This window comes from Rhizobium leguminosarum, from assembly GCF_004123835.1.
Lineage (GTDB): Bacteria > Pseudomonadota > Alphaproteobacteria > Rhizobiales > Rhizobiaceae > Rhizobium > Rhizobium leguminosarum_M.
In genome coordinates this window covers 224121-336619 of the sequence record NZ_MZMU01000003.1, presented here as the reverse complement: position 1 = coordinate 336619, position 112499 = coordinate 224121, and the positions used below count along the sequence as shown (strand labels likewise).

The following is a 112499-nucleotide window of genomic DNA, read 5'->3' as shown; positions in this document are numbered from 1 at the left end:
CAAAGATCGATTACCTCGGATCGGTGCTGTTTTCGATCTCGATCGTGGCACTTCTCGTCATGCTGACGGAAACCGATGCGAGCGCCTGGATCCTGCTTTCGCTTTTCGCCGTCTTCGTGGTCTCGGGCCTGCTCTTTCTCGCCCAGGAGAAGCGGGCGCCGGAGCCGATCATCTCGATCCCGCTGTGGAGCCGAAGGCTGATTGCGACCAGCAATACGGCGACGCTGCTGGCCGGCATGGCGCTGATCGGGCTTTCGACAATCCTGCCGCTCTATGTGCAGGGCGTGCTCGGCCGCTCGCCTCTTGTCGCGGGGTTCACGCTCACCATGCTCGTCGTCGGCTGGCCCTTGGCAGTGATGCTCTCCAGCCGCTTCTACAAGGCCTTCGGCATCCGCCGCACGCTGCGCGTCGGCAGCCTGATGTTTCCTTTCGGCGCCTGTTTCCTGTTGTTCCTGACCCCTGACAGTTCGCCGGTCATTGCTGGCGCCGGTTCCTTCTTCATGGGCTTCGGCATGGGTCTGATCAGCCTTACCAGCATCGTGCTGGTGCAGGACAGCGTCGAATGGTCGATGCGCGGCAGCGCCACTGCCTCGATCATCTTTTCCCGCAGTCTCGGCAATACGCTCGGCGCCACCGTGCTCGGCGCCATCCTCAATGCCGGCATCAACCATTATGCGAGCGGCGAGGCGGCGGCAGGCCTGCACGAGGCGCTGAACCAGCCGACCGGGCTTTCAGCGCTCGCCGCCGATCCGGCGATCCGCTCGGTCTTCAATGCGGCGCTGCACTGGAGCTTCTGGGGCGTGGTCGTCGTCGCGGTTCTGACCTTCTTCACCACCTGGCTGATCCCGGTCGGGCCAAGCCAGAAGCGCGAGGGGGCGGCTGTCGCCAGCGAGGCGGCTTCGCATTAAGCGGTTCAGCTTGTGGAAGCGCAGAAATGCTGCGTTTCCACATTGATGGATTGTGTTGGGAGAGTTGTCGAACGATGAGTGTTTTCGTGTTGCTTTTGGGGTTTCCAGGCGTGGGCAAGCTGACGATCGCCAAAGAACTCGGTTCGCTTATATCCGCAAAGATCGTCGATAATCACTGGTTCAACAACCCGATCTTGCGCCTCCTCGACGAGGAGGGAACCGCTCCGCTGCCGAAGGGCATATGGGAGTATACTGCAAGGGTCCGGCAGGCCGTCCTGGATGCAATCACCGCCTATAGCGACCCGTCGGCGAATTTCATTTTCACCCATGCCGGTGTCGAAGGCGATGAGCGGAGCGCGCGGACGTACCAGCAGTTCGTCGAAGCCGCCAGACAGCGCGCCGCGGTCTTCGTTCCGGTGAGATTGCTGTGTGCCGAAGAAGAATTGGCGCGTCGCGTTTCCTCCCCCGCTCGGCGCGACCACTTGAAGACGACTGATGTCGAGACGTCGAGGAGCCGAAGCCAACAGGCCGTGGTTCTCAATCTCCCGCACCAACACGCGCTGACGTTGGATGTGACCTTCATATCGCCTTTGGAAAGTGCTGCGGCAATACGGGATCATGTTGTGACATGCCTGCCGAACGGGAGCTGATTGTGTGATTGCATGCACAAAGAGGATATTCCGAAGTGTGGTGTCGTCATCGACGCCACTCTCCCGCTCACGGTCGTCGATGAGATTCTCTTTAAATGCGGAGAGGTGGACCAAGGGGCAAATTAGGCTCGGCGTCGCGCGACAAATCGCTACGATTCCGATTCAAAGAATTCTGCAGCAGGCTATCGCGTGCCTGTGATGACCGTTGCCGTTGAGCGAAGGCGAACCTTGCCATCGCTGACGGAGTGGAGAGCTAGCTCCAGAACCTCGTCGCGGATTTTCTCCCGTGTTGCCGCATCTGCCCTGGATAGTCCAGCGACGACAGGCGCGGCGACCTCAGTCATGAAGTCCCAGTAGCGCGCCGGGGTATCGTGTACCATCATCGCCGACACCTCTTCCTCGGCGACATCGAGAAGGCCCGCCTCTCTGAAGGTCTCGACCATCATGCCTTCCCCCGCACAGCGGAACAGGCCCGGAGAGCCGGGTGGTGGCGAGGGCATTTCCACGTGGCGGGCGATCGTGCCCATGATCGTGGTCGCCCATGAATTTTTGGCGGGAGTGCTCCAGACTGCTGCGCAGACGCGCGCACCGGGCTTTGCCACGCGCGCCATCTCCTTGGCGGCGGCAGCGATATCCGGGAAGAACATAAACCCAAACCGGCACAGAACGGCGTCGAAACTGGCATCGGCAAAAGGCAACGCTCCCGCATCGCATAGGCGAGTTTCGAAGTTTTTGAGGCCACGTCTGGCCGCATTTTCTGCGGCAACGGTCAGCATATTTTCCGAGAGATCGGTTACGACAACATGACCGTCCGGGATTGCCGCCGCCGCCGTCAGGCCGGGTTCGCCAGTGCCAGCGGCTATGTCAAGCACGCTAAAGCCGTTGGAGAGATTTGCGCGCCGGAGCATGGTGTCACCAAACGGGGCGAGCCAGCTGAGAACCAAGCTGTCCCATTTCTTCCAGCCGGCGGAAAATTTGTCCCACGTCTCACGTTGCTGGTTACGGATATCGTCGAGATTTGCTGACATGCTCCGGATCCCCCCATCCGTTCAACCGGCAAAGCCGGGAACGTCGACACTATGCGCCGCTGATGTCGGGATTCAATGGAAATAAGCGCCATCGGGCCAATCGCCAGGCATGACCAAACCTGTTGGGACGGAGTGATTGAATTGACCAAGACTATTGGAGCTTTTATACAATAGCTTTGCGAAACTCCGGTCTAGCCAAATATAATCCTTTTAAATCAATGGGCTTGTCCTGGATGGTGCCAAATAAAGAATACGGAACCAGCGGATTGCTGAAGCGATGCAGCCCGGCTGGATGCATCAGCCGTGGAGAAACAATATTATAAAGATCATGGTCTTGCTGCACAGCGCCGATGGCATGGCCTGGCAGTCTCCCCCTAAAGGCACCAGCCTGAAGACATTGAGCGAAGCCGAAGAGCAAGGTTTCATCTTGATCCGCGGGGAATTTCAGAAACGGCAATTCTGTCTGACAAAGCTGGGCTCCGACTATGTCGAGCGCGACAAGCGGCGTCTGGAAGCGCAGGCTCTGAACCGATACCGCCGGCTAAGCGCGAATTGAACGCAGGCCGCCCGACGGCCGAAAGGCGGGTCTGACAATGGCGCGTCGCAACAGGAGCGGTCATCCCCGCATAGGGAGTACCAGCTTACAGAGCATGCTGGGCTTACAGCGCATCCTGGATATCGAAGCGAACAATTCTATCGCCTTGCATGCGGAAGATATGCGTCACGGTCTTGTCCTTCAGGCCATGGTTTTGCCCTTCCAGCGGCCGGCCATCGAGGTCGAAGACAGACTGGATCACCTCGACAGCGACGGCTCCATCTTGCGATTCTTCAAACGCGACCGGCTCGACGTGCGGACTGATGACGGCCCATTGGCGTGTCCAATAGTCGTGCACGGCCGCACGACCGTGAACGTGGCCGCCATCCATGCCGTTGGCCCAGGCGACATCATCGGACAGGACGGCAAGAACAGCCTCGATGTCTCTGGCGTTGAAGCTGGCATAGATGCGCTTGATCATTTCGACGTCATTTTTAGACATGTCGTTTCCTCGATGGAGATTGAAACATTCGCTGGGCGGCATCGAAACGGCCTTGCCTCATGCCGCACATCAATATACATATGTACATATATATCTCGCGGTCAAGCGCAGGCAAAGGGTGATCGGAATTGGACGAAGACGTGCTTTCTACGCCGGGGCATCTCATCAGTCTTGCGGCGCGGGGGTTTGCCCGCCTCAGCGAGTCACGCCTTAAACCGTTCGGCTTCGGTGTCGGCCAGTTGCCTGTTCTGGTCGCGCTGCAGAATGGCAAGGCCAGCACGCAGCGCGACCTCGCCCGCTTCGCCAGGGTCGAGCAACCGCCGATGGCGCAGATGCTCGCTCGCATGGAGAGGGATGGCCTAATCCAGCGGACACCCGACCCGGCTGACGGTCGCAGCAGCCGCATCGTGCTGACGAAAACCGCACAGGAACGCATGCCGGAGGCAATTGCCGCCTTGTTCCGAGGAAATAAAGAGGCATTGACTGGGTTCACGGATGCGGAAGCGGAGCAACTTGTCGATCTGCTCAAGCGGCTGATCGAAAATCTGGATCAGATTGCAAGCGCGGAATCCTCGGCGCAGCTTTAGAGAGAGATGAACGCTGATGCATAAGGGATCCTGTCTGTGTGGTGCAGTAACTTTTGAAATCGAAGGCGAACTGCGAGCGCCGGACGCGTGCCATTGCTCCAAATGTCGAAAACAATCCGGCCACTTTTTCGCTTCAGCCGACGTGCCAAGGCGTCAGATCACGATCCAGGGAGGCGAAAGTGTCACCTGGTATCAATCCTCAGAAAAGGTGAGGCGTGGATTTTGCAGGGTATGCGGATCATCGCTGTTTTGGGATCCGCCCCATCACGACTGGATTGCTGTCGCGATGGGTGCATTTGATGGCCCGACCGAAACCAAACTGAAAATGCATATCTTTGTCGCTGATAAAGGCGACTACTACGACATCACCGACAACCTGCCCCAGAACGAGCAATAGGTAGCTGTTGCTCATCCGCGAGCGCCCTTCAATTTCTATTCCGGGACGGTGCCGCTCGAACTCGTGCTACCTTTCGGCAGTGAGGGGTTCTTCAAAACGCGTGACAGCAAGTTCCGTTTTCTCCTGCGCGGGACAAGATCGATATCGCTAACAAGCTTTGCGCCGCCCTCGCGCCGCTCCAGCGTGATCTTGCGGCTATGGAAGGCTTCCAGTTCAGCCCGATGCGCGACGCTGATGATGGTCACGTCAGGCAATTCATCGATCACCATCTGCATCATCTTATCCTGGCTCTTCTCATCGAGTGCTGAGGTTGCTTCATCCAGCACGATGATATCGGGATGGTGCAGCAGCAGACGCGCAAAGGCGAGCCGCTGCTTTTCACCGCCCGACAAGGTCTGGTCCCAGGGCGCGTCTTCCTCGATCTTGTCGTTCAGATAATCGAGCCCCACCTTGTCGAGCGCCGCCTTGATCTTATCCAGTGTCCAGCTATCGGCGGCACCGGGATAGGCGACGGCCCGGCGAAGCGTCCCGGAAGGGATATAGGGCCGTTGCGGCAACATGAACAATCGTCTGTCGGCGTGGAAATTGACGCTGCCCTCACCCCACGGCCAAAGACCTGCGATGGCGCGCACCAGCGTGCTCTTGCCGGACCCGGATTCGCCGGCAACGAGCACCCGCTCGCCTGGTTCGATCACGACCTGGGTTTCCTTGACCACGGCGGTGCCATCGTCCAGCGACACGGAAAGATCGTTCAGGCTAAGCATCGCCTCGCCTTCCGTTTCACCGCGCTTGATGCGTCCCAAAGCGTTGCTCTGTTCGGCGCGCTCGAGCCCATCGAGCGACATCATCAGCGAAGCGATGCGCCGTGCACAGGCGTTCCAATCGGCAAGACGGGGGTAGTTGTCGACCAGCCATCCGAACGCGCTCTGAACGATGGCGAAGGCAGAGGCAGCCTGCATGACCTGCCCAAGCGTCATGCTGCCTTCGAGAAACTTAGGAGCGCACAGCAAAATCGGGACGACTGGCGCAAACAGGCTCGACCCCTGCGACACAAGGGCTGTGCGCATGTGCTGGCGTGCAAGCAGCGCCCATTGCCTAAGCACATTGGCGAAGGTCTTGCCGAGATCGTTCCGCTCCTCCTCTTCGCCGCCGAGCAATGCGATGCTCTCGCCGTTTTCCCGCACATGCGTCAGCGTGTAGCGAAATTCGGCTTCCGTTTGATTTTTGGCCTCGGAGACGCGGACGAAATGGCGGCCGATGACCGTCATCGAAGTTGACGTGATCGTGGCGTAGAGGACCGCAGTGATGACGAGAAAGCCGGGAATGGTGACGGTCGAACCGGCGATCGTCAGAGTGAGTGCCCCGCCAATCGTCCAGAGCACCACGATGAAGGTCGAGGCCGACAGAAAGGCGGCGATGACACCGGAGATGAAATCGACAGGTGCTTCGGTGGCAATCCGCAAATCCTCCGCGATGCGCGCTTCGGGGTTCTTGTGGTCGCCGCCGATGAGGTTCAACTGATAGTAACGACCGCTTGCGAGCCAGCGCGCGATGACGGCGGTCGTCAGCCAGGAACGCCAGCGGCGTTGAATCATCATGCGAAGGGCGACTTGTGTGGTGACAAGGGCTGCAGTTCCGAGCGCCAGTGGCAGGAATACGACGCTCAAGACATAGACGGTGCGGGCATTACGTTGCTCCAGGGCGTCAAAAATCGCGCGGTTCCAGAGATTGATTCCGTACTGGAAGCCGACATTCATGCCGATCAGGGTCAACAGGCCGATGGTGCACGGCCAGGCGAGTTTGTCGCCACCGCGGCCCCAGTAGCGGCGCGCGCTGATCCAGAAACGCTTCAGCAAATACCGCTTGCGCGCCTGCTCGGCCTCCTCAGGCGTCAACTCCGGATCGGGTGGGATGGCATCTGGCGGCAGCGCGACTTCGGCAGTCGACGCCTTCTCCTGGCGCGACTTCTCGGCACCGTGCGGTTCGGTGCCATCGACCGATTTCGGATTGAGTTTGGCGGCCGTCATGAGCACGATAACGGCTTACACATCGAAATGTTTCATGATGCCGGCGCCGAGCATGGCATCGGAGGACTTGTCGAGAAAAATGAAGCAGTTGCCGGAAAACCGTGGCCGTGCTGTCGCTGTTACGCCGTGTCTTGGCCCATGCCATAGCTGTCATTCGCCGCGTTCTGGATCATTGCGATGGCGACCGGCGGCAAGACGAAGCTCCAGATGCCGAGCCAGGCAATCGACATCAACCTTCCCTCGCCTCTGTCGCGTGCGCGCTCATTGAGGAGATCGCCAAGGGTCATCACAAGAACCGGCAATCCGAGCGGCACGAGGATCGCGATCAGCATGGCGGCAAGCGGCGTCAGCAGGCGCTGCGACTGCGCGGCGCCCGCCAGCTCCCCGTGGATGCGATAAACCCAATAGGCAAGATAGATAAAGGCGGCCACAGCAATGGCGAAGACCAGCAGCGCTAACAGCAGCGGGACGGGGGAAGAGGCGACGTCGGCATCATTTGCCTGAAACAGATGGACACTGATCCCCATCAGAAAAATCAGGATCGGCGGCGTGACCAAGATGACAGCGACCAGGAGAGGTGATCGCCGGCGCGGCGCAAGCGGCCTGTGTCGCGGACGCGGAGCTTCATCGAAGGCCAGGTTTCCGGCCGGCACCAGCAATATGACAGCGAGAAGCAGGCAGGCCAGGAAACCCGAAACGACAGGCACGGCGCCTAGATCGAGTTGGTATAGCCACGACGCGCCGATCGGAGCAAAGGCTGAGATCAGGATCGTCGTCGACAAGAGCGTGAGAGCGCAGCCGAAGTCAATTTTGCCCGGTCGCCCGCCCACCAGGAATATCGCGATCGCGAGAGGGAAAACGGCCCGAACCGTGCCGAACACCACACCGAACAAAAACAGAAAGCCCGGCGATCCCCACAATGCGGGCGCCGGCAGAAAACCGACGGCGACAATGGCACAGACGAGAATGGGCGAAATCAACGCCGACCGACCATGGCGGCTCGCGACGATAAACGCCAGGAACGCGCCGGCAACCCAACCAAGAGTGGAGCCGGAATAGAAGATCCCGATCGTCTGAGCGCTGCTGCCCGTCATTTGCGAGATCACGGGAAAGACCGTGCTGAAACCCTGTCCGCCGATTGCCAAAAGAAGCGAGGAAAAAAACACGGCCCAATAGCGATAGGTGCTCAGGAAATCGGCCAGCGTCCATTCGGCATTGCTGGAGGGGGCAGAGGTGTTTTCCATCGGTAAAACTTGCTCTCCATTCATGATCATCGCTCATCGCAGACGGTGGATGCGTCGACCATGCGCATCGAGGAGGTTATTTCAATAGGTTTGACGCGGCATCCGGATCAGCCCAGAGGTTTTGCCGACATATCGTGACGGATTTATAAATGTCCGCTTCGGGCCGAAACGTGCCGGGTGGACGCAATAAGGGCAGTCATTGTGCCCTGTGTCTCACTCTGGTCGACTTCCGGCAAGGTCGGCCGTAACGCGGCAACAGCGGACGGAAAAACGAAAAATGCCACCGGACATTTGCAGCGACGCTGCATCAGGATGGGCTAGTCGTCGTTGATGTCGTGCCTGTGGCCCCCTCATCCGCCCTACGGGCACCTTCTCCCCGCTGGGGAGAAGAGGGAAAATGCCCGCTTCGTCAGCGACCCCATTGGATGGAGTGCCGTTGGGCAGGCGGGTTCGTTTGGCAGTGTCGGCGCGCCTTGCTGCCTCTTCTCCCCTCGGGGAGAAGGTGGCCCGAAGGGTCGGATGAGGGGGCTGCACGGCACGACTTTTGTCGCCCTTCGCTTACGCTCCTCACGCGCTCTCCGTCGCGATCTGCGGCAGGGATTGCAGCAAGGTCTGGCGGGCGGAGTGCAGATGCGCGCGGCAGGCGGTTTCGATTGCCGCCTGGTCGCGGGATTCCAGGGCTGCGATATAATCCAGATGTTCGTGGATGGCGCGCTCGTTGCGCTGGCGCGCGGCAGTCTTGTTCCACTGGTAGTGATAGTGGAAGACGATGGCGATGGCGTCGTAGAAATCGGCGATGAAGCGGTTTTTCGAGGCGCGGTGGATCAGCAAGTGGAAGCGTTCGTCGAGGACGGAGAAATCCTTGAAGCGCTGGTTGATGTCGGCAAGCATGGCGTGATGTTCGTCGCGCATAGCGGCAAGATCGGCCCAGCTCTGATTATCCCTGGAAAGCCGGCCGAATTCGGCGGCGGAATGCAGCTCGAACATTTCGCGCACATCGGCAAGTTCGAGGGCGAATTCGCGGGTGAAGCCTTTGAGCGTCCAGTGGCTGTTCGGGCGCTTCTCGATGAGGCCGAAGCGGGAGAAGCGGATGAGGAATTCGCGCACGCTGGTCGTGCCGGTGCCGATCTCGCGGGCAAGCTCCAATTCGTTGATCTGCATGCCAGGTGCTGCATCATCGGCAAGGATGCGCTGCATGAAGCTGCGCTCGATGATATCATGCAGGGAGTCGGTTTCTTCGGAGGGAAAGAGGTCATGGTCGGTCGGCTGGCGCAGCACGATCTTCTGGCGTTTGTTCCAACGGATGATGCCTTCTTCGCTGAGCCGCGTCAGGATGGCGCGCGCCGTCGAGCGGCTGACGCCGAGCTGGGCGGCGATCTCCGGTTCCGACGGCAGCGCCGTATCCGTGCGCAGGGCTACGGCATACCTGTTGTAGGCTTCCTTGAAGACCGTATTCTGCCTTGCCACCAGACCCCGCTTTCCGCCCTCGTATCCACCGCCCACTCTCCAGCAGGGCAGAAAAATCGGGGCTTGTTCAAACGACCTTTAGCTTATTTCCGGTCGCCTGCGGCTCATTGCCTCCCTCGTCCACAGGATCAATATTCCCGTTGACTTGAAAATGTTTATTGTAGATAAAAAACAAAATCAATGCGCTTTCGCCGATGCAGCGAGCGTTCCGCTAGAACAGGATGATTTTAGGTGGGATGGCCTAAAAATCTGAATCCTGTTCTAAATTAAAGAGTTAGAGCATGATGTCGTCCGAAAACCGCTGACACTTTTCGGCATCATGCTCTAGGGAGACGACATTGGATAAATTGCCTTGGATCATCCTTTCGGCCGGTGACAATGTCGCGGTCGCAACGGCGGCAATCGCGCCGGGTTCGACGGTTGCCGGCATTCAGACCCGTGAGAAGATCGACCCCGGCCACAAGGTGGCGATCGCGGATATTCCGCTCGGTTCGCCGGTGGTGAAATACGGACAGGCGATCGGCCGCACGACGGCCGAGGTCAAGGCCGGCGACCATGTGCACAGCCACAACCTGCATTTCGAAAACGACCGGCTGGCGGCGACCGCCAATTCGGCGCCGGAAGCGGCCACAGTCGACGACGTGGGGCGCACCTTCATGGGCTATCGCCGCGCCGACGGGCGGGCGGCGACCCGCAACTATATCGGCATCATCGCCAGCGTGAACTGTTCCACCACGGTCTGCCGGGCAATTGCCGACGAGGCGAACCGGACGATCCTGCCGCATTATGAAGGCATCGACGGTTTCGTGCCGATCGTGCACGACCAGGGCTGCGGCATGAGCTCGACCGGCGACGGCATGAACGTGCTACACCGGACGCTCGCCGGCTACACAAGGCATGTGAATTTCGGAGGCGTACTGATGATCGGCCTCGGCTGCGAGGTCAACCAGCTGACGCTGTACGGCCAGAGTGGTGCGGGCGCCTCGAAGCGGCATTTCAACATCCAGGATGCCGGCGGTTCGCGCCGCGCGGTCGAGCGCGCCATGGGCATGCTGCGCGAGATCGCCGCCGATGTCGGCAAGGAAAAGCGCGTGCCGATGTCGATCGGCGAGATCATCATCGGGCTGCAGTGCGGCGGCTCGGACGGCTTTTCCGGCATCACCGCCAATCCGGCGCTGGGCGTCGCAGCCGATCTGCTGGCGGCAGCCGGCGGCACGGCGATCCTGTCGGAGACCTCCGAAATCTATGGTGCGGAACATCTGCTGCGCAGCCGCGCCGTCAGCGACGAGGTGGCAAAGAAGCTCGATGACAAGATTGCCTGGTGGGAGGAGTACGTCGCCCTGCACGGCGCCTCGCTCGACAACAATCCCTCGCCCGGCAACAAGCGCGGCGGGCTGACCACCATCCTTGAAAAGTCGCTCGGCGCGGTCGCCAAGGGCGGGCGTTCGCCGCTGACGGCGGTCTATGGTTATGCCGAGCGGGTCACGGCCCCTGGTCTCGTCTTCATGGACACGCCCGGCTACGACCCGGTCTCGGCGACCGGCCAGGTGGCGGGCGGGGCAAACATGATCGCCTTTACCACAGGCCGCGGCAGCTGCTTCGGCTGTCGGCCGGCGCCGTCGCTGAAGCTTTCCAGCAATTCGGCGCTCTATGCCTCGATGGAAGAGGATATGGACATCGATTGCGGCACGATCGCCACCGGCGATGCGACGATCAGCGGCAAGGGCCGCGAGATCTTTGACCTCATCGTCGATACCGCCTCGGGCAAGAAGACCAAGAGCGAGATCTTCGGCTACGGCGACAATGAATTCGTGCCGTGGCATCTCGGTGCGACGCTGTAATCTTTGTTTTTACGCAATCCCGGACGAAAAACCGCTTCACACTTTTCCCGGGATTGATTTGAAGTACGCAATCCCGGACGGAAAACCGCTTCACACTTTTCCTGGGATTGCTCCAGATAGTTCAGCTTCTTCGCGAGGAGGAATGATGAAGACGAGACGGATCGGCAAGACCAAGCTGGAGGTGACCGAAATCAGTTTCGGCGCAGCCGCTCTCGGCGGTCTCTACCGCGCCTGCCCGCGCGAGCAGGCGATGGACACGCTGCAGGCGGCCTGGGACAGCGGCATCCGCTATTTCGACGTGGCGCCCTGGTACGGGCTCGGTCTTGCCGAACGGCGGGTCGGCGATTTCCTGCGCGACCAGCCGGACGGCTCTTACGTGCTTTCCACCAAGGTCGGCCGGCTGCTTCGGCCGGTGCCGACCGGCACCGTGCCTGATTACAGCTATGTCGATCCGCTCTCCTTCGATGCCGATTACGACTATTCCTATGACGGCATCATGCGCTCGGTCGAATTCAGCTATGCGCGCCTCGGCCTCAACCGCATCGATATTCTCTACGTGCACGATCTCGGCGTCTATACGCATGGCGCGGCGAAGAATGCGGTCCACCAGAAGCAGTTTCTCGATTCCGGCGTGAAGGCGCTGGAAGAACTCAAATCGTCTGGCGCGATTTCCGCCTTCGGCCTCGGCGTCAACGAAGTGCCCGTTTGCCTCGATGTCATGCGCCATGCCGATCTCGACTGCATTCTGATGGCCGGCCGCTACACGCTGCTCGACCGCTCGGCCGTCGCCGAACTGCTGCCGCTCTGCCGGCAGAAGGGCACCTCGCTCGTCGTCGGCGGCGTCTTCAACTCCGGCATTCTCGCCACCGGCCCGGTGCCGGGTTCGCATTTCGACTATATGCCGGCTGATGACGACGTGCTGGCCAAGGTCGGCGCCATGGAGGCGATCGCCAAAAGCCACGGCGTGCCGCTGGCAGCCCCCGCCCTGCAGTTTCCGCTGCGCGAGGCGATCGTCGCATCGGTGCTGATCGGCACGGCCAAGCCTTCGAGCCTGACGCGGAACATGGAGATCGTCGAGCCGCGGCTTGCCGACGATATCTATGCCGAATTCGAACCCTATACGCTGGTCGCGCCGCCGCTCGGCGCCGAAGCCGTCCGAGTCTGAGGAGAGACTATGCTCAAGGGTATTCATCCGCTGCTTGGCCCCGACCTGCTTCATGCGCTGAAGACCATGGGGCATGGCGACGACATCGTCATATCGGACGCCAATTTTCCCTCGGGCTCGATGGGCCCGCCGGTCATTCGCGCCGACGGCGTCAGCGCCACTGACATGGCCGAGGCCATCCTGACCCATATGCCGCTCGACACTTTCGTGCCGGAAGCGGCGTGGCGGATGGAGGTGGTCGGCGATCCCGATGCGATGCCCGAGGTCTGCACCGAGTTCCAGCAGATCGTTTCCAAGCACGCCGGCGATTTCCGCATCGTGCCGGTGGAGCGTTTTGCCTTCTACGCGATGGCCCGCAAGGCCACCTACATCGTCGCGACGACGGAATTCCGGCTGTACGGCAACCTGATTTTGAAAAAGGGCGTCGTCCATCCGCACGAGGTCGACATCGCCTGATCCCTATTTTAGGGTATCGTGGTATTGGAATAAAATCAGTTGCTTGGCGGGAGTTTTCCAAAGAAAAAAAGCCGGTTTGGCGCTCTTGCAATTTGATTGCGCCTCGGCTAGCTTCACCTGGCAAATGTTTTTTATCGATAAAAATCGTCCGCCTGCGTTCAGCGGTCGATTTATTCGGAGGAGAACGCACCCTGAGAGGAGAACCCTTATGAGTTTCGTGAAATCCCTTCTGTCCCGCCGCGCCTTTACCGCGCTTGCAGGCGCCGCCGTTATCGCCACGGCGATGCCGGCACCGTCGTTTGCCGCCGACGTGACGATCCCGATCATCGTCAAGGACACGACGTCCTTCTACTGGCAGATCGTTCTGGCCGGCGCCCGCAAGGCCGGCCAGGATCTCGGCGTCAACGTGCCGGAACTCGGCGCACAGGCCGAATCCGACGTCAACGGCCAGATCAGCATTCTTGAGAACGCCGTTGCCGGCAAGCCGGCGGCCATCGTCATTTCGCCGACCGAATTCAAGGCGCTCGGCAAGCCGATCGATGAAGCGGCCAAGTCGGTACCGATCATCGGCATTGACTCGGGTGCTGACTCCAAGGCGTTCAAGTCGTTCCTGACGACCGACAACGTTCAGGGCGGCCGCATCGCCGCTGACGGTCTGGCCGCCGCTATCAAGGGCGCCACCGGCAAGGAAGAGGGCGAAGTCGTCATCCTCACCAACCTTCCGGGCGTCGGCTCGCTGGAACAGCGCCGCGAAGGCTTCCTGGATCAGGTGAAGACCAAGTATCCGGGCCTGAAGGTCATCGCCGACAAGTACGGCGACGGCCAGGCAACGACCGGCCTCAACATGATGACCGACCTGATCACGGCAAACCCGAACCTCGTCGGCATCTTCGCCTCGAACCTGATCATGGCGCAGGGCGTCGGCCAGGCGATCGCCGAAAACAAGCTCGGCGACAAGATCAAGGTCATTGGCTTCGACAGCGACGACAAGACGGTCGGCTTCCTCAAGGATGGCGCGATTGCCGGCCTGGTCGTTCAGGATCCCTACCGCATGGGTTATGACGGCGTGAAGACCGCGCTTGCCGTCTCCAAGGGCGAGAAGGTCGAAGAGAATGTCGACACCGGCGCAAACCTCGTCACCAAGGCGAATATGGCCGATCCGAAGATCGACGCGCTGCTGAACCCGAAGATCAAGTAACAAAGACTGATAGGCCGCGCCGGCTTCAAAAACCGGCGCGGCCTTTTCCATCCGTGCTATGTTTTGCAGGGGATGGAGAGCAGACGCGACACAAGGAGGAGAGGTCCCATGATCGGACTGGAAGAGGTCAGTCATCGCCATGATGACAGCGCGACGCTGAAAGAAGCCAATCGAATTCCCGCCGGATCGCCTATCCTCGAACTCAAGGGCCTGCAGAAGAATTACGGTCATGTGCAGGCGCTGAAGCCAGCGACGCTGACCTTTCTTGCCGGCGAAATCCACGCCATCGTCGGCGAAAACGGCGCCGGCAAATCCACCCTCATCAAATTGCTGACCGGCGTCATTACCCGCACCGCCGGCGAAGTGCTGTGGTGCGGCCAGCCGGTGGCGCTGGCGACGCCGAACGAGACAATTGCGCGCGGCATCAACGCCGTGCACCAGGAGGTCGTGCTCTGCCGGCACCTGACGGTCGCCGCCAATCTCTTTCTCGGAGACGAGGTCAACCGCTTCGGCCTGATGCGCAAGAAGCAGATGGAGAAGATGGCCCAGGCCGTGCTCGACGATCTCGGCTTCGGCCTGCCGGCGGGTGCACTGCTAAGCGAGCTGACCATCGGCCAGCAGCAGCTGGTGGCAACCGCGCGCGCGGCGATGCGCGGCACGCAATTCCTGATCTTCGATGAACCCACCGCCTATCTTACCCGCCAGGAATCGGCGCAGCTCTTCAAGCTGATCCGCCGGCTGCAGGGCGAAGGTGTCACCATCGTCTATATCAGCCACCGCATGGAGGAAGTCTTCGAGCTTGCCGACCGTGTCTCGGTGCTGCGCGACGGCACGCATGTCGGCACGCGGCTGATCGGCGAGACCAACGACGCCGAATTGATCTCGCTGATGATCAACCGCTCGATCGAACAGATCTACCACAAGGAAAAGATTGCGATCGGCGAGACGATCCTCACGGTCAACGGCCTCTCCGGTCCCGGCTTCCAAGACGTGTCGCTGAGCGTCAAGGCGGGACAGATCGTCGGCCTCTACGGCCTGATCGGCGCCGGGCGCAGCGAATTCGCGCTCGGGCTCTACGGACGCCAGCCGACGACATCAGGCGATGTCCAATGGATGGGCAAGCCTGTTGACATCCGCAACGAACGCACCGCCATGGAGCTCGGCATTGCGCTGGCGCCGGAAAGCCGGCGCGACCAGGGGCTTTGCCTCAACCTGCCGATCGGCCTCAACATCAACCTGCCGGTGTTCGGGCGGCTGAGCCACGGGCCGGTGATCAATCACACGCGCGAATCGGCCAATGCCGACCAGCAGATCCGCAATCTCAGCATCAAGACGCCGAGCCGGCGCGTTCCGGCCTCCAGCATGTCGGGCGGCAACCAGCAGAAGATCGTCATCGGCAAGTGGCTGAGCCACGGCGCCCGGCTCTTCATCTTCGACGAGCCGACCGTCGGCGTCGATGTCGGCACCAAGGCGGAAATCTACCGGCTCTTCGCCAAGCTTCTGAAGGACGGCGCCGGCATCATCCTGATCTCCTCCTACCTGCCCGAGGTCTACGAACTGGCTGACCGGCTGCACGTCTTCCGCGCCGGCAAAATCGTCGCGAGCCATGATTATCACGCGGCGACGCATGAAGAAGTGCTCAGCGAAGCGATCGGCGTTTGAGCCAAAAGAATAAGAGGGAGAAAATTCATGACTGCCACCCCCACCGAAATCGTCGCACCGCCGCCGCGCCGGAAAATGAACATCCTGTTCGGCCTGACGCTGATCGGCCTGCTGATCTTCCTCTGGATCGTGCTCGGCGTCGTCACCCCGAGCTTCTGGACGCCGCTCAACATCTCGAACCTGCTGCGTCAGGGTGCGATGACGGCGATCCTGGCGCTCGGCCAGACCTTCGTCATCATCACCGCCGGCATCGACCTTTCGGTCGGCGCCATCGTCGGCTTCTGCACCGTGATCATCGCCTGGCTGCTGCAGGCGGGCGTGCCGGTCTGGGGGGCGATCGCGCTGACGCTGCTCATGGGTGTGGCGATCGGCGCCTTCCACGGCTTCGGCATCGTGCATATGGGCCTGCCGCCGTTCATCATCACGCTGGCAACCCTGACATCGCTGCGCGGCATTGGCCTCTTGATCACCAACGGTTCGACGATCAACATCACCAATGAAGGCTTCAGCAATTTCGCCCGCGCCGATCTGCTCAGTATTCCGAGCCTGTTCTGGATGGTCATCCTGGTGGCGGTCCCCTCCTTCATCTTCCTCCATCTGAGCCGTTGGGGCCGCTATCTCTTCGCGGTCGGTTCGAACGCCGAGGCGGCGCGCCTTTCCGGCGTCAACGTCAAGGGCATGATCTATCTTGCCTATATCCTGTCTGCCTCCTTTGCCGCCTTCGTCGGCGTGCTGCTTGCCTCGCGCATCGCCATCGGCAATGCGACACAGGCCGACGGCTGGGAACTGCAGGCGATCGCCTCCTCCGTCATCGGCGGCACCAGCCTGTTCGGCGCGGTCGGCTCGGTGCACGGCCCGCTGATCGGCGCTTTCATTCTCGCCACCATCAATAACGGCGCGAACCTTCTGAACGTCAACTCCTTCTGGCAGCGCATCATCACCGGTCTGCTGATCATCGTGATCGTGTTCTTCGACCAGCTGCGCCGCCGCCGGAGCAATTGAGCGACAAGAGACAGCCGGCCTGAACAAGCCGGCTTCCTCCATTCCAGGAATGCGAGACCCGTCATGAAAGCAGTTCTTTGCCGGGAGCCCGGCGTGCTCGATATCGTCGAGCGTCCTTCGCCAGCGGCTCCCGCCGCCGGCTGGGTGCGGCTTGCCGTCAGCCATGTCGGCATTTGCGGCACCGATTACCACATCTTCGAGGGCAAACATCCCTTCCTCGAATATCCGCGGGTGATGGGGCACGAGATCTCGGCAACGGTGCTGGAAGCGGGCGACGGCGTTGCCATGGCGGTCGGGACGCCCGTCATCGTCAATCCCTATCTTTCCTGCGGGCAATGTATCGCCTGCCGTCAGGGCAAGCCGAATTGCTGCACCAATATCAAGGTGCTCGGCGTCCATACCGACGGCGCCTTCTGCGAGGAGATTTCGGTTCCGGCCGAGAACCTCTACGCCGCCAAAGGTGTAAGCCTCGAAGCGGCGGCAACGACCGAGTTTCTGGCGATCGGCGCTCATGCGGTGCGTCGTTCGATCACCGGTGCCGGGGCGCGGGCGCTCGTCATCGGCGCCGGGCCGATCGGGCTCGGGGCGGCGATCTTCTCGCGCATCGCAGGACATGAGGTGACGCTGCTCGATACCAGCGCCGAGCGGCTGCAGATGGCGTCGGAGCGTTTCGGCTTTACCTCCGGCATCGTCGCCAACGAGGCGACGGCGGATACCGTACGGGAAAAGACCAACGGCGACGGTTTCGACGTGGTCTTCGACGCGACGGGTTACGGCCCTTCGATGGAGAGGGCCTTCTCCTTCGTCGCCCATGGCGGCGCACTGGTGCTGGTCAGCGTCGTCAAGGACGATATCCGCTTCTCCGATCCCGAATTCCACAAGCGCGAGATGATGGTGATCGGCAGCCGCAACGCCACTCGCGTCGATTTCGAACATGTGGCGGATTCGATCGCCAAAGGCCTGGTGCCGGTGGACAAACTCATCACCCACCGCACGACGCTTGCCGATGCGCCGCGCGATCTCGCGCGCTGGGCGCATGAGAAGAATGGGCTGATCAAGGCGGTGATCAGTATTGGCGGTTAGAGCAATTTCGGGAACAGTCAGAAGCGGCTGAGCTCTGTTCAAGAGCACGGTTGCCCGGTTTGCGGTTTTGGCTGCCCCTCACCCTACCGGGGCGTGCCATGCGAGAGCGTGAGGGGAACGGAGAGGGCGCGGCATATCCTCTTCTCCCCTCGGGGAGAAGGTGCCGGCAGGCGGATGAGGGGGCCGCACGGCACACCCTTCACGTAAAACCTATTCCGCCGCGCCGATGGTAAGCGCCTGAACACGGTTGATCCGATGCCGGCCCGGTCGAAGTCCGCATAAGCGTTGTTGAAAAGACCGGCTTCGCCGACCCCCTCATCCGCCCTACGGGCACCTTCTCCCCGCTGGGGAGAAGAGGGAATCGAGATGTTGCGGCATATCCCTTCTCCGCAGTCGGGCTAACCCGCCGCCTCAATCGCCCTGCGCATCTGCCTGACGACGGCGACATCCGTCTTGTTTGTGCTTTTCGCCTCGAAACCGAAAGCCACGGCGCGCGGATCGCGGCTTTCGACCGGTGAGCTGCAGGAACCGTGGACCTCGCGGGCGCCGGTCGCCCGTAATATTTCACCGACATTCGCCGGGCGGATGCCGCTGCCGGGCATGATGGCGATGCGGCCGGCCGCCTTTGCCGAAAGGCGCTTCAGTGTGTCGAGACCGTCGGCGGCCTTAAGGGCACAGCCGGAGGTGAGGATACGTTCGCAGCCGAGTTCGACCGCCTGCTCCAGCGCCTGATCGGCATCCGGCACCAGATCGAAAGCGCGATGCAACGTCGAGCCGAGGCCTGCCGCATGCGCCTTCAAACGGTGGATCAACGGCATGTCGAGCGTGCCATCCGGGCGGTTGGCGCCGATGACGACGCCGGCGAGACCCGCAGCACGGACGGCATCGATATCGATCATCATCGCTTCCTCGTCCGTTCCGTCGAAGATGAAGGGGCCGGCGTGAGGGCGGATCATCGCATAGACCGGAACGGGTGCCCGGGCGGCGATCCGCATCAGACTCGGCAGCGGCGTCAGGCCGCCGAGTTCCAGCGCCGAGCAGAGCTCGATGCGCCCGGCGCCACCTTCGATCGCGGCGGCAAGGCCTTCGGCACTGTCCACGCACACTTCGAGCAAAATCGTCACGCTGCGGTCTCCCTGGCTCCGGCGTCCGTCGGCCTTATGGTGCGCGCGACGGTTTCCGACGTAATTCTCGCCGCCACCTCGATGATGACAGTGCAGGCATCGGCGGCGGCTTTTCGATGGTTGAAGGCGACGTGATAGGACATCGGCAGGTGCTCGTCGAGATCGACGATTCGCACCTTGTCGGCAATCGGCATGGCGCTGACGCGACCGAGGAAGGAGACGTAGCCGTGATTGGCGACGAGGTCGACGATGACGGGCAGCGAATCCGCCGCGGTGATATCCTGGCTGTGCAGGCGCCGGTTGGGCGCACGCTCGTAGCTGAAGGCCATCGCCGCATGGCCGAGGCCGGTGCGCGGGCTCGGCATGCAGATCGGGTGGCCGGCGACGAGATCGGCGACCCCGGTCTCGGTACTGTCAGGCGGTGCGATCACCACCATCTCGGTCTGCAGCAATTCGCGATGGCGGAAGTTTTCCAGCCCGAAGACCGAATCCAGGATCGCAACATCGATGCGGCCGCTCTTCAGCGCCTCGCGCAGATCGTCGGCGGTCATCGAGACCAGCGAGATCGCATTGTTGTTGCGGCTTGCATTCCATTCCGAGACCAGCGAGCCCAGGCATCGCGCCACCCAGCTTTCCGATCCGGTCGGGATGATCGAGCCGATGCGCAGCGACCGGGCGGTGCGCCGATAACGTTCGTCGGCCGAGGATTTGAGATCGTTCCACGCCTGGCTGATCGCCATGAAGATCTGGTAGGCGCGCCTGCCCTCCTCCGTCAGCACCGAGCCCTGCGCCTGGCGCTCGAACAGGCGGTGGCCAAGAAATTTCTCAAGATTGGCAAGCTGAAGCGAAAGCTGCGGCTGACCGAGGCGAAGGCGGCGAGCGGCCCGGTTGATGCTGCCCTGGTCGGCGACTTCGAGAAAACGCTCCATCGTGACGATCTTGACGGGAATGCGGGATGCCCAGGCCTCGTCGATCTCGGCGCCAGTACCGTCGTGACCGGCCCATTGGCCGAGCTCGCCGATCGCAGCCATGATCGGCTCCAAGCCTTCCAGCACCCTGCCGCTCGCAATCAGCGTCGCGAGCTCGCCGGATGCGCGTTCCGTCAGCGTCATCGCCAGTTCGGTCTCGAGATTACGGATTGCCGTCGAGACGGTGGAGGGCGACAGCTGGAAGCGCCGCGCGGTCTCTCGGACCGAACCGGAGGTCAGGACATGGCTTGCGATGAACAGGGCACCAAGATGCAAACGGCCACCTCCGGAAAGCGCTGGAAAAACCGGACGATATGATGTGTTCATGAAAAAAGATATCCCTGCCTCCAGAGAGGCGGGCTATCGTTCGATCATAGAAAAAATCCGGGCGGCGGGACCCGCAACAGAGCACCGGAGCATCGTGGAAACACGCAAGGAGACAAAAACAAATCGCGCCGGCCCTGGAAAAGGGAATGTGTTTCCGCGCGCGGAGGTGCATTCGCCGCCATAATCGTGCCGCGACCGCAAATACTGGAGGTGCCTTGCATCGATTTTTCGGGCATGCACGCTATTTCCATCACGCACGCAATTCCGGCATGATGGCGGCTTGGTCGCCTTAGCCGGCGGGTTTTCCTGCGCGCAAGCCTCCCGCCAAGGGCTTGGGCAACTGCATAATTCCTGAGATCGGAACCGATTTCAGGATAAATTATGCAGAAATTCAAAGTGCTACAGCGTCCTTGCACGTCTGAAAGACGTGCGGCGCTGTAGGTCAACGGTGTTTAACAAGGGGATATTCCATGCTGAAGAAACTCGCACTTGCCGTTTCGCTCTCCGCCTTCGCGGTGGGTGCGGCCCATGCCGCCGACGTCGTCGTCTCGTCGAAGATCGACACCGAAGGCACGCTGCTCGGCAACGTCATTGCGCTCGCTCTCGAAGCGAACGGCATCAAGACGCAGGACCGCATCGCGCTTGGCGCAACACCCGTCGTGCGCAAGGCGATCACCGCCGGCGAAATCGACATCTATCCGGAGTATACCGGCAATGCCGGCTTCTTCTTCAACAAGGCCGATGACGCCGCCTGGAAGAACATCGACCAAGGCTATGAGCTGGCGAAGAAGCTCGATTACGATGCCAACAAGATCGTCTGGCTGACGCCGTCGCCTGCCAACAACACCTGGGCGCTCGCCGTGCGCAGCGACGTGGCCGACCCGAACAAGCTGAAGAGCCTCACGGACTTTGGCAAATGGGTTGCCGGCGGCGGTGCCGCCAAGCTTGCGGCCTCCGCCGAATTCGTCAATTCGGCCGGCGCGCTTCCCGCCTTCCAGACGACCTACGGCTTCCAGCTGAAGCCCGACCAGATGGTCGTTCTCTCCGGCGGCGACACGGCGGCAACGATCAAGGCGGCCGCCGACCAGACGAACGGCGTCAACACCGCCATGGTCTACGGCACCGACGGCGCGATCGAAGCGGCCGAACTGACCGTTCTCGAAGACGACAAGAATGTGCAGCAGGTCTATGCCCCGACGCCGATCATCCGCGAAGAGGTGCTGAAGGCCAATCCGAAGATCGAGGAAGTGCTCTCGCCGATCTTCAAGAGCCTGACCGCCGACGAGTTGCGCAAGCTCAACGCCAAGATCCAGGTCGACGGCGAGCCGGCAAAGTCGGTCGCCGAAGCCTATCTCAAGGAAAAAGGCTTCCTGAAGTAGTCATTGCCCGCTCCGCCCGTTCGCGGGCGGAGCCTCCTTTGCTGACAGGGTTGATTTGATGGAAGAAACCTTAGCGGTCCGTAAACTGGACCGGCTCGGCGTGGTTCTGGTGGCCGGCGGCATCGCGGCAACGGCACTGATGCCCTTCATTTACGTGAAGGCAAACCGCATCGCCGCCGGCAAGCCGATGCTGCTGATGCAGCTTCTTCCCCAGCCTTCCGTCATCATCCTGACCGTGCTTCTCCTTCTCACCGCCTTCGCCACGCTGTTCCTCACCAATGCGGTGGCCCGGCTTGTCATCGCCACGCTCTGCCTTGCGGCGCTGATCGTTGCGATCGGCCTCGTCTCGACGGCGGCAACGCCGCCCGGCAGCACGGTGGCGCGCATGACGCCCGGCGGCGGCTTCTGGGTGCTGTTTGCCGTGATCGGGCTCGTCATTTCCGATGCACTGGTGAAGATCCGGCTGGCGCCGTGGATGCGGGTCGCAGCCCTGGCAGCCTATACGGCGCTGCTCTTCATCTCGCTCTCCTCCGGCCTGCTCGACAGCCTTTCGATCATGAAGGAATTTTCGACGCGGGCCCCGCAATTCGAGACCGAAGCGATCTCGCATCTGCTGCTGGCGTTCGGCTCGCTTGCCATCGCCATCATTCTCGGCTTGCCGCTCGGCATCCTCTGCTTCTGGGTGCCGAAGCTGCGCGCCATTGTGCTGCAGGGGCTGAGCCTCATCCAGACGATCCCGAGCCTCGCGCTCTTCGGCCTGTTGATGCTGCCGCTCGGCTATCTCGCCACCCATGTGCCGCTCGCCGCCGCCATCGGCATCCGCGGCATCGGCACGGCGCCTGCCTTGATTGCGCTGGTGCTCTATTCGCTGCTGCCGATCGTCGCCAACACCGTCGTCGGCCTCCAGGGCGTCGACCCTTCGGTGCGCGACGCTGCGGCCGGCATGGGGCTGACGCGCTGGCAGATCCTGACCGGCATCGACATGCCGCTCGCCTTCCCGGTCATCCTCACCGGCATCCGTATCGTGCTGGTGCAGGCGATCGGCATGGTGACGATCGCCGCACTGATCGGCGGCGGCGGCTTCGGCATCTTCATCTTCCAGGGGCTCGGCCAGACGGCCATGGACCTCGTCCTGCTCGGCGCCGTGCCGACTGTCTTCTTCGCCTTCTCATCGGCCGTCATCCTCGATGCGGTCATCGAAAGCATCCGGGGATCCGCCGCATGACCATGATCGAGATCAGGAACGTCACCAAGCGCTATGGCGCCGCCACTGTCGTCGACGACGTCTCGATGAGCGTCGAGAAGGGCGAGATCACCGTCATCGTCGGCACGTCGGGCTCCGGCAAATCGACGCTGATGCGGATGATCAACCGGCTGGTTCCGATCACCGAAGGCGAGATCTTCGTCGGCGGGCAAAATGTGATGGACGTGCCGGTGACCGAGCTTCGCCGCAAGATCGGCTACGCGATCCAGGGCCACGGCCTCTTTCCGCACCGGACCGTGGCGCAGAATATCGCCACCGTGCCGCAGCTCCTCGATTGGGATGCCGCCCGTATCGCCAAGCGGGTCGAGGAATTGCTCGGGCTTTTCAACCTCGATCCAGCGACCTTTGCCGACAAATATCCGCACCAGCTCTCCGGCGGCCAGCAGCAGCGCGTCGGCGTCGCCCGGGCGCTGGCGGCCGAACCGGAGCTGCTGTTGATGGACGAACCCTTCGGCGCGCTCGATCCCGTCATCCGCGGCAAGGCGCAGGACGACCTCCTGGCGATCCAGAAGCAGTTCGGCACGACGGTTATTCTCGTCACCCACGACATGGACGAGGCCTTCCATCTCGGCAACCAGATCGCGGTGATGAGCCAGGGCAAATTGCTGCAATGCTCGACGCCGGAAAAGATCCTGACCGAACCCGCCGATCCCTTCGTGCAGCAATTGACCGGCACCTCCGACCGAGCGCTGAAGCTGATGTCGCTGCTGCCGCTGAAGGAGAGCATGGAGCCGGCAAAGAGCGGTCTCGCCTATGCCCTGCCGCAGTCGCTCAGTCTGCGCGATGCACTGGCCGAAATGATCTGGCAGGGGGTCGACGAGGCGGCGGTGCAGGACGGCGAGAAGGCGCCGGTGGGTTCGATCTCGATGACCCGGCTTCTCGAACTGGGCCGCAAGGCATGAAGCTCCTCGTCGCCAATCTCTTCCGCCTGGCGGCGCTCGCCCTGCTCTTGATCCTGCTGTTCAGGACGGAGTGGCTTTCCTTCCTGCTCACGCCGCTGACCAGCAACAATGCGCCTGCCGTCTATACGCAGAACAGCCTTGCCTCGCTTGCCGCCGGCCATCTGCAGCTGGTGATCGGCTCGATTATCTGCAGCGCCGTGCTCGCCGTTATCGGCGGCATCTTCGTGACGCGGGAAAGCGGGGCTGATTTCCTGCCGCTGTCGCGTGCCATCGCCAATGCCGGGCAGACCTTTCCGCCGGTTGCGGTGCTGGCGCTTGCCGTTCCCGCGACCGGCTTCGGCGCCATGCCGACGCTGATTGCGCTCTTTCTCTACGGCCTGCTGCCGATCTTCGAAAACACCGTCGCCGGGCTGAAGCAGGTTTCGCCGCAAGTGCTCGATGCCGCCGACGGCATGGGCATGAACGGCACGCAGCGGCTGTTGCGGGTCGAACTGCCGCTTGCACTGCCGCTGATCCTCGAAGGCTTGAAGGTGGCGACCGTGATCAATATCGGCACGGCGACGATCGGCTCGACGGTTGCGGCAAAGGGCCTCGGCGAGGTCATCATAGCCGGGCTGATTTCCGACAATACCGCCTTCATCCTGCAGGGCGGTCTGATCGTCGGCCTGATGGCGGTGCTGATCTATGACGCTATGGGCCTCGTCGAAGGGGCGATCACCCGAAGAATCGGCTTGCGCCCGGCGTAGGAGGACGGGTACCAAGACTGCCGTAACTGCTGCATAATTCAAAGTGCTACAGCGTCCTTTGCGCGTCTAAAAAGACGCGCGGCACTGTAGTGCCATGGGAGGCAGACTTGGCGAAGATGATCCACTCCATGATCCGCGTTCTCGATGAGGCGCGCTCCGTTGAATTCTACGAGAGGGCCTTCGGCCTTTCGGTCGCCGACCGCGTCGATTTCGAAACCTTCACATTGATCTATATGAGCAGTGCCGAGACCGGCTTCGAGCTGGAACTGACCGTCAACAAGGGTCGGACCGCGCCCTATGACCTCGGCAATGCCTATGGCCATCTTGCCGTCTCGGTCGAGGAGGTGGCGGTCGAGCGAGAGCGGCTGTCGAAGCTTGGGCTCAAGCCCGGTGAACTGGTGGAGCTCAACCGCGACGGCAAGCTCTTCGGCCTGTTCTTCTTCATCAGCGATCCCGATGGCTACAAGATCGAGGTGCTGCAGCGCCACGGCCGGTTTCTCTGAGGCATCTGACGCCGAACCACCGATCCGTTCCAAACCACAGATAATCCCACAGCTTCAAGCGGCATGCATCAGGAGCCCGCCATGATCGAAAAGACTGCGCTCAACTCCGGCTGGACACTCTCCTGTAACGATACAGCAAGGCTTAGCATGCCGGCTGCGATACCCGCGACGGTGCCGGGCTGCGTGCATCTCGACCTTCTCGCCAACCGGCTGATCCCCGATCCCTATATCGACGTCAATGAGATCACCAATGACTGGATCGGCAAGACCGACTGGACCTATCGCTGCAGCTTCGAGGCGATGCCTGGTGATGGCAGGGTGCAGGAACTGGTCTTCGACGGGTTCGATACGATCGCGGTGATCTCTCTCAACGGCGAAGAGATCGGCCGCACCTTCAACATGCACCGCACCTATCGTTTCGACGTTTCCCCACTGCTGAAGTCCGGCGCGAACGAACTCACGGTCACCTTCCGCTCGGCTTACGCCTATGGCGCGGAGATGGAAAAACATTATGGCTACCGTCCCAACAACTATCCGGGACCGGGCAATCTGATGCGCAAGATGGCCTGCAATTTCGGCTGGGACTGGGGGCCGACGCTGGTGACGGCGGGCGTCTGGAAGCCCGTGCGGCTGGAAAGCTGGGATCGGGCGCGGCTTGCCGAAACACGGGTGTCGGCAATACTTGCCGGCGGCGACGGGCTGGTAAAAGTGCATGCCAGGCTGGCGCGGCAGGGCGACAAGACGCCGTTGAGGCTCGTCGCCGAAATCGGCGGCGTGACCAAGACAGTGGCGATCGCCGCCGGCGAAGAAGCGGTGGCCTTCGAGCTTGCCGTGCCCTCGCCGCAGCTCTGGTGGCCGCACCATCTCGGCGCACAGCCGCTCTATCCGCTGACGCTGAGGCTGGTCGACGAGATCAGCGACGATGTGCTCGACAGTTATCAGCGCGAACTCGGTTTCCGCTCGCTGCGGCTCGATACCGCAGCCGACGACCACGGCTCGGCCTTCACCTTCGTCATCAACGACGTACCGCTGTTCATCTGCGGGGCGAACTGGATTCCGGACGATTGTTTCCCCCCGCGGGTGACGGCCGAGCGCTACGCCGCGCGGATCGAGGAAGCAAAGGCCGCCAATATTCACATGCTGCGCGTCTGGGGCGGCGGCATTTTCGAGGCCGACGAATTCTATGAGGCCTGCGACCGCGCCGGCATGCTGGTCTGGCAGGATTTCCTCTTTGCCTGCGCCGCCTATCCGGAGGAGGAGCCGCTCAGAAGCGAGGTCGAGGCGGAGGTGCGCGACAATGTCGTGCGGCTGATGCCGCATGCTTCGCTGGTCCTCTGGAACGGCAATAACGAGAATATCTGGGGTTTCGACGAATGGGGCTGGCGGCCGATCATCAAGGCGGGCGAAAGCTGGGGGCTCGGCTACTATCTCGACCTGCTGCCGAAACTCTGCGCCGAACTTGATCCGGACCGGCCCTATTATCCCGGTAGTCCCTATTCCGGCTCGATGGAGATCGAACCCAATGCCGACGGCCATGGCTGCAAACATATCTGGGACGTGTGGAACGATGCCGGCTACGAGGTCTACCGCAACTATATCCCGCGCTTCTGCTCCGAATTCGGCTGGCAGGCGCCTTCGGCCTGGGCAACGATCGAAGAAAGCGTGCACGACGCGCCGCTGACGCCGCAATCGAACGGCGTCTTCCACCATCAGAAGGCGACTGAGGGCAATGACAAGCTGATCCGCGGCCTGTCCGGCCATCTCCCAGAGCCGCGGACAATGAACGACTGGCACTTCGCGACCCAGCTCAACCAGGCGCGCGCCATCCGCTTCGGCGTCGAGCACATGCGCTCGCATCGCGATATCTGCAAGGGTGCGGTGGTCTGGCAGTTCAACGATTGTTGGCCGGTGACCTCATGGGCAGCGCTTGATTCGGCCGGACGCCGCAAGCCGCTCTGGTATGCGCTGAAGGCAGCCTATGATCCGCGCCTGCTGACCATCCAGCCGCGCGGCGGCGGGCTTGCCGCCATCGCCGTCAATGAACGAACCCTGTTCTGGCGGGCGAAGATCAGCGGCAAACGCATGAAGCTCGACGGCACCGTGCTTGCCGAATTCGAATTCTGGCGCCTGCTCTGCGACCGCTTCGAGGCAAAGGAATTTCCGCTGCCCGAGGATATCGTCACTCCCGACTTACCGAAGAACGAGCTCATCGTCGTGCAGATGCTCGACCGGCGCGCCTTCCACTATTTCGTCGAGGATATCGAGCTTGCCTTGCCGGCACCGCGGCTTGCGGTCGATGTCACCAGCATCGAGGGCGGGTATGGGGTCAAGGTGACGGCGCAAAATTTCCTCAAGGATCTCTGCCTGATGGCCGATCGGCTGGATCCGGATGCCGTTGTCGATTCGATGCTGGTGACGCTGCTGCCGGGAGAGAGCCATGTCTTTGTGGTCAAGACGGCAAAGGCGATCGTGGCCGATGACATTACCATTGGCACCGTGCTGCGATCGGCCAACGATCTTGTTGTCGGACGGTAAATGGTATCGCTGCGCTGCCTTTCGGACCCATAAACGGTGCAAAGGGATATGCCGCAACGTCTCGACTCCCTCTTCTCCCCAGCGGGGAGAAGGTGCCCGTAGGGCGGATGAGGGGGCCGGCGAAGCCGGTCTTCCAACAACGTCCCTGCGGGGTTCGATCCCACCAGATCGTCTCGACCGCGCGCTTGCCGTCGGCGTTGGTGGGATAGGTGATTACCGGAGGATGTGCCGTGCAGCCCCCTCATCCGCCTGCCGGCACCTTCTCCCCGAGGGGAGAGGAGGAGATGCCGTGGCCTCTCCGTTCCTCGCACGCCTTGTAACACATCCTCGCCTCCCCGGTAGGCGGACAAGCCAGAGGATGCAGTAGAAAGACAAGGCCCGTCGCCAAACACTAAAAAGGCCCCGCATCTGCGGGGCCCTTCCAGCTCGGCCTATCGGACGACGTTACATCCAGTAGGGCGGCACGCCGTAGTAATCATAGACCCGGCGGCCATTGTCGTTGTACCAGGTGTCGTCATCGTCCGAATAGCTCGGGGCGCCTTCGATCTGCTCCTTGGTCAGGTCGATGCGATAGCCATCCAGCTGGGTGTCGTAGTTCAGCTTTTCCCAGGGAAGCGGATAGTGGTCGTGACCGATGCCAAGGAAACCGCCGAAGCTCAGTACGGCATAGGCAACACGGCCGTCGAGCTTTCCGATGATCAAGCGTTCGATCGAGCCGATATGCTTGCCATCGGCCCCATAGACACGGGTGCCTTCGACGCGGTCGCTGGCGATCAGCGACTGTGTGCTCTTGACATCCGGGTCACGGCGGGTGGCGTCAGTATCCTGGTTCAACATGGTGCACCTCCTTTTGGTGTTTCCTCATGATGGGTATGCAAGATCAACGTGATGGCGGACTCAAAGTTCCCATCCTTCCCACGATCTCGCGATGGGCGAACGTTGACGTTTACGTCAAGGTTAGTATAGCTTCATTCGGCTTGAACCGTTCAGGCAATGGCATAAGCTGCCGGACTGGAAGATGGAGGACTCTTCCAGTCAATTGCGGGCCAGCCGATTACCGGCTCGGCCGGCGCGGCAGCCGCAAGGGAGAGAGGATACGATGAACAGCATTTCCGTCCATCCGAACGGAGCAAAGCCCGACAAACCCTGGCTTGCCAGCTATCCCGATGTCGTTCCGGCGGAACTCCCGCCGCTGGAATATGCCTCGCTTACCGAACTGCTGGAAAAATCCTGCGCCCGTTACGCCGAGCGGACGGTGTTTTCCAGCATGGGCAAGGCGATGCGCTACCGCGAGTTGGAGAGCCAGACGCGCAAGGTCGCCGCCTGGCTGCAAAGCACCGGTCTTCAAAAGGGTGACCGCGTCGCCGTGATGATGCCGAACGTGCTGCAGAACCCGATCGCAACCTATGCCATCCTGCGCGCCGGCCTCGTGGTGGTGAACGTCAACCCGCTCTATACGCCGCGCGAACTCGAACATCAGTTGAAGGATTCCGGCGCCAAGGCGATCTTCGTGCTGGAGAATTTTGCCCGTACGGTGGAGCAGGTCCTCAACAAGACCGATCTGCGCCATGTCGTCGTCACCTCGCTCGGAGAAATGCTGGGGCCGAAGGGGCTGATCGTCAATTTCGTCGTGCGCAAGGTGAAGAAGCTCGTTCCCTCCTGGTCGATCCCTCAACACAAGAGCTTCGGGCAGGTGCTGCGCGAGGGTGCGGGAAAAAAGCTCCAGCCGGTCACGCTGACAGGCGGCGATATCGCCTTCCTGCAATATACCGGCGGCACGACGGGCGTTGCCAAGGGCGCGGTGCTGACGCATGAAAACCTGCTCGCCAACAAGCTACAGCTGTCGCTCTGGCTGCGATCGGCCTTCGAGCGCAAGAAGGAGCCGGAGGTGCTGAATTTCCTCTGCGCCCTGCCGCTCTACCACATCTTCGCGCTGACGGTGAATTCGCTGATGGGCATGTCACATGGCGCCCACAATATCCTGATCGCCAATCCGCGCGACATTCCCGGTCTCGTCAAGGAATTCGAAAAATCGAAGGTGCATATCTTCCCCGGCCTCAACACGCTGTTCAATGCGCTGATGAACAATGCCGATTTCGCCAAGCTCGATTTCTCCTCGCTGATCATGTCGCTCGGCGGCGGCATGGCCGTTCAGCGCCCGGTCGCCGACCGCTGGCTGAAGATGACAGGCACGGCAGTGACAGAGGGCTACGGCCTTTCCGAGACATCGCCTGTCGCCACCGCCAACCGCTTCGATTCGCCTGAGTTCACCGGCACGATCGGCCTGCCGCTTCCCTCCACCGACCTCGATATCCGCGACGAGGAGGGCAATTCGCTGCCGCTCGGCCAGGTCGGCGAGATCTGCATCCGCGGGCCGCAGGTGATGGCCGGCTACTGGCAGAAACCGGAAGAGACGGCGCGGGTGATGACTGACGACGGCTACTTCCGCTCGGGCGACATGGGCTTCATGGACGAACGCGGCTATACCAAGATCGTCGACCGCAAGAAGGACATGATCCTTGTCTCCGGCTTCAACGTCTATCCGAACGAGATCGAGGAAGTCGCCGCCATGCATGCCGGCATCCTCGAGGCCGCAGCCATAGGCGTGCCGGATGGGCATTCGGGCGAGGCGGTGAAGCTCTTCGTGGTCAGGAAGGATCCGAACCTGACGGAAGCCGAGGTGAAAGCCCATTGCATCGCCAACCTCACCAACTACAAACGCCCGCGCTTCATCGAATTCCGCACCGAGCTGCCGAAGTCGCCGGTCGGCAAGATCCTGCGCAAGGACCTGCGCAGCTGAATTTGACGATCTGATGAATTAGAGCCTTTCCTGGTCAGATTGAAGCTGACCGGGAAAGGCTCTCAGGGCCATCCGCTTGTCGCGGGTGGCTTTTTTCTATTTCGGCAGGTGGCTGAACTTGATTTGCGGGTGAGAAAGCGAATAGTTTCCGCAACCTTTCCGCCTCCAAAGGAGCCTCCCATGAACGCCATCGTCGAACAGCTGAAAAGCACCGCTGATGCCACCAAGGCAACCGATATCCGTGCCGCCTTCGCCGCCGATCAGCAGCGCTTTTCGCGCTTTTCCGTCTCGCTTGACGACCTGCTGATGGATTTTTCCAAGACGGCGGTGAACGACGACATCCTCAAGCTGTTGGTGAAGCTCGCCGAAGACGGCGGCGTCGAGACGAAGCGAGAGGAAATGTTCTCCGGCAAGGCGATCAATTTCACCGAGGACCGCGCCGTTCTGCACACCGCGCTGCGCAACCGCTCCAACACGCCGGTTCTGGTCGACGGCAAGGACGTCATGCCCGACGTCAATGCGGTGCTTGCCGCCATGGGCAAGTTTGCCGACGGCGTCCGCTCCGGCACGCTGAAGGGCGCCACCGGCAAGGCGATCACCGACGTCATCAATATCGGTATCGGCGGCTCGGATCTCGGGCCTGTCATGGCGACGCTGGCGCTTGCCCCATTCCATGACGGCCCGCGCGCGCATTTCGTCTCCAACATCGACGGCGCCCATATCGCCGACATCCTGAAGCTGGTGCAGCCGGAAACGACGCTGTTCATCGTCGCCTCGAAAACCTTCACCACCGTCGAGACGATGACCAATGCGCAGACGGCGCGCAATTTCATCGCCAAGGCGCTCGGCGAAGCCGCTGTGCAGCACCACTTCGCCGCCGTCTCGACGGCGCTCGACAAGGTCGCCGCCTTCGGCATCGACAGCGCCCGCGTCTTCGGCTTCTGGGACTGGGTCGGCGGCCGTTACTCGATCTGGTCGGCGATCGGCCTGCCGCTGATGATCGCCGTCGGCCCTGAGAATTTTGGCAAATTCCTCGACGGCGCCCATGCCGTCGACAATCATTTCCGTAAGGCGCCGATTACCGAGAACCTGCCGATGCTGCTCGGCCTGATCGGCTTTTACCATCGCAATGTGCTCGGCTACCCCACCCGCGCCATCCTGCCCTACGACCAGCGCCTGTCGCGCTTCCCGGCCTATCTGCAGCAGCTCGACATGGAATCGAACGGCAAGGGCGTCACCATCGACGGCACGCCGGTCGAAGGCAATTCCGGCCCTGTCGTCTGGGGCGAGCCCGGCACCAACGGCCAGCACGCCTTCTACCAGCTCATCCATCAGGGCACGAGCATCATCCCGGCCGAGTTCATGATCGCCGCCAACGCCTTCGAGCCGGAGCTGCGGCATCAGCATCAGCTCTTGATCTCCAACGTTCTCGCCCAGTCGGAAGCGCTGATGAAGGGGCGCACCTTCGCAGAAGCCAAGAAGCAGCTGACCGACAAGGGCATGGACGACAAAAAAGCCGATTTCATCGCGCCGCACCGCGTCTTTACCGGCAACCGTCCGTCGATCACCTTCGTCTACGACAAGCTGACCCCTTACGCGCTCGGCCGGCTGATCGCGCTTTACGAACACCGCGTCTTCGTCGAAGGCGTGCTCTTCCGCATCAACTCGTTCGACCAGTGGGGCGTCGAGCTCGGCAAGGAACTGGCGACGGGCCTGCTGCCGGTCGTCGAAGGTAAGGAAAGTGCCGCATCGCACGACTCCTCGACGCAGGGCCTGGTTGCGGCGCTGGCGAAGCTTGCGAAGTAAGCGCTCGAGATTGCCAATCACCATAACCCTCTGCCCGTTCTGACGGGGAGAGGGGATGTGCCCTGCGAGAGGTGAGTGAGGAACGGAGAGGTTGCGGCATGTGCTCTTCTCCCCTCGGGGAGAAGGTGCCGGCAGGCGGATGAGGGGGCCGCGCGGCACATCCTTCACCTCATATCCTATCCTGCCGGCGCCCTAAACACGGTCGAGACGATGCCAGCGCGGTCGAAGCCCGTATAGACGTTGTAAAGACCGGCTTCGCCGGCCCCCTCATCCGCCCTACGGGCACCTTCTCCCCGCTGGGGAGAAGAGGGAATCGAGAGGCTGCGGGATATCCCTTCACCCTTTTATTAGGGTCTGAGGGATGGGTCGGACCCGTGGCTCGCGGAGTGCTGGCCGCATCTGCCAGAAGGCATCGATGAAGAAAGGCCTGCGGTACGAAACCGGATCGAACGTTCTTCTAATCAAAAATTGTAGAATGAATTCTTTCAATTCGTTGGAATCGCCCTAGATTCAAGCAAAATCTGTGCGGAAATGCTCCGTTCGTTGTTCTTGTTGGCATCTGCACCGGGCCGCTCGCGTCCGGGTCGGCTCTGTCGATGTCGGCGCCTTTACTGCATGGTCCCTGCCAAGTTCAGGAGATGTCTCAAGACGCTCGTCACGCAGCGTTTTCATGTCCCATCTTCTTTAAAGGAAGCTCATGAGCCGTCTTATCGTCGTTTCAAATCGTGTTCCCATGCCCGCCAAAGATGGGAGCGCCGCTGCCGGCGGCCTAGCCGTCGCGTTGCAGGCAGCCCTGCAGGAGCGTGGCGGCATTTGGATGGGATGGTCGGGAGAATCGAGCGGGGACAGGGAACCTGGCCCGCTGTCGCAGCTGCAGAAGGGCAACATCACCTACGCACTGACCGATCTCACCGACACCGACGTCGAGGAGTATTATCGCGGCTTCGCGAACCGCGTTCTCTGGCCCATCTGCCATTATCGACTGGACCTCGCCGAATATGGCCGAAAGGAAATGGCCGGCTATTTCCGCGTCAACCGCTTCTTAGCTCACCGGCTGGCGCCGATGATCGAGCCGGACGACACCATATGGGTTCATGATTACCACCTCATTCCGCTGGCGGCTGAACTGCGCCAGATGGGGCTGAAGAACCGGATCGGCTTCTTCCTGCACATTCCATGGCCGCCGGCCGACATTCTGGTCACGATGCCCGTTCATGAAGAAATCATGCGCGGGCTCTCGCATTACGATCTCGTCGGCTTCCAGACCGACTACGATCTCCAGAACTTTGCCGGTTATCTGCGCCGGGAGGGAATTGGCGACGACCTTGGAAATGGATTGTTCGATTCCCATGGGCGGGTATTCAAGGCCGGTGCCTATCCGATCGGGATCGAGACCGCGGGTTTCGCCGAGTTCGCCGAGAAGGCCGCAAACAATATCATGGTACAGAAGACCCGGCGCAGCATTGAAGGCCGGGACATGATCATCGGGGTCGACCGCCTCGATTATTCGAAGGGCATCATTCAGCGGCTGGAAGCGTTCGAACGCTTCCTCACCAGCAATCCTGGCTACCAGAACAAGGTCACCTATCTGCAGGTCACGCCGAAGTCGCGATCGGAAGTTCCCGAATACGAACATATGCAGAAGATGGTCGCCGAACAGGCAGGCCGCGTGAACGGTGCCATCGGAACGGTCGACTGGGTGCCGATCCGCTATGTCAACCGATCGATCAGCCGCAACGTGCTTGCCGGCCTCTACCGGCTGGCGACGATCGGGCTGGTCACGCCGTTGCGCGACGGCATGAACCTCGTCGCCAAGGAATATGTCGCCGCTCAAGATCCCGATCGCCCGGGCGTATTGGTGCTATCGCGCTTCGCCGGCGCGGCCCGAGAGTTGAAGGGCGCGCTGCTGGTCAATCCTTACGATGTCGAAGGCACTGCCAATGCCCTCGCCAGGGGTCTTGCCATGTCGCTGGAGGAGCGCCGCGACCGCTGGAGCATGATGATGGAGCATCTGCTAACCCACGACGTCTCACTTTGGTGCGAGAACTTTTTGCGGGACCTGGTGCTTCCTCCCGAGCTTCGACCGGAGCGTGACTCCCGGATAGCCTCCTGATCGATCGGCATCGACCCGTCCTTCGGACCGGAGGGAAGAAGAGAGAATCGAGACGTTGCCGCAAGGAGGAGGCATTCACGGGCAAGATTCTGCGTGACCTGCTGCGTGATGCGGCGGATGACCGTCACCCGCCGTTTCAGTTGCGTCGATGCGTCTCAACCCCCGCCTTGGGACGATCATGTGTGGGAGCTTGATCGCCGAAGCCAGACCGAGCCTTGCCAGCAGCCGGATGAAATACCAACCGAGATCCAGCTGCCCCGGCTCGATGCCGAGCCGCGCCGAATCCGGAAAGGCGTGATGGTTGCCATGGAAGCTCTCGCCAAAGGTCACCAGCCCGAAACGCGGGAGGTTATAACCCTGCACCGCGACATCATCGACGCTCCAGCCCTGATGGCCGTCTCGATGCGCGAAATGACCGACCAGCCAGTGTCCGGTCAGCGACACCGATATCCGCACGGCAATACCCCAGACCACCCACGGCAGCCCGCCAAGCGCGAAGAGCACGAGTCCCAAGGGAACCTGCTGCGCCATCCATGTCGCCTCCAGGAAACGATAGAAGCGGTCGCGCCGCTCGCGCTCCTCGAGGACGAAACGCGGCGGATGCTCCAGCACCACGATGCAATGCATCTGCCAGAAGGCATCGATGAAGAAAGGCCGCCGATGGGCATAGAGGTCATGGCAGTCTCGCTGCCGTTGCGCCCAGTCGCGAATGTCGTGCGCGTAGATCATGCCGAAGGGGCCGGCCATGCCGACCAGCGTACCGAGATAGACGAGAAAGTGCTCTATCCAGATATGAGTGCTGAATGAGCGATGGATCAGCAGCCGGTGCATGCCGACCGAATGACCAAGGCAGATCGTGATGGCGGTCAGGAGGATAAAGACGGCAAAGGCGCTCCAGGTGAAGGTCAGCGGGCCACCAATGATGGCAATCAAGGTCATGGCGGTGATCCAGATCGACTTTGCGGGCATCCAGACCACTCTGCCCTTCACCGGATCGCTCCCGTTGTCGATCATTCGTCCAGTGGAAATACTGCTCATGACAAACTCCTTCCCATCGGGCGCATTCTCTACTTGAACATCGCCTACCAATTCATTATTTAAGGAATTATCTAATTACTTTGCACGAACGGAAAGAATTAAGCAATGCATTAATTGCTTAATTGATTAACGGATCGATGCGATGATGCCGAAGGCACGGAGACCGGACTTGGACGAAGAGACTTTCGATGACACCGTAGAAGGCCGCTCCGTCAGCGCCGCCCAGCGGGTATTCCACGCGCTTTCCAGTGCGCCGCGCCGGAAGATCCTCGCCTATCTCTCGGCATCGGGTCTGACCGCTGGCGAGATCGCTGACCGCTTCAGCATGTCCAAGCCAGCGGTTTCGCAGCATCTTTCCATCCTCGAAGCTGCAGGTCTGATCAGACGAGAAAAACAGGGCCAGTTCGTCCACTATTCCTTGATCGAGAACAATCTCGTCAACACGCTTAATGGCTTCGTGCAGGAGGTCTGCCCGGTCGGTCGGCCGATCAAGAAGGAAAGCAAGGCGCGCACCCGCGCGAAAGAGTAGGCATGAGCAAGAGCAAATCCCGGGCTGGCGTGGCGTCAGAACATGATGTCAAGCCGATGCCGGCGTGATCGAAGCTCGCATGGGTATTGTTGGAAAGACCGGCTTCGCCGGCCCCCTCATCCGCCCTACGGGCACCTTCTCCCCGCTGGGGAGAAGAGGGAATCGAGACGTTGCCGCATATCTCTTCTCCCCTCGGGGAGAAGGTGCCGGCAGGCGGATGAGGGGGCCGCACGGCACACCCTTCCCACATTGACGGGTCTCGCGACGCCAGTGGCAAGCGCGAGGGGCAGAGGCTGGCTCGCTTAAAGCCCAATCTCTTTCGCCCAAGGCGGATTGGCGCCAGCACGCGATACGGTGACGGCCGCCGCCTTCGCACCCAGCGCCAGGGCGTTGCGCAGCGCCTGCTCATCGAGCGAGGCCACCTGTGCCTTGGTGAGCAGATTATCCATCTTCAGCGATGCCAGGATGCCAGCATCGAAGGTATCGCCGGCGCCGACCGTGTCGACGACGGTGACGCGCTCACTCGGCACCGTCACCTTGCGATCCTTGGTATAACCGGAAGCGCCTTCCGCGCCCTTGGTGATGACGACGAGCTTGGCGCCGTGGTTCAGCCAGTGGGCGGCGAGCGCATCATGGTCGCCCTGCAGGCCGAACCATTCGAGGTCCTCGTCGGAGAATTTGACGATGTCGGCTTTCGCGGCCATGCGCTTGATGCGGGCCATATGCGACGGCTTGTCCTTGATGAAACCGGGACGGATATTCGGATCGAGCGAGATGACGCGGCGTGCGGCTTCCCGGTCGAGCAGCGCTTCGTAAGTTTCGCCGCAGGGGCTCGGGATCAGGCTGATCGCGCCGAAGTGTAAGGCTTCGCAATCGTCGCCGAGAATAGGCAGGTCGGCCGTGGTGATCATCCGGCCCGCCGTGCCCTCGTCGTAGAAGGCATAGGTCGCCTGGCCGTTCACCAGCTTGACGAAGGCGATGGTCGAGGGACGCGACGTGATGGCGCAGGGGCTGTAATCGACATTGCTCGCCTTCAGCGTCTCGAGCAGGATTTCGCCCATCATGTCATCGGCGATGCCGGTGAAGAAGGCCGTGGGGATGCCGAGGCGGCCGAGCGCGATCGCGGTGTTGAAGATCGCGCCGCCGGCATAGGGCGCAAAACCCTTTTCGCCCAGCGTCGTGTCCCTCGGCAGCATGTCGATCAAGGCTTCGCCGCAGCACAAAATCATCGTATTCCTCCAACAACACTTATGTGTTCATCAACCGATTAAGCGAGCTTTTGTCAACTATCTAGAGCGAAAGCTCACTAACCCCGCCATTCCTTACCGACCAGGCCAGCGGCGCATCGAGGAAGGCCTCGACTTCCGACAGCGTCTTGTCGTCAAAGAGCTTCTGTTCTCTGGCAACGGCCAGAACATTGCGCCAGGTGGCGATGTGATGCAGCCTGACCTTGCCATCGGCAAAGCGCTGCTCACCGAATATGCCGTAGAAGAACAGGGCGATGCCGTGATCGACGATGCCGCCGGCGGCACGGACCGCATCGATGAACTTGAACATGCTGCCACCTGCCGTCGTCAGGTCTTCGATGACCAGCACGCGCGACCCTTCCGGCATGTTGCCTTCGATCTGGGCATTGCGGCCATGGCCCTTCGGCTGCTTGCGGACATAGATCATCGGCAGGCCGAGACGATCGGCAAGCAGGGCGGCGAAGGGAATGCCGGCGGTCTCGCCGCCGGCGATGCAATCGAACTGCTCGAAACCGGCATCGCGCAGCAGGGTGCTGGCGGCGAAATCCATCACCGTCGAGCGGATGCGCGGGAAGGAGAGCAGCTTGCGGCAATCGATATAGACCGGGCTCGCCATGCCGGAGGAGAGTTTATAGGGGTGAGCGGCATTGAAATGCACCGCCTTGATCTCCCAGAGCATCTTGGCCAGCAATTCGGCCATCACGGCGCGATCGGGAAATGTGGTCTGGATCATGCGGCTCTCCTTCGGCTTGGATCCTTGCGGGAATAGCAGCAAGAGCCCGACGTTTCCAGACGAAAGGCGGGGCTATTGCTGCAGCAGGCGGCCGATATCAACGATCTGCATTTTCTTGAACAGGGCAAGCGCCCTCTCGCCCTCCTCCGCATCCAGCGACACGGCATAACGCACGGCGGCGGCAAGCAGCTGCATCGTCAACCGGGCGATTGCGAGCAGCTCCTTGCGGTCGCGATCCGGCCATAGACGGATAAGGACGGCGAGAAATGCCTGGGCATGAAATTCCATGTCCTCGGCATCGACCTGCTGCAGCAGCTTGTCGGTATGGGTCGCATGCCAGATGTCGCGCATGACGGGCTCGCGGCGGAAGAAGGCGTAATATTCATCGGCGATATTGGCGAGCGCGCCCTGCAGGGCCGCAGCATCGGTCACCTTCGCCAGTTCCTCTTCGACGCACCGCCTGCCCTGCTCGTTGAAGCGCTCGACCAATGTCCGGATGATCGAGGTCTTGTCGGGGAAATATTGGTAGAGGGCGCCGAAGGAGAGACCGGCCTTTTCGACGATCTCGCTCATCTTCAGGCCGTCGCTGCCATGGCTTTCGATCAGCTCGGCGGCCACAGTGAGGATCTTTTCGAAGCGCTCGCGGCCGCGCTGCTGCCTGGGGATGCGGCGCAGCTGGCCGGTAGACTCCTGCTGGCGCCTGCGCGTTGCGACCGGCTGTTCCGACATTCTCTCTCCTTTTCCACGTTGACAAACAAAATAAGAGAGATTATCTCATTTGGCAAACGAGAGAGTTTCTCTTGTTTTAAAAATTTGGGAGGAGTTTGACATGCAGACTTCCGAAATCGTCCTCGTCGGTGGATCGGGAAAGACCGGCGGCCGCATCATCAAGCGTCTGGAAGAGCGTGGCCTCACCGTTCGCGCGGCATCGCGCTCCAGCGCACGGCCCTTCGACTGGGAGGACAGGTCGAGCTGGCGCGGCGCGCTTGAGGGCGCATCGAGCGCCTATGTCGCCTTCCAGCCGGACCTTGCCGTCGCCTGGGCGGCGGAAGCGATCGAAGCGCTCGCCAAGGTCGCTGTGGAATGCGGCCTTGAGCATATCGTGCTGCTCTCCGGCCGCGGCGAAGAGGGCGCGCAGCGGAGCGAAGCGGCGCTGACGGCCTCCGGCATAAACACCACCATTCTGCGCGCCTCCTGGTTCTGCCAGAACTTCAGCGAGGGCGCCTTTGCCGAGCAGATCATTGGCGGCCGGCTGCAATTGCCGGCGGGCGAGATCGGCGAACCTTTCATCGATGCCGACGACATCGCCGATGCCGCCGTCGCCGCCTTGACCGATCCGCGCCACCGCAACCAAACTTACGAGTTGACCGGCCCGCGGGCGCTGACATTCCGGCAGGCGGTCGCCGAGATCGCCGAGATCGCCGCGGTCGCCGCGGTCGCCGGGCGTCCTATCGAATATGAGCAGGTGTCGATGGCGGATTTCACCGGCGGGCTTGCCGCCGCCGGCCTGCCGCAGGGCCTGATCGATCTTCTGGAGGAGCTCTTCGGCCAGGTGCTCGATGGGCGCAATTCCAATGTGATGGGCGGTGTCGCCGAAATTCTCGGCCGCCCCGCCACCGATTTCAGCCAATATGCCCGCCGGACCGCGGCAACCGGACTATGGAGCGCCTGATCATGCAGAGCATCCTGATCCTCTCCCTCGTGGCGGCGGCGATCGGAAGCGGCCTCGTCGCCGGCATCTTCTTCGCCTTCTCGACCTTCATCATGACCGCCTTCTCGCGCATCCCGGCGGAGCAAGGCATCGCGGCGATGAACTCGATCAACGTGACGATCGTCCGCTCGCCCTTCATGGGCCTCTTCGTGCCGACGGCGATCCTCTGCATCGTCATCGCCGTGCTCGCCCTGATCGACTGGCGCGGTGGGGCCTCTGCGCTGATGCTGGCGGGTGCAGCCCTCTACATCTTCGCCTCCTTCGTCTCGACCATCATCTTCAACGTGCCGATGAACGATGCGCTGGCGAAGGTCGCCGGCAACGGGCCGGAAGCGGTTCAGCTCTGGACCGGCTATGTCAGGGACTGGACGTGGTGGAACCATGTGCGGACGATCGCCTCGCTGCTGGCCTCGGCCGCCTTCGTGCGGGCGCTGATGATCGTCTGAATGATTGCTTCCCGACGATCCGACGCGCCTTTCAGGAATCGGGTGGTTGATTCCGAGCCGGCATGCAATGTTGAGCAATTGCCGCGAAAGGACCGTCATGTTTACGCTTCACGATTATCTGCCGTCGCAAAATGGCTGGAAGGTCCGGGTTTTGCTCGGCCTGCTCGACATGCCCTACCGCAGTCGCATGGTATCGATCTTCGAGGGCGAGAGCCGCACCGAGGCGTTCCTGAAACTCAATCCGGTGGGCGCCATCCCGGCTCTCGAACTCGATGATGGTCGGCCGATCGCCGAATCCAATGCGATCCTCACTTTTCTCGCCGAGGGCACGCGCTTCCTGCCGTCAGACCACTATCAGCGCGCCAAGGTCATGCAATGGCTGTTCTTCGAACAGTATCATGTCGAGCCGGTCATCGGCTCGCTGCGCTTCTGGACGTTGACGGGACGGCTGGAGCGTAACCAGAACATGGTTGCGGGCAAGCGCGAAGCCGCAGCCCGTGCGCTCGCCGCCATCGATCGCGGCCTCACAGACAGCCGGTTTCTTGTCGGCCAGGAGCTGACGATCGCCGATATCGCGGTTTACGCCTATAGCCACCGGGCCGAGGATTGCGGCCTTTCTCTCGCAGCCTATCCCGCCTTCGTCGCCTGGTCTGACGGCGTTCGAGATGCCATCGGCGCCGATTATCCGGTCTATCCCTATAGCATCGACCCGCATTCCGCCGGCTAGGAGAGAATCCGACGCGTGGCGCGGAAGGCGACGTTGGGCCGCTACGGCTATTTGCCAGCATCCCGGGCGCGGAACGCGCGCCAGGCGAAGATCACAGCGAGCAACAAGAACAAGCCTGCGAAAATGCCCCACTGAAAACCGCCTTGCGTCAGGTTGTCACCCTCGGGAGTGAGGCAGCTGGATAGGGCCTGCGATATGCAATCTCGGAACTTCCAGTACCTTTCATAGAATAACCATCCGAAAAAAATCGACAGAAACGTTAGGACTAAGACTGGAAGGTATTTCATTTTGCTCCTCTCGGCAGGGAATGCCCGCGGGACCTCATGGCGCCGTCCCACGCCAGCGCCCCGGAGCTCCGGCATTCAAGAGAGCCTCATCCTGAGGTGCCCCGCAAGGGGCCTCGACGGACGAGGCGGGCGTTCCGGCGTCGGATCTATGCGAGAAGCAGCGTTGCGGCGTGTCCTTCGAGGCTTCGCCCTGCGGGCTGCGCACCTCAGGATGAGGTACGTTGGAGGGTGCCGCCGTTTCCCTCTTCTCCCCAGCGGGGAGAAGGTGGCCCGAAGGGTCGGATGAGGGGGCGGCACGGCATGCCATTCATGCCATTCGCTTGCGCTACGAGCATTCGCGGCTTCGCCGCTCACCCCCTCAACCGCCTGCCGGCACCTTCTCCCCGCCGGGGAGAAGAGACATGTGGCCGCGCCTTGCGTCTCTCCTCAGCCGGAGCGTGACGAAAGAGAAGTTCACCGACTATGTCTGCTCGCAAAAGGCGATGCGGTTGCTGAAGGGGTCGGTGACGGTCATCTCCAGTCCCCACGGCGCTTCCTCGACGCCGGGCTTCATGTAGCGGTAGTCCTTGCCGGCAAGTTCGGCGTGATAGGCCCGGACATTGGCGACGCGGACGAAGGCCTTGGCGCCGGGGCTGGCGTCGCCGGAATGTTCGCTGAGGTGCAGCGCCATGCCGTCGCGCGAGACCTGGCAATAGAGCGGAAAATTTTCGCCGAAACGGTGCTCCCAATCGAGATGGAAGCCGAGAAAACCGCAATAGAACTCCATGGCCTTTTCGACCGAGAAGATGCGGAAGATCGGCATCGGCGGCTCGATGCCGATGGCAGAAGGGCTAGCCCCTGCCGCATCGATCCTTGCCGAGAGAAGATTCCATTGATCGAGCCCGAACTGCCGGGCGACGATTTCGAGCGTCTCGCTGTGGGTGAGCGAGATGTCGCGGTCGGCAAGGGCCTGCCGCAATGTCTTTGCCATGAGCTTGGCATCGCGAAAATCGCGCATGATGTCATCCTTCCGTTGGCGGCAAACAGGAAGATCAGTGCCCGCGTCTGCTGACCCGTTCGCCATCGATCGCCAAACGGCAAGGGATGTGAAGGATGTTGTCTGGATGCATTCACCATAACGCAGAAGCGTCGCAGGGCGGCTGGCCGCATCCGGCCGAGGGCGATAATATGAGAGGGTCGGTCAGGAATCAAGACGCGGTGCGCGTTGCCTCGACGGGAACCGCCTTGAGGTAGCTGGCAAGCTCGACCCGGTTGCGGCCGGCGCGCTTGGCGACGTAGAGCGCCTTGTCGGCGGCACTCAGCATGGTGTCGAAATCCAAGCTCTTCGAACGGCCGGGGGCGACGCCGACGCTGACCGTGCATGTCAGCACCTCGTCGTCGATATGGATCTCGCGTGCCTCGAACGCCCGGCGGATGCGCTCGGCCGTGAGTTCCGCCCGGCCGGGCATGATCTCCTTCAGCACCAGTACGAATTCCTCGCCGCCGAGCCGGGCAGCGGTGTCGCCGCTGCGGCAATGGGCCGAAAGTTCGCCGGCGAAGACATTGAGCACCCGGTCGCCGGCGGCATGACCGAAGCGATCGTTGACGGATTTGAAATGGTCGATATCGAAGACGATGACGGCGGTGGTCGTTCCCATCGGGCGCGTGCCGTATTGGTCGAAGAGGGCCCGGCGGTTGAGCAGGCCGGTCAGCGGATCGGTGATCGCATCGAGACGATGGCGGGCAGCGAGCCGCCATTGATGAAGCGCCAGCGACAGCGCACCGATCCCGGTCATGCCGGCGATGCAGACGGCAAGGCTCAGATCTTCGGCCCAGTTGCTGGGGGCTTTGCCGAGCACCAGCTTGCCGTCTGATATCAGCACGGCGGCGCAGAGAAAGAAGGAGATCGCCGTCAACGTATAAAGCACCGTGATGCCGAGGAGCGGCGCCGGTGCTTCGGCACGGGCGAGCCAATATTGCCGGGCGGTGGCAAAGAGCAAAAGGGCGATGGCGAGATTGTCGGCGATGAAGGCCAGGCCGTCATAGCCTGCCAGCATCGGCACGACGGAGAAGACCATCGCCGCAAGCGCGCGGATCGCAATGGCGAGGAGAGACACCCGGCCGGTGAGGAATTGTTTGCCGGCCCCCCAGATGGTGGCAAAACCGGCTTGAAACAGCACGAAATTGGCGACGCCGAGCCATTTCGCCGGTGTATTGACATAGGCGCTATAGACGAAAATGCCGCTGACGACGAGGACAAGGCCGACGGTGGCGGTCAACAGCACGGTTTCCGAGCGACGGACAATCCAACTCCCCATCAGCGTCACGGCCAAGCATGCCGCGGAGACGCCGAGCGCCAGCAAGAGAGAGTTATAGTCAAGCGTCATGCTTTTCAGTCTCCGCAGCTGTTGCCGCGCCAGATGTTGGCAGCTTCATGGGCTCCGCGACGAGGAATGTCTTATGCATCCGTTAACAAATGATGCACCGCACAATGAAAATGTTACGCGTTTAACGTCGCGCAGAAGTTTAAGATGAATATTCTATTTAAAATTGAAATCTGGAAGCTTACGCCTGCTGCACCACCTGCCAATGCAGGGGAAACATCGGATCAAACACCGTCACGGGACCGGCGCCGGTTTCAATCCTCGCGGGAAAGACGACCGGCTCGGCCTGCCTTGACAGGGTGATGCGCTCCTCGTTCGGCTGCAGCCCGTACCAGGCCGGTCCGTTCAGCGACACGAAGGCTTCGAGCCGCTCCAGCGCGCCCTCCTGTTCGAAGACATGGGCGAGGCAACTCATCGTATTGACCGAGGTATAGATGCCGGCGCAGCCGCAGGCGCATTCCTTCAGCGGATCGACATGCGGGGCAGAATCCGTGCCGAGGAAGAAGCGCGGGTCGCCGCTGACGGCCGCCGCACGCAGGGCCAGCCGGTGGTTTTCGCGCTTGGCGACGGGCAGGCAATAATAATGCGGGCGGATGCCGCCGACGAGGATGGCGTTGCGGTTGATGATCAGATGGTGGGTGGTGATCGAGCCGGCGAGGTTACCCTTGGCCGCCTTGATGTAATCGACGCCATCGGATGTCGTCACATGCTCCATCGTCACCTTCAGCTCCGGCAGGCGCTGCCGCAACGGATCGAGCACGGTCTCGATGAAGACGGCCTCGCGGTCGAAGATATCGACCTCCGGCGTCGTCACCTCGCCGTGGACACAGAGCGGCAGGCCGATCTTTGCCATGCGCTCCAGCACCGGCATCGCCTTTTCCATATCGCGCACGCCGCCATGCGAATTGGTCGTGGCGCCGGCGGGATAAAGCTTGACGGCGGTGATGAGACCGCTGTTCTTCCCCTCCTCCACGTCATCGGGGCTGGTAAGTTCGGTCAGATAAAGCGTCATCAGCGGCTGGAAACGATGGCCTTCCGGCAAGGCCTTGAGGATACGCTCGCGATAGGCCTTGGCGTCGGCTGACGTGACGACCGGCGGCACGAGATTGGGCATGATGATGGCGCGGGCGAAGGTGCGGCTCGTATCGGTGATCACGCCTTCCAGCATGGCGCCGTCGCGCAGATGCAGGTGCCAGTCATCAGGACGGCGGATGGTGATCGATTGCATGGCAGGCCTCCGAAGCGATGCGTCTGCCGTCTCGATAACACTAAAGCGCATCGCATTGAAATTGATTCATGCGGCGGGCTTTCGGTCTTTTTTCATGCATGTCGTGATCCCGAAACCGGGCATCACGCCAGGGCGATCTCCAGCGTCACATCGGCCGGGCGGCGGTTTTCGAGGATCAGCCGGCCGTTCGGCAGGTCGTTGCCGTAGACCTTGGCGCTGGCGGCCTCCTCGGTCAGGCTGTAACCGCGCCAGCGCGCCCAGAGCCGCTCCTCCAGCACCTCGATCGGCGGTGCCAGCATGATCGAAAAGTCGAAGACGCCTTCGAGTTCGGCCCATTTGCCCAGCGAAAAGAGCAGGTAATTGCCCTCGACGATGATGAAGCGATGATCGGGGGAAACAGGGCGGGCAGACGCGATGGCGAGTTCACGCGAGCGGTCGAAGACCGGCACCAGAACCTCCTGATCGGCCAGCCTGACGGCGCGGATGATATCGAGGAAACCGCGGACATCGAAGGTCTCGGGGATCCCCTTGCGCGCCAGCAGGCCGCGTTCGATCAGGATGGCGTTGTCCATGTGGAAGCCATCCATCGGCAGGACTTCGGCACTTTCGCCCTTGGCCTTCAGCGCTTCCGCCAGATTGTCGGCCATGGTCGATTTGCCGGCACCCGGCGGTCCGGCAATGGCGACCAGAAAACGTTTGGAATGGCCGGCGCGGTCGAGAACTGCGCCGGCGATTTCATCGATGCGTGCATTCATGCGGCGACGGGCTCCGTCGGCACCGCCTTGGCGCCGGTCATGAAGGCGACGGCGTCGGACATGGTGTATTCCTTGGGATCGATCACCGTCAGCCGCCGGCCGAGGCGGTGAATGTGGATCCGGTCGGCCACTTCGAAGACATGCGGCATGTTGTGGGAGATCAGCACGATCGGCAGGCCGCGGGCGCGCACGTCGAGGATCAGTTCCAGCACGCGGCGGCTTTCCTTGACGCCAAGCGCTGCCGTCGGTTCGTCCATGATGATGACCTTCGAGCCGAAGGCAGCGGCGCGGGCGACCGCGACACCCTGGCGCTGACCGCCGGAGAGCGTTTCCACCGCCTGGTTGATGTTCTGGATGGTCATCAGGCCGAGTTCGGTGAGCTTGTTGCGCGCCAGCTTTTCCATGGCCGGCCGGTCGAGCATGCGGAACATCGAGCCGAGCAGGCCTGGTTTGCGGATCTCGCGGCCGAGAAACATGTTGTCGGCGATCGACAGCGCCGGCGACAAAGCGAGATTCTGATAGACGGTCTCGATGCCGGCATCGCGCGCTTCCATCGGCGAGCGGAACTGCACCTGCCGGCCTTCCAGCGTGATCACCCCCTCGTCCGGGGTGACGGCGCCCGATATCGCCTTGATCAGCGAGGATTTGCCGGCGCCGTTATCGCCAATGACGGCGAGGATTTCACCCGGATAGAGGTCGAAATCGGCATTGTCGAGCGCGGTCACGCGTCCATAGCGCTTGACGAGACCGCGGGCGGTGAGAAGGGGTTCGCGAGCCATGATTACACCGAAACCTTTCTGATCCACTGGTCGATGGCGACGGCGGCAATGATCAGCACGCCTGTCAAAAGGACTTTCCATTGCGGGTCGGCGCCGAGCATGTTGAGGCCCATCGAGACGACGCCGACGATCATGGCACCGAAGAGCGTGCCGAGAATGGAGCCGCGGCCGCCGAACAGCGAGATGCCGCCGATCACCGTCGCGGTGATCGCCTGGAGGTTAAAATCGGTCACGGCGGAGGACGGCGAGATCGAGCCGTTACGGCCGATCGAGACCCAGGCGGCGAAGGCGGCGATGACGCCCGATATGGTATAGACGGTGAGCAGCACCTTCTTGGTCTGGATGCCGGAGAGCTTGGCCGCCTCGGGATCGTCGCCGACCGCATAGACATGCCGGCCCCAGGCGGTGTGATTGAGGACATACCAGAGCAACAGGACGAGCAGCACCATGGCGATGACGCCGAGGGTGAGCACGGCGGTGCCGGCTTTGAAGCTCATGGCGAAAAGATGAAGCAGCGGCGCCTGTTCGTCGACGTCGGCATCGCGGATCGTCTCATTGGCCGAATAGATGAAATTCGTCGCCATGACGATATTCCAGGTGCCGAGTGTGACGATGAAGGGCGGCAATTTCATATAAGCGACGAGGAAGCCGTTCAGCAATCCGCACAGGCCGCCGACAAGCATGCCGGCTGCGACCGCAATCGGTGTCGGTATGCCGTAGGTGATGGCGACATTGCCCATGACGACGGCCGAGATCACCATGATGACGCCGATCGAAAGATCGATGCCGGCCGTCAGGATGACCAGCGTCTGGGCCGCGCCGAGAATGCCGACGACGGCGATCTGCTGCAGGATCAGCGTCAGCGTGTAGGACGAGAAGAAGCGTCCGCCGATCGTCATCCCGAAGATCAAGATTGCCAGCACCAGCACGATCAACGGCACGGCGGCCGGCGTCGAGTGCAGAAAATGCTGCGCGCGCTTGATCAGCGAGACATTCTGGTGCTCGAAAGAGGCGACGCTCTTGTCGCTTTCGTCGAGGACACGTTCGAATTCCTGTGTTCCGGTCATGGTTCCTCCTCCGCATCCGCGCGCCGAACTCGCGCGGGGGCCGTCACCGATATCCATCCGGTCTTTGATTAGCCGGTTCGTGAGGCGACGGCACATCGTCCGTCGAAAACGGCCGGGGATCAAGCCCCGGCCGGTCTGCTGTCAATCAGACAGGGCTCAGCCCCAGCACTTGTCCGTGCCTTCCTTGGTATCGATCGACTTGACGCCGGAAACCGGCTTGTCGGTGACGAGCGAGACGCCGGTGTCGAAGAAGGACTTGCCTTCGGTCGGCTTCGGCTTTTCACCGCTGTCGGCGAACTTCTTGATCGCCTCGACGCCAAGGGCTGCCATCATCAGCGGATATTGCTGCGAAGTGGCGCCGATGACGCCTTCCTTGACCGACTTCACGCCCGGGCAACCGCCGTCAACCGAGACGATCAGCACGTTCTTTTCCATGCCGACGGCCTTCAGCGCCTGATAGGCGCCGACAGCGGCCGGTTCATTGATCGTGTGGATGACGTTGATGCTCGGATCCTTCTGCAGAAGGTTTTCCATAGCCTTGCGGCCGCCTTCTTCATTGCCGTTGGTCACGTCATGACCGACGACGCGCTTGTCGTCCTCGTCGCCGATCTTGTTCGGGTCCTTCGGATCGATGCCGAAGCCCATCATGAAGCCCTGGTCGCGCAGAACGTCGACCGTCGGCTGCGACGGGGTCAGGTCGAGGAAGCCGACCTTGGCATCCTTGGCCTTGTCGCCCATCGTTTCCTTGGCCCACTGGCCGATCAGCTTGCCGGCGAGCAGGTTGTCGGTGGCGAAGGTGGCGTCGGCGGCATCGGCCGGCTCGAGCGGCGTGTCGAGAGCGATGACCAGCAGGCCGGCTTCACGCGCCTTCTTGACCGAAGACACGATGCCCTTGGTGTCGGAAGCAGCAATCAGGATGCCCTTTGCGCCATCGGCAATGCAGCTTTCGATCGCTGCGACCTGGCTTTCGCTGTCACCGTCGATCTTGCCGGCATAGGACTTCAGCGAAACGCCGAGTTCCTTGGCCTTGGCCGTCGCACCTTCCTTCATCTTGACGAAGAAGGGGTTGGTGTCGGTCTTGGTGATGAGGCAGGCAGCAACGTCAGCCGCCATCACAGGAGCGGAAAAGGTGACACCCAGCGCGAGCGCGCCGAAAGCGAGAACAGATTTCTTCATGGAACTCCTCCCAGAGTTTGCCGGCGCCGCCCGTGCGGGGCCGGAATTTAAGATATGACACTTCGCCGTGGATCGCCAATGCCTCCAGCGGTCCCGTGCCCTTGACGACGGCAATTAAGAGCGAAAAGAAATCCCCTTGTCAATAAATAAATCCAATTGAATTATTAATTCGATGTGGCATGCTCCATCGAATTAGGGCATAGGCCAACAATCGGGAGGAGCGGCCATGTCGTCCTTGGATGGACCGGCAAACATACCGGTCCCGCCACCAATTCTGAATCCGGCCGGCGGTGCGAACCAGGTCAGGGTGCGAGCCTATAACGAACGGCTCGTGCTGTCGCTGGTACGTCTCTACGGCGCGCTGTCGAAGGCCGATATCGCGCGCCGCAGCGGGCTGTCGGCGCAGACCGTCTCCGTCATCATGCGGGTGCTGGAGAAGGAAGGGCTGCTGTCGCGCGGGGAACCGGTGCGCGGCCGTGTCGGCCAGCCGTCGATCCCGATGCATCTCAATCCCGACGCCGTCTATTCCTTCGGCCTGAAGATGGGCCGGCGCAGCGCCGATCTGGTGTTGATGGATTTCGTCGGCCGTATCCGCATGCAGCTGCACAAGACCTATGCCTATCCGCTGCCGGATGAAATCCTCGCCTTCGTCACCTCGGGCATCCGGGAGCTCGAAGAGCGGCTCGACGACAAGCAGCGCGGCCGCATTGCCGGCCTCGGCATCGCCGCCCCTTTCGAGCTCTGGAACTGGGCCGAAGAGGTGGGGGCGCCGCCGGGCGCCATGGAGGTCTGGCGCGAGATCGACCTGCAGGCCGACATCGCCTCCCGCGTCTCCCATCCCGTCTTCATGCAGAACGATGCGACCAGCGCCTGCGGGGCCGAACTGGTCTTCGGCGTCGGGCCGTCCTATCCGGATTTCGTTTATTTCTTCATCGGCTCCTTCATCGGCGGCGGCATCGTCCTGAATTCGGCGATCTTTTCCGGCCGCACCGGCACGGCGGGCGCGATCGGGCCGCTGCCGGTGCGCGGCAAGAACGGCGAGACGATGCAGCTGCTCGAAATCGCCTCGATCTTCGTGCTCGAAAACATGTTACGCGAGCGCGGCATCGATCCCGAGCCGCTCTGGTATTCGGCCGACGGCTGGGTGGATTTCGGCGAGCCGATGGAAGCCTGGATCCAGGACAGCGCCAAGGCGCTGGCGCAGGCGATCGTCGCCGCCGCCTCGATCGTCGATTTCAGCGCGGCCGTCATCGACGGCGGCTTTCCCGATTGGGTGCGCAGCCGCGTGGTCCAGGCCACCATCGACGAAGCCGCCAAGCTCGACCTGCAAGGTGTCGTCATGCCCGAAATCATCGAGGGCGCTGTCGGCGCCCAGGCGCGCGCCATCGGCGGCGCCAGCCTGCCGATCTTCGCGCGTTACCTCACCGACCAGAACGTACTCTTCAAGGAGGTAGACCATGCTGAAAGGACTTGATCCGCTGTTGAGCCCGGAGCTGCTTTTTACGCTTCGCGCCATGGGCCACGGCGACGAGATCGCCATCGTCGACGGCAATTATCCGGGCGTCGAACATGCCCGCCGGCTGATCCGGCTCGACGGCCACCGCCTCGTCCCGGTCCTCAATGCCGTGCTCAGCGTGCTGCCGATCGACGATTTCGTGGCGGAAGCGATCTTCCGCTCGACCGTCAAGGCCGAGCGCGACAAGCTCGATCCCGTGCATGAGGAGATGATCGACTGCTGCGCCCGCCACGAGCCGCACCGGCAGGTGGTGCCGCTCGTCGGCCAGGATTTCTACGGAAGGGTGAAGGCTGCCCATGCGGTGATCCAGACCGGCGAGCCCAGGCTCTATGCCAACATCATCCTGCGCAAGGGCGTGATTTATCCGAAGGACGCGGACGCCCACGCCGAGGTTGATCCCTTCGTTTACTAGAGCATGATGCCGAAAAATGTGAGCGGTTATCGGACGACATCATGCTCTGACGATCTGACGTAGAACAGGATGATTTTAGGGCAAACTGGCCTAAAATCATCCTGTTCCGGCGGTCACCCGTCTATTTCGACTTCCGCCTCACAGTTTACGGGCGCATTTAAAGGGATGGCCATGCCGATGGACGAGCGGGCGTGGGCGCCCACGTTGGGGCCGTACAGCTCCAGTATCAGATCGGAATAGCCGTTTGTGACCAGCGGCGTCTCATTGAAACCCGGAGACATTCACCATGGCGAAGACGCGCAGCCAAGCCGTGACCCGATCAAGGTCTCCGAGAGCACGTTTGAGACTGGCGAGATGGGCCAGGGCAACGAGCCGGGCTGACGCGTAACCCTGCTCTGCCGAAACATCCGCTCCGACCTTGCCAAGGGGGCCGCCAATGTCCCGTCGCGGTTGCACGCGACGTGACCCGAGATGTAAGCGCGGGTGCCGCGCACCCGAACCCAGGCGAAGGGCATATGCAGCCCCTCGCGAACTTTCAAAGGTTCGGGCAATTCCAGACCCATTTCGGCCAGACGTTGTTCGATGATGGCCATGGTGCACCTCCCGGTGTGGTTAAGGTACGATGTTGTCGAGCTCCGGCATCAGAACGACGCTCTCGTTGGCTGCGGGGTCGTTGCGGGCACCGAGGAACTCGGCGCTTTCGGTGCTGCGATTGACGGCCACGTGGGGAACGCCGGCCGGAATGAACAGATAGTCACCGGCGTGGACCGATTCGCACCGCTCGAGCTCCGACCCCGACCAGATCTCGATTTCTTGGCCCGCAGTCATCAGAAGGGCCGTCTCGTGTCCCTCATGGCGATGGGCCTTGGTTCGTCTGCCTGCCGGTAGCGAAATCATCCCCAGCCACAGCATGCTTGATCCGACGCTTTGTGCCGAGACGCCCGAGCGATAGACCGACCCTTGCTCGGCGACATGGCTGCCGCTCCCGCGTACGACTTTCGCGGTTAATCCATGAGGATTTTTCGGTTGCGTTGCTTCGTTCTTCATCTCTCTCACCACTTCAGCCGTTGCACTGGAGCAGACTCTGCGCGCTCAGCCGGCGCAAGTCCTGAAGCGGGGCCGAAAAATTCCGAAAAGTTGCGAAATCGGCGTATCATTCCCGGCCATGAACACCCAGCACCTTGCCTTCGGCCACTTCGAGTTCATTGCAGAGAACGGATGCCTGTTTCGCGACAATAGGCCTGTCGCTATCGGCGCCCGAGGTGCTTCCCTGCTTGCCGCTCTGCTTTCGGCACAGGGGGGTGTCGTCTCCAAGTCGGCCCTGATGGATGCGGTTTGGCCGGGATTGGCCGTTGAGGAAAGCAATCTTTCCGTTCAGATTGCCGCCCTTCGCAAGCTGCTCGGCCCTGCATCAGACGGCAGCGAATGGATCGTCACGGTCCCGCGGGTCGGATACAGATTTTCCGGTCCGGTGGAGAGCCGGACCGACGCAGCCGAAAGCGGATGGCACGCGCAGACCGGTTCGATGCCGGCGATTGCGGTACTGCCATTCGAAAATCTCGGCGGTGATGCAGAAAGACAGTATCTGGCCGACGGTATCACCGACGACCTGATCATGTCGCTCGTTCGGTTCAGATGGTTCCGCGTCGCCTCACGTGGGGCGAGTTTCACAAGGAAGGATGGCTCGAGGGATCCGCAATCTATCGCGCGCGAACTTGGCGTCGATTTTCTGGTGGATGGAGCTATCCGGTATACCCGCGATCAAATCCGGATATCGGTGCACCTCGCCGACGCAGTGAAAGGCGCCACCGTCTGGTCCGAACATTACGACCTTCAGGTGGCCGAGGTATTTGCAGTGCAAGACGCCATCGCCGAGCGGATCGCAGCGGCGGTGGAGCCCGAGCTGCTGTTGCGTCATGGGCTTCAGATGGCTCCGCACACCGGCAACATCACTGCCTGGAACCTTGTAAGGCAAGGTACATTCAATTTCCACAAGGTCACGCAGCCCACCCACCTTGTCGCACGGCGATTCTTCCGCGAGGCTGCGGAGCTCGATCCCATGCTTCCAGAGGCGCAGATCTGGCGGGCGCGGGTCAATGCGGGCCTCATTGGCTACGGCTGGACTGATAACCCCGCCGCGGACGGGAAGGAAGGATTGGATGCGGCCCTTCGAGCGATCTATCTCGATGCGCGGAACCCGTACTCGCACTATGCGCTGGCGATTGTGTCGGCCTACACAGGCAGGGCTGACCAGGCGATCCTCGCAGCGGAACGGTCCATCGAACTCGGTTCGAGTTTCGCCTTGGGGTATCTCGTCTTCGGCATGGCCCGTCTCTTTTTGGGGGATGCGGCCGGCGCGCGGCAGCCCCTGGCTCGCGGCCTCGAACTCAACCCCCATGACCCGCAGAATGGGGTTTGGTTCAGCCTCCTGATGCTTGCACTGTTCTTTTCGGGCAACGTCGAGGGCGCACTCGAAACGGGACGTACGGCGCTAAAGGCGCGGCCTGACTGGCCGGCGCTTCTGCGCATTCAGGCGTGCTGCCATATGGCCGCGGGACATCGTGAACAGGCCCGCCGCTTTGCTGCGGTTGCCAGCGACCTTTCCGAATCCGCCGGCGATGCGCTTGGTCCGTTCAGGGATGGCAACAAGGAATGGGCCACCCGCCTGAACGAGCTGCTGCGAGAGGCGGAATTTTAAAACGACCGGTTGGCAAAACCCATTCAGGATCGGCGCCGAAGAAGCCTGAAGCCTTACCATAAGGAGGCCTGCCGCTCGTCAAGTCCGCAGCGGTTTGGTCGTCGGTAGGCTTTGGCTTTCGGACCGGCTGAAGGTGAGTCTTTCGTCACTCGTTCGATAGATGTTATGGTGCGGCCGGTGCGTTGGCGTACTGTCCGCCGGGCCGGCAAACCGCTCGTTAAGCCAAGTGCTGCGAACGGCGCCTCACCACCAGGAGCGGACGTCGAGCGGCTGCATGGGCATCTGCGGGATTAGGCCGGTGAAGCGATGAGGACACGGATCTCACATGCCACCTGACATGAGCACGACTCCTCGTCGCAGCATCACTGGTCTGCGCAAGTTTCTGGATCCTGAGCAGCAGCGCGATTGGATAGAAGGCGAGGCGGACTTGATCGACGCCGAAGAACGCCTGGAGTCCCTGGAACAGCGGTTCAAGTACGTCGCCCGGTACGAGAAGCTGCTTCGTCGCCCGCAGGCGCAAGACGTTCTGGAAATTCTCGGGGTATACGGGCAAACCTGCATCCCCATCCCGCGCAAGACCGAGCGTCACTACTGGTCGGTTTCATGTCTGCCCTCGACCTCCGACAAGCCGCTCATCCGCGTTAATGCGAGCTGGATGGAGCTTTTCACGCTTTACGCCGACGGCGAGGGCCTGCGTGCACGATTCCTGGTGCATCTTTCGCATTTCACCACGGACCATTCACCCGCGCAGGGCGATGTGGACGAGGCTTTTCTCGAGGACTGCGTCGCGACGCCCGAAGACGTCGGTTATTTTTTTCCGCGCGGCGACGACATTTTCGGCATCACTGTGCGGGGCTCGGCCTCGATCCGCAAATTCCTTGCGGAGCGCCGCATCTTGCGCGCCATTCGGACTTTCAATGTGACGCACATGAACCGAGGTCGGAACGCCTATCAGGCGAGCCACTGCTACAGCCTGGCGGATACGATGCTGGCGGATTGATCGGCTCCGGGATGCGCCCTGCACCCATCCGGCGCCCGGGGTCGATCCCTTCGTGTACTAGAGCCAGGGAGTTTCCTCCGTCTCTCCTGCCTACTCAAAGTGCTGCAACGTCGCCTGCACGTCTGAAAAGACGCGCAGTGCTATAAACGCGTTGGCAATGGTTATCTGGATTGGGTCCGACAGCGGTCGGTTCGATGCCGATCCCCCGGCGGATTCTTCAACCGTTCGAAAGAACGGGAGATTGCGGCGACCGGTAGACACCATGAAACCGAATCCTCATCCGATTTGCGGCAAAGATATCCATTGTGCGCAGCGAAACTCCCGTGCCTTCGTAAAGGCAACCCACCATTAACCTATCAAGCGCACAGATGACCTTTGGGATTTGTCGGTGCTGCGCGGCTTCATCAGCCACTGCGATATCGGCCCTCTTAATTCCGCCCGAATGAATTGAGGCGGTCTTCGATCACGGCGTGGGACCGCCGATGCCGTGAAGTTGCGCCATCCGTCGTCGGCATTCGGTGATACGAGCGTACCAAACTGGCCATGACGGCTCTTCACACAACAGGAGCCTGTTCATATGCCTCGCATCCAACCAACCAGACCGCAGATGGAGATCGTTGCCTGGCTCGCGACCTTCCTGGTTCTCTTCTGCCTATCGTGGTCCTTCGACTGGCATGAGGGGCTGGATGAGTTCATCGAGAAGCATCATGACTATCCGCTGGACCACGCGCTCCTTGCCCTTAATATCTCCGGGTTTCTCGGGCTCATTTATTCCGCGCTGAGGATCCGAGATCTTTCGAGGGAGGTTAATCGCAGGCTGCAGGCCGAAAAGAACGTAGACTGGATTGCCTGTCACGACACGCTGACCGAACTGCCTAACCGCAGGTTTCTGGATTCCGTATGCGCGCAGGCGATGGCCGATCAAAGGGCACAGGAGACCTACGCCGTGTTCAGCATCGATCTCGACGGCTTCAAGAAGGTCAATGACCTCCTGGGGCACGATCACGGTGATGCGGTGCTGAAGACTGTTGCTCAGCGGCTCTCTTCCCTCTTTCCCCGTGAGCACGTTTTCCGCCTTGGTGGAGACGAATTCGTTGTTCTGGCGCGGCGCACCGGAAATCCCGATCTTGTCGCGTTGGGGAACCGCATAGTGACCGTGATCGGCAAGCCGTTCACATTCAATGGTGTCGCCGTCGACCTCGGCGCCAGTGTCGGCTTCGCGCTTTTCCCGGAGAACGGCGATGACCTCCGTCAAGTCATTCGACATTCCGACTGTGCGATGTATGTGGCGAAAAAGCAGGGGCGCAATCTGGTGAAGCCCTTCGTGTCTTCGATGCAGGACGAGTTGGCGAAGCGGATTCGAGTGGAAGCTGATCTGAGAGCAGCCATCAAGAAGGCCGAGATCGTTCCCTACTATCAACCGCTCGTGGACCTGAAGACGAATAGGATTATCGGCTTCGAGGCCCTGGCGCGCTGGAAGACGGCCTCCGGCGAATTCATCCCACCGAACGAATTCATTCCTGTGGCGGAGGAAGCCGGTCTGATCGTCGAATTGACAGACCAACTGCTTCGCCACGCCTGCACCGATGCACTTTCCTGGCCAAATGAGCTCGTCCTGTCATTCAACCTTTCTCCGATCCAACTGAGCGATCGGTTACTGGGGCTCAGAATTCTCAAGATATTGGGCGATGTCGGTCTGCCCGCGCACAGGGTCGAGCTGGAAGTGACGGAGAGTGCCATCATCCAAGACGCTGTTACGGCACGAATCGTCCTCGATGATCTTGTGAACGCGGGGGTCAGGATTGCCCTCGACGACTTTGGAACAGGTTATTCCAGCCTCTCACAACTATCCAACTACCGGTTCGACAAGATCAAGATCGACAGGAGTTTCGTCTCCTCATTCGAGACCAATGATAAGCAAGACAAGGTGATCAAAGCGATCATCGCTCTCGGTGTGGGACTTGGCGTGACGATAACCGCCGAGGGTATCGAAGAGGAGAGCCAGCTTCAGCGGCTTCAGGATCTGGGTTGCGACATCGGCCAAGGTTATCTGCTTGGCCGGCCGGCGCCGGCCGAGAAGCTTGCCACAGGCCAGGTCAGCGCCAGAATTTTGCAACGCGGTTGATGGGGGCCGCGGTATGTCGGCTCTGAATGAGAGCCGACACGGGCTTACCGACTTCAAGTTACGCTTATCAATTCCTCACTTTTCGCCCACAGTCGCTTGGCCTTGTCGGCGTCGAGCGCATAGGACCTGACGCCGTCGGCAAACGGGTTGGGTGTGTCATTGATCGGCGCGACGGCGCAATCACCCCTCAAAGGGCCTACGCGCCGGATTTAGGCATAACGATGCGAATGGGGCGGCTGCCGATCGGTGCGCCGGTTACACGGTCTATGGTCACCGGATCGATCTCGGTTCCCGTCTCTTCATCAAAAAATTGGGTGACATCGCCACCGGCGCGGTGTTTCCGGCCCCACGCGCCGAGAGCAAACAGCACCGGCAGGAAATCCTGACCCGCTTCTGTCAGGACATACTCATCCCGTGGCGGTCGCTCAGAATAACGCCGTTTCTCCAGGAGCCCCTCCTCTGTCAGAGCCGCCAGCCGACTGGTCAACATGGTCGGCGCTATGCCCAGACTCTTGCGGAACGCGTCGAAGCGGGTCGACCCGGCATGAGCATCGCGCATGATCAGCATACTCCAGGCATCACCCACCAAGGCGAGGCTGCGGGCAATCAGACAGGGCTGGCTTGAAAGATTCTTCACGTTGATATCTTTTTGATAGTTACTTAGTTGTAAATTGATAGTAACTGAATGCGGGACGATATTCCACCGCAAAAGACGACCCGAATGCAGGCAGGGCCAGTCGATGGGCGGCGTCGCTAGCGTAGGACGTTCCGGCAACTCAGGAGCCAAATCATGAAATACTACCTCTGCAAATACATGCCGCCGCGCACAGACTTTCTGGCGACCATGTCTGCCGACGAGCAGGAATGGCTGAAGCAGCACGGGGTTTTTCTGGATGCGCTTCTCGACGAGGGAAAGATCGTCGCCCATGGTCCAGTGATGGATCCTGCCGGCGGCTACGGTGTCTCGCTCTACCAGATTGCCGATGATCAAGACATCCAGGCGATCACCTCGGAAGATCCCATCGTGAAAAACGGCGCCGGCTATTATGAACATCATCCGATGCTCCATCTAAAGGCGCGCGGCTGACGCCGCATTGGCGCTGATTTCCAAAGGGCTTTCGCCAGCGCCCACCTGCTGAACAAGTCACCTCTATGCCCAACAACTCAGGTTCGAACGGATGGTCTCATCACGCCATCCGACCTGAAAACGACGACCAAAGTATCCCACAACCCATCGCCCTTGGCGGTACCAAAGGAAAATTGAAATGAGCAACAACAACCGCGGCGTCGCCGTCGTCACAGGTGCGGCGGCCGGTATCGGCCGCGCCACGGCAAAGGCTCTGGTAACCGCGGGCTACGGCGTCTTTGGAACCAGCCGCAAGGCGACAGCCGGGTCTGCCAATGGCATCACGATGTTGACCTGCGACGTGACGGACAGTCAATCGGTCGCGGGCATGATCGCCGAGGTGATCAAACAGGCTGGCCGCATCGACGTCCTCGTCAACAATGCCGGTGGTGCACTGATCGGCGGAGCGGAAGAGTCCTCGATCGAACAGGCTCAGGCACTTTTCGACCTGAATGTCTTCGGGATCATTCGTGTTACGAACGAGGTGTTGCCGATCATGCGGAACCAGCGCAACGGCCGCATCATCAACATCAGCTCGGTCGTCGGCTTCATTCCGAGCCCGTTCAGCGCGCTCTACACTGCGACGAAACATGCTGTCGAAGGTTATTCCGAATCGCTCGATCACGAAGTCCGCACGTTGGGGATCCGCGTCCTGCTCGTCGAACCTGCATTTACCCGCACAGCTCTCGACCATAACTCGACGCAGCCCGACCGCATGACTGGTGTCTACGACGGCGGCCGCAAGACGACGGAAGCTGTCTGGAACAGCGCGATCAAGGCAGGCGATGCGCCCGAAGTGGTTGGCGAAGCGGTCGTCAAGGCAGCCACCGCGAAATCGCCGAAGCTGCGCTATCCCGCCAGCAAAGCCGCCCGTCAACTGCACTTCCTGCGCCGCTTCGTTCCCGCCAGTGCATTCGACAAGAGCCTGCGCAAGCAGATGAAGCTGCCAGTCTGACACAGCCTGCGGCTCAACAATGCGTCTTATGCCGGTATCCGGCATAAGACGCAGGCAAGACACTAACAGGCGATCGGCTCGCATTTGAGGGGACCGACCTCTGTCGCGATCCCCCGTGTCTTTAGCCAGTCGCAGGCAACAGATCCCGATTCAGGTGTTCAAGCCGCCATCCACCGTGAGGATGGTTCCTGTGATGTGCCTTGCAGCGGGGCTTGCGAGGAAAGCGACGGCAGCAGCCACATCTTCCGGCTCGCCGTAACGGCCAAGTGGAATCAGGGCACGCTGGAAATCGGCGAAGTCGCCATTGGCGGGATTCATTTCGGTGTCGGTCGAACCCGGCTGGACCAGGTTTACGGTGATATCGCGAGATCCGAGTTCCCGCGCGAGGCCGCGGGTAAACGAGTGGAGCGCGGATTTTGTCATGTAATAGACCGTGCCGGTGTCACCGACGATGCGTTCGGCGCCGACCGAGCCGATCGTGATGACGCGGCTTCCCGCCTGCAGATAGGGAATGGCGGCCTGCGAAGCGAGCAGAGGCGACCGCACATTGACGTCAAGCAGCGCGTCGATCTGCTCGACGCTGACGTCGGCGATCGCACCGTAAAGCGCGATTGCGGCATTGTTGACGAGAATATCGAGACCGCCAAGTGCCTGGGCGGCCTCGTCGACCGAGCGCTTCACGGCTGCCGGATCGGCGCTGTCGGCCTGGATGGCAAGCGCCTTGCGGCCCTTGCCCTCGATCGCCCGCACCACTTCGGCGGCGCGATCGGCCGAACGCTCATAGGTGATGGCGACATCAGCGCCCTTGTCGGCAAGCGCCAATGCAATGGCGGCGCCAATGCCACGCGAGCCACCTGTGACGAGGGCACGCTTTCCAGCCAGTTCTGTCATGATCTTCTCTTTCTGTAGTGATCGACACATAAATAGCTAGGCACGTTGCGATGCGGTGTCAATGGGTTTATGTAATGATCGATGCAAAAATCGGATGAGATGTCGAACGTCAATGAAACCCCTGCCCGCAGTCGCGGGCGGCCGCGGGCGTTCGACCGGGAAGCAGCCTTGGCGCAGGCGACCCGGCTGTTCTGGATCAAGGGCTTCGAGGCGACCTCGATCGCCGACCTCACCGAGGCGATGGGGATCGGATCGCCGAGCCTTTACGCGGCATTCGGTTCGAAGGAGGCGCTTTATGCCGAGGCGTTGCGTCACTATCGCGACAACAATGAGGCGCTCGTCTGGGCAGGCTTCTTTTCCGCGGGCACGGCCCGTGAAGCGGTGATGTCGCTTCTGATGGATTCGGCGGCTGCCTTGACCGGCTGTGTCGCGGATATTCCCCGCGGCTGTATGGTGGCGCTGTCTTCGGTCGACAGCGAGGGCCACGCGGAACTCGGCGAACTCGTACGAGCCGCCCGCGCCGTCACGCTCGACCGCCTGAAGGCGCGCCTGAACCACGCGATATCAGCAGGCGAAATTCCGGTCTCGACCGACATCCACGCGCTCGCCCGCTTCGTGCAGACCGTTCAGAATGGCATGTCGATCCTGGCCCGCGACGAAGCGACCCGCGGCGAACTGGAGGCAGTGGCCGAGCTGGCCATGCTGGGTTGGGACACTCGAACCGGGGGTGCTGAGCGCAGGCAAGGCTGATCGCGTTTCGAATATCGTTGCGCGGATGCTCCTCCGTCACCTTTGGTCAGTCGGTCGCGGCAGCTTCGTGGGGTCGCTGGAGCGCCGGCATTCAAGAGAGCCTCATCCTGAGGTGCCCCCGCAGGGGCCTCGAAGGACGAGGCGGGCATTCCGGCGTCGGATCTATGCAAGGAGCGGCGTTGCGACGTGTCCTTCGAGGCGATCCTGCGGATCGCACCTCAGGATGAGGCGCGTTAGAGGATGCCGCGACCTGGCTCCCTCTTCTCCGCGGGATCGGAGGAAGGGTGAGGGGCAGCCACAGGCGCCAACCGTCCTGAAATCGCTCGCACTTTCCAGCATTATACCCTGAACGATCAAATCTCCCCAGCCGACGGCCCCCAGACATCTGTCAGCGCAAAACCGTTCGGATGCGGATCGAAACGGTCGAGCGCTACCTGGGTCAGGCCGAAGGTGAAGCCGCGGCCGGTGATGGTGGGGATGACGGCGGGGCGGCCGGCTACCTCAGTCACCGCCTGGAGGCCTGACACTTCTCCTTCTGGGGAGAAATGAATCACAACTCAGCCGCCAAGGGAATCCTGAATCCGGTAAGCCGCAACACGCTTTAGACCGCCAAGTGCCTGTGCGGTCTCGTCGACCGAGCGCTTCACGGCTGTCGGATCGGCGCTGTCGGTCGACAGTACAGAGCAGAACTAATCTACGTCGCGAAATCTGTACGATTGTTTCTGCATCAGTTGATGGTGATAAGCCATCAGTTGACCAAACTTCTCCAAGATCGTACACCCGCGTTGAGCCTCACGTCCAAGGCCTGCGCTAAAAGCGAAAAGGGAACCACATGGACGCAAAATATCCCAGTGCACGAGGGCACTTTTTCTCGGCAGTTCGGACACTCGCTACCTCCTCCGAGAGCATTCAAACCCGGTTGATCGAGGCAAATGACAGCATTCTCGCGGTCACCCTTGACGAGTTCGAAAGTGACATTGAGCTCAAAATCAAGTTTGCTAGAATACTTGATCTTTTAGCGGTCGACCGTGATGATATCGAGGTTGCCGCAATCGAAAATGCCGCCCATATGAGCGATGTCGACGCAGTAAAACTCGCGGAACTGATCTGCGAGTTTTTTTACGAGCTTGTATAAGGGCGGCCCCTTCGATGAGATAGATCGAGGGTCGAATGTCCCGGATCTGGCGAAGGCAACCGGCGCGTTCAGTTCACTAAACGTGATCGCACTGTAGACCTTTCCCCTGACGCTCAGGGCCGTCACAGCTCAGAAACCTCGACGGCGACGTCCATCGACACAAATGCATTGGCCGCGCCAATGAAGCCGCCGGAGATCGGCACTGCTTGCGCAATATCACGGACCACTGCCACAGGGATGAGGTTTGCACTACCCATGCTGCGATTTGTCGGGTCGAAGGTAATCCATCCGGCGCCGGGGAGAAACACGTCTACCCATGCATGGGTCGATCCGCTGTCCCTCGAGCCGGTAAGCATCTGATTTGGGTTGAAAAGGTATCCTGATACGATCCGTGCACCGAAACCCAGAAGCCGGGCGGCTTCAGCAAAAAGGACCGCGAAATCGCGGCAAGTGCCAGATCGAACCGCAAGAGTTTCCAGTGGTGATTGCGTCCCCTCGGCCTCTCGGCTTTGATAGGCAATCTCGTTCGACACGCCTCCGCTGAGGTCCTTCAAGAGCGACAGAGTATCAGTCGAGCCAGATCTAACGAACGCCCGTACCCACTGCTGAAACAGGTTGGAGGGATCGAGGTATTGGACCTCTCGGAGGCCACCAAGATCCTTCCATTCGTGCCCATCATAGGAAAAGGGGTAAGTGATGGCGGACGCTGCGATATCGAAAACGGGCCAAGCTGCCGACGTCAGGTCGACCACCGCTTTGCTGTCGATTTTCAGGCAATCCGTTGGTTCCGCGAAAGTAGCCGTCGCGACGGCGTTCCCAAACACATCCGTCGCCCAACTTATTTTCGCATCTGGCGCCGAGACGACATCATGACTGGCGAGCAGGAGTTCGCGCCCCTCTCGAGGGCGAAGGGTCAATCGGTGGGGTCCGAGCGCAATCGGATAACGATAACGGTAGGTCGTGCTATGCCGGATGCTGAGTTTCGTCATCGCCGCTCTCTAAGTGCCATTGATGGGTGATCGCATCATCTGCATCCCTTCAGGCACACTCGATAGCACCATTGGTGACCAAAACTATGCCTGTTTAGGGTAGAGGGGTGAGTTGCGATATCAAGGAGGCCAGACTCCCCTCCATTGGCTAAGTGCCGGGAAGCCTATAAAAAATTCTATTCAATATCTTCGCTCTTCGATCTCTCTGCGTTCTGTTGGTCGGCGAAAAGCGACCATGCAGCGATAAACAAGGCGGCAATCAGCGGGCCAATGACAAAACCATTGATGCCGAACAGCGAGATGCCGCCGACCGTCGAGATCAGCACCACGTAGTCGGGCAGCCGCGTCCCCTGGCCCACCAGTGGCGGACGCAGCAGGTTGTCGATTAGCCCTATGACAAATACGCCGACGAGAACCAGGATCGCTGCTTTCAACCAGGCACCCATGAGGACTAGCCAGATGGCGACCGGAACCCAGACGAGTGCTGCTCCAATTGCAGGCAGCATCGACAGGAACGTCATGGTGACGCCCCACAACAGGGCGGCCTCGACTCCCAGAGCCCAGAATGTCACGCCACCGATCGTGCCCTGAAGAATCGCAATGATGATATTTCCCTTGACGGTGGCCCGAACGACAGCGGAAAACTTGTCGCGAAACTGCCGGGTATAGTCGTCGTTTAGCGGGATTGCATCTCGGATCGCGCGGCCGAGGTCAGCGCCATCCCGGAAGAGGAAGAAAAGCAGATAAAGCATGATCCCGAAGCTGATGAAGAATTGCAGCGTGTTTTGGCCAAAACTCAGCAGGCTGCCGGCGACCGACCGGCTTGCCTGTACTGCGCCTGAGGAGATGTTAGCGCGAAGTTCCGCAAAGCCGCCAAGCTTCAATGAGTTCAGCCAGTTGTCGACGAAGCCGGGCAACGCATTCTGAATCCGGACCAGATAGTCATTGAGGTCGATTTCGTTGTTGCTTATCCGTTGGTAGAGGCTGGTTCCTTCCTGGATAAGAGAGCCAAGGATAATCAATGCCGGCACGATGACGAGACCGATGCACATCAGCACCGTCAGCAGGGCAGCGATGCCTCGGCGGCCTCCCAGCAAACGCGCCAGTCGCATGTGCACTGGAAAGAAGATGATCGCGAGGATCACTGCCCAAAAGACAGCAGCATAATAGGGGATAAGCAGCCAGATGAACGCGATCGTCACCAGCGCTAACATGACATAAAAGCTCGTACGTTGGATAGACATGTCTGCCTTTTTCGCTGGGCACCACCGCCACCGGCGTGAGGTCTACCAGATGTCATTCCTCTCTCGGTTTTGGCACCATGAAATATTTACGGACCGGCTGCAGGGGCGATTTTGCATTTGCGCAGGTTGGGACTTGTCCGGTTGTCCGGCAAGGGGTTTCTGGGCCGCCGGTCGTTCGTCTGCCCAGGCCGCCGGTTGAGCAGTCGAACCCGCCCTTTCCGTTCCGATGCTGGCCAGTCCGGCATATTTGCGGGCGGAAACGGCTGCGGCCACCAGCACAATAGAAAGATGACAGCCGAAAGCGCCAGTCCGTAGGGAACCACAGCCGCCCACCCGTCGCCGGCATGTACAAGGCTGTTGGCAAGGGCGAGCGCCAGTATGGTCAGGTAGAGGAGGGAAGACAGGAAGGGAGGTCGGATCGGGCGGGTGCGGGGACGCATCAGATCCACCAATCCGGCCAGGATCGCAAGCGCGCCGAACACTAGTCTGGCAAACAGCAGCCGTGCGGAGAAGTTCTGCCACATCACGTTGCCGCTCTGCCAGAAGGCAATGTCGGTCGCTAGTGCGAGCGTGAAGCAGACGAAGGGAAACGGGACAAAGAGCGATTGTATCGGATAGGCGGCCGCGTCTCGATCACTGGCGGAAAATATAGCCATCGCATGCTCCGTAGGACAGAGAGCTTGAAGATGCCTATCAAACCGCGGCGACAGGAGATGGTTCCGTCACGATGGGTTGCAGCACCCAACTGCCCGCCTGAAAGAGCATGAAGGAGGCGCTCTATGCCGAGGCGCTGCGCCACTATCGCGACAACAACGAGGCGCTCGTCTGGGCAGGCTTCTTTTCCGCGGGCACGGCCCGTGAAGCGGTGACGGTCGCTGGAGCACCGGCATTCAAGAGAGCCTCATCCTGAGGTGCCCCGCAGGGGCCTCGAAGGACGAGGCGGGCATTCCGGCGTCGGATCTATGCAAGGAGCGGCGTTGCGACGTGTCCTTCGAGGCGATCCTGCGGATCGCACCTCAGGATGAGGCGCGTTAGAGGATGCCGCGACCTGGCTCCCTCTTCTCCGCGGGATCGGAGGAAGGGTGAGGGGCAGCCATAGGCGCCAACCGTCGGGAAACCGCTTCACACTTCCGGCAACATGCTCCTCGCAGTCAAATCTCGCCGGCGGCCGGCCCCCAGACATCTGTCAGCGCAAAACCACCCGGATGCGGATCGAAAGGGTCGAGCGCCACCTGGGTCAGGCCGAAGGTGAAGCCGCGGCCGGTGATGGTGGGGATGACCGCAGGGCGGCCGGCCACCTCGGTCACCGCCTGCAGCCCGACCTCGAATTCGGAGCCGATGATCGATTTCGAGGTGAAGGTGTCGCCGACCTTGGCCTTGCCGCGGGCATAAAGCGTGGCGAGATTGGCGGAGTTGCCGGTGCCGCAGGGCGAGCGGTCGGCTCGGCCCGGCCACATGGTGGTGCAGGTGCGCACCGTGCCGTCGGCTTCGGTATCGCGGAACATGACATAGGCGACGCCCGAGATCGCCGGGATCTCGGGATGGACGACCTTGATGTCGCGGTTGATCAGCTCCTTGAGGATCATGCCGGCCTGGACGAGGCCGGCGGCATTGGCCTTCTCGATCGTCAGACCGATCTGGCCGACATCGACCAGCGCATAGAAGATGCCGCCATAACAGATATCGGCCTTGATCCTTCCCCAATGCGGCGTGTCGATCCCGACATCGAGTTCATGCACGAAGGAGGGCACCATGGTCAGCTTGACCTTCTCGCAGCGCCCGTCGCGGCAGGTCGCCGTCGCCTTGACGAGGCCGGCGGCGGTTTCGAGGGTGACGATCGTCTCCGGTTCTTTCATCTCGACAATGCCGGATTCGAGCAGCGCCGTGGTGACGCAGATCGAGTTCGAGCCGGAACTCGCATGCGCCTGGTCGGGCTGCAGGATGATGAAGGCGGCGTCCGCCTCCGGGTGCCGTGCCGGCAGCAGCAGGTTGACCGAGCCGATGGGCGCGCCGCGAGGTTCCAGGCAAAGGAAGCGGCGGAGCTCGTCACCCTTCGGATCGGTGTTCAGCCAGTGCAGCTGGGCGGCAATGGTATCGCCCGGGATCTTCGGCACGCCGCCGATCGCGACGCGGCCGATCTCACCTTCGGCGTGGACATCCAGCAGCTGGATGGTGCGCTTCCATCTCATATCGAAAACTCCAGATCAGACGTGACGGGTGACGCCGCCATCGACGCGGATATTCTGGCCGGTGATATAACCCGCGCCATCGGACAGCAGGAAGGCCGCGGTCTTGGCGATCTCCTCCACATGGCCGATGCGCTTCATCGGGACCGTCTCGGCGGTCCCGGGCTTGTGGTTGAGGCTATCGATATAACCCGGCAGGATGCAGTTCATGCGGATATTGTCGGCCGCATAACGATCGGAATAAAGCTTGGTGAAAGCGCCGGCAGCGGCGCGGTAGGTGCAGGAAACCGGGAAGACCAGCGTCGGCTCGTAGGCGGCGAAGGTGGTGATGTTGACGAAGGCGCCCTTGCCCTGTTTCAGCATGACCGGCGTCACCAGGCGGGCCATGCGCACCAGCGACAGGATCATCATGTCGGAACCGAGCGTCCAGTTCTCGTCTGAAATATCGAGCAGGTCGCCCTTCGGCGGATGGCCGCTCAGGTTGACCACGGCGTCGATGCGGCCATAGGTCTTCATCGTCAGGTCGAAGATCGCCTTGAGATCCTCGGCCTTTTCGGCCACGCCGCGTGAGGCGACGCCGCTAAGTTCGGCAGCCAGCTTCTCACAGCTTTCCGACGGCGACATCAACGCCAACTGATAGCCCTGCGCGGAAAGCTCGCGGGCGATCGCCTCGCCCATGCCGCGGCCGCCGCCGGTGATCAGCGCAACGGGTTTGGTGGTTTCGGACATCGGGGCCTCCTAATATCGGTCTATGCGGAACGGAGTCATATCGACGGATGGTTTGAGCCCGGTCACCATATCGGCGATCACCAGCGCTGTCGTTGCCGAAAAGGTCAGGCCGAGATGGCCGTGGCCGGTCGCATAGAAAACACCCGGCATCTTCGACGACGGCGAAATGATCGGGATCGTATCGGGCAGCGCCGGACGATGACCCATCCATTCCGTCGTCTCCTCGACCTTCAGGCCCGGCAGCGCACGCTGGGCATGGCGCACCAGCACCCGCGGACGGCGGAAATCCGGCGCGGCATCGAGACCGGCGAGCTCGACATTGCCGCCGACCCGGATGCCGCCCGCCGTCGGCGTCACCATGAAGGCGCGATGCGGCCAGATCACCGAATAGCGCATCGCGATGCCGGGCTTCATGATCTGCGTGTGATAGCCGCGCTCGGTTTCGAGCGGGATCGGCTCACCGAGCTTTTCGGCAAGGAAGCGGGTGTGGACGCCGGCGGCGAGTACGACCGACCCCGCCTCGATCCGCCTGCCATCCTCAAGGAGAAGGACGGCGGTGCCATCGCCCCGGCGCTCGATATTCCTGACCGCGCCGGAGACGAAAGTCGCGCCCGCAGCCTTTGCGGCATCGGTGAGTTTCACCACCAGCTTGTAGGGATCGCGGATCGACTTGTTGTCGGGAAGCAGCACGGCTTTGGCGATCGCCGGTGACAAGGTAGGTTCGTAATATTGGATGGCGCCGTTGCTCAAAACTTCAAAGTCGAGACCGTAGCGCTGCATCATGGCGAGATGGCCGCGATCGGCGGCAAATTCCGCCTCGGTCTCGTAGATCGCCAGACATCCTTCCTCGGTCATCAAGTCGGGTGCGCCGATCGCCTCGAGCATCTCTCTGAAATCGCCGAGCGCGCGGTTCGACAGGCTCATGCCGGCATCCTCGATCTCTCGGAGACGCGAGGGCCGGCCGGCGGCGAGGAAGCGCAGGAACCAGGGCAGCATCCTGGCGGCATAGGAGGGACGCAGCCAGACCGGGCCTTCGGGATCGAGCAGCCAGCCGGGGATTTTCTTCCAGGTCGAAGGGCCGGAACCGGCGGCAAAATCCAGCGCAATGCTTGCCATATTGCCGAAAGAGGTGCCGCGGCCCGGCTCGCCCTTGTCGATCAGCGTCACCTCAAGGCCGCGCCGCTGCAGCTCGAAGGCGATCGAGGCGCCGATCACGCCCGCGCCGACGACAGCCACCCTCTTCTTCATCTCATCCGCCATGCCATCAACCCATCGCACGGCAGACAGAATTGCCGTCATGAATCTGATATATCACATCAAGATGCGATGCCTAGAGAATTTCCGTTTTCTCCGAATCACGGAAATTCCCTATCTCTTTGTTTTTCGCAATTCCGAAACGCAAAACCGCTGTGCACTTTTGCTGGAATTGCTCTGTGGAATTTTTACTGGCTTTCCGGCAGGCCGGCACCGACGCTGTCGCCGACCGAGCCGACGGTGTTGTTCATCGACTGGCCGAGGCGCTTCAGCTGGGCGTCGTAGTTGCGCCGGGTGCGCGGATCGAAGATCGCAATCGGCGTGCTGACGGCAACGCTGACCGCACTTCCGGCGGTCTGGGCAGCGCCCATCGCCACGGCGCCGACGGCCTCGCCGAGACCGACATTGGAATCGGTGATCGTCTGGCCGGCAATCAACCGGTCGCCGATCAGCTTCACCACCTCGGGGCTTTCGGCGAACTTGCCGTGGTTCAGCCGGTCGCCGCCCTTGAGCTTGGTGAGGTCGAGCACGGTGATGCCGGCCGCCTCGAGCTTGCTGCGGTAAGGTTCGGCGGAGGGATCAATCTGACCGAGCCGGTCGACATTGCCGGAGATGCGCCGCGACAGCGCCAAAGCGCGATCGTCCTGCGAGACGAAGATGGTGAAGTGCGGTCGTTCCTTGCCGAGGCTTGCGAACTGGCGGCCGAAGACATCGACATCGAGATCCGGCGAGGCAAGGATGACATTGTTGATCTTCGGTGCGACGTGGCCGTTGCGGATCGCCATCTGCCTGAGCGCTTCGACCGTCAGCCACGTGCCCATCGAATGCGCCATGATGGTGATGTCGCTGACAGCGGGATTGGCGGCGGTGCGGGTCAGCAGCTCCTCCAGCGCGTCGCGGGAATAGTTGGTGCTTTCCTTGTCGTAATTATAATCGAAGATGCTGCCGCGCGACGGCCAGGTGAAGACGACGGGGGCGACGTCGGCATGCGAATCGTGGACGATCTGCGCGAAGCGGTAGACGGCATCCTCATAACGGTTGTTGAAGCCGTGCACGAAGACGAGCACGCGGCGGCTCTTCGGCATATGGGTCTTCAGCCAGGTCTCGCCGGCCCGCTCGCCCTCCAGCGGATCGACCGAAACGGTGACGAAATTGCGCAACGGATCGGCCGGCAGGCGGCTTGGCCATTGCACCTGGCCGACCTTGCGATTGGCTTCCGGCGGGATCGAGACGTCGACGGCATTGACGGCGAGCCCGGTGCCGCGTTCGCCGGAGAAAAGCACGGCAGGATTGTCATCGGCAGCGCGCGTCGTAGCGACCAGCAGATCGACCTTCGACGTGCCGGGGGCCGCGGTGCCGGCCGCCTGCATGACACCGACCGGCCTGCCGCCGCAGCCGGCGAGCGCCATCGTTGCAATCAGAAGACCTGTCAGAGCCGCGGGCAAGCCGCCTCTTTTGCCGATCATGACCAAACTCCAATCGGTTCACACACCGGACAGGCGGCGCCCGTTCAAATAGTCCGACGAGGCTTGCCGAGTCAAACCGCGGGAGGTGGAAGCCTTTTGTTTTGCGCAATCCCTCGTGAAAACCGCAGGACCGGCGTTGCCCGGATCGGCAATTGATCGATTTCGACTTGGGGGGAAAGAAAAAAGCCCGACGCGGGAGGAGGTGCGCCGGGCTCTTGATCCTGACTGACAACTGGGAGGAGGAGTGTTGCCAGTCCGATGTAAGAGCGCTGGGAGGAGGAGTGCGCTGCTTACGAAGATAGTAATAGCCAATTCTTTTGATTCGGAATAGCGAAAATACCGCAATGCAGCAATGCACTGGGCGCAAGGCTTGCCCTCAAAATAACAGGTCGCCGCCTCATTTTGTAGCAGGTTTGACCAGCTGGTCAAAATTATGCCGAAAATTGCGGCCTCGGGGATCGCCGATAGGCTTGCCCCTCATCCGCCTGCCGGCACCTTCTCCCCGAGGGGAGAAGAGGATATGCCGCAACCTTTTCATTCCCCGCCTCGTCAAGCAGCCTTGAAGAGCTTCCGGCCTTCGGCGTCGAGGGCGGAGAATTCCTCGTTCGAGAGGGTGATGTCGACGGCGGCGACGTTTTCCTCGAGATGCTTGACCTTGGAGGTGCCGGGGATCGGCAGCATGACCGGGCTGCGCTTCAGCACCCAGGCGAGCGCGATCTGGCTGGGTGCTGCATTGTGCTTTTTGGCGATGGTATCGAGCAGCGAGCCGGGCTTGGCGAGGTCACCGGCGGCCAGCGGATACCACGGGATGAAGCCGATATTGTGCTTGGCGCAGTAATCGAGCACGTCCTCGCTGGTGCGGTCGACGAGATTGTAGCGGTTCTGGACGGTCGCGACCTTGAAATGCTTCGAGGCGGCCTCGATATCGGCAACCGATACTTCGCTCAGACCCGCATGGCGGATGAGCCCGGTATCGAGCAACGATTTGATCGCATCGAACTGTTCCTTGGCCGGCACCTTCTGATCGATCCGATGCAGCTGCCAGAGATCGATCTGCTCGACGCCGAGATTGCGCAGGCTCTTATGCGCCTGCTGGATCAGATATTCCGGGCGGCCGACGGGCAGCCAGATATCGGGACCGTGGCGGGTCAGGCCGCCCTTGGTGGCGATGACAGACTTGCCGCCATAGGGATGCAGGGCTTCCTTGATCAGCCATTCGGAGACATCGGGGCCGTAGGAATCGGCCGTATCGATGAAGTTGACGCCGAGTTCCGGCAGGCGCTTCAGCGTGCGGATGGATTCGGCATGATCGGAAGGCTCGCCCCAGATGCCCTTGCCGGTGACGCGCATGGCGCCGAAACCGAGACGATTGATCTCGATATCGCCGCCGATCTTGAAGGTGCCTGATTTGGCTGCGTTGTAACTGGACATGGTCTTTCCTCTCTTATCAATCAATCATTGAAATGGGCGGTCGGAGGCGGGTCCAACAGCCGCGGCACGGATGCCGAGGCTCTCGGAGATGCCTTCGAGCGCGAATGTCTGCCCTGATCGCAAGCGATGCCCGGCATGGTGATGATCCGCCTATCGCGGGGATCATCAGAATGCGGCCGCTGCGACGCTTGCAGATATAGGACGGCCCGGTTCCGATAACAGGGCCTGATGGCAGGGATGAGCGGAAACATCGACATCGAGCTGATCTCGTCGGAAGTGCACACGGAGGCGCAGGCGGCCCCGCGTCAACGCCTGGTCTTTGCCTCGTCGCCGAATTCCGCCAGCATCTTCCAGAGGTCGGTGAAAATCTCCCGGGCGAAATCCTGCGGCGAAGCACTTGGCGGGCGCTGCTGCCAGAGCTCAGCCCCGACGCGCAGCGCACCGATGACGGTTGCCGCAAGGACGCGCATGCGGGGCCGCTCAAGCGGATCACCTCCCTTGCGCAGAAGCAGCGCCTCGGCGAGCTTCTGTTCGAGTTTGGCGTATTTCAGCTGGTCGCGGGCCTTCAGCGCCGGCGTGCGATGGATGAAGTCCCCAAGCGCCAGACCAGGCTCGTCGACGGCCGCGATGACGGTTGCGGTGATCGCCGCCTCGACCGCGGTGACGGAGGATTCGTCCGCCGGCCTTGCGGCGATTGCCGCCATCAGGCGATCGGCGAAGGCATCCTGCCAGGCGAAAACCACTTCTTCCTTGGAGGGGAAATAATCGAAGAAACTGCGCTTGGAAACATCGGCCGCCTCGGTGATGTCCTCGATCGTCGTGGCCTCGAAGCCGCGCTGCAGAAAGAGGCTCATCGCCGCCTGCTCGATGCGCTCGCGCGTCTGCCGCCGCTTGCGTTCCCGCCTGCCTCCCGTCGTTTCCGTCCGCTTGTTCTCAGCCATTCCGGTCCGGCATCATCCTCAGCCGCCGGTTTCGCTGGAAAAGGCGGCGACATCGTCTATGCCGGCCGCGCTTTCACGATAGCTGAAGCGCTCGCGCGACAGCTCCAGCGGCTTGCGGCGCGAAATCCGGTAGACGGAGGCCGGCGGCAGGTTGCGCACCGTGCCGCCGATGCGCACCGCCTTCAGGCCGAGACGGTCGAGGATCGGCCGCGGCACTGGGCAGCGCGGACCATAGGTGAACTGATAGACGGCGCCGCCCGGGCGCATATAGGCGAAGGCGCCGGCAAGGATCGAGGCGATCTTGCGCGGCGACATGGAGAGCAGCGGCAGGCCGCTGACGACTGCGCCGACCGGTTCGCCTTCGAAAATATCGGCATGGGCGAGATGGGCGGCATCCATCTGCAACACACGGGCCGTCGGAAAACGCGCCTGCAGCGAATTGATGAATTCCGGACCGTACTCGATCAGGGTCAGATCCGCTTCACTGACCCCACGCGCCAGCAGCGCCCGGGTGAAGACGCCGGTTCCCGGGCCGAGCTCGATGATCGGCCCGTCGAGTGCGGCAATTTCACTGGTCATAATTCTGGCAAGCGAATCCCCCGACGGCGCGATAGCCGCGACCCGAAGCGGGTTGCTGACCCAGGAGCGGAAAAAATGCAGGAAATCGGAGCATGCGGCCTTTGCAGTCATGACTATCCCACCTGTCTGAAATTCGATTGATTATGAAATGCGACCATCGCGGCGAGCATGGCAATTCCAAGGCAGAGACGTCAATCGCTGGTCGCTGCGGCTTTTCGCAACACCACTGCCAACAGTTGCTTGATTTTGTACTTATTGCATTTTTGCATTCGATGCAACATTTTCCAGGCGGTCAACGATCGACCCAGCGCAACCAGTCACCCCGCATGCGAAAGGGCGACCCTGAGGCCGCCCCTTCAGCCCATTGCGGGCCGCTCACGATCGCGAAAACGCCGAGCGTCTCGTCAGTAGTTGCAGCTGGAGCCGCTCCCCGGGTTGAAGCCGAGCTTGCAATCCATCTTGAGCGGCTTCTTCGGGTTCATCATGTAAGGCGTCATCGGACCTGAGGTTTCCGAGCTGCGCTCACCGATCGAACCGGTCGTGCGCCGGTCGTGCTGCACCGTGGTTTCTTCCTGGGCAACCGGACGCTGGGCTGCGCCCTGCTCTGTCGCGCTCGACTGGAGGGGAGCTGCCGTGGCCGAGAAGGACTGGAGGCCGAGGATTGCGCCGAAGGCAGCGGCCATCAGGCCGTTCTTGAAAGTCGTGGTCATATCGTCTCCTTGGGAGGATTCGTGGAATTTACGCCCCGGAGTTAGGAAGGCGATCTGTCACATACTACGGGGCTAAAGCAGAGGTCACGGATATGTGAGCGGCGGACTGATCAAGAAAAAGGCGGCTCATCGCCGCCTTTTTCATTTGCCGGCTCAATAGCCGTTATCGCAGGGCATGCTGCCGGGACCGATCGATCCGGAGAACGTAGGGTTGCACATTTCCGGAGCTGCCGGCCTGTTCACCGGCGGGCGGACGATAGAGCCCGTGGTGCCGGCCTCAACGCCGAAGGCGGCAAGCGGATACCAGTAGCCATCGGAATGGCGGCGGGTGCCGGGGCGCTCGGTGCGAAAGCCCTGATAGCCATGCCAGGACCCGGCATGTGATTTATATTGCACCACTTTTACGTCCGAGACCGCAGGCGGCCGAGCCGTCTGAACGGGTGCTGCCTGCGCGGGGATGATCGACGTGAGGGCGAGAAGGGCGCCGAGCGCGGCGGTGGATGGGGCAAGTCTGAACATCTTCATGATAAACCCTCCTTATGGATTTATCTCGGGAAAATGCCTTTCAGACGAGCGGAGTTCCATGGCTCACACACAATTCCAAAACTCGTGATTGCAGGCGATCCGGCGTGACTAAATCGCCGAAAAACGTGAAAAGTCGCGATCAGGAAAGGGCTCGAACGGCGCTAGTGACGAAACGTGAATTCTCTGTTCTCAATTCGCGTATAATGTCCGGTAACCCTGGCCGGAGAGGCAAGCGACATATTGGCGATGGGCGGCGGCGCGCGCCGTGGTTTCGGCTTCCAACTCATCGGCCCCGGCATAGCCGGTCAGCTGGGCGCGCAGCTGATACTGCTTCCTCGCCTCGTCATACATGGCGTTGCCGTCGGTCATGCAAAGACCATGCGCAACGACCGGCGGATTGACCGGCACGCCGACCGCCAGGAGGACGGGATCATTGGCATGGTCGATGCAGCCGCCAAGGGCCGTCATCATCGCCAGGACAGCCAGAGCCCGAAGAATTCCCACCGCCATGCATTCCTCCGGCCGAAGCGCCTTAAAGATCATCAGACCTGCGGATACATCAGGAAGGTTGCGCGAAACTAGGCTGACGGCTTGCCTGCCAATTCCGACCGAACGGCACCACCTGACTAGGCATGTTTAAAATATTGCTAAAATCTTATATTAATGCTTACTTATGGTCGTAAACACTAATCTTTCGGGAGGGAAAGATTATGGCTTCGCCGTGGGTAAACGACGCGCTGTCGCACGCACAATCAGCTTTTTCCAACAAGACAGACACAAATATTCTTGAGGTCGGAGGCGGCTCTCGCACGCATATCCCCTTGAAAGGAGCGAGATATACCGTCATCGATATCTCCAAGGAGCAGCTCGAGAAGAACAAGGACGCCGCTGAGCGGATCCTCGGCGATGCTCAAACCATCGACTATGGAGATCGTCACTTCGATGCCTGCGTCTTCTGGGACGTCCTCGAGCATTTGGAAAGCCCGCGCTCTGCCTTGTTGAGAGCCCATGATACCCTGTCTCCCGGTGGTCTGGTGTTCGTCAAGGGTCCGATCCTGAACTCAGCCAAGGGGATTTTCACCGATCTCACGCCCTGGTGGACCCACGTCTTGTTCTATCGCTACGTCCTCAGGCAGAAAAACGCCGGAAAGCCGGGCTATGCCCCCTTTCGCGTCGAGCACGCCGCGGAGGCATCCCATTCGGAAATTGCGGGGACATTGAAGGAACTCGGCATGGATGTCGTCTTCGTCGGCGAGTATGTATCGACGCAGGTGCACGCGCTGAAGGACCGAATTCCCCCACTTTATTGGCTCTATGAAGCTTTCGGCCTTCTGCTTCGCACGACTTCGGCTGGGAAGATCGGGGGGCGGGAGACGGAGTTCCTGATCGTGGCAAAGTGCCTTCGTTAGGGACACCCCACCAAGATCTATATAGCACTTCGGAATCCCGAAATTGGTTGCGGCATTGAAATCATTGCCCGTTTCTTCACCTGCTCAGCTCACGAAGCGCGGCGGATTTCGGAATCCCGAAGCGGGGGGATTTCGGGATTCCGAAGTGGGACTTTTTCTTCCTGCCGACGCGCCCGCGTTTGTCGGCGGCAAGCTTGCGGTCGGTCTCGGACCATTTCCGGCATCTTTCCGCCGTGCACCGTTTCCACTCATCCGTCGGTGGCGCACCCTCATGGTCACCGACAAAGGTCAGCGTGAACCGGTTGGGATGCGCGACGCCGCTGCCCGCCCGGCCGCGGCGAACTTTTATCAGCCCCTTATATTCGAGCTCATCGATCGCATCGGCCACATATTCGCCGGTCACGCCGTAGGACACGAACTGAGGGTGGGTCACGATCAGCTTGCCGTTTTCCAAGGCAGCGTGCGACGTGTGCTCGATGACGATGCGGAAGAAGGCGCGGCAGGCATTCGCACTCAATGTGGTGAAGGCCGCAGATTCCAGCAGCTGAATGGTGAACCATTGCCAGCGAAGACTGCCGTTATCCGCCGCGCCCGGCGGAGCGGTATGCTTGCGCACCATAGACCGCGTCTTTCCGGCACTGGTTCGGCTTTTGTCACGCGCATTGAATTCCGCCATCAGCCCCTCGCCCGTGTTGTCGATCGGTATCCGCCCGCCCTCCGGAGCCTGTTGCGGGAACTCCGTTCATGCAGCGCGTGACGGCCAGAGCTCGCCCACACCATCGCCTCATCTCGGAGAAAAAATTTGCTCAACATCTAACAGTCCGTGGTTGCAATAGCGGCAAACCTAGCGCAAGAACGATCCATGAACTAGGAAAATATTCTTAGTTATGATCTTCTATCATCCAGCCCCTTCTGCTAGGATCCCTGCAATGAATCTCGGGGGTAGAAGCGCGATGCGAATAAGCGGTATGGGGGAGAAGAGCGTGGTCGTTAGCGTCCGGCGATTGCCGGCATTGTTTTCGATCTTACTGGCAAGCGCCGTCCAGGCTTTTTCCTGCGATCAGCCGATCGTCATATCCAATTGGTCGTTCTGTGCGATAGCCAACGTGACCGATGAGGGCGGCGACGCGGTTGGAAAGTCGTTCCTGCATGGACTCGCGAGAAAGCCATAAGCGCGTATTTCGGAAACGATCCGCGGCTCCTAGCAAACCACGGACTTTGCAACGCCAAATTCCATCACGTCGTACTCTGCCAGCCGGGATGGCAAACGGGCAACCCGGATGAGTGCTCATATCTGGTTTGCAGCGGCTATTACTCATCTTTGGTCGGGAAGGAAGAAAGGGAAGACTATTTAAGAGACCACCCGACCGCTCAATAGTTTTTCGCTTCGCTGTCTTGGGGCAGAGATTGGAGCGGCCGATGAGAAGTGCTTAACCTTGATCTCCCGATCTCAATCTTGAAAACCTGAAGCAGTTTCGCGCAGAACGATTATCGTAGCGTCGGCACTACCCATTCTCTTCATCAGCCAATAAGCTCGCGGCCGGCGGCCGGACGGCGCCCTACAACCTTCAATGTTCAGAGGCCCTGCCCGCATGACATCACTGCGCTGGAAGAGATTTGTCTGGTTTTGCGCTTGCCTCATACTCTCCCATCCGGCATGGTCCGCCGGCGGCATCGAGATCCCGGGCTACGCGCCAGCGATGGGCGTCGAGCGGAGCTACCGCGTTCAAAAAGCGACCGCGACCGATATGTCGTTCTGGTTCGACAAGCCGGGCGCCCCGCCGGTGACGGCGCGCGGCGCGTTTCGCCAGGCTATGACCGTCCTGTCGCAGGATGAAGACGGCATGCGGGTCCGCTGGTCCCTCAATGCCGATTTGCCGGAAGGCATTGCGGGCCTTGCGGATAGCTATCAGATGAACCTGCTCTATCGGAATTCCCTCACGGCCTATGGCACCGCGACGCTCGAACTCGAAACCGACCTGAACGGCAACCCGCGCGATATCACCGGTGTCGACCAGATCGTGGCGCACATGCGGGCGATGGCGGCCAATGGACCGGGTGGGGTCCCCGCAGCTGGCGCCTCCACGGCGCGGGAAAGCGGTCTCGATGACATCATCAACAACATCGAGGCAAACCCTCTCCAAATCGTTGCCGCGTTGGTGCCGGAGGCGCAACTGCTTGCCACAGGGCAGTCCTATCAGGCAGAGACCATGGAGATTGGTCAGGCTTCGGCGACCTTGCGAGACGAAGATTATGGCGGCGTCAGTGTCCCGGTGACGTCGACCTGGACCCTGGAATCCACCGACGCAACCGCACGCACAGCAACCCTTTCGCTGTCGGAAGAAGCCGACGCCGCAGCGTTCAGCCAGTCGCAGCAGCCGGCGATCGCAAATTTGATGAGCGGCTTTGCCGAGCGGGCAAAGAACCTCACCGCCGATCAGCTGGCTTCCGTCAAACGCGCCAGCAAGAACCGAAGCGTCGAGCTCGTGGTGTCCCTGAACGATGGTTCGACGCTCGAAGCGTCGGAGATCGTCACCGTTGAGGCAGGAGGGACGACGTTGCGCACATACACCCACATCCAACGCGAGGATATGCCGGCCAGCTTGCAGCTTCCCGCCGTGCTGACGGCAAAAGACTTGCAGAGGCCCGATTTGCATATCGAGCCGCTGCCATCAGCCCAGGCCGGGCCGAGCATCCTGGATGAGCTTTCGACACCGCCTGCTCCACCAACGGCATCGCAAGAAGCTGCCGTTGCTGCAGACGATGACGAAGCCAAGGCGATCGCGCCTGTCTCGCTTGAGGTGAAGAGTGCGGAGGTAAGCCTGTCCCCCGTGTCCTACGACAATGGCCTGAATATCGTGCTCACCCCGGAAAGCGCCGCCACATTCCGCGATTTCACGCAGGCGGTATTGGGACGACAAACGCAGATGCTGATCAACGACAAAGTCGTCATGGAACCCTGGATGAGGGAGCCGATCATGGATGGTCGCATCGTTCTGGCGGGAACGGATAGGAAAGATTTGGAAACGCTGGCGGAACAATTGAGGGTTCCCGGGGCCAAGATTCTCGTCCGGTTACGGCCATGAGGGCGCCAGCTGTATAAAGGCGGACTTCAATCCTTCGCTTCAGGGATCAGACGTATCAGCGTTCTGTCACTCGCCGCAGCACTGATTGCCGTTGCGATCTGCCGGAAGGGTCCACGCGCGACGAGCGTCTCTGGCGGAGGTTGTTTTCCGGGACCAGGATCGACAAAGGCCGAACACTCATGCTCCAAGTCATGCATCGCGAAGGATGTTGCGACAATCGTTTCGCCGCAGGCGGCGCAACGAAGAATGTACGAACCGCGGTAGACGATCGATTCTGCTTTGTCCAATCCACACGAGGTGCAGACCAAGATATTGTTCATTGCTTCACCCCAGCGTGAGCACGCGCCTTCTAGGGGGCCGCGGCCAGAACGATGGCGATGGCGAGCAGCAAGGGTCCCATCCACTTGAAGTGACGAACCACCGGCGGCCGATTGGCCGGATTGCCGGGAAACGGCAGATAACCAAAGCCGACGGACGCCATCCACAGGCCGGCGCAAAACATGATGATTTCATCGATAAAGGCTGCGATCATTGGCTCTCCTGCCTCTGGATCGGCGCTGCGATATCTCTGTCTCCGCGCTCGATGCCACTCATCCTACTCACCAGCACGGCCAAACGGAAGAGAAGAGTGGAGCTGAGAGATTAAACTTGGGGTGGTATAACTACTTCGAATCCTCTAGGCATTCGAACTCGCAACACACGAATCCGCTACAGCCACTTTCTCGGGATTGTTTCATGCACAACGCCAAATTTATTCGCCACGCCGCCTTCTCTGCGTGCGTCGCTTTTGCGGCATTTCAGGCCGGGCAGGTTCTGGCCGATTCGGCCAATGACAAGTTCTTTGACGCAGCCCTTTGCAAACCACCCTACACGATGACATCGGCAATGAAGATCTATGATGTCGTGGAAGCTCTGGCCAAGCCGGACACGTCATCCTTGGGCGCGGCGATCTACAAACTCCCAAACCAGATAGGCCGCGACGGTTTCAAATCGAACGAGATTTTCTTTGCAAGCAACGCTGTTGGCGTCTTGATCGAAGGCGAACGCGCTGACGATCTGGCCGCGAAATACGGTTTGAAGCGGGAGACCTCGGACCTGCTCGGCACATCCACCAAGGGCTATTCGCGCGAGCTGCCGGCAGATCTGCAGCCGGAACCCGGAATGGCCGGGCCTGGAAAGGTCTCCATCGTTGCCCGCCAAGGCAACGCCCTGCCAGGCAAAACCTTGCTGGCGTGTGAATTCGTGCAGGAATTCTAAGAGGCGTCGCATGAGCGCGCAAAACGGCGGCACGAAACCATTTTCGAAAAGCACATCCCAGCAGTTCGCTGATCGAGAAAGGCATCTCGTTCATACTGCGCCTCGCCACGCCGGATGAATCGCCCTATGTGTGCAGGCTGCAACGGCAGAGAGCACGCAGCGGAGATCCTGAGGCCATGCAAACCATTTGGAAGAAGCCGGTAACGCTCGCCCTTGAAGGGCCGGATCAGTGGGTGGTGATCCAGACGACCCAGGCCGCGACATGGGCGCTGGTCGAAGACTGGCCGACCGAAGAGGGTCCTGCCCTGGATAGAGCCTGTGCTGTTTGCGCCGACGTCATGTCGGGCAAACGAAACCGGGAAGAGGCGCGGCAGGCGTTCGTCGACGCTGCGATCGAAGCCGGAATCCCGATCAAGGAATGAGGCCACGACCCGTGGCGGGCCTATTGGGCACGCTGGAAGGCGAGCCGGTCATCTCAGCCCGCCATCCAGCGTGATGGTGCAGAGATTATACGCGATCAGCCATCATAATGGCCCGACAATGCCGCGTCCGCAGACTTGACAACCACGGCCAGATTGACCCCCTTTGTCACGATTGCCCCGGTTGCTCGAAGGTCGGTTACCGCTTTCAGCTCACCCGACTTGGGAGACGGAAGAGGCACCACCGTGCCGGCGCCCAGATCAGCGACCCAGAGAGCATCGTCGCCTGCAACACTAATAACAACAACTCTAGCCATGCTTTTTCCCTCTTCTAATGATTGGTGTTTAAAATCCAGCTTTCTTCAGGCCTTCTCGGTAAAGATCCTTATGCCATTGCTCCTTACTCGGAACCGCGGACAGCCATTTGTCCACGTCGAAGTCCGGATTGACTTCGCGAAACCTCCTGACGAAGATCCGCGCCCTGTCCTGATGGCCCAACATGGCCCAGCTTGCGGCCGCTAGCCTATCGGCCAAACTGGCATCGGCCATTTGCCCAATGTAATCCAGCGAAGCTTCGAATTCGCCAAGGGCATAATTTGCTCCGGCAGCGGTCCAGAAATAGGTGTCGGGGCTGAGCGGGTTCAACTCGATTGCCCGCTCGATCTTTCGCAGGGCGATGGCAGGGAGCGAACAATGAACCAAAGTGTCCGCGTAGTCGGCAATGACATCCGCATAGTGCGGGGCAAGGCTCTCTGCCACTTCCATTGCCTCGGCGCTTTCGTCAAATGCACCCTGCAACAATTTCGCCACGCCGAACTCGCGATATCCATCGGCAAAATCCAGACGCGTTTCGGTGGCCTGCTTTGCCAAAGTCTCTGCCGTTTTCAACAGATCGATATCACCTCGCGCGGTTAGCAACCATTCCTTGGAGTAAGTTCGTGCCATCGAACTCAGCGCCGGTGCGAAATCGGGGCTGATGCCGAGCGCGGCTTTCATCTCCTTGCGCGCACGCCGTAGATTCGGAAGCGTCAGCCGCGCCAGATGCCGCCTGCCAACGAGATAGCGATGGTAAGCTGCCGGGTTCAGATCCTCGCGTAACGCCTCATGGCGCTCGATCTCGCTGGATATGGAAAGAGCAATCCGTCGAGAGACAGCCCTCCTGTCTTTGACAAGATCCCTATGATCAAGGCTGAATCTCTCTGCCCAGACAATTTGATTCTGGTCAAAAAAGATCAGTTGGGCAAACAGGGTGACGTCATCGCCCGCATTGCTGATCCGAGTGTCGAGAATGTAATTGACGTGATGTCGCTCAAAGAAGGCCTTCTGGGTCTCCATGTGGTGGCCAATTTGCACCGCCGAATATGGGGCTATAACCTGCAGGCTGTTGAAAGCACAAAATCCAATCGTGATATCCTCCACCAAAGACGCGGCTAAAAAACCGGCTTGGGGATGAATGGATTGATTTCTGGGTGGAAGCAGCACCAGGCGAGGAATTGCAATGCTGAGGTCCTGGGGCTCAAGGGAAACAGCTGTTGCGTGTTTTTCCCTTGAAGGCGCTAGGGCCGGGAGAACGGGTTTTGTGTCACCACCGTCGGATGCGGTGCGTACAGCGATCCCTCGCGAAATCGAAATTTGCCGCTGTTCGAAATGGTTTCGAAGGGATTCAACTTCTTCCTCCGCCTTGAATATCTCTATCAGCAACTGCAGCGTATCGGGATCCTTCGGTTCCGTCCGAAACAGGATAATGGCGGCCTGTCGCAGGAGTTCGGATTCCGTTCGCGACTGCGCTCGTCGAGATACCGTTTTCAATGTACTTGCGAGAAGGTCGATATGGCCTTTTTCGCGCTCGGCAAGCCAATGTTGAAACTCGCGACTGTGGCAGTGAACCGGCCCCAGAAAGGGCTGGTTCAGCAGCTTCACAAGATGCTTAAGCAGGGAGAACGAGGCGACGGCTTCGTCGGTCTCGGATAGCAGAAGGTCGGAAGACAAGGACTCTCGGTCGAGAGAGACCGTGTTCCCCTGAGATGAGAGAATGTTTATTCCGAGCTCTGTCTGACGGGCCTTGATTCTCGAAATCAGCTTACGCAAAGTCGACAGCGCGACGTCCCTATCGGCATCGCCCCACAGAAAACGAGCCAAGGTCGTTCGATCCGCCGAACCTTGGCCGGTCGTCAACAAATAGACGAGAAGCAGCAAACCTTTCTCGGGAAACGCGACGAGGCTCCCCTGCCCGTCAACGAGCTGCAGCCTGCCAAATGTGTTCAGAACAAAAGTCATTTTGCCTTTACGTCACCACGTACCCGGGTGTTCACATGAAAAGTGAAATGCGCGCATTGCAATAATAAAGTCGCGAACTCGTTATGCGGCGGGCACTTTGTCCCAATGTCCCACGAAATTCAATATGCGTGTGAGACCCAAGGTTGCGTTATGCTTGAGATCCTCGCCGTTACGAATGGATTTTCCGCAAACCGACTTTTTGCCGGTTTTCTTTAGAATAATTCTATATGTAAGATCGTCTTCCCAAACACCGGCAATACCGGTGTTTACGCATTTTCCGCGGGCTTTGATATATCCTTAAGCAAATTACTGCAAAGCCGAAAAACCAAATCAATCAATTGAGCAGCCTGCTTGCGCTGTTGTTAATGAAACTTCCACCTGAATGGCCCGAACGAAGGCAAGCTTCGGCGAAGCACCTGGAACGGCGGATTTCTTCCCGCGGTTCAACAGGATGTGGCAGACTTTCGATGAAAAATAGAGATGGCGCATCCGAAGAGATGAAAATAAGCACTCCTATGGGAACATCGGCTTTGGTGGTGTGTTCCTGAGCCTCTTCTTGCGCAAGGGATCGTTACCTGCACAGGCCAAGAGAGATCGGCTCGGGGCTCGTGTCGTGTCCGGCCCGCCAGAGTGCGCCGTGACGGGGTGAATCGGAGAGCCTCAAGAGGCAGATGGAAAGCCGGTGAAGACTGGCGACGGGAGGAATAACGGCGCATCGGCAGTGCGGTTCTCGGCAGCTCGCCGGCCTGGAGAACCGGCCGAAGCAGTTCATGGCGGGCGGTGACGCCATATCAGCGGTGGTGGCTGTTCTGGAGCAGCGCCTCACTGAGCTGCATGCCTATGCAGAGCTGTCCAAGTCCACGGACGGGTCGTTCTAAAACCGCGACGCTGACAGGAACGTCAAGCCGTCTCCGGGGCTTTGGCTCTCGCCAGGTCCTGCAGGAACTCTTCCATCAAGGGCTCGTCGCCGAACCGGCGATAAGCCCTTTCCGCTTCCAGCGAGAATGCCGGATGGGCTTCGACAAGGCTCGCCATGGTAGCCTGCGCCTTTTCAAGCTCTCCGCTTCCACCCTGCAACGCGGCTTGGATGAGAAGGCAATTCGCATCGCGGGGCGCTCTGACAAGACACTCGCTGATGACCGTGGCCGCCTCTTCGCGGCGGCCATCGGCATAAAGCGCCTGACCATGCACGTAGGCATAGTATTCCGGTGCCATGGGGTGCAGTCGGCGCGCCCGCTCCGCATTGGCGACAGCGTCCGGATAGTCTCCGAACCGGACCTGCGCTTTGGCCAGCGCAATCATACTGTCGGGATCGTTGGGGTTCAGTTCGACCGCACGCTGCGCCGCCTGAAGTCCGCCCGAATAGTCCGCCTGCAGCGCAAGTCCGAAACTGATTACCTGATATCCAAAACCGAGATTGGGATCGAGCCGCACGGCCTGCCGCGCCTCACTGAGACCCAAATCCAGCTCGGGCGCGGCGGCCTGACCGCCGGGCCTTTGCGCCACTTCGCCGATGTAGGTCAACGCAAGACCTGCGCGGGCTGCGGCATAAGCCGGGTCCATTTCCAGGGCGCGCTGATACAGGCCACGGGCATCGAGAATAGCGTTATGGTCAGTGGCGCCGTGCCGGTAACGGTCGCGGGCCTGCAAGACGAGATCATAGGCCTGCAGACTATCCGTCGGCCGCAGCGCCGCCGCTGCCGCTTCGCTTCGGCCGATATAGGGCGCGAGTTGCGCGACGATTTCCGTGGTGAGCTCGCTCTGGACGGTGAAAACGTCAGCAACCTTCTTGTCGAAGCTGCGCGACCATAAGTGCGCGCCCGTGCCTACATCAATGAGCTGCGCCGAAACGCGGAGCTGGTCGCCTTCCCGGCGCGCGCTGCCTTCAACCACGTAATCAACGCCAAGCTTTGCCGCGAGCTTACGTACATCCGTCTCCTGACCGCGCACGGCATAGGTGGAATCGCGGGCGATGACCTGAAGCTCGGGATTACGAGCGAGCGCCGTGGTCACGTCCTCGGTCAGTCCGTCCGCAAAGTAAGGCTGGTTACCGCTGCCGCTCATGGTTGCGAACGGCATGACGGCAATCGAGGGTCTGGGGTCTCCACGCGTCTGGTCTAGAGAGAGTGCAGCCGGGATGCCGCTCACCATCGCTGCCAGCGGAAGAGGTGAAATCTGGGTGCCGATGAGAATGAGAGCGATGGCAGCAACGCCATAAGACCAGCGCGCCGCGCTGCCGCGCAGAATATGTGGCACCTGCCGCCAGATCGACCAGGGAGAGCCCGCGCGCCTTACGCGGTACACTTCAAGCAGCTCGGGAATATTCTTGGCGCGCCTGCGGCCGACTCGGGCGAACAGATCGCCGCGGTTGCGCTCGGCGGCCATCACCACAGCGCCGCTGACGAATATCTGGCCGGGCTCGGTCATGGCCTCAAGCCGGGCCGCGACGTTCACCCCATCCCCATAGACATCGCCATTATCCTCGATGACATCACCGAGGTTGATGCCGATACGCAGCTTGAAAGGCCCGTCGTCAAAACCTTGCTGGATGGCAAGTGCCGCATCAACGGCCTCGTTGACGCTCGGGAACATCGCAAGGAAGCCGTCACCCGTCGTTTTGAAGGTGGTTCCGCCATGGCGGGCGACAGTGGGGTCGATCAGGTGGTCAAAAACGGTGCGCAGCTCTGCATAGGTGGAAGACTCGTCCTCGGCCATCAGCCGGCTATAGCCGACGATATCAGCGGCCATGATTGCCGCGAGCTTGCGTTGCATTTCAGCCTCCCAACGGAGTGGCTTGGCACAGGGCCGGCACTGCTAACAATTAGTGTGCAGCGATCATTCAGACTAGTCCTGCAATTCGGGAAGCGGTAATCAATACAGCTCATAAATGCGTGAATATCGAGACGGTCCGCCAATTGGCGACTGATGAGGGCGACGGCAATACAGGGCAGCCCTTGCTTTGGTGGTATATTCCAGAGCCCGCTTTTCTTCGCGCAAGCGATCGTCACTCTGTAAGATGCTTTTTATGAAGGCGGCTGTCGGGGCCGCATCGCTTCGCTGAAGGACGAGCGCGATCACGCGAAGGCCGCGCTGGAGCGAGCGTTCGCCGAGTTGCGCCCCGACACGCGCATGACTGAGGAAAAGATCGACGCGTTCGCCCGCCTCATGGGGGGAAGGCAACGCAAGGGTCGATGATGATGAAATCCGCATCCACGGAAGGCGGGACGTTCTGGAGCGTCTCGTCATGAGACGAGCGGCTGCGGCAGGAGTGCCCGTTTTTGTATGGAAAATGGCGCACCCGAAGAGATTCGAACTCCTGACCCCCAGATTCGTAGTCTGGTGCTCTATCCAGCTGAGCTACGGGTGCGTGCAAAATGCGGCGGTGCCGCTTGCGTGGCGATCCTCTAAAACGTCCTTCAGGACAATGCAAGAGCATTTCTGAAAAAATCGCGTCACTTTTCAATATGCGTCCGGCTGCGGTAATCCTCCAGCGAAACCGGGCGATCGGGGATCTCGATGCGGAACTGCGTGCCGACCGTCGGTTTTTCCACCAGCGCGATCGTGCCGCCATGGGCGAGCACCAGCTCGCGGGCGATGGTGAGGCCGAGGCCGGTGCCGCCGGAGCGGGCGGAGCCGCGGAAGGCGGCAAAGAGGTTCTGGCGGGCCTTCAGCGGCATGCCGGGGCCGGTATCATCCACCGTGATGCTGACAACGCTGCCGACGCGCTGGGCGGAAACGGTGATGCGCCGGATGGAGCCCGGGCCGCCCTCACCCGGCGACGTCAGCGCCTGCAGCGCGTTGCGGCAGAGATTGTGGATGACGCGGAAAAGCTGCTCGCCATCGGCATCGACCTCAAGCTCGGCGCCGATCTGCTCTGCGAATTCGATGCCGCTTTGCGGATCAATCGCCAGCATGTCCCTGACGTCCTGGGTCAGTTCCAACAGGCGGATATGGCGACGGCGTGGTGCCGATTCACTCGCCTTGCCGTAGGACAACACCTCGGTGGTGTAACCGACGGCGCGGTCGATGGTACGCAGCAGCTTCGGGGCGAAGCTCTTGACCATCGGATCATCGACATCGACCAGCCGGTCCGACATCAGCTGCGCCGACGCCAGGATATTGCGCATGTCGTGATTGATCTTGGAGACGGCGAGGCCGAGAGCGGCAAGGTTCTTCTGCTGCTTCAGCGTCTTCTGCAGTTCCATCTGCATCGAGGTGAGGTTGCGGCCGGCGACCGCCAGTTCGTCGCGGCCGCCGTCGCCGATATAGATGTGGGCCGGGTTGTCAGGATCGGCGGAGAATTGTTGCATGCTGCCGGTCAACCGACGGATCGGGCCGATGAGGATGCGGTTGATCGCAAAGAAGATCAGCGTCGCCGTGAACAGCGAGATCAGCACCGAGAGCAAGAGGACGTTGCGGGAATAGGCGAACATCGCCGTGCGCAACTGCCTGTCCTTCATCACCACCTCGACGCCGGTGTTGGTTTCGCCGACGGGGCCATAGACACGGATTATCCTGCTGCCGCCGAAGATCAATGTGTCGAGCGCATCGCGTATCGCCGTCACCGGCGGCACGTCAGTGAGATCATAGGCTTCATCGACGGAGGCCGGCATATCGGTCGTCGCCAGCAGCCGCGAGGTGCCGTCCTTGCGCAGCACGATCGCCTTGGTGCCCGTCGCCTCCAGCGTCTCCTTCTGCAGCGCGCGCGGCAGCTCGACGGGCTGCAGCCCATCGATGACGATCGCGGCGGCAGCGGCGGTGTTCAGCCTGTCCTGCAGCCAGCGCAACCGCATGCTGGCGACCGAGGGAAAGAAGATCAGGATTTCGGCGAGCATGATAAAGAAGACGGTGAGCCAGAGCAGCTTGCCGGAGAGGCCGCCGAACATGCGGGCAGACGGGCACGGCGCCCTTGCAGCCTCGCCGGCCGCCGGGTTTTCCGCCGAAGGATTGTCGCCCTGGTCTCTTATCGGCATTCTCGTCTCGCCCGATCGGCAGCACTTCAGCCGCCCTTACCGTTGAGCTCTATATTAGACCAAGATGCTCCGCTTTCAAATCTTTGCGAGCAGCGTCATGTCGTCACAAAGAAACGCCGCCCGGAGGCGGCTCGCGCCGATGGCTGCCCCTCACCCTAACCCTCTCCCCGTAAACGGGCGAGGGGACGTGCCCTGCGAGAAGTGGGCGAGGGACGGAGAGGTCGCGGCATATCCCCCTTCGCCCCGTTTACGGGGAGAAGGTGGCGGCAGCCGGATGCGAGGGGCTGGTGTCGGCAATCTCCTGGGCCAAGGATAACGCCGAGTAGAGGGCGGGGCCTTCTAACAAAGAAACGCCGCCCGGAGGCGGCGTTAGAATGGCGTGTGATAGGAAGGATCAGAACTCTTCCCAGCTCTGCTCGGCTGCGGCCGCATTGCCGCCGAATGCGCGGGCGACCTTGGCGATCGCCCGGCGGGCGGGCGAGGCGACCGGCCTTTGCGGCTCGTTGCGGACGAGCGCCACAGGTGCCGGCGCATCATCCGACAGCTTGAAGCGGGCAATGAGGCGCACCAGCCCTCCGGCTTCGGCCGAAAGCCTGTGCGTGGCGGCGGAGGTCTCTTCCACCATCGCAGCATTCTGCTGTGTCACCTGGTCCATCTGGTTGACGGCGGTATTGACCTCCTTGAGACCGGTCGACTGTTCGGTCGCTGCGGTGGCGATCGAATGGATATGGTCGTTGATGGCGATGACACGGGTGCCGATTTCGGCCAGCGCCTCGCCGGTCGCCTGGACGAGCTTGACGCCGACCTGCACCTCGTTGCCCGACTTGGTGATCAGCGCCTTGATATCCTTGGCAGCCGTTGCCGAACGCTGAGCCAATTCCCGCACTTCCTGCGCGACTACCGCGAAGCCCTTTCCGGCATCGCCGGCGCGGGCCGCCTCGACGCCGGCATTCAGCGCAAGCAAGTTGGTCTGGAAGGCGATCTCGTCGATGACGTTGATGATCTGGCTGATTTCGCGCGAGGCCTGCTCGATGCGGCCCATGGCCTCGACGGCGTTGCGCACGACGACGCCGGAGCGGCCGGCATTCTCCTTGGCTTCGGACACCATGATGGTGGCTTCATGCGCCCGCTCGGTGGAATTCTGGACGACGGCGGTGATCTCATCAAGTGCTGCCGAGGTCTCTTCGAGGGCGGCTGCCTGCTGCTCGGTGCGCTTCGACAGGTCGTCGCTGGCATTGCGCAGCTCGGCGGTGTTGCCGTTCATCGCCTCCGTCGTCTCGCGCACTTCGCGCATCGTCGCCTGCAGGGTGACGAAGGTATTGTTGACGTTCCGCTGCAGCTCGGCGAAGGCACCCTGGAAGTTGCCACTCATCGTCTGGGTGAGGTCGCCTTCGGCAAGGCTTGCGATGACGCGGCGGGTCTCGCCGATGCCGGCATCGACGCTCGACAACAGCATGTTGATGTTGCCGGCGAACTGGTTGAGGTTGTCGTCCTCGTAGTCCTTGCTGATGCGGTGGCCGAAATCGCCGGCCGCAGCCGCCGCCACGACGACGGACATGCTCGACTGCAGGTCGTCGCTCTTGGCGCGCATCGCCGCCTCCTGGGCATTCAGGCGCTGGACGGCGAGGCCGTTCGCCTTGAAGACCGCAACCGCTGCGGCCATCTCGCCGATTTCATCCGGACGGCCGGCAAAGGGGACCTCCGCGTCGAAATTGCCGTCGGCGACTTCCTTGATCGCATGGGTGACGCGCTTGATCGGGCGGCTCAGATGGCTGGTGCCGATATAGAAGCCCATGCCGATGCCGACCGCGATACCGATGCCGGTGATGCTGAGCACGAGCATCAGCACCCAGGAGCGGAAGCTCTCGATCTCGGCATTGACGGTCTCCAGCGCCGCCTTGTCGGTGGCGACGACGGCGTCGATTTCCGCCTGGAACGCCTTGCGGTTGGCGCGGTTGGCGTCGTTGTTGCCCTGTTGACCGGCGGCCTCGGGGCCGACTTCCGTGCCGAGGCGGGCGGTCTCCGTGCGGAAGGTGCGGAATTCCGCGGCACGGGCGACGAGCTTGGCAAAATCGGCCTTCTGGCTCTCGGGAACGAGCGGCGCCCAGCCCGAGATGACCTTGTCGATCTCGTCGAGGCCGGCCATCAGGCCCTTGGCGAAGTTCGGCGTATCCTTGATCGTCTTGGCGGCATAGATGCCGCGCGATTCCATGACCACGGCCGTGACGAAACGGTTGAGCCGTTCGCCGGCATAGGCGCGGCTGGCGGCATGCTCGTAAGCCGTCAGGTTGCGACTGTATTCGTGCATGGCGGACAATGCCGTTGCGCCGATCAGAAGTGCGACCGCGCCCATCACGCAAACCAGCAGATTAATTTTGCCCCGGATCTTCAATGCAATGCTCCTAGCTACGCCACTGCCTGGAAAGCAAATTCCCAGTCGATGCTTGAATATCGGCGAAATTTATTAAAGTTAGATTTCTAATATTTACGATTATGGCTTCGGAATTGATCCATGCCGAATGCGGTCGGAAGGCGTAAACCCCTGAAAACCGGGGCTATCGATCTGCCGCGGCGCAAAACTACAACCACTCAGGGCAGGCCTCATTTCTTAACACCAGAGTGCGAAATTACTTTCGAGGCCAGCAGCGCAGAGTGAAATTATCCGGCATAATTGACTTTTACAGGCTTCATCCGTATAAGCCCGCGCACGTCCGGTCACTCAAGCCTTTCATGGCCCGCCCGTTCGAAAAACAACGCTCCTTGCATTATGCAAATTCAAGAAGGGCCGCACTCCGCGGTGTTTAAAATAAATGAAGCGTACCTACCAACCATCCAAGCTTGTTCGCAAGCGTCGCCACGGTTTCCGTGCGCGCATGTCCACGAAGGGTGGCCGCAAGGTCATCGCTGCCCGCCGCGCGCAGGGCCGCAATCGTCTCTCGGCTTAAGGCCGGGTTGCCCGATAAGAGATGGCGGGCGAATTGACGACCAGTGAGAAGAAACACACTGTCGGGCGGCTGAAGAGCCGCCCGCAGTTTCTTGCCGCGCGCGAGGGCGAAAAACGCCGGGGCGGCCTCTTCCTTCTCGAAGTCCTCGACCGGAAGGAACCCGACAGCCAGGCACGCGTCGGTTTTACAGTCACCAAAAAACATGGCAACGCGGTCGAACGGAACCGCATGCGCCGCCGCCTGAAAGAGGCGGTGCGGCTTCATGCGGGGTTTGCAATGCAGCCCGGACACGACTATGTGGTTGTCGCGCGCAGGGACGTGCTCGACGCGTCCTTCCAGGAATTGGCCGCGGAACTGAAATCCCGCGTGGAAACCAGGCCGAAACACCGGCGCTCCGGAGACGGACGCCCCAGGAACGTATGATGGAAAACAACCGCAATTATTTCATTGCGATCGCTCTCTCGGTGCTGATCGTCCTCGGCTGGCAGTTTCTCTATATGAATCCGCGCATCGAGGCCCAGCGCAAGGCGCAGGAAGCCCAGAAGGCGCAGCAGCAGACCGAGCAGGTGCAGCAGCCGGCAGCCGGCGGTCAGACGCCGGCCCAGCCGAGCGGTACGGCACCTTCCGGCCAGGCGGCCGCGACGGCGACGCTCGAGCAGGCGCTGGAAAAAACTCCGCGCGTCGTCATCGACACCCCGGCGCTTTCCGGCTCGATCAACCTTGCCGGCGCCCGCCTCGACGATCTGAAGCTCAAGGGCTATCACGAGACCGTCGACGACTCGAGCCCGATCATCACGCTATTCAGCCCAGCCGAGACCAAGGACGGCTATTTCACCGAACTCGGCTATATCGGCAGCGACGCCACGGGCGCCGTTCCCGGGGCCTCGACGCTCTGGACCGCGCCGGAAGGCGCCAAGCTCACCGAGAAGACGCCGGTGACACTCTCCTTTACCAACGACAAGGGCCTGACCTTTACCCGCACGATTTCCGTCGACGAACGCTACATGTTCACCGTCGCCGACAAGATCGAAAATACCGGCCAGGCGCCCGCATCGCTGTCTTCCTACGGCCGGGTGACGCGGTACAACAAGCCGACGACGCCCTCCGTCTACGTGCTGCATGAAGGCTTCATCGGCGTGATCGGTGACGACGGCCTGATCGAAACCAAATATAGCGCCACCGAGGAGGAAGCCGTCACGCCGGCCAAATCCACCGGCGGCTGGCTTGGCATTACCGACAAATACTGGGCCGCGACGATCGTTCCGCCGCAAAGTGCGGCCTATGAGGCGCGCTTCTCCCACTTTGCCGATGGCCAGCCGCGCTATCAGGCCGATTACAAGGATGATGCCTTCACCGTTGCGCCGGGCCAATCGATCGAGCTGAAGAACCTCGTCTTCGCCGGCGCCAAGGAAGTGCCGGTCATCGACGGTTATGAGGCCAGCTATTCGATCCCGAAGTTCGACCGGCTGATCGACTGGGGCTGGTTCTATTTCATCACCAAGCCGATGTTCAAGCTGATGGACTTCTTCTTCCGCTACTTCGGCAATTTCGGCGTGGCGATCCTGTGCACGACCATCGTCGTCAAGCTCCTGTTCTTCCCGCTCGCCAGCAAGCAGTACGCTTCGATGGCGAACATGAAGCGCATGCAGCCGAAGATGGAGGAGTTGAAGGCAAAATTCGGCGACGACCGCATGGGGCTGCAACAGGCGATGATGCAGCTCTACAAGGAAGAGAAGATCAATCCGATCGCCGGCTGCTGGCCGGTGGCCCTGCAGATCCCGATCTTTTTCTCACTCTACAAGGTAATCTACATCACCATCGAAATGCGGCACGCGCCGTTCTTCGGCTGGATCAAGGACCTTTCAGCGCCCGATCCCACGACGATCGTCAATCTGTTCGGCCTGCTGCCTTTCGAGGGGCCGACGCTGCTGCACCTCGGCGTCTGGCCGCTGATCATGGGCGTCACCATGTTCGTGCAGATGCGCATGAACCCGACGCCGCCCGATCCGACACAGGCGATGATCTTCAACTGGATGCCGCTGGTGTTCATGTTCATGCTGGCAAGCTTCCCGGCCGGCCTGGTCATCTACTGGGCCTGGAACAACACGCTCTCGGTGGCGCAGCAGGGGCTGATCATGAAGCGCCACGGCGTCAAGGTCGAACTCTTCGACAATCTGAAGGGTCTGTTCCGACGAAAAGAAGCGCCGTCGAAATGACGCTTGCCAAGCCCCGCTCCGGCGGGGCTTTTCATTTCCGGGCGGCGGACGAAGGAAACAAGGCATGCCGCACAGGCGCCTGAAAAGCTTGACATCCGCCCGTAAAACCACGAAGCCCGATAAAACCCAACCCAGAGATTGCCGAGCCCGCATGCCCGAAACCGAAAAGCCGCTCTTCGGCCACCCATGGATCTTCATCCGCGGCGTGCCGTCCCTGAATTTTCTGCCGCCGGAAGGGCCGCTGGAAGTGGCCTTCGCCGGTCGCTCGAATGTCGGAAAGTCGTCGCTGATCAATGCGCTGGTCGGCCAGAAGGGCCTAGCACGTACCTCGAACACGCCGGGGCGTACGCAGGAACTCAACTATTTCGTTCCGGACGGCTATTCCGGCGAAGGCGGCGACCTGCCGCCGACGGCGATCGTCGACATGCCGGGCTATGGTTATGCGCAGGCACCGAAGGAGCAGGTCGACAAGTGGACCAAGCTCGTCTTCGATTATCTGCGCGGCCGCGCGACGCTGAAGCGCGTCTATGTGCTGATCGACAGCCGCCACGGCATCAAGAAGAACGACGACGACGTGCTTGATCTGCTCGACAAGGCCGCCGTCTCCTACCAGATCGTGCTGACCAAGACCGACAAGATCAAGGCGGCTGGCGTGCCGAAGCTCATTGCCGAAACGGCGGAAAAGATTCGCAAGCGCCCGGCTGCCTATCCCGGCGTGCTGTCCACCTCATCCGAAAAGGGCGATGGATTGGACGAACTGCGCCAAGCGATCGCCGAAACCCTCGGTATCGCCCGCTGGAAGTAGGAAGGCCTGAGCACCCCGAACGCGAAACCATGTTTGGTGTAAAGGTCGCCGAGACATCCAAAAGTTGAACACAGCTCTAACGGAAAACTAACGGTTGACGCCGCAAGCTTGATGAGCTAGATAGCGAGCATCGAATTTTGCTTGCTGGCTTGGTTATCGCGCGATTGGCACCGCGCCCTGAACGAACTTCCTTTCAAAAATCGCTATCACCATCCGCATCGCCTTGGCGTTGCGGTTCTCCAATATTGCTATGAAAGGGTTCATCATGACCACTGGCACAGTTAAATGGTTCAATTCCACCAAAGGCTTCGGCTTCATTCAGCCTGATAATGGCGGCGATGACGCCTTCGTTCACATCTCGGCCGTCGAGCGCGCCGGAATGCGCGACCTCGTCGAAGGCCAGAAGATCGGCTTCGACCTCGAGCGTGACAACAAGTCGGGCAAGATGTCCGCTTGCAATCTCCAGAACGCTTAAATCGGTATCTGCTTCCCTTTGACCACGGATGTACTGGCACTGCCGGAAGCACGCTATCAATCCAGGCCAGGCGATTTGCCTGGCCTTTTTTTGTTTTCGCTCGCGCGTCGAGCCCTGCCGTATCGGAGCCAATATGACTGAGACATACAGCAAATCTCGCCAGCGGGCGGAGATTGCCTTCGGCAACGTCCACACCCAGTTCTTCGCGAAGAACCAGGCGGCCGAAGAGCTCGAATCCGACGCCCAATCGCAACAGGCAAAGACGTTGCGGCTTCGGGAGGCTCGGCTTGCGCGGGAACATAGTGACCGTTCATCGGCAACCTCTGCCCTCATTGCAAAACGCGCCAGGGGTCGCTGAGATCACAACCCGGTCGCCAAGGCTCAAGATTTAAAACGCGTCTGAAATGACGGGCTTGCAGATCGCGCGCCTGCAGCATGGCCGAAGGCGTGCTGGCATTCACTCGCACCAAGGAAGCATCAATGGCAGAGACTCCGCAGGAACTTCAGTCGATCAATACGGCCTGGCAGATCGCCATTCAGGAAATTCTGCGCATGGTGATCAGAGACATGTATCACGGCGGCGGCGAGGCTTCGTTCAAGACCCATATCAAGCGTATCGAAGAAGCAGCCGTCGACAGCATTTACACGGATTTGCGGCTGCGGGGGACTGACGAATGGACGGAAGTCCTGGTCAAGGAAAGGGCGAGCAATTTCGTCACGACCCTGCTGACGTCATTTACCTATGACCGGGCTTAAATCACCAATAATCGCCGAGTTAAGAAGCGGGTTGCATGGACTGACCAGCGTTGATTGCGCTTGCGTCCCTGCAGTTTTTAAAGCAACCCTAGTTCTCCTGCTGTGCGGGAACAGCCGCGTCCACGAGTAATATTTGATGACCGATAGCAAAGACCAGCCGATTTCGCCGGAAGGCGTCGGCAACTTGCCCCATCTTGCCGAAGCCCTTGATGATGACCGGTTTCGACACTTTCTCGACCATGTGCCATTCGCGGTGGCTGTCTCCGAACTCGGTGGCGACGAGCCGCTGATTTATGTCAATCTCGAATTCGAACGGCTGACGGCGCTTGAGGCAACCCAAGTCCAGGGAAAACCCTGGCCGGACATTGAATTGAAGTCTACCGCCGTCTCCGGAGAGGTGCCGCTGACCGCCGCTGTGACCTCTGCGGAAGAGTATATTGGTGCCTTCTCGCTGGTGGCCGAACCCGAGAGCACCGTCATTATCGATGTCTGGTCGAATACGATCGTCGACGATGATGACACACCGCTTTTCCGATTGGTGGCCTTTGCTGCCCGCAATGAGGCGACGGCCGCTGAGAGCTTCAGCGAACTGCTGACGGAGAAAGATGTCCTTCTGCGGGAACTTCAGCATCGCGTGAAGAACAATCTTCAGATGATCACGGCGCTCATCCGAATGGAGGCGCGCAATGCTCAACAGAATGAGGAAAGCGAGAGGTTCGCCCGGCTTGCCGGGCGGATTGAAGCCTTGGCCCTGCTCTATCGCTCGCTGTCGGACGAAGAGAAAGGCGCCACAGTCGATCTTGGCACCTATGTCAGCCAGATTGCCGCCTCGGTGATGGCGGCCCACGCCGTGGAAGGGATCCGGCTGGACATGAAGGTCGATACCTGGCCGGTTTCGGTCGATGTCGCCATGCCGGCCGGCCTCGTCATCAACGAACTCCTCACCAATACGCTGAAGCATGCCTTCGTGGGGGGTGACGGCGGCGAGATCACCCTCCGCTGTGTCGTCAGCGATACCGGATGCAGGATCACCGTTGCTGACAACGGGGTCGGTCTTCCCCAGGATGTGACCTGGCCGCAACCGGGAAAACTGAGCGCGATGATCGTACAGTCGCTGAAACAGAATGCCCGCGCCGAGGTTGAAGTCAGCTCGTCCCCTGACACCGGCATGAGTGTCTCCCTCGTCTTCCCGAGAGCCGAAGCGGCCCAATAGAGCGCCGCGCGTCTTTTCAGACGCGCTAAGGACGCTCTATCACTTTGAATCTGCGCGTAATCCTTTCCGAAAATCGATTCCGATTTTCGGGGTTATGCGCTAGCCACCTCATCAATTTGTGTTTGGGGCGCCCCCAAGAGCGCCCCAATCCGTCTGTCGATACGAGCAGGCCTACATCTTCGGCAGCAGCACCTTGTCGACGACGTGGATGACGCCGTTCGACTGCTTGACGTCGGCAATCGTCACATGGGAGACGCCACCGTTTTCATCGGTCAGCGTGATCTTGCCCATGTTTTCCTTAGCTTTCAGCACGCAGCCGCCGACCGTCTTGATGTCGTGCTCGCCGCCGTCATCCTTGATCATCTTGGCAACGGTCTTGGCCATCGCATCGGCGGCAACGACGTGGCAGGTCAGAACCTTGGTCAGCGTCGCCTTGTTTTCCGGCTTCAGCAGCGTATCGACGGTGCCCTTCGGCAGCGCGGCAAAAGCTTCGTTGGTCGGCGCAAAGACGGTGAAGGGGCCCTTGCCCTCGAGCGTGCCGACCAGGCCGGCGGCCTTGACGGCGGCGACCAGCGTCGTGTGATCCTTGGAATTCACGGCGTTCTCGATGATGTTCTTGCTATCGAACATCGCCGCACCGCCGACCGTCGGGTTCTTGGCGGCGGCAAAGGCGACGGCGGATAGGGCAGTGGCGAGCGCGAAGCCGCGCAATACGGACTTGATCATGATTTTCTCCTCACCGGACACCATCCGCCGGCTTTATGCCTGAGCGTCGTCCGGACATTTCGAACTACGGAGGTCCGAGCGGAAGAGTTTCAGGCAGAAGAAAATTGATTTATGGCCGGCGCAGGGGACCGCTTGCGATCACCGGACCGGTCGCCTGCCCGGTCGGCGAGCCGCCGAAGGGTTCGAGGCTGACGGCAAGTGTTGCGCCATCGGCTAACCTGCTGCGCAGTTCGGCGGGAATGACAAGTTCACCGCTTTCGCCCGGCTGGAAGACGCCGAGCGATCTCGTCATGCCGCTGCCCGGTACCAGCCAAAGTTCCAGCGACTTCTCCTCCGGCTTGCCGGCGGCGACCGGCACGATCTTCAGGCGGCCGCTCTGCAGCTCATAGGAGGCGAGAAGATTGATGGTGTTGTTCTGGCCCGAAAGCGAGGCCACCAGCGGTGCCGGTCCCTGCGGCTCCGGCACCACGCCGGAGGCGAAGATGACGGCGCTGACGGCGACGACGATGCAGGCGAAGCTCAGCGAGCGCCAGAAAACGGCGGAATTCCAGAGCCCCTGCGAAAAGGATGGGGACTTTTGGCCATCGCCGAACAGCCGCGCCTCGATCTGCTTGAAGGTTTCCCGGTTCGGAGCAACGCCTTCATACTCGTCGTTGAAGGAGGAGAGGTTGGTTTCCCAGCGGCTGACGATCGCAGCGAAGGGGCGGTCGTGGCGCATGCGCTCTTCCACCACCCGACGATCCTGCAACGACAGGACGCCAAGCACATATTCGCCGGCGAGAACCTCGTCGCGGGAGCGGTCTCCCTTGCTTTTGTCGGGCGATGTCATCGTTCCATGCACTCTCTCAGTTTCAAGAGGCTGCGTCTGAGCCAGGTCCGCATCGTGTTCAGCGGGACACCAAACTGATCGGCCAGTTCCTGATAGCTCAGCCCTTCGACATAAGCCCGTTTCACCGCGACCGCACGATCAGCTTCCAACTCTTCCATGCAGGTGTCAATCCGCCTTCCTTCATCCTTCGTCACCGTCTGCATTTCCGGGTCGGGCCCGGCATCGGCAAGATCATAGACCGTGTCCAATTCGTCGGCGACGGGCTTGCGCGCCCGCAGCGCATCGATCGACCGGTTGCGGGCGATCGATGCCAGCCATGCCGAGGACGAACCCGAGGCGACGGAGAAGCTGCGAGCGCGTTGCCAGATGCTGATATAGACTTCCTGCAGCGCTTCTTCGGCTTCCGTGCGATCCTTCAAGATACGCAGGCAGATCGAGAAAAGTTTCGGTCCGGTCTGGTTGTAAAGGGCCACGAAAGCCGTGCGATCGCCGAGTGCGACACGGCCGATCAAGTCTGCGATCTCATCGCCTTGCATGCCGTTCCTCATCTCAAGCTTGCGTGCGCCAGACGGTAACGGTGTCCGGCTCCGCGACAGATACGAAAAACTATTGCCCTCTGGATTATTCCCTCTGCCAGAAACTTGCGATAAAAGGCCGCGAACAATTCTGCGGGGTTCCCATGAACGAAACCGAAAGCGAACTGCAGGCCCGGCTTCTGGCCAAGGCGCTGCCCTTCATGCAGCGTTACGAGAACAAGACGATTGTCGTGAAATATGGCGGCCACGCCATGGGCAATCCCGAGCTCGGCAAGGCCTTTGCCAGCGATATCGCGCTCTTGAAGCAATCGGGCGTCAACCCGATCGTCGTTCACGGCGGCGGCCCGCAGATCGGCGCCATGCTGAGCAAGATGGGCATCGAATCGAAATTCGAGGGCGGGCTTCGCGTCACCGACCAGAAGACGGTCGAGATCGTCGAGATGGTGCTCGCCGGCTCGATCAACAAGGAAATCGTCGCGCTCATCAACCAGACCGGCGAATGGGCGATCGGCCTTTGCGGCAAGGACGGCAACATGGTCTTCGCCGAAAAGGCGCGCAAGACCATCAAGGATCCGGATTCGAACATCGAGCGCGTGCTCGATCTCGGCTTCGTCGGCGAAGTGGTCGAGGTCGACCGCACGCTGCTCGATCTGCTCGCCCGCTCCGAGATGATCCCCGTCATCGCCCCCGTGGCGCCTGGCCGTGACGGCGCAACCTACAATATCAATGCCGATACCTTCGCCGGCGCCATTGCCGGTGCGCTGAACGCCACCCGACTGCTCTTCCTCACCGATGTGCCCGGCGTGCTCGACAAGAACGGCCAGCTCATCAAGGAGCTTTCGGTCGCCGAAGCACATGCGCTGATCGCCGATGGCACGATTTCCGGCGGCATGATCCCGAAGGTCGAGACCTGCATGGATGCGATCAAGGCCGGCGTGCAGGGTGTCGTCATCCTAAACGGCAAGACCGCCCATTCCGTCCTGCTCGAGATCTTCACCGAGCACGGCGTCGGAACGCTGATCGTTCCCTGACCGAGGCTGCGCCCTTCACCACGAAGGGCGGATCTTCCTGACACGGGAACAGGGTATCGAGGAAAGAAATGCGCCTGACAGACTGCTATAATTTTCACGATTTCCGGCGCATGGCCAAGCGGCGTCTTCCCGGGCCGATATTCGACTATATAGACGGCGGTGCCGATGACGAGGTGACGTACCGGCGCAATACGGCGGCCTTCGAGGCTTGCGATCTGGTGCCCGACGTTTTGCGCGGTGTGGCCGAGGTCGACATGTCGGTGACCGTCATGGGGCAGAAGCTCGCAATGCCGGTCTATTGCTCCCCGACGGCGTTGCAGCGCCTTTTTCACCACCAGGGAGAGCGGGCGGTCGCGGCGGCGGCGGCAAAACATGGCACGATGTTCGGCGTCTCCTCGCTCGGCACGATCAGCCTGGAGGAAGCCAGGCAGATCAGCAACGGGCCGCAGGTCTATCAGTTCTATTTCCACAAGGACCGCGGCCTCAACCGCGAGATGATGGCGCGAGCGAAAAATGCCGGCGTACAGGCGATGATGCTGACGGTCGACAGCATCACCGGCGGCAACCGCGAGCGCGACAAGCGCACGGGCTTTGCCATTCCCTTCAAGCTCAATCTAGCCGGCATGACCCAGTTCGCGATCAAGCCTTCCTGGGCGATCGACTGGCTGACGCACGAGCGTTTCCGGCTGCCGCAGCTCGAAAACCACGTCAAGATGGATGGCGGCACGCTGTCGATCAGCCGATACTTCACCGAGATGCTGGACCCCTCGATGTCGTGGGACGACGTGGCGGAGATGGTGCGCGAATGGGGCGGGCCATTCTGCCTGAAGGGCATCATGTCGGTCGAAGACGCCAAGCGTGCGGCCGAGATCGGCTGCAGCGGCATCGTGCTTTCCAATCATGGCGGACGCCAGCTTGACGGCTCGCGCAGCGCATTCGACCAGCTGGCCGAGATCGTCGACGCCGTGGGCGACCGGATCGACGTGATGATGGATGGCGGCGTGCAGCGGGGAACGCATGTTCTTAAAGCGCTGTCGCTCGGGGCGAAGGCCGTCGGGCTCGGGCGCTACTATCTCTTCCCGCTTGCCGCTGCCGGACAGCCCGGCGTCGAACGGGCGCTGGAGACGATGCGCACCGAGATCGAGCGCGGCATGAAGCTGATGGGCTGCACCTCGGTCAGCCAGCTCAGCCGGCGGAATCTGCGCTTCCGTTCCTGAGCGGAACGGGATTTCATTCCGGGCCGCAGCTTCCCACCAGATCTGCGGCCTTCGGGCATTCGGCGTCAAAGCGGGTTATAAATCGCCGCCGCCTCCTGTTTCAACTTTTCCATCATCGATCGGTAAGGCCCCGGACCATAGCTGACACGGCCGACGCCGAGCTTTGCCAGCGCCTTCACGTCCGGAGCGCCCGTCCGCATCATGATGTTGACCGGCAGCGGCGATGCCGCGCAGATCTTCTCGATCAAGGCGGGATCGATCAAACCAGGCACGAAGAAGCCGCTGCCGCCAGAAGCCGCATAGGCCTTGCCCCGCTCGATTGCCTCGTCCACCAGACCGGCATGTTTGGAAAGATCGCTCTCGGCCAGGAAGAGATCCGTGCGGGCGTTGATGAAGAAGGGGATGCCCTTGCCTTCCGCCATCTCGCGAATGGCGCGGATGCGGGCCGCCTGCCTTTCGGCCGGATAAAGCCCGCCACCGCCGACCACCTGATCCTCGAAATTGATGCCGACGGCGCCGACCTCCACCAGCTTTGCGACGTTGGCGGCCGCGCCCTCCGGCTCGGCAGAATAGGCGCCTTCGAAATCGACCGAAAGCGGCAGGTCGATGACAGCGGTGATGGACTTCGCCGTTTCGACCAGCACCGACATCGGCAACTTCTCGCCGTCGGCATAACCATGCGCAGCGGCGACCGACCAGCTTCCCGTCGCAAGTGCCTTGGCGCCGGCGTCGGCAACCGCCTTGGCCGTGCCGGCATCCCAGATATTGTAAAGAATGACAGGATTGCCCTTGCGGTGCAGCGTGCCGAACAGCTCGGCCTTCTCACTCTGGTTCATGCCGTCTCCTCCATGTTGGGTGCTTGTGCGCTGATCTTCTCTTCATGCCGCAGCAGCCATTGCTTGCGCCAGAGCCCGCCGCCATAGCCGGTCAACGAACCATCCGCGCCGAGGATGCGATGGCAGGGCACGATGATGGCAAGCTGGTTGGCGCCATTGGCGCGGCCGACCGCCCGCACGACTTCCGGCCTTTCCATCTCCCTTGCAAGATCGCCATAGGCGCGCGTCTGGCCGGCAGGAATCTCCATGAGCTTTGCCCAGACATGTTTTTCGAAGGGTGTGCCGCCGAGCGCCAATGACGTCTTGAAGATGGTGAGCCGCCCTTCGAAATAATCCCGGATCTCCGCCTCAATCTGATCGATCGCCGGCGTGCGGCCGATTGCGACCGACGAGCGGGTGCGCTTCTGCAGCGCCTCGAGCTCGGTCGGCAGCGCCTTACGGTCGTGGAATTCGAGAAGGTGGAGATGCGTCTGGTCGGCAACGGCTATCATCGGCCCGAGCGGCGTGTCGAACCAGTCGGCAAAGAGCAGTTCGCGGTTCTGCGACAGCGCCGGCGCCTTGCCGACCAGCCGCTGGAAAGCCGCCCGGAAACCGCTTGGGGAGTCATATCCCGCATCGAGCTGCGCATCGATGACGCGCGCGCCATCGGCCAGCTGCCGGGCCGCTTCGCCCAGCCGGCGATAGCGGACGATATCGTGGAAGGTCATGCCGAGCCCGCGTTTGAAGGCGCGGCGCACGGTCGAAGGATCGTGGCCGCGGCGCACAAGCTCATCCTCGGTCCAGCGCAGTTGCGGCTCGCGGTCCAACGCGGCAAGCAGCTCGTCGACGATCGGCTCCCTGCCCGGCTGCTCCAGCGGCCTGCAGCGCTGGCACGGGCGGAAGCCGGAATGCATGCAGGCGGCGATCGTATCGAAAAAGAGCGTATTTTCCCGCTTCGGCTTGCGTGCCGGGCAGGTCAGACGGCAGAAGATGCCTGTCGTCTTCACGCAGACATAGGCCTGGCCCTCATAATCGGCACTGCGCGCGATCAGGGCATCGTAGAGCGTATCGTCATCGGGGCGTTCGAAAAGCATGACCGCTTTCTAGCATTCCGTGCCTGCGCCGTCCGCCGAAAATCGGGCGTCTATTTTATTCCGCCGCGTCGACGCTTTTCAGATGCCGTTGCGGGCGCAACATGGATTCCTCCTCTGCATCCTGCGGGGCGCCCCAGAAATTCTCCAGCGTCGGGCCATCCTTGAGATGGCGGCGGCGGAAGAGGAATTCGAGGATCTCGTGAAACCAGACGCGACGACCCATTTGCGTATACCAGCGCATAGAATGGCGTTGCTCGCGATCGCGATGGAAGAGGATGCGCAGCAGCGCCTTCGGCCGCGCCTGGACCGCCACCTCGATGAGCTTGACGCAGGCGACCAGCACGATCGGGTTGAGATGCCGCATCTTCAGTACCTGATGCTTGTAGTCCCATTTACGGATGTCGGTTTCGATGACCTGTCGATCGCGGGCGATACGGAAGAAGGGCGTCCAGCGATGTGGCGTCACATAGAGTGCCTGGATCTGGTCGGGATCATAGGAGAGCAATTGCCGGAAGCCGCGCCAGAGATGGCTCAGCTTCTCATCCTCGAAACCGACGACCCAGGTCGCCATGGAGAGGATATCGTGTTGGCGCAGAAGGCGGATCGCCTCCCTGTCGGTTGTCTTTGCTCCACCCTTCTTGATCAGCGTCAAGGTCGCCTCGTCGGTGTTTTCCATGCCGATCAACCAGCGCACGACACCCGCCTTGCGGTAGAGATGCAGGATATCGGCATCGCGGACGATATCATCGGCCCGTGTCGATCCGACGATCTGCACCGGCACATTCTCGGCGATCATCGCTTCGAGAAAAGCGAGCCACGCCTTGCGCGAGGAGGTCGGATTCTCGTCGGCCAGATTGATCAGCTCCACGCCCTCTTCGCGATAAAGCCTGGCGATCTCGAGGGCGAACAGGTCCGGCGAGCGGTGACGCCAGCGGGTCCAGAAGCCGCGCTGGCCGCAGTAATTGCAAAGATGCGGACAGCCGCGCGAAAACTGCATGACGACAGCCCGTTTGCCGCCCCAGTAACTGTAGTGGCGATGATCGATCAGCTCCCAGCCGACGCGATAGGTATCGAGATCGGCGATCGCCTGCGCCGGCTGTGTTGCCAGGATTTCGCCATCGCCATCGCGAAAGGCGATGCCGGGAACGGTTGCGAGCGGGCGGCCCGTCGCCAGGCAATCGGCAAGGCGCCGCATCGTTTCCTCGCCTTCACCGCGCACAAGAATATCGAATGCCTCGGTCTCGGCCAGCACCTCCCGCCAGTGATAGGTCGGGAAGACACCACCATAGACAATGCGGATAGCAGGATCGCTGTGCTTGATCGCCTCTGCGATCGCACGGGCGGTGGGATGGGCCGAGGTCGAGCCGGAATGACCGATCAGCACCAGATCTGGGCCGCTGGCCGCCACACGGCTGACAATCTCCGCTATCGTCATCGGTCCGAACTCGGCATCGATGAGACTGACGATATGACCGTCGTCGATCAGCGGGCCGCCGACCGAAAGAAGGCCGAGCGGTGGAAGGTGATCATCGGGAATGCGACTGCCGATCGCCGTGTGCGGCGGATTGACCAGAACGATCTTCATGCGACTTTACCCCCTTGCGGGTCCCCCTGTCTGACGCAGGCAGAAAGTCACCAGCAATCAATGGCAATATTCAGCCAAAATCCTCTTAAAGTTGTGAAAATCTGGCGGCATTTTTGCGGAAGCTGCTGTCAGGCGAACCTGGGAGCCAAAAGCCGTTTGTTTCCCGCAGCAGCCGTGCCATAAGACCGCCATGACCAAGATCGACCGCACGCCTGATAAAACCGATTTCGAGCACGTCACAGACTGGGTCTTCGACCTCGACAACACGCTCTATCCGCATCATGTCAATCTCTTCGCGCAGATCGACAAGAACATGACCGCCTATGTTGCGGCACTCCTGCAGATGGAGCGGGAAGAGGCGCGCAAGCTGCAGAAGCAATATTACCTCGACCATGGCACGACGCTGCAGGGCCTGATGATCCACCACGGCATAGACCCGAACGACTTCCTCGAAAAGGCGCATGCGATCGACTACACGGCGCTAACGCCGCAGCCGGAACTCGGCGAGGCGATCAAGGCGCTGCCGGGGCGCAAGTTCATCTTCACCAATGGCAGCGTCAAGCATGCCGAAATGACGGCGGAGGCGCTCGGCATTCTCGAACATTTCGACGACATCTTCGATATCGTCGCCGCCGATTACGTGCCGAAGCCGGCGCAGGCGACCTACGACAAGTTCGCGGCGCTGAAGCGCGTCGAAACCAACAAGGCGGCCATGTTCGAGGATCTGCCGCGCAACCTGACGGTGCCCAAAGCGCTCGGCATGCAGACCGTGCTGCTGGTGCCGCGCAATCTGGAAGAGACGGTGGTCGAATGGTGGGAAACGACCAGCGGCGAGGAGGATCATATCGATTTCGTCACCGACGACCTCGCCGCTTTTCTCGGCAAGATTACCGGTTGAAGCATTACCAAGTTTTCACTCAGCTTACCGATGTTTAACTGGGTCTTCCGGGTCCGCGGCCATATCTTCTTTCGTGAGGGGACACCTTACGAAAGGCAAACACGATGTACCGCAACAAGCTGATACTGGCAGCGCTTTCCTCCACCCTCATCTTCGGCGCAGCCGCCGGGGCAGTTTTTGCCGCACCGGGTGACGGGCCGCGCCAGCATGCCGGCATGGGCCGCCCGGGTCCAGGCTCGGCTGCCTTCCGCGAAATCACCTATGTCCGCATGCTCAAGCAATTCGATACGAACAAGGATGGACAGGTCTCCAAGGACGAGGCGACCGCCGGCCTCGACAAGATCTTCGCCGCGATCGATACCAACAAGGATGGCTCCCTGACCCCAGGCGAAATCCGTGAGTACCGGAAATCCCAGATGCAGGCGATGAGAGACCAGCGCAAGCAGGAGGCCGGCGAAAACAAGGATGCGAATGCCGCAGCAGCGACGGCAGACAATAACGACGAGGGACGGCCGCCGCGCGAAGGTCACGATGGTCGTGACGGGCATCGCTGGATGCGCCACGGCGGCAACATCATGCGTGCCTCGATCATGATGCACCGGATCGACACCGACCAGAACGGCCAGATTTCCAAACAGGAAGCCACAGCCGCCTTCGACAAGCTGTTCACCCGGATGGACCGCAACAAGGACGGCGTCATCTCGATCGATGACATGCCGGACCGGCCGCTTCTGTAAGCCGGACGACTTGCCCTTGCCTTTCCCCGCCTGGGCGGGGAGAGGCTTCGCAGTTGTCCCTCCGAAGCGCCTATTCGCGGCGTTCGTAGAAATTCTGAACGATCTTCCATGCCTCTTCGGCCGTTTCGACGAAGCTGATCAGCTTGACGTCGTCGGGCGCAATCGTGCCGAATTCGGCCAATGCGTCGAAATTGATGATGCTCCGCCAGAACGCCTCCCCGAAAAGGATGAGCGGCAGGCGCTCCATGCGGCCGGTCTGGATCAGCGTCAGGCATTCGAAGAATTCGTCGAGCGTGCCGAAGCCGCCGGGAAAGACGGCGATCGCCTTGGCGCGCACCATGAAATGCATCTTGCGGATGGCGAAATAGTGGAAGTTGAAGCTGAGCTCCGGCGTCACATAGGCGTTCGGCGCCTGCTCATGCGGCAGCACGATGTTGAGGCCGATCGAAGGGGCGCCCTCGTCGGCCGCGCCGCGATTGCCGGCCTCCATCACGCCGGGGCCGCCGCCGGTGACGATGACATATTCGTGGAAATTGAAGGTGGCCGAATATTTCGAGCAGAGCCCGGCGAATTTGCGCGCCTCGTCATAATAGACGGAGGCCGCCTCCAGGTTGACGCGCTGAATGTCGTTGCGGGCTGCCCAGGCGCTCTGGCCGGGGGCGGGAATGCGGGCGCCGCCGAACATGACGACGGTCGACTTGATGCCGCGTTCGGTCAGCATCATCTCCGGCTTCATCAGTTCCAGCTGCAGGCGGATCGGCCGCAGCTCCTCACGGCAGAGGAAATCCTCGTCGACATAGGCAAGGCGGTAGGCAGGCGACATCGTCTGCGGCGTCTTCGGCACGGCTTCGGCACGCTGCTTGTCGGTCGAGCTGCTCTTCAGCGGGTCCCATACGCCGTCCTTGCGCCGCGAACCGCCGTTTCGTCCCTTCGCCATGTCGAAATGCCTTTCAGTATTGCCGGCCACGAAGCCGGATATGTCGCTATAACGCCTTGAATCCAGGTATGATCTTGTCGGAAAAATCATTCCGTTCTACGGCTTCATGCTGTAGAGCAGGGTAAACCCCGCCAACCGCAATTCCGGAGACGCCCCGTCTCCACGATAAAGATCGAAGTTTAAGGAATTCTCATGAGCGCCACCGACCTCGCATCCCTCGAAAAGATCATCGAAGCCGCCTTCGACAATCGCGACAATGTGAACACGTCGACGAAGGGCGAGGTTCGCGATGCGGTCGAAGCAGCACTCGACCTGCTCGATGCCGGCAAGGTCCGTGTCGCCGAACGCTCCGCCGACGGCGCCTGGTCGGTCAATCAGTGGCTGAAGAAGGCCGTGCTGCTGTCCTTCCGCCTCAACGACATGGACGTGGTGAAGGGCGGCTCGGGCAACTCGACCTGGTGGGACAAGGTTCCTTCGAAGTTCGAGAACTGGGGCGAGAACCACTTCCGCGCCGCCGGCTTCCGCGCCGTGCCGAACTGCGTCGTGCGCCGCTCGGCTTACATCGCCCCGAACGCGATCCTGATGCCCTCCTTCGTCAATCTCGGCGCCTATGTCGGCGAAGGCACGATGGTCGATACCTGGGCAACGGTCGGCTCCTGCGCGCAGATCGGCAAGCATGTGCATCTCTCCGGCGGCGTCGGCATTGGCGGCGTGTTGGAGCCGATGCAGGCGGGCCCGACGATCATCGAGGACAATTGCTTCATCGGCGCCCGTTCCGAGGTGGTCGAAGGCTGCATCATCCGCGAAGGCTCGGTGCTCGGCATGGGCGTCTTTATCGGCAAGTCGACCAAGATCGTCGACCGCGCCACCGGCGAGGTGACCTACGGCGAAGTGCCGCCCTATTCCGTCGTCGTCGCCGGCTCGATGCCGTCGGGTAATGCGACGATGGGCAACGGCCAGCCGGCGCCGCATCTCTACTGCGCCGTCATCGTCAAGCGCGTCGATGAAAAGACCCGTTCGAAGACCGGCATCAACGAGCTGCTCAGAGATTGATGACACCGGGACGTTGATCCGGTAAACAGACGGCGTCTTTTTACGCGAGGCGGCCCCGCCTTGCCATGTCTTTGCCATTCCCGCCGGATAGTTCGACCGCCATGACCGCTACCGACCCCGTCGCCAATCTCCAGACGCTGATTCGCTGCCCGTCCGTGACGCCCGCCGAAGGCGGCGCGCTCACGGCGCTGGAGGCGATGCTTGCGCCGCTCGGCTTTACGGTCGACAGGGTGAAGGCGAGCGAAGAGGGAACACCCGACATCGAAAACCTCTATGCCCGCCTCGGCAAGGACGGCCCGCATCTGATGTTTGCCGGCCATACCGATGTCGTGCCGGTCGGTGACGAAGCCGCCTGGACGCATCCACCGTTTGAGGCCCAGATTTCGAAGGGCGAGCTTTTCGGCCGCGGCGCCGTCGACATGAAGGGCGGCATCGCCTGTTTCGTCGCCGCCGTCGCCCGCCATATCGAGAAAAACGGGCCACCGGTCGGCTCGATTTCCTTCCTCATCACCGGCGACGAAGAAGGCCCGGCGATCAACGGCACGATCAAGCTGCTGCAATGGGCGGCCGAACGCGGCGAGCACTGGGATGCCTGCCTTGTCGGCGAGCCGACCAATCCGGACAGGCTCGGCGACATGATCAAGATCGGCCGGCGCGGCTCGCTGTCGGGCAAGATCACCGTTCACGGCGTCCAGGGCCATGCCGCCTATCCGCACCTTGCCGACAATCCGGTGCGCGGCATGCTGCAGCTGACCCAAGCACTGATGGACCCGCCGTTTGACGGCGGCACCGACGATTTCCAGCCGTCGAACCTCGAAGTGACCACGGTCGATGTCGGCAATCCGGCGACCAACGTCATTCCGGCCAAGGCATCGGCAAGCTTCAACATCCGCTTCAACGACAGCTGGACGGTCGAAACGCTACGTGCCGAAATCCTGCGCCGTCTCGACGCCGCCGCCCGGGATGGTGCCTTGCGGCCGGGGCGCGAACCGGTGGCCTATGATATCGTCTGGGCCGACCGGCCGAGCCATGTCTTCCTGACGCGCAACAATGCGCTGATCGCCTCGCTGTCATCGGCCGTCGAAAGCGTTTCCGGCCAGTCGCCGCGGCTTTCGACCACCGGCGGCACATCGGATGCGCGCTTCATCAAGGATTATTGCCCGGTCGTCGAGTTCGGCCTCGTCGGCCAGACGATGCACATGATCGACGAGCGCGTCGTTGTCGCCGATCTGGAGACGCTGACGGCGATCTACGAAACCTTCATCGCCCGCTGGTTCGCCAATGCCGGGCTTTAGGGAGGTTCAATATTATCTGGCCGGCCTCTGGCTGCTCATCCGGCTGGATCCGCGCGGCTTCCGCTACCTCGATATGTCCGAGCGCGGCGTCAACCGTTCGTTCTGGGCGATGCTCTGGTGCCTGCCGCCGATGGGTATTTCATGGCTCTGGTGGCGACAGGCCTTCCTGCGGGCGATGCCGCCGGAAGCCGATGTCGATTTTCCCTTCTATATCAGGCTCGGCCTCGTCGAGGTCGCCAACTGGTTCGTGCCGCTGGTCTTTGCCGGGTTTCTGCTGCTTGCCTTCCGCATGGGCGAGCGTTTCGCCCCCGTCGTCGTCAGCGTCAACTGGCTCGGCGTGCCGCTTTCCTATATCAACGGGCTGCTGCTGGCGCTGGTGTTCTTCCTGCCCGGATCCGTCGGCCTCGTCTCGCTGCTGCTGCTCGCCTTCATGCTGGCGCAGGTCTTCGTGCTGGCGCGCATTCTCCGGATGATCTGCCACGGTCATGCGCTGATGACCGGGGCGCTGACACTGGTGCTGCTCGTGCCATCGATGATCCTTTCGGAATATCTGCAGCACTTCCTCGGCATCTATCCCGTCTGAGTAAACTTACGAGGGATCGTCACTTTCATCGGCGCCGTCATCGTTATCGGTGACCGGCCTTCGGCGATCGGGGATCACCTCGGGATAATCCACCTGCATGAAATAGAGCCCGTCCGGCGGCGCCACAGGGCCGCAGGCCTTGCGGTCGCGTGCCTTGAGCGCCGCCTCGACATCATCAGGCGTCCATTTGCCTTCGCCGGCGAGCTTCAGCGTGCCGGCGAAGGAACGGATCTGGTTGTGGAGGAAACTCTGCGCCGTGGCGCGGATCTCGATCAGCTCGCCATTGCGCGTCACATCCAGCCGGTCGAGCGTGCGTACCGGGCTGTTTGCCTGGCAATGGGCAGCGCGGAAGGTGGAGAAATCGTGCCGCCCGACCAGCCTCTGGGCGGCGGCATGCATGACCTCGTGATCGAGCACCTTCGGCACCCACCAGGCCTTGCCGGCTTCGAGCGCCAGCGGCGCCCGGCGGCTGACGATGCGATAAAGGTAATGGCGCCGCAGCGCCGAAAAGCGGGCATCGAAGAATTCGGGAGCCGCCTCGACATCGAGTATGGAGACGCGCTCGCCGGCGAGCCTCAGATGCGCGTTCAAGGCATTCTGCAGCTGGTAGGGCGACCATTCCTTCGAAAGATCGGTATGGATCACCTGCCCCATGGCGTGGACGCCGGAATCGGTGCGTCCGGCGCCGCGCACCGACACCGTCTCGCCGGTCAGCGACAGCACGGCGGCCTCGATCGCGCCCTGCACCGAGGGGCCGTTCTCCTGCCGCTGCCAGCCGACATAAGGGCCGCCGTCATATTCGACGGTCATGCGGAAACGCGGCATCAGGAAAGCCTCGTGCCCGCCGCAAGCGGCGTGCCCCTGAGGAAATCGGCCGCCGCCAGCGGCTTGCCGCCGGCCTTCTGCAGCCTGGTCAGCCGCACCGCGCCCGCGCCGCAGGCGACCACGAGATCGTCCGTCAGCAATTGCCCGGCAGCACCCTGCCCTTCAGCCAGCTCGGACGCCAGCACCTTCACCCGCTCCGGCTTGCCGCCGACTTCGAGCTCGAACCAGGCACCCGGAAACGGCGCCAGGCCGCGGATGTGATTGTGCACGTCGCTGGCGTTCCTGGAGAAATCGATGCGCGTCTCGGCCTTGTCGATCTTGGCGGCATAGAGCACGCCGTCTTCCGGCTGCGGCGTCAGCGGCAGGTCGTTCATCTCAAGTTTCACCATGGCCTCCGCCATCGCCTTGGCGCCCACGAGCATCAGCCGGTCGTGCAGTTCGCCGGCCGTCATGTTCGGGCCGATCTCGACCTCGCGGGTGAGGGCCACGGCACCGGTATCCAGACCCTTATCCATCTTCATCACCATCATGCCGGTCTTTGCGTCGCCGGCCATGATCGCCCGCTGGATGGGTGCAGCACCCCGCCAGCGCGGCAGCAACGAGGCATGACCGTTGTAGCAGCCATCCCTTGTGCCATTCAAAATCGCTTCCGGCAGCAACAGCCCGTAGGCAACGACGACGCCGACATCGGCATTCAGGCCACGAAACCTCTCGCGCTCCTCGGGGTCTTTGAAATTGACCGGGGTGAAGACCGGCAGGCCGAGCAGTTCGGCCGCCTGATGCACCGGCGATTTCTGCAGATCGAGCCCGCGCCGCCCGCCCGGCCGCGGCGGCTGGGTATAGACCGCAACGATCCTGTGGCCGGCATCGACGAGCAGGCGCAGGGTCGGAACCGAGAACTCCGGGGTTCCCATGAAGATGATGCGAAGAGACATTTTATCTCGCCAATTGAGGATCAACCGTCTTCAAACGGGTTTACGAGCTTGAGATCAAGCCCCTCGAAATCTCTAATGTTGCGGGTCGCAAGCGTCGCGCCGTTTACAAGGCAGATGGCGGCAATCATAGCATCCTTCGTTTCCATCGGCCGTCCCGCCTTTCTGCGCTCCGCAGCCAACAGGCCGTAGCGATGCGCCGCACTCAGGGAAAAACCGAGGATCCGGCCTGAAAATTCCGACTCGATCCGATTGAAGTCGGACACCAGCGCTGTCTTTCGCCTGCCATCATCAAGGAGTTCAAGACCGTAACGCATTTCGGCGACGGCAATCGTCGTCAGGAAAAGCGTCTCGACGTCGTAGCCGTCCAGCCAGTTCAATATCCGCTCGCTGTGGGTCCTCCCCTGCATTTCGGAAATCACATTCGTATCGAGGACGATCATGTGTCGAAGCGCGGCGGTTCGCGGTCGCGTTCGTGGCGAGATGCGGCGATGGCCTCCACTTCATCTTCGCTCAATCTTTCGTCACTCATCAGAGAGCGCAGGCGCTGCCCGGCGGAAGCTCCTGAGCGCTCCACGGCAATCTGCCGGCGCATGATTTCGATCGCCTCTTCCGAAAGGCTGCGGCCGTTACGCTGCGCGCTTTCCTGAAGCTGCCGCTTCATTGCATCCGGAACATCTCGAATAAGCAGGTCGCCCATTCGGCACCTCCATCATGATATCGGTGATATCATAGTGCCTTGCCGGTGAATTTTCAACGCAGCGTCAGAGCGCCTTTGACTTTGCCGCCTTGGTGAATTTCTTGATCACCATCTCCCGCTTCAGCCGCGAGATGTAATCGATGAACAGCACGCCGTTCAGGTGGTCGATCTCGTGTTGCAGGCAGGTGGCGAGCAGGCCGTCGGCTTCCACGGTCTGTTCTTTGCCGTCGCGGTCGAGAAATTTGACCGAGACGACAGCCGGGCGCTCGACCTCGGCATAATAATCCGGAATCGAAAGACAGCCTTCCTCATAGACGGAGCGCTCGTCGGAGGATTTGACGATCTCCGGGTTGATGAAGACCTGCGGCTGCTTTTCCTCGCCCTCGCGCGAGATGTCGATGACGAGCATGCGGCGCGGCACGCCGATCTGGATCGCGGCAAGGCCGATGCCCGGCGCGTCGTACATGGTTTCCAGCATATCGTCGGCAAGACGCTGCAGGTCGGAATCCACCCGCTCGATCGGCTTGGACAGCTGGCGGAGAACGGGATCGGGAAGAATGATGAGTGGCTTGATGGTCATGGCGTTCCCATAACCCATCTTTTCCGACTATGGAATTATCCGGCAGGCGGGGAATACGCTTTTTTGCATCCCCGCCTGGAATTTCGCCATATTCGCCTTAGGCCGCCCGGCGGGCCGCACTGGCTGAACGGCCTTCCGGCCGGGCGCGGAAGCGCCGCAGCAGCTCGATCAGGGTCTCCACCTCGTCCTTAAGGCGGCGGGTTTCCGCCGAGGAGTGCTCGACCATGTCCGAATTTTGCTGGGTGATCGCACCCATGTTGCGGACGGCGATGCTGACCTCGTTGACGCCGGTCGCCTGATCGCGGGCGGCGGCGGCGATATCGGCGACGAAACGGTTGATGATGTTGATGCGGCTGATCATGTCGTTCAGCGCCTCACCGGTGCTTGAGACGATGCCGACGCCCTGATTGACCTGTGTCGAGCTCTGCGAGATCAGGTTCTTGATCTCCTTGGCCGCTTCCGCGGTGCGCTGGGCGAGCTGGCGGACTTCCTGGGCGACGACGGCAAAACCTTTGCCGGCATCACCGGCGCGGGCCGCCTCGACACCAGCGTTCAGCGCCAGCAGATTGGTCTGGAAGGCGATCTCATCGATGACGCCGATGATCTTGGAGATCCCGGTCGAGGATTTCTCGATGCCGGCCATCGCCGAGACGGCGCTGGTGACGAGTTCACCGGAGTTCTTCGCCTTCTCTTGCGTCTCGCGCACGGCGTCCGAAGCCTTTTCGGCATTGCCGGCCGTCTGGCCGACGCTGACGGACAGCTGCTGCAGGGCGGCCGAACTCTCCTCGACGCCTGCCGCCTGCTGGGCAGTGCGCAGCGCCAGATCGTTGGTCGCATTGGAAATGACGTCGGCACCGCTCATGATATGGCCAGAAGTCTCGCGCACGGAGGCGAAGGACTGGCTTAGCGCCCTGACGGCACGGTTGTAGTCCTCAGCCATCTGCCGGAAATTGCCCGGCAGGTCGGACGGCAGGGTGGCTTCGAGATCGCCGTTTGACAGCGCTTCCAGACCGCGGCGCAGCTGCTCCAGCGCGATCGCCTGATCGGATTCGGCCTCAGCGCGCTGCTCTTCCAAGGCGCGGCGCTTTGCTTCGAGCGTCTCGAGATAGACCGAGATGGAATAATCCATGTCGAGCATGCCGGCCTTGATGACCACCGACAGTTTCTCGGCCAATGCCTTGCCCTCTCGGCGCGCGAAGATCGACGGCCACTGCTTCTCCATGATGCCCTTGACGAGTTCGGACATGACGATGGCGTAACCGCCAATATACCAGCGCGGCTCCAGCCCGATGCGGGCGTGCGTCCGGCCGACCGCGGTCACGCCGTTG

At 61.2% G+C, this 112499-nt stretch carries 108 protein-coding genes, 1 tRNA gene and 6 pseudogenes (2 of these 115 cut by a window edge); 56 read left to right on the top strand and 59 right to left on the bottom strand.

Annotated elements, in window-relative coordinates; genetic code table 11:
• On the top strand, window positions 1-908 hold the 3' portion of the coding sequence (locus B5P46_RS05385; protein WP_129417813.1) for an MDR family MFS transporter. 583 nt of this gene lie to the left of the window's left edge; the window shows 908 of its 1491 coding nt (coding positions 584-1491); the start codon falls outside the window, past its left edge; its stop codon occupies window positions 906-908.
• Between the two features lie 74 nt (window positions 909-982).
• A complete protein-coding gene (locus B5P46_RS05380; protein ID WP_129418836.1) occupies window positions 983-1558 on the top strand; it encodes a phosphotransferase-like protein in 576 nt (191 codons plus the stop codon).
• A 182-nt stretch (window positions 1559-1740) separates the two neighbouring features.
• On the opposite strand, the gene B5P46_RS05370 is transcribed toward B5P46_RS05380, so the two are convergent.
• The gene (locus tag B5P46_RS05370) at window positions 1741-2586 is read right to left on the bottom strand and encodes a class I SAM-dependent methyltransferase (RefSeq protein WP_129417812.1); all 846 of its coding nucleotides are present in this window, start codon (window positions 2584-2586) and stop codon (window positions 1741-1743) included.
• Window positions 2587-2863: 277 nt separating this feature from the next.
• Between B5P46_RS05370 and B5P46_RS05365 the strand changes: the two genes are divergently transcribed.
• Window positions 2864-3142 carry a hypothetical protein gene (locus B5P46_RS05365; protein ID WP_206735310.1) on the top strand — a complete coding sequence of 93 codons (279 nt, stop codon included), beginning with the start codon at window positions 2864-2866 and terminating at the stop codon, window positions 3140-3142.
• Window positions 3143-3245: 103 nt separating this feature from the next.
• Here the strand turns inward: B5P46_RS05365 and B5P46_RS05360 are convergent, their stop codons facing one another.
• Window positions 3246-3623 carry a nuclear transport factor 2 family protein gene (locus B5P46_RS05360; protein ID WP_129417811.1) on the bottom strand — a complete coding sequence of 126 codons (378 nt, stop codon included), beginning with the start codon at window positions 3621-3623 and terminating at the stop codon, window positions 3246-3248.
• A 128-nt stretch (window positions 3624-3751) separates the two neighbouring features.
• Between B5P46_RS05360 and B5P46_RS05355 the strand changes: the two genes are divergently transcribed.
• Together B5P46_RS05355 and B5P46_RS05350 are read left to right on the top strand one after the other, a co-directional pair.
• Window positions 3752-4210, top strand: a complete 459-nt coding sequence (locus B5P46_RS05355; protein WP_129417810.1) for a MarR family winged helix-turn-helix transcriptional regulator — start codon at window positions 3752-3754, stop codon at window positions 4208-4210.
• Window positions 4211-4226: 16 nt separating this feature from the next.
• Window positions 4227-4607: a GFA family protein gene (locus tag B5P46_RS05350; RefSeq protein WP_129417809.1), complete on the top strand. Its 381-nt coding sequence runs from the start codon at window positions 4227-4229 to the stop codon at window positions 4605-4607.
• Window positions 4608-4642: 35 nt separating this feature from the next.
• Here B5P46_RS05350 and B5P46_RS05345 read toward each other — a convergent pair whose 3' ends face one another.
• The 3 genes from B5P46_RS05345 to B5P46_RS05335 form a co-directional block, all read right to left on the bottom strand.
• On the bottom strand, window positions 4643-6634 hold the full coding sequence (locus tag B5P46_RS05345) for an ABC transporter ATP-binding protein/permease (protein WP_129417808.1): 1992 nt from the start codon (window positions 6632-6634) through the stop codon (window positions 4643-4645).
• 119 nt (window positions 6635-6753) lie between these two features.
• Window positions 6754-7878 carry a hypothetical protein gene (locus tag B5P46_RS05340; RefSeq protein WP_129417807.1) on the bottom strand — a complete coding sequence of 375 codons (1125 nt, stop codon included), beginning with the start codon at window positions 7876-7878 and terminating at the stop codon, window positions 6754-6756.
• A gap of 567 nt (window positions 7879-8445) precedes the next feature.
• Window positions 8446-9345, bottom strand: a complete 900-nt coding sequence (locus B5P46_RS05335; protein ID WP_129417806.1) for a GntR family transcriptional regulator — start codon at window positions 9343-9345, stop codon at window positions 8446-8448.
• Between the two features lie 338 nt (window positions 9346-9683).
• Here B5P46_RS05335 and B5P46_RS05330 point away from each other — a divergent pair, with 338 nt between their 5' ends.
• The 7 genes from B5P46_RS05330 (at window position 9684) to B5P46_RS05300 (ending at window position 17752) form a co-directional block, all read left to right on the top strand.
• Window positions 9684-11186: a UxaA family hydrolase gene (locus tag B5P46_RS05330; protein ID WP_129417805.1), complete on the top strand. Its 1503-nt coding sequence runs from the start codon at window positions 9684-9686 to the stop codon at window positions 11184-11186.
• A 145-nt stretch (window positions 11187-11331) separates the two neighbouring features.
• Window positions 11332-12351, top strand: a complete 1020-nt coding sequence (locus B5P46_RS05325) for an aldo/keto reductase (RefSeq protein WP_129418834.1) — start codon at window positions 11332-11334, stop codon at window positions 12349-12351.
• 9 nt (window positions 12352-12360) lie between these two features.
• Window positions 12361-12807, top strand: coding sequence for an RbsD/FucU family protein (locus tag B5P46_RS05320; RefSeq protein WP_129417804.1), 447 nt, complete (start codon window positions 12361-12363; stop codon window positions 12805-12807).
• A gap of 208 nt (window positions 12808-13015) precedes the next feature.
• Complete coding sequence (locus B5P46_RS05315) at window positions 13016-14005, top strand: ABC transporter substrate-binding protein (RefSeq protein ID WP_129417803.1); 990 nt, start codon at window positions 13016-13018, stop codon at window positions 14003-14005.
• 108 nt (window positions 14006-14113) lie between these two features.
• A complete protein-coding gene (locus B5P46_RS05310; protein ID WP_129417802.1) occupies window positions 14114-15667 on the top strand; it encodes a sugar ABC transporter ATP-binding protein in 1554 nt (517 codons plus the stop codon).
• Window positions 15668-15694: 27 nt separating this feature from the next.
• Window positions 15695-16669: an ABC transporter permease gene (locus tag B5P46_RS05305; RefSeq protein ID WP_003545129.1), complete on the top strand. Its 975-nt coding sequence runs from the start codon at window positions 15695-15697 to the stop codon at window positions 16667-16669.
• Window positions 16670-16732: 63 nt separating this feature from the next.
• Window positions 16733-17752 (top strand): zinc-binding alcohol dehydrogenase family protein, encoded by a 1020-nt coding sequence (locus tag B5P46_RS05300; protein ID WP_129417801.1) that lies wholly within the window; start codon window positions 16733-16735, stop codon window positions 17750-17752.
• Between the two features lie 398 nt (window positions 17753-18150).
• Here the strand turns inward: B5P46_RS05300 and B5P46_RS05295 are convergent, their stop codons facing one another.
• Both B5P46_RS05295 and B5P46_RS05290 read right to left on the bottom strand, forming a co-directional pair.
• Entirely contained in the window at window positions 18151-18876 is a 726-nt protein-coding gene (locus B5P46_RS05295) for a copper homeostasis protein CutC (protein WP_129417800.1), read from the bottom strand.
• Entirely contained in the window at window positions 18873-20120 is a 1248-nt protein-coding gene (locus B5P46_RS05290) for a LysR family transcriptional regulator (protein ID WP_129418833.1), read from the bottom strand. The genes B5P46_RS05295 and B5P46_RS05290 overlap by 4 nt, the downstream gene beginning before the upstream one ends.
• 49 nt (window positions 20121-20169) lie before the next feature.
• Between B5P46_RS05290 and B5P46_RS05285 the strand changes: the two genes are divergently transcribed.
• The 7 genes from B5P46_RS05285 to B5P46_RS05255 all read left to right on the top strand — a co-directional run bounded on the left by B5P46_RS05285 (window position 20170) and on the right by B5P46_RS05255 (window position 27500).
• Window positions 20170-20355 carry an acetyltransferase gene (locus B5P46_RS05285; protein ID WP_245456107.1) on the top strand — a complete coding sequence of 62 codons (186 nt, stop codon included), beginning with the start codon at window positions 20170-20172 and terminating at the stop codon, window positions 20353-20355.
• Window positions 20356-20641: 286 nt separating this feature from the next.
• A complete protein-coding gene (osmF, locus tag B5P46_RS05280; protein WP_129417798.1) occupies window positions 20642-21550 on the top strand; it encodes a glycine betaine ABC transporter substrate-binding protein OsmF in 909 nt (302 codons plus the stop codon).
• 58 nt (window positions 21551-21608) lie between these two features.
• On the top strand, window positions 21609-22775 hold the full coding sequence (locus tag B5P46_RS05275; RefSeq protein ID WP_129417797.1) for an ABC transporter permease: 1167 nt from the start codon (window positions 21609-21611) through the stop codon (window positions 22773-22775).
• Window positions 22772-23716, top strand: a complete 945-nt coding sequence (locus tag B5P46_RS05270; protein ID WP_129417796.1) for an ABC transporter ATP-binding protein — start codon at window positions 22772-22774, stop codon at window positions 23714-23716. The genes B5P46_RS05275 and B5P46_RS05270 overlap by 4 nt, the downstream gene beginning before the upstream one ends.
• Window positions 23713-24462 carry an ABC transporter permease gene (locus B5P46_RS05265; protein WP_129417795.1) on the top strand — a complete coding sequence of 250 codons (750 nt, stop codon included), beginning with the start codon at window positions 23713-23715 and terminating at the stop codon, window positions 24460-24462. Before B5P46_RS05270 ends, B5P46_RS05265 begins: the two co-directional genes overlap by 4 nt.
• A 107-nt stretch (window positions 24463-24569) precedes the next feature.
• Complete coding sequence (locus B5P46_RS05260; protein ID WP_129417794.1) at window positions 24570-24965, top strand: VOC family protein; 396 nt, start codon at window positions 24570-24572, stop codon at window positions 24963-24965.
• A gap of 81 nt (window positions 24966-25046) precedes the next feature.
• Complete coding sequence (locus tag B5P46_RS05255; RefSeq protein WP_129417793.1) at window positions 25047-27500, top strand: glycoside hydrolase family 2 protein; 2454 nt, start codon at window positions 25047-25049, stop codon at window positions 27498-27500.
• 444 nt (window positions 27501-27944) lie between these two features.
• Here the strand turns inward: B5P46_RS05255 and B5P46_RS05250 are convergent, their stop codons facing one another.
• Entirely contained in the window at window positions 27945-28337 is a 393-nt protein-coding gene (locus B5P46_RS05250; RefSeq protein ID WP_129417792.1) for a PRC-barrel domain-containing protein, read from the bottom strand.
• A gap of 262 nt (window positions 28338-28599) precedes the next feature.
• Here B5P46_RS05250 and B5P46_RS05245 point away from each other — a divergent pair, with 262 nt between their 5' ends.
• From B5P46_RS05245 to otsA, 3 genes are all read left to right on the top strand, one after another.
• Window positions 28600-30300 carry a long-chain fatty acid--CoA ligase gene (locus B5P46_RS05245; protein WP_129417791.1) on the top strand — a complete coding sequence of 567 codons (1701 nt, stop codon included), beginning with the start codon at window positions 28600-28602 and terminating at the stop codon, window positions 30298-30300.
• Between the two features lie 180 nt (window positions 30301-30480).
• On the top strand, window positions 30481-32106 hold the full coding sequence (gene pgi / locus B5P46_RS05240; protein ID WP_129417790.1) for a glucose-6-phosphate isomerase: 1626 nt from the start codon (window positions 30481-30483) through the stop codon (window positions 32104-32106).
• Window positions 32107-32803: 697 nt separating this feature from the next.
• Window positions 32804-34219, top strand: a complete 1416-nt coding sequence (otsA, locus tag B5P46_RS05235) for an alpha,alpha-trehalose-phosphate synthase (UDP-forming) (protein ID WP_129417789.1) — start codon at window positions 32804-32806, stop codon at window positions 34217-34219.
• A gap of 75 nt (window positions 34220-34294) precedes the next feature.
• Here otsA and B5P46_RS05230 read toward each other — a convergent pair whose 3' ends face one another.
• Window positions 34295-35257, bottom strand: coding sequence for an acyl-CoA desaturase (locus B5P46_RS05230; RefSeq protein ID WP_129417788.1), 963 nt, complete (start codon window positions 35255-35257; stop codon window positions 34295-34297).
• A 169-nt stretch (window positions 35258-35426) separates the two neighbouring features.
• On the opposite strand from B5P46_RS05230, the gene B5P46_RS05225 reads away from it, so the two are divergent.
• Window positions 35427-35786 carry a metalloregulator ArsR/SmtB family transcription factor gene (locus B5P46_RS05225; protein WP_129417787.1) on the top strand — a complete coding sequence of 120 codons (360 nt, stop codon included), beginning with the start codon at window positions 35427-35429 and terminating at the stop codon, window positions 35784-35786.
• A gap of 302 nt (window positions 35787-36088) precedes the next feature.
• Here B5P46_RS05225 and B5P46_RS05215 read toward each other — a convergent pair whose 3' ends face one another.
• The 3 genes from B5P46_RS05215 to B5P46_RS05205 form a co-directional block, all read right to left on the bottom strand.
• On the bottom strand, window positions 36089-37015 hold the full coding sequence (locus tag B5P46_RS05215) for a carbohydrate kinase family protein (RefSeq protein ID WP_129417786.1): 927 nt from the start codon (window positions 37013-37015) through the stop codon (window positions 36089-36091).
• Window positions 37016-37076: 61 nt separating this feature from the next.
• Complete coding sequence (locus tag B5P46_RS05210) at window positions 37077-37766, bottom strand: orotate phosphoribosyltransferase (RefSeq protein WP_129417785.1); 690 nt, start codon at window positions 37764-37766, stop codon at window positions 37077-37079.
• A gap of 72 nt (window positions 37767-37838) precedes the next feature.
• Window positions 37839-38495: a TetR/AcrR family transcriptional regulator gene (locus B5P46_RS05205; protein ID WP_129417784.1), complete on the bottom strand. Its 657-nt coding sequence runs from the start codon at window positions 38493-38495 to the stop codon at window positions 37839-37841.
• A gap of 100 nt (window positions 38496-38595) precedes the next feature.
• Here B5P46_RS05205 and B5P46_RS05200 point away from each other — a divergent pair, with 100 nt between their 5' ends.
• The 3 genes from B5P46_RS05200 (at window position 38596) to B5P46_RS05190 (ending at window position 40650) form a co-directional block, all read left to right on the top strand.
• The gene (locus B5P46_RS05200) at window positions 38596-39438 is read left to right on the top strand and encodes an SDR family oxidoreductase (protein ID WP_129417783.1); all 843 of its coding nucleotides are present in this window, start codon (window positions 38596-38598) and stop codon (window positions 39436-39438) included.
• A gap of 2 nt (window positions 39439-39440) precedes the next feature.
• Entirely contained in the window at window positions 39441-39923 is a 483-nt protein-coding gene (locus tag B5P46_RS05195; protein WP_129417782.1) for a DUF1772 domain-containing protein, read from the top strand.
• 97 nt (window positions 39924-40020) lie between these two features.
• The gene (locus B5P46_RS05190) at window positions 40021-40650 is read left to right on the top strand and encodes a glutathione S-transferase family protein (protein WP_129417781.1); all 630 of its coding nucleotides are present in this window, start codon (window positions 40021-40023) and stop codon (window positions 40648-40650) included.
• A 747-nt stretch (window positions 40651-41397) separates the two neighbouring features.
• Here the strand turns inward: B5P46_RS05190 and B5P46_RS05180 are convergent.
• The 7 genes from B5P46_RS05180 to B5P46_RS05150 all read right to left on the bottom strand — a co-directional run bounded on the left by B5P46_RS05180 (window position 41398) and on the right by B5P46_RS05150 (window position 48305).
• A complete protein-coding gene (locus tag B5P46_RS05180) occupies window positions 41398-41934 on the bottom strand; it encodes a glyoxalase superfamily protein (RefSeq protein ID WP_129417779.1) in 537 nt (178 codons plus the stop codon).
• 190 nt (window positions 41935-42124) lie between these two features.
• Window positions 42125-43303, bottom strand: coding sequence for a GGDEF domain-containing protein (locus B5P46_RS05175; protein WP_129417778.1), 1179 nt, complete (start codon window positions 43301-43303; stop codon window positions 42125-42127).
• 178 nt (window positions 43304-43481) lie between these two features.
• Entirely contained in the window at window positions 43482-44528 is a 1047-nt protein-coding gene (gene pyrC, locus B5P46_RS05170; RefSeq protein WP_129417777.1) for a dihydroorotase, read from the bottom strand.
• A gap of 122 nt (window positions 44529-44650) precedes the next feature.
• The gene (locus B5P46_RS05165) at window positions 44651-45283 is read right to left on the bottom strand and encodes a nucleoside triphosphate hydrolase (RefSeq protein ID WP_129417776.1); all 633 of its coding nucleotides are present in this window, start codon (window positions 45281-45283) and stop codon (window positions 44651-44653) included.
• Entirely contained in the window at window positions 45280-46062 is a 783-nt protein-coding gene (locus B5P46_RS05160) for an ATP-binding cassette domain-containing protein (RefSeq protein ID WP_062945140.1), read from the bottom strand. The genes B5P46_RS05165 and B5P46_RS05160 overlap by 4 nt, the downstream gene beginning before the upstream one ends.
• Before the next feature lie 2 nt (window positions 46063-46064).
• On the bottom strand, window positions 46065-47129 hold the full coding sequence (locus B5P46_RS05155) for an ABC transporter permease (RefSeq protein WP_129417775.1): 1065 nt from the start codon (window positions 47127-47129) through the stop codon (window positions 46065-46067).
• A 156-nt stretch (window positions 47130-47285) separates the two neighbouring features.
• Window positions 47286-48305: a sugar ABC transporter substrate-binding protein gene (locus B5P46_RS05150; protein ID WP_129417774.1), complete on the bottom strand. Its 1020-nt coding sequence runs from the start codon at window positions 48303-48305 to the stop codon at window positions 47286-47288.
• Window positions 48306-48531: 226 nt separating this feature from the next.
• On the opposite strand from B5P46_RS05150, the gene B5P46_RS05145 reads away from it, so the two are divergent.
• Together B5P46_RS05145 and B5P46_RS05140 are read left to right on the top strand one after the other, a co-directional pair.
• Window positions 48532-49779, top strand: coding sequence for an ROK family transcriptional regulator (locus tag B5P46_RS05145; protein WP_129417773.1), 1248 nt, complete (start codon window positions 48532-48534; stop codon window positions 49777-49779).
• Window positions 49763-50233, top strand: coding sequence for an RbsD/FucU family protein (locus B5P46_RS05140; RefSeq protein WP_129417772.1), 471 nt, complete (start codon window positions 49763-49765; stop codon window positions 50231-50233). Before B5P46_RS05145 ends, B5P46_RS05140 begins: the two co-directional genes overlap by 17 nt.
• Before the next feature lie 113 nt (window positions 50234-50346).
• Here the strand turns inward: B5P46_RS05140 and B5P46_RS05135 are convergent.
• Window positions 50347-50826, bottom strand: a pseudogene (locus B5P46_RS05135) (RidA family protein).
• 19 nt (window positions 50827-50845) lie between these two features.
• Complete coding sequence (locus B5P46_RS05130; RefSeq protein ID WP_129417771.1) at window positions 50846-51280, bottom strand: cupin domain-containing protein; 435 nt, start codon at window positions 51278-51280, stop codon at window positions 50846-50848.
• A 118-nt stretch (window positions 51281-51398) separates the two neighbouring features.
• Between B5P46_RS05130 and B5P46_RS05125 the strand changes: the two genes are divergently transcribed.
• From B5P46_RS05125 to B5P46_RS05115, 3 genes are all read left to right on the top strand, one after another.
• Window positions 51399-52931, top strand: a complete 1533-nt coding sequence (locus B5P46_RS05125; RefSeq protein ID WP_129417770.1) for a winged helix-turn-helix domain-containing protein — start codon at window positions 51399-51401, stop codon at window positions 52929-52931.
• A gap of 325 nt (window positions 52932-53256) precedes the next feature.
• The gene (locus B5P46_RS05120) at window positions 53257-53931 is read left to right on the top strand and encodes a hypothetical protein (RefSeq protein ID WP_129417769.1); all 675 of its coding nucleotides are present in this window, start codon (window positions 53257-53259) and stop codon (window positions 53929-53931) included.
• A 577-nt stretch (window positions 53932-54508) separates the two neighbouring features.
• On the top strand, window positions 54509-56056 hold the full coding sequence (locus tag B5P46_RS05115; RefSeq protein ID WP_129417768.1) for a putative bifunctional diguanylate cyclase/phosphodiesterase: 1548 nt from the start codon (window positions 54509-54511) through the stop codon (window positions 56054-56056).
• Between the two features lie 196 nt (window positions 56057-56252).
• On the opposite strand, the gene B5P46_RS05105 is transcribed toward B5P46_RS05115, so the two are convergent.
• Window positions 56253-56693, bottom strand: a complete 441-nt coding sequence (locus tag B5P46_RS05105; RefSeq protein ID WP_129418832.1) for a winged helix-turn-helix transcriptional regulator — start codon at window positions 56691-56693, stop codon at window positions 56253-56255.
• A 153-nt stretch (window positions 56694-56846) separates the two neighbouring features.
• Between B5P46_RS05105 and B5P46_RS05100 the strand changes: the two genes are divergently transcribed.
• The gene (locus B5P46_RS05100) at window positions 56847-57143 is read left to right on the top strand and encodes a YciI family protein (protein ID WP_129417767.1); all 297 of its coding nucleotides are present in this window, start codon (window positions 56847-56849) and stop codon (window positions 57141-57143) included.
• A gap of 178 nt (window positions 57144-57321) precedes the next feature.
• On the top strand, window positions 57322-58137 hold the full coding sequence (locus B5P46_RS05095; protein WP_129417766.1) for an oxidoreductase: 816 nt from the start codon (window positions 57322-57324) through the stop codon (window positions 58135-58137).
• 150 nt (window positions 58138-58287) lie between these two features.
• Here the strand turns inward: B5P46_RS05095 and B5P46_RS05090 are convergent, their stop codons facing one another.
• Complete coding sequence (locus B5P46_RS05090) at window positions 58288-59028, bottom strand: SDR family NAD(P)-dependent oxidoreductase (protein ID WP_129417765.1); 741 nt, start codon at window positions 59026-59028, stop codon at window positions 58288-58290.
• An 81-nt stretch (window positions 59029-59109) separates the two neighbouring features.
• On the opposite strand from B5P46_RS05090, the gene B5P46_RS05085 reads away from it, so the two are divergent.
• Window positions 59110-59778 (top strand): TetR/AcrR family transcriptional regulator, encoded by a 669-nt coding sequence (locus B5P46_RS05085; RefSeq protein WP_129417764.1) that lies wholly within the window; start codon window positions 59110-59112, stop codon window positions 59776-59778.
• Between the two features lie 353 nt (window positions 59779-60131).
• On the opposite strand, the pseudogene B5P46_RS05080 reads toward B5P46_RS05085, so the two are convergent.
• A pseudogene (locus B5P46_RS05080) lies at window positions 60132-60299 on the bottom strand (proline racemase family protein); the annotation flags it as partial.
• 311 nt (window positions 60300-60610) lie between these two features.
• On the opposite strand from B5P46_RS05080, the gene B5P46_RS05075 reads away from it, so the two are divergent.
• Window positions 60611-60913, top strand: a complete 303-nt coding sequence (locus B5P46_RS05075; RefSeq protein ID WP_129417763.1) for a hypothetical protein — start codon at window positions 60611-60613, stop codon at window positions 60911-60913.
• Window positions 60914-61035: 122 nt separating this feature from the next.
• On the opposite strand, the gene B5P46_RS05070 is transcribed toward B5P46_RS05075, so the two are convergent.
• The 3 genes and pseudogenes from B5P46_RS05070 to B5P46_RS05060 form a co-directional block, all read right to left on the bottom strand.
• Window positions 61036-61902 carry a transglutaminase family protein gene (locus tag B5P46_RS05070; protein WP_129417762.1) on the bottom strand — a complete coding sequence of 289 codons (867 nt, stop codon included), beginning with the start codon at window positions 61900-61902 and terminating at the stop codon, window positions 61036-61038.
• A gap of 176 nt (window positions 61903-62078) precedes the next feature.
• Window positions 62079-63146, bottom strand: coding sequence for an AI-2E family transporter (locus tag B5P46_RS05065; protein ID WP_129417761.1), 1068 nt, complete (start codon window positions 63144-63146; stop codon window positions 62079-62081).
• 231 nt (window positions 63147-63377) lie between these two features.
• Window positions 63378-63802 (bottom strand): annotated as a pseudogene (locus B5P46_RS05060) (DUF2231 domain-containing protein); the annotation flags it as partial.
• A 110-nt stretch (window positions 63803-63912) separates the two neighbouring features.
• On the opposite strand from B5P46_RS05060, the pseudogene B5P46_RS05055 reads away from it, so the two are divergent.
• Window positions 63913-64014 (top strand): annotated as a pseudogene (locus B5P46_RS05055) (TetR/AcrR family transcriptional regulator); the annotation flags it as partial.
• 283 nt (window positions 64015-64297) lie between these two features.
• On the opposite strand, the gene B5P46_RS05050 reads toward B5P46_RS05055, so the two are convergent.
• From B5P46_RS05050 to B5P46_RS05005, 10 genes are all read right to left on the bottom strand, one after another.
• Complete coding sequence (locus B5P46_RS05050; protein ID WP_129417760.1) at window positions 64298-65335, bottom strand: 4-hydroxyproline epimerase; 1038 nt, start codon at window positions 65333-65335, stop codon at window positions 64298-64300.
• 15 nt (window positions 65336-65350) lie between these two features.
• On the bottom strand, window positions 65351-66061 hold the full coding sequence (locus B5P46_RS05045) for an SDR family oxidoreductase (RefSeq protein ID WP_129417759.1): 711 nt from the start codon (window positions 66059-66061) through the stop codon (window positions 65351-65353).
• Window positions 66062-66070: 9 nt separating this feature from the next.
• A complete protein-coding gene (locus tag B5P46_RS05040) occupies window positions 66071-67321 on the bottom strand; it encodes an NAD(P)/FAD-dependent oxidoreductase (protein WP_129417758.1) in 1251 nt (416 codons plus the stop codon).
• 182 nt (window positions 67322-67503) lie between these two features.
• Entirely contained in the window at window positions 67504-68781 is a 1278-nt protein-coding gene (locus B5P46_RS05035) for an alpha/beta hydrolase (protein WP_129417757.1), read from the bottom strand.
• Between the two features lie 549 nt (window positions 68782-69330).
• Complete coding sequence (locus B5P46_RS05030; RefSeq protein WP_129417756.1) at window positions 69331-70212, bottom strand: aldo/keto reductase; 882 nt, start codon at window positions 70210-70212, stop codon at window positions 69331-69333.
• Between the two features lie 305 nt (window positions 70213-70517).
• The gene (locus B5P46_RS05025) at window positions 70518-71153 is read right to left on the bottom strand and encodes a TetR family transcriptional regulator (protein ID WP_129417755.1); all 636 of its coding nucleotides are present in this window, start codon (window positions 71151-71153) and stop codon (window positions 70518-70520) included.
• 18 nt (window positions 71154-71171) lie between these two features.
• Complete coding sequence (locus B5P46_RS05020) at window positions 71172-71843, bottom strand: class I SAM-dependent methyltransferase (RefSeq protein ID WP_129417754.1); 672 nt, start codon at window positions 71841-71843, stop codon at window positions 71172-71174.
• 293 nt (window positions 71844-72136) lie between these two features.
• Window positions 72137-72442: a hypothetical protein gene (locus B5P46_RS05015; RefSeq protein ID WP_129417753.1), complete on the bottom strand. Its 306-nt coding sequence runs from the start codon at window positions 72440-72442 to the stop codon at window positions 72137-72139.
• Window positions 72443-72595: 153 nt separating this feature from the next.
• Window positions 72596-72967: a cell surface protein gene (locus B5P46_RS05010; protein WP_129417752.1), complete on the bottom strand. Its 372-nt coding sequence runs from the start codon at window positions 72965-72967 to the stop codon at window positions 72596-72598.
• A 189-nt stretch (window positions 72968-73156) separates the two neighbouring features.
• Window positions 73157-73477 carry a hypothetical protein gene (locus B5P46_RS05005; RefSeq protein ID WP_129417751.1) on the bottom strand — a complete coding sequence of 107 codons (321 nt, stop codon included), beginning with the start codon at window positions 73475-73477 and terminating at the stop codon, window positions 73157-73159.
• Window positions 73478-73677: 200 nt separating this feature from the next.
• Here B5P46_RS05005 and B5P46_RS05000 point away from each other — a divergent pair, with 200 nt between their 5' ends.
• Complete coding sequence (locus B5P46_RS05000; protein WP_129417750.1) at window positions 73678-74376, top strand: class I SAM-dependent methyltransferase; 699 nt, start codon at window positions 73678-73680, stop codon at window positions 74374-74376.
• 89 nt (window positions 74377-74465) lie between these two features.
• Here B5P46_RS05000 and B5P46_RS04995 read toward each other — a convergent pair.
• Window positions 74466-75052 (bottom strand): annotated as a pseudogene (locus tag B5P46_RS04995) (hypothetical protein).
• Between the two features lie 211 nt (window positions 75053-75263).
• On the opposite strand from B5P46_RS04995, the pseudogene B5P46_RS34810 reads away from it, so the two are divergent.
• Together B5P46_RS34810 and B5P46_RS04985 are read left to right on the top strand one after the other, a co-directional pair.
• Window positions 75264-75754, top strand: a pseudogene (locus B5P46_RS34810) (hypothetical protein).
• Window positions 75755-75968: 214 nt separating this feature from the next.
• Window positions 75969-77462, top strand: coding sequence for a hypothetical protein (locus B5P46_RS04985; RefSeq protein ID WP_129417748.1), 1494 nt, complete (start codon window positions 75969-75971; stop codon window positions 77460-77462).
• A 26-nt stretch (window positions 77463-77488) separates the two neighbouring features.
• On the opposite strand, the gene B5P46_RS04980 is transcribed toward B5P46_RS04985, so the two are convergent.
• Window positions 77489-77782 carry a hypothetical protein gene (locus B5P46_RS04980; RefSeq protein WP_129417747.1) on the bottom strand — a complete coding sequence of 98 codons (294 nt, stop codon included), beginning with the start codon at window positions 77780-77782 and terminating at the stop codon, window positions 77489-77491.
• Between the two features lie 29 nt (window positions 77783-77811).
• A complete protein-coding gene (locus tag B5P46_RS04975) occupies window positions 77812-77994 on the bottom strand; it encodes a hypothetical protein (protein WP_129417746.1) in 183 nt (60 codons plus the stop codon).
• 203 nt (window positions 77995-78197) lie between these two features.
• On the opposite strand from B5P46_RS04975, the gene B5P46_RS04970 reads away from it, so the two are divergent.
• Window positions 78198-78719, top strand: a complete 522-nt coding sequence (locus tag B5P46_RS04970) for a hypothetical protein (protein ID WP_129417745.1) — start codon at window positions 78198-78200, stop codon at window positions 78717-78719.
• A gap of 176 nt (window positions 78720-78895) precedes the next feature.
• A complete protein-coding gene (locus B5P46_RS04965; protein WP_129417744.1) occupies window positions 78896-79141 on the top strand; it encodes a DUF982 domain-containing protein in 246 nt (81 codons plus the stop codon).
• A 95-nt stretch (window positions 79142-79236) separates the two neighbouring features.
• Here B5P46_RS04965 and B5P46_RS04960 read toward each other — a convergent pair whose 3' ends face one another.
• From B5P46_RS04960 to B5P46_RS04935, 6 genes are all read right to left on the bottom strand, one after another.
• Complete coding sequence (locus B5P46_RS04960) at window positions 79237-79455, bottom strand: hypothetical protein (RefSeq protein ID WP_129417743.1); 219 nt, start codon at window positions 79453-79455, stop codon at window positions 79237-79239.
• A gap of 28 nt (window positions 79456-79483) precedes the next feature.
• The gene (locus tag B5P46_RS04955) at window positions 79484-81415 is read right to left on the bottom strand and encodes a hypothetical protein (RefSeq protein WP_129417742.1); all 1932 of its coding nucleotides are present in this window, start codon (window positions 81413-81415) and stop codon (window positions 79484-79486) included.
• A gap of 900 nt (window positions 81416-82315) precedes the next feature.
• Entirely contained in the window at window positions 82316-84187 is a 1872-nt protein-coding gene (locus tag B5P46_RS04950) for an adenylate/guanylate cyclase domain-containing protein (RefSeq protein ID WP_129417741.1), read from the bottom strand.
• A 518-nt stretch (window positions 84188-84705) separates the two neighbouring features.
• Window positions 84706-84782: transfer RNA gene (locus tag B5P46_RS04945), tRNA-Arg, on the bottom strand.
• Between the two features lie 85 nt (window positions 84783-84867).
• Entirely contained in the window at window positions 84868-86388 is a 1521-nt protein-coding gene (locus B5P46_RS04940) for an ATP-binding protein (protein ID WP_129417740.1), read from the bottom strand.
• Window positions 86389-86782: 394 nt separating this feature from the next.
• Window positions 86783-88780 carry a methyl-accepting chemotaxis protein gene (locus tag B5P46_RS04935; RefSeq protein WP_129417739.1) on the bottom strand — a complete coding sequence of 666 codons (1998 nt, stop codon included), beginning with the start codon at window positions 88778-88780 and terminating at the stop codon, window positions 86783-86785.
• Between the two features lie 418 nt (window positions 88781-89198).
• Here B5P46_RS04935 and rpmH point away from each other — a divergent pair, with 418 nt between their 5' ends.
• The 8 genes from rpmH to B5P46_RS04895 all read left to right on the top strand — a co-directional run bounded on the left by rpmH (window position 89199) and on the right by B5P46_RS04895 (window position 94798).
• Window positions 89199-89333 carry a 50S ribosomal protein L34 gene (rpmH, locus tag B5P46_RS04930; RefSeq protein WP_003545006.1) on the top strand — a complete coding sequence of 45 codons (135 nt, stop codon included), beginning with the start codon at window positions 89199-89201 and terminating at the stop codon, window positions 89331-89333.
• Between the two features lie 21 nt (window positions 89334-89354).
• Window positions 89355-89756, top strand: a complete 402-nt coding sequence (rnpA, locus tag B5P46_RS04925; protein ID WP_064245136.1) for a ribonuclease P protein component — start codon at window positions 89355-89357, stop codon at window positions 89754-89756.
• Window positions 89756-91549, top strand: a complete 1794-nt coding sequence (gene yidC / locus B5P46_RS04920; protein WP_129418831.1) for a membrane protein insertase YidC — start codon at window positions 89756-89758, stop codon at window positions 91547-91549. Before rnpA ends, yidC begins: the two co-directional genes overlap by 1 nt.
• Before the next feature lie 151 nt (window positions 91550-91700).
• A complete protein-coding gene (gene yihA, locus B5P46_RS04915; RefSeq protein ID WP_129417738.1) occupies window positions 91701-92354 on the top strand; it encodes a ribosome biogenesis GTP-binding protein YihA/YsxC in 654 nt (217 codons plus the stop codon).
• A 265-nt stretch (window positions 92355-92619) separates the two neighbouring features.
• Window positions 92620-92829, top strand: coding sequence for a cold-shock protein (locus B5P46_RS04910; RefSeq protein WP_164986453.1), 210 nt, complete (start codon window positions 92620-92622; stop codon window positions 92827-92829).
• Window positions 92830-92962: 133 nt separating this feature from the next.
• On the top strand, window positions 92963-93187 hold the full coding sequence (locus tag B5P46_RS04905; RefSeq protein WP_129417736.1) for a hypothetical protein: 225 nt from the start codon (window positions 92963-92965) through the stop codon (window positions 93185-93187).
• 122 nt (window positions 93188-93309) lie between these two features.
• Window positions 93310-93585 (top strand): hypothetical protein, encoded by a 276-nt coding sequence (locus tag B5P46_RS04900; protein ID WP_003556110.1) that lies wholly within the window; start codon window positions 93310-93312, stop codon window positions 93583-93585.
• A gap of 136 nt (window positions 93586-93721) precedes the next feature.
• The gene (locus tag B5P46_RS04895; protein ID WP_129417735.1) at window positions 93722-94798 is read left to right on the top strand and encodes a sensor histidine kinase; all 1077 of its coding nucleotides are present in this window, start codon (window positions 93722-93724) and stop codon (window positions 94796-94798) included.
• 171 nt (window positions 94799-94969) lie between these two features.
• Here B5P46_RS04895 and B5P46_RS04890 read toward each other — a convergent pair whose 3' ends face one another.
• The 3 genes from B5P46_RS04890 to B5P46_RS04880 all read right to left on the bottom strand — a co-directional run bounded on the left by B5P46_RS04890 (window position 94970) and on the right by B5P46_RS04880 (window position 96889).
• A complete protein-coding gene (locus tag B5P46_RS04890) occupies window positions 94970-95524 on the bottom strand; it encodes a fasciclin domain-containing protein (RefSeq protein WP_129417734.1) in 555 nt (184 codons plus the stop codon).
• 109 nt (window positions 95525-95633) lie between these two features.
• Complete coding sequence (locus B5P46_RS04885) at window positions 95634-96353, bottom strand: anti-sigma factor (protein WP_129417733.1); 720 nt, start codon at window positions 96351-96353, stop codon at window positions 95634-95636.
• Entirely contained in the window at window positions 96350-96889 is a 540-nt protein-coding gene (locus B5P46_RS04880; protein WP_129417732.1) for a sigma-70 family RNA polymerase sigma factor, read from the bottom strand. Before B5P46_RS04880 ends, B5P46_RS04885 begins: the two co-directional genes overlap by 4 nt.
• A 143-nt stretch (window positions 96890-97032) precedes the next feature.
• Between B5P46_RS04880 and argB the strand changes: the two genes are divergently transcribed.
• Both argB and B5P46_RS04870 read left to right on the top strand, forming a co-directional pair.
• Window positions 97033-97920: an acetylglutamate kinase gene (gene argB, locus B5P46_RS04875; RefSeq protein WP_129417731.1), complete on the top strand. Its 888-nt coding sequence runs from the start codon at window positions 97033-97035 to the stop codon at window positions 97918-97920.
• 68 nt (window positions 97921-97988) lie between these two features.
• Window positions 97989-99137, top strand: a complete 1149-nt coding sequence (locus B5P46_RS04870; RefSeq protein WP_129417730.1) for an alpha-hydroxy acid oxidase — start codon at window positions 97989-97991, stop codon at window positions 99135-99137.
• A gap of 65 nt (window positions 99138-99202) precedes the next feature.
• Here the strand turns inward: B5P46_RS04870 and B5P46_RS04865 are convergent, their stop codons facing one another.
• Genes B5P46_RS04865 through bchE form a run of 3 tightly spaced genes read right to left on the bottom strand, consistent with a single transcriptional unit; the run spans window position 99203 to window position 102631 of the window.
• Entirely contained in the window at window positions 99203-99973 is a 771-nt protein-coding gene (locus B5P46_RS04865) for an isocitrate lyase/PEP mutase family protein (protein ID WP_129417729.1), read from the bottom strand.
• Window positions 99970-101046, bottom strand: coding sequence for a bifunctional transcriptional activator/DNA repair enzyme AdaA (locus tag B5P46_RS04860; RefSeq protein ID WP_129417728.1), 1077 nt, complete (start codon window positions 101044-101046; stop codon window positions 99970-99972). The genes B5P46_RS04865 and B5P46_RS04860 overlap by 4 nt, the downstream gene beginning before the upstream one ends.
• A 55-nt stretch (window positions 101047-101101) precedes the next feature.
• Window positions 101102-102631, bottom strand: a complete 1530-nt coding sequence (bchE, locus tag B5P46_RS04855) for a magnesium-protoporphyrin IX monomethyl ester anaerobic oxidative cyclase (protein ID WP_129417727.1) — start codon at window positions 102629-102631, stop codon at window positions 101102-101104.
• Window positions 102632-102821: 190 nt separating this feature from the next.
• Between bchE and B5P46_RS04850 the strand changes: the two genes are divergently transcribed.
• Both B5P46_RS04850 and B5P46_RS04845 read left to right on the top strand, forming a co-directional pair.
• Window positions 102822-103529 (top strand): pyrimidine 5'-nucleotidase, encoded by a 708-nt coding sequence (locus B5P46_RS04850; protein WP_129417726.1) that lies wholly within the window; start codon window positions 102822-102824, stop codon window positions 103527-103529.
• Window positions 103530-103633: 104 nt separating this feature from the next.
• On the top strand, window positions 103634-104266 hold the full coding sequence (locus B5P46_RS04845; protein WP_129417725.1) for a calcium-binding protein: 633 nt from the start codon (window positions 103634-103636) through the stop codon (window positions 104264-104266).
• Window positions 104267-104336: 70 nt separating this feature from the next.
• On the opposite strand, the gene B5P46_RS04840 is transcribed toward B5P46_RS04845, so the two are convergent.
• Window positions 104337-105203 carry an LOG family protein gene (locus B5P46_RS04840; RefSeq protein ID WP_129417724.1) on the bottom strand — a complete coding sequence of 289 codons (867 nt, stop codon included), beginning with the start codon at window positions 105201-105203 and terminating at the stop codon, window positions 104337-104339.
• Between the two features lie 192 nt (window positions 105204-105395).
• Between B5P46_RS04840 and dapD the strand changes: the two genes are divergently transcribed.
• The 3 genes from dapD (at window position 105396) to B5P46_RS04825 (ending at window position 108134) form a co-directional block, all read left to right on the top strand.
• Entirely contained in the window at window positions 105396-106256 is an 861-nt protein-coding gene (dapD, locus tag B5P46_RS04835) for a 2,3,4,5-tetrahydropyridine-2,6-dicarboxylate N-succinyltransferase (RefSeq protein ID WP_029873880.1), read from the top strand.
• Window positions 106257-106357: 101 nt separating this feature from the next.
• Entirely contained in the window at window positions 106358-107551 is a 1194-nt protein-coding gene (gene dapE, locus B5P46_RS04830; RefSeq protein ID WP_129417723.1) for a succinyl-diaminopimelate desuccinylase, read from the top strand.
• The gene (locus tag B5P46_RS04825) at window positions 107538-108134 is read left to right on the top strand and encodes a hypothetical protein (protein WP_029873882.1); all 597 of its coding nucleotides are present in this window, start codon (window positions 107538-107540) and stop codon (window positions 108132-108134) included. Before dapE ends, B5P46_RS04825 begins: the two co-directional genes overlap by 14 nt.
• Before the next feature lie 6 nt (window positions 108135-108140).
• On the opposite strand, the gene truA is transcribed toward B5P46_RS04825, so the two are convergent.
• The 6 genes from truA to B5P46_RS04795 all read right to left on the bottom strand — a co-directional run.
• Entirely contained in the window at window positions 108141-108959 is an 819-nt protein-coding gene (gene truA, locus B5P46_RS04820; RefSeq protein WP_129417722.1) for a tRNA pseudouridine(38-40) synthase TruA, read from the bottom strand.
• Window positions 108959-109894 carry a methionyl-tRNA formyltransferase gene (gene fmt, locus B5P46_RS04815; protein WP_129417721.1) on the bottom strand — a complete coding sequence of 312 codons (936 nt, stop codon included), beginning with the start codon at window positions 109892-109894 and terminating at the stop codon, window positions 108959-108961. The genes truA and fmt overlap by 1 nt, the downstream gene beginning before the upstream one ends.
• Window positions 109895-109914: 20 nt before the next feature.
• On the bottom strand, window positions 109915-110334 hold the full coding sequence (locus B5P46_RS04810; protein WP_129417720.1) for a type II toxin-antitoxin system VapC family toxin: 420 nt from the start codon (window positions 110332-110334) through the stop codon (window positions 109915-109917).
• The gene (locus B5P46_RS04805) at window positions 110331-110591 is read right to left on the bottom strand and encodes a FitA-like ribbon-helix-helix domain-containing protein (protein WP_129417719.1); all 261 of its coding nucleotides are present in this window, start codon (window positions 110589-110591) and stop codon (window positions 110331-110333) included. The genes B5P46_RS04810 and B5P46_RS04805 overlap by 4 nt, the downstream gene beginning before the upstream one ends.
• Before the next feature lie 64 nt (window positions 110592-110655).
• On the bottom strand, window positions 110656-111171 hold the full coding sequence (def, locus tag B5P46_RS04800; RefSeq protein WP_129417718.1) for a peptide deformylase: 516 nt from the start codon (window positions 111169-111171) through the stop codon (window positions 110656-110658).
• Window positions 111172-111268: 97 nt separating this feature from the next.
• Window positions 111269-112499: the 3' portion of a globin-coupled sensor protein gene (locus B5P46_RS04795; RefSeq protein WP_129417717.1), read on the bottom strand. 266 nt of this gene lie beyond the right edge of the window; the window shows 1231 of its 1497 coding nt (coding positions 267-1497); its start codon lies beyond the right edge, outside the window — the gene reads right to left on this strand; its stop codon occupies window positions 111269-111271.

What these genes read in the sequence shown, in the direction of transcription:
- B5P46_RS04940 (WP_129417740.1), bottom strand. Translation starts at nt 86,388, where the DNA reads ATGCCGATAAGAGACCAGGGCGACAATCCTTCGGCGGAAAACCCGGCG.
- B5P46_RS05000 (WP_129417750.1), top strand. Translation starts at nt 73,678, where the DNA reads ATGGCTTCGCCGTGGGTAAACGACGCGCTGTCGCACGCACAATCAGCT.
- B5P46_RS05050 (WP_129417760.1), bottom strand. Translation starts at nt 65,335, where the DNA reads ATGAGATGGAAGCGCACCATCCAGCTGCTGGATGTCCACGCCGAAGGT.
- B5P46_RS05120 (WP_129417769.1), top strand. Translation starts at nt 53,257, where the DNA reads ATGCCACCTGACATGAGCACGACTCCTCGTCGCAGCATCACTGGTCTG.
- yidC (WP_129418831.1), top strand. Translation starts at nt 89,756, where the DNA reads ATGGAAAACAACCGCAATTATTTCATTGCGATCGCTCTCTCGGTGCTG.
- B5P46_RS05340 (WP_129417807.1), bottom strand. Translation starts at nt 7,878, where the DNA reads ATGGAAAACACCTCTGCCCCCTCCAGCAATGCCGAATGGACGCTGGCC.
- B5P46_RS05320 (WP_129417804.1), top strand. Translation starts at nt 12,361, where the DNA reads ATGCTCAAGGGTATTCATCCGCTGCTTGGCCCCGACCTGCTTCATGCG.
- B5P46_RS04890 (WP_129417734.1), bottom strand. Translation starts at nt 95,524, where the DNA reads ATGATCAAGTCCGTATTGCGCGGCTTCGCGCTCGCCACTGCCCTATCC.
- B5P46_RS05360 (WP_129417811.1), bottom strand. Translation starts at nt 3,623, where the DNA reads ATGTCTAAAAATGACGTCGAAATGATCAAGCGCATCTATGCCAGCTTC.
- B5P46_RS04880 (WP_129417732.1), bottom strand. Translation starts at nt 96,889, where the DNA reads ATGCAAGGCGATGAGATCGCAGACTTGATCGGCCGTGTCGCACTCGGC.
- dapE (WP_129417723.1), top strand. Translation starts at nt 106,358, where the DNA reads ATGACCGCTACCGACCCCGTCGCCAATCTCCAGACGCTGATTCGCTGC.
- B5P46_RS05195 (WP_129417782.1), top strand. Translation starts at nt 39,441, where the DNA reads ATGCAGAGCATCCTGATCCTCTCCCTCGTGGCGGCGGCGATCGGAAGC.
- B5P46_RS05175 (WP_129417778.1), bottom strand. Translation starts at nt 43,303, where the DNA reads ATGACGCTTGACTATAACTCTCTCTTGCTGGCGCTCGGCGTCTCCGCG.
- B5P46_RS05255 (WP_129417793.1), top strand. Translation starts at nt 25,047, where the DNA reads ATGATCGAAAAGACTGCGCTCAACTCCGGCTGGACACTCTCCTGTAAC.
- B5P46_RS05345 (WP_129417808.1), bottom strand. Translation starts at nt 6,634, where the DNA reads ATGACGGCCGCCAAACTCAATCCGAAATCGGTCGATGGCACCGAACCG.
- pyrC (WP_129417777.1), bottom strand. Translation starts at nt 44,528, where the DNA reads ATGCAATCGATCACCATCCGCCGTCCTGATGACTGGCACCTGCATCTG.
- fmt (WP_129417721.1), bottom strand. Translation starts at nt 109,894, where the DNA reads ATGTCTCTTCGCATCATCTTCATGGGAACCCCGGAGTTCTCGGTTCCG.
- B5P46_RS05380 (WP_129418836.1), top strand. Translation starts at nt 983, where the DNA reads ATGAGTGTTTTCGTGTTGCTTTTGGGGTTTCCAGGCGTGGGCAAGCTG.
- B5P46_RS05230 (WP_129417788.1), bottom strand. Translation starts at nt 35,257, where the DNA reads ATGAGCAGTATTTCCACTGGACGAATGATCGACAACGGGAGCGATCCG.
- B5P46_RS04865 (WP_129417729.1), bottom strand. Translation starts at nt 99,973, where the DNA reads ATGAACCAGAGTGAGAAGGCCGAGCTGTTCGGCACGCTGCACCGCAAG.
- B5P46_RS05180 (WP_129417779.1), bottom strand. Translation starts at nt 41,934, where the DNA reads ATGCGCGATTTTCGCGATGCCAAGCTCATGGCAAAGACATTGCGGCAG.
- B5P46_RS05115 (WP_129417768.1), top strand. Translation starts at nt 54,509, where the DNA reads ATGCCTCGCATCCAACCAACCAGACCGCAGATGGAGATCGTTGCCTGG.
- argB (WP_129417731.1), top strand. Translation starts at nt 97,033, where the DNA reads ATGAACGAAACCGAAAGCGAACTGCAGGCCCGGCTTCTGGCCAAGGCG.
- B5P46_RS05190 (WP_129417781.1), top strand. Translation starts at nt 40,021, where the DNA reads ATGTTTACGCTTCACGATTATCTGCCGTCGCAAAATGGCTGGAAGGTC.
- B5P46_RS05270 (WP_129417796.1), top strand. Translation starts at nt 22,772, where the DNA reads ATGACCATGATCGAGATCAGGAACGTCACCAAGCGCTATGGCGCCGCC.
- B5P46_RS05095 (WP_129417766.1), top strand. Translation starts at nt 57,322, where the DNA reads ATGAGCAACAACAACCGCGGCGTCGCCGTCGTCACAGGTGCGGCGGCC.
- B5P46_RS05130 (WP_129417771.1), bottom strand. Translation starts at nt 51,280, where the DNA reads ATGAAGAACGAAGCAACGCAACCGAAAAATCCTCATGGATTAACCGCG.
- B5P46_RS04905 (WP_129417736.1), top strand. Translation starts at nt 92,963, where the DNA reads ATGACTGAGACATACAGCAAATCTCGCCAGCGGGCGGAGATTGCCTTC.
- B5P46_RS04860 (WP_129417728.1), bottom strand. Translation starts at nt 101,046, where the DNA reads ATGCTTTTCGAACGCCCCGATGACGATACGCTCTACGATGCCCTGATC.
- osmF (WP_129417798.1), top strand. Translation starts at nt 20,642, where the DNA reads ATGCTGAAGAAACTCGCACTTGCCGTTTCGCTCTCCGCCTTCGCGGTG.
- B5P46_RS05070 (WP_129417762.1), bottom strand. Translation starts at nt 61,902, where the DNA reads ATGACGAAACTCAGCATCCGGCATAGCACGACCTACCGTTATCGTTAT.
- B5P46_RS04955 (WP_129417742.1), bottom strand. Translation starts at nt 81,415, where the DNA reads ATGACTTTTGTTCTGAACACATTTGGCAGGCTGCAGCTCGTTGACGGG.
- B5P46_RS05275 (WP_129417797.1), top strand. Translation starts at nt 21,609, where the DNA reads ATGGAAGAAACCTTAGCGGTCCGTAAACTGGACCGGCTCGGCGTGGTT.
- B5P46_RS05250 (WP_129417792.1), bottom strand. Translation starts at nt 28,337, where the DNA reads ATGTTGAACCAGGATACTGACGCCACCCGCCGTGACCCGGATGTCAAG.
- B5P46_RS04970 (WP_129417745.1), top strand. Translation starts at nt 78,198, where the DNA reads ATGCACAACGCCAAATTTATTCGCCACGCCGCCTTCTCTGCGTGCGTC.
- rpmH (WP_003545006.1), top strand. Translation starts at nt 89,199, where the DNA reads ATGAAGCGTACCTACCAACCATCCAAGCTTGTTCGCAAGCGTCGCCAC.
- B5P46_RS05215 (WP_129417786.1), bottom strand. Translation starts at nt 37,015, where the DNA reads ATGATTTTGTGCTGCGGCGAAGCCTTGATCGACATGCTGCCGAGGGAC.
- B5P46_RS04980 (WP_129417747.1), bottom strand. Translation starts at nt 77,782, where the DNA reads ATGAACAATATCTTGGTCTGCACCTCGTGTGGATTGGACAAAGCAGAA.
- B5P46_RS05265 (WP_129417795.1), top strand. Translation starts at nt 23,713, where the DNA reads ATGAAGCTCCTCGTCGCCAATCTCTTCCGCCTGGCGGCGCTCGCCCTG.
- B5P46_RS04910 (WP_164986453.1), top strand. Translation starts at nt 92,620, where the DNA reads ATGACCACTGGCACAGTTAAATGGTTCAATTCCACCAAAGGCTTCGGC.
- B5P46_RS05085 (WP_129417764.1), top strand. Translation starts at nt 59,110, where the DNA reads ATGCAAAAATCGGATGAGATGTCGAACGTCAATGAAACCCCTGCCCGC.
- B5P46_RS05325 (WP_129418834.1), top strand. Translation starts at nt 11,332, where the DNA reads ATGAAGACGAGACGGATCGGCAAGACCAAGCTGGAGGTGACCGAAATC.
- B5P46_RS05245 (WP_129417791.1), top strand. Translation starts at nt 28,600, where the DNA reads ATGAACAGCATTTCCGTCCATCCGAACGGAGCAAAGCCCGACAAACCC.
- yihA (WP_129417738.1), top strand. Translation starts at nt 91,701, where the DNA reads ATGCCCGAAACCGAAAAGCCGCTCTTCGGCCACCCATGGATCTTCATC.
- B5P46_RS05145 (WP_129417773.1), top strand. Translation starts at nt 48,532, where the DNA reads ATGTCGTCCTTGGATGGACCGGCAAACATACCGGTCCCGCCACCAATT.
- B5P46_RS04870 (WP_129417730.1), top strand. Translation starts at nt 97,989, where the DNA reads ATGCGCCTGACAGACTGCTATAATTTTCACGATTTCCGGCGCATGGCC.
- rnpA (WP_064245136.1), top strand. Translation starts at nt 89,355, where the DNA reads ATGGCGGGCGAATTGACGACCAGTGAGAAGAAACACACTGTCGGGCGG.
- B5P46_RS04885 (WP_129417733.1), bottom strand. Translation starts at nt 96,353, where the DNA reads ATGACATCGCCCGACAAAAGCAAGGGAGACCGCTCCCGCGACGAGGTT.
- B5P46_RS04845 (WP_129417725.1), top strand. Translation starts at nt 103,634, where the DNA reads ATGTACCGCAACAAGCTGATACTGGCAGCGCTTTCCTCCACCCTCATC.
- B5P46_RS05040 (WP_129417758.1), bottom strand. Translation starts at nt 67,321, where the DNA reads ATGGCGGATGAGATGAAGAAGAGGGTGGCTGTCGTCGGCGCGGGCGTG.
- otsA (WP_129417789.1), top strand. Translation starts at nt 32,804, where the DNA reads ATGAGCCGTCTTATCGTCGTTTCAAATCGTGTTCCCATGCCCGCCAAA.
- B5P46_RS04965 (WP_129417744.1), top strand. Translation starts at nt 78,896, where the DNA reads ATGCAAACCATTTGGAAGAAGCCGGTAACGCTCGCCCTTGAAGGGCCG.
- bchE (WP_129417727.1), bottom strand. Translation starts at nt 102,631, where the DNA reads ATGAAGATCGTTCTGGTCAATCCGCCGCACACGGCGATCGGCAGTCGC.
- B5P46_RS04810 (WP_129417720.1), bottom strand. Translation starts at nt 110,334, where the DNA reads ATGATCGTCCTCGATACGAATGTGATTTCCGAAATGCAGGGGAGGACC.
- B5P46_RS04900 (WP_003556110.1), top strand. Translation starts at nt 93,310, where the DNA reads ATGGCAGAGACTCCGCAGGAACTTCAGTCGATCAATACGGCCTGGCAG.
- dapD (WP_029873880.1), top strand. Translation starts at nt 105,396, where the DNA reads ATGAGCGCCACCGACCTCGCATCCCTCGAAAAGATCATCGAAGCCGCC.
- B5P46_RS04975 (WP_129417746.1), bottom strand. Translation starts at nt 77,994, where the DNA reads ATGATCGCAGCCTTTATCGATGAAATCATCATGTTTTGCGCCGGCCTG.
- B5P46_RS04850 (WP_129417726.1), top strand. Translation starts at nt 102,822, where the DNA reads ATGACCAAGATCGACCGCACGCCTGATAAAACCGATTTCGAGCACGTC.
- B5P46_RS05020 (WP_129417754.1), bottom strand. Translation starts at nt 71,843, where the DNA reads ATGACTGCAAAGGCCGCATGCTCCGATTTCCTGCATTTTTTCCGCTCC.
- B5P46_RS05090 (WP_129417765.1), bottom strand. Translation starts at nt 59,028, where the DNA reads ATGACAGAACTGGCTGGAAAGCGTGCCCTCGTCACAGGTGGCTCGCGT.
- B5P46_RS05100 (WP_129417767.1), top strand. Translation starts at nt 56,847, where the DNA reads ATGAAATACTACCTCTGCAAATACATGCCGCCGCGCACAGACTTTCTG.
- B5P46_RS05160 (WP_062945140.1), bottom strand. Translation starts at nt 46,062, where the DNA reads ATGGCTCGCGAACCCCTTCTCACCGCCCGCGGTCTCGTCAAGCGCTAT.
- B5P46_RS05210 (WP_129417785.1), bottom strand. Translation starts at nt 37,766, where the DNA reads ATGATCCAGACCACATTTCCCGATCGCGCCGTGATGGCCGAATTGCTG.
- B5P46_RS05205 (WP_129417784.1), bottom strand. Translation starts at nt 38,495, where the DNA reads ATGTCGGAACAGCCGGTCGCAACGCGCAGGCGCCAGCAGGAGTCTACC.
- B5P46_RS05140 (WP_129417772.1), top strand. Translation starts at nt 49,763, where the DNA reads ATGCTGAAAGGACTTGATCCGCTGTTGAGCCCGGAGCTGCTTTTTACG.
- B5P46_RS04895 (WP_129417735.1), top strand. Translation starts at nt 93,722, where the DNA reads ATGACCGATAGCAAAGACCAGCCGATTTCGCCGGAAGGCGTCGGCAAC.
- B5P46_RS05285 (WP_245456107.1), top strand. Translation starts at nt 20,170, where the DNA reads ATGAAAAAAGATATCCCTGCCTCCAGAGAGGCGGGCTATCGTTCGATC.
- B5P46_RS05075 (WP_129417763.1), top strand. Translation starts at nt 60,611, where the DNA reads ATGGACGCAAAATATCCCAGTGCACGAGGGCACTTTTTCTCGGCAGTT.
- B5P46_RS05305 (WP_003545129.1), top strand. Translation starts at nt 15,695, where the DNA reads ATGACTGCCACCCCCACCGAAATCGTCGCACCGCCGCCGCGCCGGAAA.
- B5P46_RS05015 (WP_129417753.1), bottom strand. Translation starts at nt 72,442, where the DNA reads ATGACCACGACTTTCAAGAACGGCCTGATGGCCGCTGCCTTCGGCGCA.
- B5P46_RS04950 (WP_129417741.1), bottom strand. Translation starts at nt 84,187, where the DNA reads ATGCAACGCAAGCTCGCGGCAATCATGGCCGCTGATATCGTCGGCTAT.
- B5P46_RS05010 (WP_129417752.1), bottom strand. Translation starts at nt 72,967, where the DNA reads ATGAAGATGTTCAGACTTGCCCCATCCACCGCCGCGCTCGGCGCCCTT.
- B5P46_RS04960 (WP_129417743.1), bottom strand. Translation starts at nt 79,455, where the DNA reads ATGGCTAGAGTTGTTGTTATTAGTGTTGCAGGCGACGATGCTCTCTGG.
- B5P46_RS05310 (WP_129417802.1), top strand. Translation starts at nt 14,114, where the DNA reads ATGATCGGACTGGAAGAGGTCAGTCATCGCCATGATGACAGCGCGACG.
- B5P46_RS05065 (WP_129417761.1), bottom strand. Translation starts at nt 63,146, where the DNA reads ATGTCTATCCAACGTACGAGCTTTTATGTCATGTTAGCGCTGGTGACG.
- B5P46_RS05365 (WP_206735310.1), top strand. Translation starts at nt 2,864, where the DNA reads ATGCAGCCCGGCTGGATGCATCAGCCGTGGAGAAACAATATTATAAAG.
- B5P46_RS05045 (WP_129417759.1), bottom strand. Translation starts at nt 66,061, where the DNA reads ATGTCCGAAACCACCAAACCCGTTGCGCTGATCACCGGCGGCGGCCGC.
- B5P46_RS05370 (WP_129417812.1), bottom strand. Translation starts at nt 2,586, where the DNA reads ATGTCAGCAAATCTCGACGATATCCGTAACCAGCAACGTGAGACGTGG.
- B5P46_RS05035 (WP_129417757.1), bottom strand. Translation starts at nt 68,781, where the DNA reads ATGATCGGCAAAAGAGGCGGCTTGCCCGCGGCTCTGACAGGTCTTCTG.
- B5P46_RS05165 (WP_129417776.1), bottom strand. Translation starts at nt 45,283, where the DNA reads ATGAATGCACGCATCGATGAAATCGCCGGCGCAGTTCTCGACCGCGCC.
- B5P46_RS05005 (WP_129417751.1), bottom strand. Translation starts at nt 73,477, where the DNA reads ATGGCGGTGGGAATTCTTCGGGCTCTGGCTGTCCTGGCGATGATGACG.
- B5P46_RS05315 (WP_129417803.1), top strand. Translation starts at nt 13,016, where the DNA reads ATGAGTTTCGTGAAATCCCTTCTGTCCCGCCGCGCCTTTACCGCGCTT.
- B5P46_RS05200 (WP_129417783.1), top strand. Translation starts at nt 38,596, where the DNA reads ATGCAGACTTCCGAAATCGTCCTCGTCGGTGGATCGGGAAAGACCGGC.
- B5P46_RS05030 (WP_129417756.1), bottom strand. Translation starts at nt 70,212, where the DNA reads ATGTCCAGTTACAACGCAGCCAAATCAGGCACCTTCAAGATCGGCGGC.
- def (WP_129417718.1), bottom strand. Translation starts at nt 111,171, where the DNA reads ATGACCATCAAGCCACTCATCATTCTTCCCGATCCCGTTCTCCGCCAG.
- B5P46_RS05350 (WP_129417809.1), top strand. Translation starts at nt 4,227, where the DNA reads ATGCATAAGGGATCCTGTCTGTGTGGTGCAGTAACTTTTGAAATCGAA.
- B5P46_RS04825 (WP_029873882.1), top strand. Translation starts at nt 107,538, where the DNA reads ATGCCGGGCTTTAGGGAGGTTCAATATTATCTGGCCGGCCTCTGGCTG.
- B5P46_RS05125 (WP_129417770.1), top strand. Translation starts at nt 51,399, where the DNA reads ATGAACACCCAGCACCTTGCCTTCGGCCACTTCGAGTTCATTGCAGAG.
- B5P46_RS04985 (WP_129417748.1), top strand. Translation starts at nt 75,969, where the DNA reads ATGACATCACTGCGCTGGAAGAGATTTGTCTGGTTTTGCGCTTGCCTC.
- B5P46_RS05150 (WP_129417774.1), bottom strand. Translation starts at nt 48,305, where the DNA reads ATGAAGAAATCTGTTCTCGCTTTCGGCGCGCTCGCGCTGGGTGTCACC.
- B5P46_RS05300 (WP_129417801.1), top strand. Translation starts at nt 16,733, where the DNA reads ATGAAAGCAGTTCTTTGCCGGGAGCCCGGCGTGCTCGATATCGTCGAG.
- B5P46_RS04805 (WP_129417719.1), bottom strand. Translation starts at nt 110,591, where the DNA reads ATGGGCGACCTGCTTATTCGAGATGTTCCGGATGCAATGAAGCGGCAG.
- B5P46_RS05025 (WP_129417755.1), bottom strand. Translation starts at nt 71,153, where the DNA reads ATGGCTGAGAACAAGCGGACGGAAACGACGGGAGGCAGGCGGGAACGC.
- truA (WP_129417722.1), bottom strand. Translation starts at nt 108,959, where the DNA reads ATGCCGCGTTTCCGCATGACCGTCGAATATGACGGCGGCCCTTATGTC.
- B5P46_RS04840 (WP_129417724.1), bottom strand. Translation starts at nt 105,203, where the DNA reads ATGGCGAAGGGACGAAACGGCGGTTCGCGGCGCAAGGACGGCGTATGG.
- B5P46_RS05155 (WP_129417775.1), bottom strand. Translation starts at nt 47,129, where the DNA reads ATGACCGGAACACAGGAATTCGAACGTGTCCTCGACGAAAGCGACAAG.
- pgi (WP_129417790.1), top strand. Translation starts at nt 30,481, where the DNA reads ATGAACGCCATCGTCGAACAGCTGAAAAGCACCGCTGATGCCACCAAG.